99 protein-coding genes (1 of these 99 cut by a window edge) are annotated in these 115,343 nt (G+C 54.3%); 47 read left to right on the top strand and 52 right to left on the bottom strand.

What is annotated here, in order from left to right:
* The first annotated feature begins 368 nt into the window (after positions 1-368).
* Entirely contained in the window at positions 369-1,694 is a 1,326-nt protein-coding gene (locus ACP7EW_RS14320; protein WP_426217811.1) for an MFS transporter, read from the top strand.
* Between the two features lie 54 nt (positions 1,695-1,748).
* The gene (locus ACP7EW_RS14315) at positions 1,749-2,522 is read left to right on the top strand and encodes a class II aldolase/adducin family protein (RefSeq protein ID WP_426217809.1); all 774 of its coding nucleotides are present in this window, start codon (positions 1,749-1,751) and stop codon (positions 2,520-2,522) included.
* Here the strand turns inward: ACP7EW_RS14315 and ACP7EW_RS14310 are convergent.
* Positions 2,468-3,448: a LysR substrate-binding domain-containing protein gene (locus tag ACP7EW_RS14310; protein ID WP_426217807.1), complete on the bottom strand. Its 981-nt coding sequence runs from the start codon at positions 3,446-3,448 to the stop codon at positions 2,468-2,470. The two genes, ACP7EW_RS14315 and ACP7EW_RS14310, sit on opposite strands and share 55 nt — an antisense overlap.
* A gap of 121 nt (positions 3,449-3,569) precedes the next feature.
* Here ACP7EW_RS14310 and ACP7EW_RS14305 point away from each other — a divergent pair, with 121 nt between their 5' ends.
* A complete protein-coding gene (locus tag ACP7EW_RS14305; RefSeq protein ID WP_426217805.1) occupies positions 3,570-4,751 on the top strand; it encodes a M20 aminoacylase family protein in 1,182 nt (393 codons plus the stop codon).
* A gap of 229 nt (positions 4,752-4,980) precedes the next feature.
* Here ACP7EW_RS14305 and ACP7EW_RS14300 read toward each other — a convergent pair whose 3' ends face one another.
* The 4 genes from ACP7EW_RS14300 to ACP7EW_RS14285 all read right to left on the bottom strand — a co-directional run bounded on the left by ACP7EW_RS14300 (position 4,981) and on the right by ACP7EW_RS14285 (position 10,221).
* Complete coding sequence (locus tag ACP7EW_RS14300; RefSeq protein ID WP_426217803.1) at positions 4,981-5,706, bottom strand: aldolase; 726 nt, start codon at positions 5,704-5,706, stop codon at positions 4,981-4,983.
* Between the two features lie 227 nt (positions 5,707-5,933).
* Entirely contained in the window at positions 5,934-7,568 is a 1,635-nt protein-coding gene (locus ACP7EW_RS14295) for an APC family permease (protein ID WP_426217801.1), read from the bottom strand.
* A gap of 78 nt (positions 7,569-7,646) precedes the next feature.
* Positions 7,647-8,879 carry a diaminopropionate ammonia-lyase gene (locus tag ACP7EW_RS14290; RefSeq protein ID WP_426217799.1) on the bottom strand — a complete coding sequence of 411 codons (1,233 nt, stop codon included), beginning with the start codon at positions 8,877-8,879 and terminating at the stop codon, positions 7,647-7,649.
* Positions 8,880-8,955: 76 nt separating this feature from the next.
* Entirely contained in the window at positions 8,956-10,221 is a 1,266-nt protein-coding gene (locus ACP7EW_RS14285; protein ID WP_426217797.1) for a Zn-dependent hydrolase, read from the bottom strand.
* A 745-nt stretch (positions 10,222-10,966) separates the two neighbouring features.
* Here ACP7EW_RS14285 and ACP7EW_RS14280 point away from each other — a divergent pair.
* Positions 10,967-11,452 carry an Lrp/AsnC family transcriptional regulator gene (locus ACP7EW_RS14280; protein ID WP_426217795.1) on the top strand — a complete coding sequence of 162 codons (486 nt, stop codon included), beginning with the start codon at positions 10,967-10,969 and terminating at the stop codon, positions 11,450-11,452.
* Positions 11,453-11,526: 74 nt separating this feature from the next.
* On the opposite strand, the gene ACP7EW_RS14275 is transcribed toward ACP7EW_RS14280, so the two are convergent.
* The 5 genes from ACP7EW_RS14275 to ACP7EW_RS14255 form a co-directional block, all read right to left on the bottom strand.
* Positions 11,527-12,279 (bottom strand): amino acid ABC transporter ATP-binding protein, encoded by a 753-nt coding sequence (locus tag ACP7EW_RS14275; RefSeq protein ID WP_426218073.1) that lies wholly within the window; start codon positions 12,277-12,279, stop codon positions 11,527-11,529.
* Between the two features lie 110 nt (positions 12,280-12,389).
* Positions 12,390-13,721: an aminotransferase class I/II-fold pyridoxal phosphate-dependent enzyme gene (locus tag ACP7EW_RS14270; protein ID WP_426217793.1), complete on the bottom strand. Its 1,332-nt coding sequence runs from the start codon at positions 13,719-13,721 to the stop codon at positions 12,390-12,392.
* 33 nt (positions 13,722-13,754) lie between these two features.
* Complete coding sequence (locus ACP7EW_RS14265) at positions 13,755-14,858, bottom strand: amino acid ABC transporter permease (protein WP_426217791.1); 1,104 nt, start codon at positions 14,856-14,858, stop codon at positions 13,755-13,757.
* Positions 14,855-16,024, bottom strand: coding sequence for an amino acid ABC transporter permease (locus ACP7EW_RS14260; protein WP_426217789.1), 1,170 nt, complete (start codon positions 16,022-16,024; stop codon positions 14,855-14,857). Before ACP7EW_RS14260 ends, ACP7EW_RS14265 begins: the two co-directional genes overlap by 4 nt.
* Before the next feature lie 14 nt (positions 16,025-16,038).
* The gene (locus ACP7EW_RS14255; protein WP_426217787.1) at positions 16,039-17,064 is read right to left on the bottom strand and encodes an amino acid ABC transporter substrate-binding protein; all 1,026 of its coding nucleotides are present in this window, start codon (positions 17,062-17,064) and stop codon (positions 16,039-16,041) included.
* 589 nt (positions 17,065-17,653) lie between these two features.
* Between ACP7EW_RS14255 and ACP7EW_RS14250 the strand changes: the two genes are divergently transcribed.
* The 3 genes from ACP7EW_RS14250 to ACP7EW_RS14240 all read left to right on the top strand — a co-directional run bounded on the left by ACP7EW_RS14250 (position 17,654) and on the right by ACP7EW_RS14240 (position 20,081).
* Positions 17,654-18,121, top strand: coding sequence for an Lrp/AsnC family transcriptional regulator (locus ACP7EW_RS14250; RefSeq protein ID WP_426217785.1), 468 nt, complete (start codon positions 17,654-17,656; stop codon positions 18,119-18,121).
* A 507-nt stretch (positions 18,122-18,628) separates the two neighbouring features.
* Complete coding sequence (locus tag ACP7EW_RS14245; protein ID WP_426217783.1) at positions 18,629-19,138, top strand: sigma-70 family RNA polymerase sigma factor; 510 nt, start codon at positions 18,629-18,631, stop codon at positions 19,136-19,138.
* Positions 19,139-19,145: 7 nt separating this feature from the next.
* Positions 19,146-20,081 carry a DUF4880 domain-containing protein gene (locus ACP7EW_RS14240; RefSeq protein WP_426217781.1) on the top strand — a complete coding sequence of 312 codons (936 nt, stop codon included), beginning with the start codon at positions 19,146-19,148 and terminating at the stop codon, positions 20,079-20,081.
* Positions 20,082-20,118: 37 nt separating this feature from the next.
* On the opposite strand, the gene trxA is transcribed toward ACP7EW_RS14240, so the two are convergent.
* Together trxA and ACP7EW_RS14230 are read right to left on the bottom strand one after the other, a co-directional pair.
* Entirely contained in the window at positions 20,119-21,405 is a 1,287-nt protein-coding gene (gene trxA, locus ACP7EW_RS14235; protein ID WP_426217779.1) for a thioredoxin, read from the bottom strand.
* Positions 21,406-21,484: 79 nt separating this feature from the next.
* Positions 21,485-23,884 (bottom strand): TonB-dependent siderophore receptor, encoded by a 2,400-nt coding sequence (locus ACP7EW_RS14230; protein WP_426217777.1) that lies wholly within the window; start codon positions 23,882-23,884, stop codon positions 21,485-21,487.
* Between the two features lie 188 nt (positions 23,885-24,072).
* Between ACP7EW_RS14230 and ACP7EW_RS14225 the strand changes: the two genes are divergently transcribed.
* Both ACP7EW_RS14225 and ACP7EW_RS14220 read left to right on the top strand, forming a co-directional pair.
* The gene (locus ACP7EW_RS14225) at positions 24,073-25,788 is read left to right on the top strand and encodes an ABC transporter ATP-binding protein/permease (protein ID WP_426217775.1); all 1,716 of its coding nucleotides are present in this window, start codon (positions 24,073-24,075) and stop codon (positions 25,786-25,788) included.
* A gap of 13 nt (positions 25,789-25,801) precedes the next feature.
* The gene (locus ACP7EW_RS14220; RefSeq protein ID WP_426217773.1) at positions 25,802-27,778 is read left to right on the top strand and encodes a S9 family peptidase; all 1,977 of its coding nucleotides are present in this window, start codon (positions 25,802-25,804) and stop codon (positions 27,776-27,778) included.
* Positions 27,779-28,445: 667 nt separating this feature from the next.
* On the opposite strand, the gene ACP7EW_RS14215 is transcribed toward ACP7EW_RS14220, so the two are convergent.
* Positions 28,446-29,018, bottom strand: coding sequence for a TetR/AcrR family transcriptional regulator (locus ACP7EW_RS14215; RefSeq protein WP_426217771.1), 573 nt, complete (start codon positions 29,016-29,018; stop codon positions 28,446-28,448).
* A 334-nt stretch (positions 29,019-29,352) separates the two neighbouring features.
* Here ACP7EW_RS14215 and ACP7EW_RS14210 point away from each other — a divergent pair, with 334 nt between their 5' ends.
* From ACP7EW_RS14210 to ACP7EW_RS14190, 5 genes are all read left to right on the top strand, one after another.
* Complete coding sequence (locus tag ACP7EW_RS14210; protein WP_426217769.1) at positions 29,353-30,447, top strand: alkene reductase; 1,095 nt, start codon at positions 29,353-29,355, stop codon at positions 30,445-30,447.
* Between the two features lie 74 nt (positions 30,448-30,521).
* Entirely contained in the window at positions 30,522-31,310 is a 789-nt protein-coding gene (locus tag ACP7EW_RS14205; RefSeq protein WP_426217767.1) for an SDR family NAD(P)-dependent oxidoreductase, read from the top strand.
* A 94-nt stretch (positions 31,311-31,404) separates the two neighbouring features.
* The gene (locus ACP7EW_RS14200; RefSeq protein ID WP_426217765.1) at positions 31,405-32,286 is read left to right on the top strand and encodes an alpha/beta fold hydrolase; all 882 of its coding nucleotides are present in this window, start codon (positions 31,405-31,407) and stop codon (positions 32,284-32,286) included.
* A gap of 88 nt (positions 32,287-32,374) precedes the next feature.
* The gene (locus ACP7EW_RS14195) at positions 32,375-33,373 is read left to right on the top strand and encodes an NADP-dependent oxidoreductase (protein WP_426217763.1); all 999 of its coding nucleotides are present in this window, start codon (positions 32,375-32,377) and stop codon (positions 33,371-33,373) included.
* Between the two features lie 58 nt (positions 33,374-33,431).
* Positions 33,432-33,656: a hypothetical protein gene (locus tag ACP7EW_RS14190; protein WP_426217761.1), complete on the top strand. Its 225-nt coding sequence runs from the start codon at positions 33,432-33,434 to the stop codon at positions 33,654-33,656.
* A gap of 52 nt (positions 33,657-33,708) precedes the next feature.
* Here the strand turns inward: ACP7EW_RS14190 and ACP7EW_RS14185 are convergent, their stop codons facing one another.
* On the bottom strand, positions 33,709-34,446 hold the full coding sequence (locus ACP7EW_RS14185) for a GntR family transcriptional regulator (protein WP_426217759.1): 738 nt from the start codon (positions 34,444-34,446) through the stop codon (positions 33,709-33,711).
* Between the two features lie 117 nt (positions 34,447-34,563).
* On the opposite strand from ACP7EW_RS14185, the gene ACP7EW_RS14180 reads away from it, so the two are divergent.
* Positions 34,564-35,919 (top strand): class-II fumarase/aspartase family protein, encoded by a 1,356-nt coding sequence (locus ACP7EW_RS14180; protein ID WP_426217757.1) that lies wholly within the window; start codon positions 34,564-34,566, stop codon positions 35,917-35,919.
* A gap of 15 nt (positions 35,920-35,934) precedes the next feature.
* On the opposite strand, the gene ACP7EW_RS14175 is transcribed toward ACP7EW_RS14180, so the two are convergent.
* A complete protein-coding gene (locus tag ACP7EW_RS14175; RefSeq protein WP_426218071.1) occupies positions 35,935-35,991 on the bottom strand; it encodes a lipoprotein in 57 nt (18 codons plus the stop codon).
* On the opposite strand from ACP7EW_RS14175, the gene ACP7EW_RS14170 reads away from it, so the two are divergent.
* A complete protein-coding gene (locus ACP7EW_RS14170) occupies positions 35,990-37,291 on the top strand; it encodes a cation:dicarboxylate symporter family transporter (RefSeq protein ID WP_426217755.1) in 1,302 nt (433 codons plus the stop codon). The two genes, ACP7EW_RS14175 and ACP7EW_RS14170, sit on opposite strands and share 2 nt — an antisense overlap.
* Before the next feature lie 799 nt (positions 37,292-38,090).
* Here ACP7EW_RS14170 and ACP7EW_RS14165 read toward each other — a convergent pair.
* Both ACP7EW_RS14165 and eutH read right to left on the bottom strand, forming a co-directional pair.
* Positions 38,091-38,447, bottom strand: coding sequence for a DUF1937 family protein (locus ACP7EW_RS14165; protein ID WP_426217753.1), 357 nt, complete (start codon positions 38,445-38,447; stop codon positions 38,091-38,093).
* Between the two features lie 58 nt (positions 38,448-38,505).
* Complete coding sequence (gene eutH, locus ACP7EW_RS14160) at positions 38,506-39,753, bottom strand: ethanolamine utilization protein EutH (protein ID WP_426217751.1); 1,248 nt, start codon at positions 39,751-39,753, stop codon at positions 38,506-38,508.
* Between the two features lie 444 nt (positions 39,754-40,197).
* Here eutH and ACP7EW_RS14155 point away from each other — a divergent pair, with 444 nt between their 5' ends.
* A complete protein-coding gene (locus ACP7EW_RS14155) occupies positions 40,198-40,980 on the top strand; it encodes a DeoR/GlpR family DNA-binding transcription regulator (RefSeq protein ID WP_426217750.1) in 783 nt (260 codons plus the stop codon).
* Positions 40,981-41,019: 39 nt separating this feature from the next.
* Here the strand turns inward: ACP7EW_RS14155 and ACP7EW_RS14150 are convergent, their stop codons facing one another.
* The 5 genes from ACP7EW_RS14150 to ACP7EW_RS14130 form a co-directional block, all read right to left on the bottom strand.
* Positions 41,020-43,059 (bottom strand): methyl-accepting chemotaxis protein, encoded by a 2,040-nt coding sequence (locus ACP7EW_RS14150; protein WP_426217749.1) that lies wholly within the window; start codon positions 43,057-43,059, stop codon positions 41,020-41,022.
* A gap of 29 nt (positions 43,060-43,088) precedes the next feature.
* Positions 43,089-44,561 (bottom strand): amino acid permease, encoded by a 1,473-nt coding sequence (locus ACP7EW_RS14145; RefSeq protein WP_426217748.1) that lies wholly within the window; start codon positions 44,559-44,561, stop codon positions 43,089-43,091.
* A gap of 244 nt (positions 44,562-44,805) precedes the next feature.
* Positions 44,806-46,221 carry an FGGY-family carbohydrate kinase gene (locus tag ACP7EW_RS14140; protein ID WP_426217746.1) on the bottom strand — a complete coding sequence of 472 codons (1,416 nt, stop codon included), beginning with the start codon at positions 46,219-46,221 and terminating at the stop codon, positions 44,806-44,808.
* A 27-nt stretch (positions 46,222-46,248) separates the two neighbouring features.
* Complete coding sequence (locus ACP7EW_RS14135; protein WP_426217744.1) at positions 46,249-47,487, bottom strand: NAD(P)/FAD-dependent oxidoreductase; 1,239 nt, start codon at positions 47,485-47,487, stop codon at positions 46,249-46,251.
* Positions 47,474-48,883, bottom strand: coding sequence for an NAD(P)/FAD-dependent oxidoreductase (locus ACP7EW_RS14130; protein ID WP_426217742.1), 1,410 nt, complete (start codon positions 48,881-48,883; stop codon positions 47,474-47,476). Before ACP7EW_RS14130 ends, ACP7EW_RS14135 begins: the two co-directional genes overlap by 14 nt.
* Before the next feature lie 607 nt (positions 48,884-49,490).
* Here ACP7EW_RS14130 and pyk (ACP7EW_RS14125) point away from each other — a divergent pair.
* From pyk (ACP7EW_RS14125) to ACP7EW_RS14060, 14 genes are all read left to right on the top strand, one after another.
* Entirely contained in the window at positions 49,491-50,939 is a 1,449-nt protein-coding gene (gene pyk, locus ACP7EW_RS14125; RefSeq protein ID WP_426218069.1) for a pyruvate kinase, read from the top strand.
* A 173-nt stretch (positions 50,940-51,112) separates the two neighbouring features.
* Positions 51,113-52,432 carry a phosphopyruvate hydratase gene (gene eno / locus ACP7EW_RS14120; RefSeq protein ID WP_426217739.1) on the top strand — a complete coding sequence of 440 codons (1,320 nt, stop codon included), beginning with the start codon at positions 51,113-51,115 and terminating at the stop codon, positions 52,430-52,432.
* Positions 52,429-53,190 carry a triose-phosphate isomerase gene (gene tpiA, locus ACP7EW_RS14115; protein WP_426217736.1) on the top strand — a complete coding sequence of 254 codons (762 nt, stop codon included), beginning with the start codon at positions 52,429-52,431 and terminating at the stop codon, positions 53,188-53,190. Before eno ends, tpiA begins: the two co-directional genes overlap by 4 nt.
* Positions 53,191-53,255: 65 nt before the next feature.
* Positions 53,256-54,878 carry an NADP-dependent glyceraldehyde-3-phosphate dehydrogenase gene (locus ACP7EW_RS14110; protein WP_426217734.1) on the top strand — a complete coding sequence of 541 codons (1,623 nt, stop codon included), beginning with the start codon at positions 53,256-53,258 and terminating at the stop codon, positions 54,876-54,878.
* 9 nt (positions 54,879-54,887) lie between these two features.
* A complete protein-coding gene (gene gpmI, locus ACP7EW_RS14105) occupies positions 54,888-56,417 on the top strand; it encodes a 2,3-bisphosphoglycerate-independent phosphoglycerate mutase (RefSeq protein ID WP_426217732.1) in 1,530 nt (509 codons plus the stop codon).
* Positions 56,418-57,367: 950 nt separating this feature from the next.
* Complete coding sequence (locus ACP7EW_RS14100) at positions 57,368-58,603, top strand: M20 family metallo-hydrolase (protein ID WP_426217730.1); 1,236 nt, start codon at positions 57,368-57,370, stop codon at positions 58,601-58,603.
* A gap of 65 nt (positions 58,604-58,668) precedes the next feature.
* Positions 58,669-59,247, top strand: a complete 579-nt coding sequence (locus ACP7EW_RS14095) for a helix-turn-helix domain-containing protein (protein ID WP_426217728.1) — start codon at positions 58,669-58,671, stop codon at positions 59,245-59,247.
* A gap of 809 nt (positions 59,248-60,056) precedes the next feature.
* Positions 60,057-61,112: an AraC family transcriptional regulator gene (locus ACP7EW_RS14090; protein WP_426217726.1), complete on the top strand. Its 1,056-nt coding sequence runs from the start codon at positions 60,057-60,059 to the stop codon at positions 61,110-61,112.
* A 371-nt stretch (positions 61,113-61,483) separates the two neighbouring features.
* Positions 61,484-62,878 carry an APC family permease gene (locus ACP7EW_RS14085; protein ID WP_426217723.1) on the top strand — a complete coding sequence of 465 codons (1,395 nt, stop codon included), beginning with the start codon at positions 61,484-61,486 and terminating at the stop codon, positions 62,876-62,878.
* Positions 62,879-62,962: 84 nt separating this feature from the next.
* Positions 62,963-64,387 carry an aspartate aminotransferase family protein gene (locus ACP7EW_RS14080; protein WP_426217721.1) on the top strand — a complete coding sequence of 475 codons (1,425 nt, stop codon included), beginning with the start codon at positions 62,963-62,965 and terminating at the stop codon, positions 64,385-64,387.
* Positions 64,388-64,450: 63 nt separating this feature from the next.
* Positions 64,451-65,944: an aldehyde dehydrogenase gene (locus tag ACP7EW_RS14075; protein ID WP_426217719.1), complete on the top strand. Its 1,494-nt coding sequence runs from the start codon at positions 64,451-64,453 to the stop codon at positions 65,942-65,944.
* 121 nt (positions 65,945-66,065) lie between these two features.
* Entirely contained in the window at positions 66,066-67,241 is a 1,176-nt protein-coding gene (locus ACP7EW_RS14070) for a M20 aminoacylase family protein (RefSeq protein ID WP_426217717.1), read from the top strand.
* 169 nt (positions 67,242-67,410) lie between these two features.
* Complete coding sequence (locus tag ACP7EW_RS14065) at positions 67,411-68,574, top strand: type III PLP-dependent enzyme (protein ID WP_426217715.1); 1,164 nt, start codon at positions 67,411-67,413, stop codon at positions 68,572-68,574.
* Positions 68,575-68,795: 221 nt separating this feature from the next.
* The gene (locus ACP7EW_RS14060) at positions 68,796-70,319 is read left to right on the top strand and encodes a sigma 54-interacting transcriptional regulator (protein ID WP_426217713.1); all 1,524 of its coding nucleotides are present in this window, start codon (positions 68,796-68,798) and stop codon (positions 70,317-70,319) included.
* Between the two features lie 1,305 nt (positions 70,320-71,624).
* Here the strand turns inward: ACP7EW_RS14060 and ACP7EW_RS14055 are convergent.
* The 7 genes from ACP7EW_RS14055 to ACP7EW_RS14025 form a co-directional block, all read right to left on the bottom strand.
* Positions 71,625-73,337, bottom strand: coding sequence for a dipeptide ABC transporter ATP-binding protein (locus tag ACP7EW_RS14055; RefSeq protein ID WP_426217711.1), 1,713 nt, complete (start codon positions 73,335-73,337; stop codon positions 71,625-71,627).
* Positions 73,334-74,197: an ABC transporter permease gene (locus ACP7EW_RS14050; protein ID WP_426217709.1), complete on the bottom strand. Its 864-nt coding sequence runs from the start codon at positions 74,195-74,197 to the stop codon at positions 73,334-73,336. Before ACP7EW_RS14050 ends, ACP7EW_RS14055 begins: the two co-directional genes overlap by 4 nt.
* Complete coding sequence (locus ACP7EW_RS14045) at positions 74,194-75,186, bottom strand: ABC transporter permease (RefSeq protein WP_426217707.1); 993 nt, start codon at positions 75,184-75,186, stop codon at positions 74,194-74,196. The genes ACP7EW_RS14050 and ACP7EW_RS14045 overlap by 4 nt, the downstream gene beginning before the upstream one ends.
* Positions 75,183-76,868, bottom strand: coding sequence for an ABC transporter substrate-binding protein (locus ACP7EW_RS14040; protein ID WP_426217705.1), 1,686 nt, complete (start codon positions 76,866-76,868; stop codon positions 75,183-75,185). The genes ACP7EW_RS14045 and ACP7EW_RS14040 overlap by 4 nt, the downstream gene beginning before the upstream one ends.
* Positions 76,869-77,369: 501 nt before the next feature.
* Positions 77,370-77,753: a hypothetical protein gene (locus tag ACP7EW_RS14035; protein ID WP_426217704.1), complete on the bottom strand. Its 384-nt coding sequence runs from the start codon at positions 77,751-77,753 to the stop codon at positions 77,370-77,372.
* A 90-nt stretch (positions 77,754-77,843) separates the two neighbouring features.
* On the bottom strand, positions 77,844-78,290 hold the full coding sequence (locus ACP7EW_RS14030) for a hypothetical protein (protein WP_426217702.1): 447 nt from the start codon (positions 78,288-78,290) through the stop codon (positions 77,844-77,846).
* A gap of 42 nt (positions 78,291-78,332) precedes the next feature.
* A complete protein-coding gene (locus tag ACP7EW_RS14025; protein ID WP_426217700.1) occupies positions 78,333-78,728 on the bottom strand; it encodes a DUF6957 family protein in 396 nt (131 codons plus the stop codon).
* Between the two features lie 163 nt (positions 78,729-78,891).
* On the opposite strand from ACP7EW_RS14025, the gene ACP7EW_RS14020 reads away from it, so the two are divergent.
* Positions 78,892-79,362 carry a helix-turn-helix domain-containing protein gene (locus ACP7EW_RS14020; protein WP_426217698.1) on the top strand — a complete coding sequence of 157 codons (471 nt, stop codon included), beginning with the start codon at positions 78,892-78,894 and terminating at the stop codon, positions 79,360-79,362.
* 487 nt (positions 79,363-79,849) lie between these two features.
* Here ACP7EW_RS14020 and ACP7EW_RS14015 read toward each other — a convergent pair whose 3' ends face one another.
* The 5 genes from ACP7EW_RS14015 to ACP7EW_RS13995 are packed head-to-tail and all read right to left on the bottom strand — an operon-like array spanning position 79,850 to position 86,441.
* The gene (locus tag ACP7EW_RS14015; RefSeq protein WP_426217696.1) at positions 79,850-80,254 is read right to left on the bottom strand and encodes a hypothetical protein; all 405 of its coding nucleotides are present in this window, start codon (positions 80,252-80,254) and stop codon (positions 79,850-79,852) included.
* 11 nt (positions 80,255-80,265) lie between these two features.
* Positions 80,266-82,242, bottom strand: coding sequence for a hypothetical protein (locus tag ACP7EW_RS14010; protein WP_426217694.1), 1,977 nt, complete (start codon positions 82,240-82,242; stop codon positions 80,266-80,268).
* Entirely contained in the window at positions 82,239-84,179 is a 1,941-nt protein-coding gene (locus ACP7EW_RS14005) for a hypothetical protein (RefSeq protein WP_426217692.1), read from the bottom strand. Before ACP7EW_RS14005 ends, ACP7EW_RS14010 begins: the two co-directional genes overlap by 4 nt.
* Positions 84,169-85,635, bottom strand: a complete 1,467-nt coding sequence (locus tag ACP7EW_RS14000; RefSeq protein ID WP_426217690.1) for a tyrosine-type recombinase/integrase — start codon at positions 85,633-85,635, stop codon at positions 84,169-84,171. The genes ACP7EW_RS14005 and ACP7EW_RS14000 overlap by 11 nt, the downstream gene beginning before the upstream one ends.
* Positions 85,584-86,441: a DUF808 domain-containing protein gene (locus ACP7EW_RS13995; protein ID WP_426217687.1), complete on the bottom strand. Its 858-nt coding sequence runs from the start codon at positions 86,439-86,441 to the stop codon at positions 85,584-85,586. Before ACP7EW_RS13995 ends, ACP7EW_RS14000 begins: the two co-directional genes overlap by 52 nt.
* 134 nt (positions 86,442-86,575) lie before the next feature.
* Between ACP7EW_RS13995 and ACP7EW_RS13990 the strand changes: the two genes are divergently transcribed.
* Both ACP7EW_RS13990 and ACP7EW_RS13985 read left to right on the top strand, forming a co-directional pair.
* Positions 86,576-87,181 (top strand): TetR/AcrR family transcriptional regulator, encoded by a 606-nt coding sequence (locus ACP7EW_RS13990; RefSeq protein ID WP_426217685.1) that lies wholly within the window; start codon positions 86,576-86,578, stop codon positions 87,179-87,181.
* A gap of 181 nt (positions 87,182-87,362) precedes the next feature.
* Positions 87,363-87,821 (top strand): REP-associated tyrosine transposase, encoded by a 459-nt coding sequence (locus ACP7EW_RS13985; protein WP_426217683.1) that lies wholly within the window; start codon positions 87,363-87,365, stop codon positions 87,819-87,821.
* Positions 87,822-87,963: 142 nt separating this feature from the next.
* On the opposite strand, the gene ACP7EW_RS13980 is transcribed toward ACP7EW_RS13985, so the two are convergent.
* Complete coding sequence (locus ACP7EW_RS13980; protein ID WP_044286883.1) at positions 87,964-88,404, bottom strand: GlcG/HbpS family heme-binding protein; 441 nt, start codon at positions 88,402-88,404, stop codon at positions 87,964-87,966.
* A 256-nt stretch (positions 88,405-88,660) separates the two neighbouring features.
* Between ACP7EW_RS13980 and gcl the strand changes: the two genes are divergently transcribed.
* The 8 genes from gcl to ACP7EW_RS13940 all read left to right on the top strand — a co-directional run bounded on the left by gcl (position 88,661) and on the right by ACP7EW_RS13940 (position 97,984).
* Positions 88,661-90,436, top strand: a complete 1,776-nt coding sequence (gene gcl, locus ACP7EW_RS13975; protein WP_028615702.1) for a glyoxylate carboligase — start codon at positions 88,661-88,663, stop codon at positions 90,434-90,436.
* A 10-nt stretch (positions 90,437-90,446) separates the two neighbouring features.
* Complete coding sequence (gene hyi / locus ACP7EW_RS13970) at positions 90,447-91,229, top strand: hydroxypyruvate isomerase (protein WP_038841595.1); 783 nt, start codon at positions 90,447-90,449, stop codon at positions 91,227-91,229.
* A gap of 15 nt (positions 91,230-91,244) precedes the next feature.
* Positions 91,245-92,135 (top strand): 2-hydroxy-3-oxopropionate reductase, encoded by an 891-nt coding sequence (locus ACP7EW_RS13965; protein ID WP_033897622.1) that lies wholly within the window; start codon positions 91,245-91,247, stop codon positions 92,133-92,135.
* A gap of 191 nt (positions 92,136-92,326) precedes the next feature.
* A complete protein-coding gene (locus tag ACP7EW_RS13960) occupies positions 92,327-93,607 on the top strand; it encodes a glycerate kinase type-2 family protein (RefSeq protein ID WP_426217680.1) in 1,281 nt (426 codons plus the stop codon).
* Positions 93,597-95,012 (top strand): pyruvate kinase, encoded by a 1,416-nt coding sequence (gene pyk / locus ACP7EW_RS13955; protein ID WP_426217678.1) that lies wholly within the window; start codon positions 93,597-93,599, stop codon positions 95,010-95,012. The genes ACP7EW_RS13960 and pyk (ACP7EW_RS13955) overlap by 11 nt, the downstream gene beginning before the upstream one ends.
* Positions 95,013-95,142: 130 nt before the next feature.
* Entirely contained in the window at positions 95,143-96,018 is an 876-nt protein-coding gene (locus ACP7EW_RS13950) for an urea transporter (protein WP_426217676.1), read from the top strand.
* Positions 96,019-96,049: 31 nt separating this feature from the next.
* The gene (locus ACP7EW_RS13945) at positions 96,050-96,874 is read left to right on the top strand and encodes an ion transporter (protein WP_061435897.1); all 825 of its coding nucleotides are present in this window, start codon (positions 96,050-96,052) and stop codon (positions 96,872-96,874) included.
* 105 nt (positions 96,875-96,979) lie between these two features.
* Entirely contained in the window at positions 96,980-97,984 is a 1,005-nt protein-coding gene (locus ACP7EW_RS13940; RefSeq protein WP_033897617.1) for a sulfate ABC transporter substrate-binding protein, read from the top strand.
* Between the two features lie 129 nt (positions 97,985-98,113).
* On the opposite strand, the gene ACP7EW_RS13935 is transcribed toward ACP7EW_RS13940, so the two are convergent.
* Entirely contained in the window at positions 98,114-98,728 is a 615-nt protein-coding gene (locus ACP7EW_RS13935) for a DUF5666 domain-containing protein (protein WP_426217673.1), read from the bottom strand.
* A 171-nt stretch (positions 98,729-98,899) separates the two neighbouring features.
* On the opposite strand from ACP7EW_RS13935, the gene ACP7EW_RS13930 reads away from it, so the two are divergent.
* A complete protein-coding gene (locus ACP7EW_RS13930; protein WP_095015309.1) occupies positions 98,900-100,096 on the top strand; it encodes an MFS transporter in 1,197 nt (398 codons plus the stop codon).
* A gap of 8 nt (positions 100,097-100,104) precedes the next feature.
* Here the strand turns inward: ACP7EW_RS13930 and ACP7EW_RS13925 are convergent, their stop codons facing one another.
* From ACP7EW_RS13925 to ACP7EW_RS13915, 3 genes are all read right to left on the bottom strand, one after another.
* Positions 100,105-101,637, bottom strand: coding sequence for a M10 family metallopeptidase C-terminal domain-containing protein (locus ACP7EW_RS13925; protein WP_426217671.1), 1,533 nt, complete (start codon positions 101,635-101,637; stop codon positions 100,105-100,107).
* A gap of 305 nt (positions 101,638-101,942) precedes the next feature.
* Positions 101,943-102,347 (bottom strand): type II toxin-antitoxin system HicB family antitoxin, encoded by a 405-nt coding sequence (locus ACP7EW_RS13920; protein WP_426217669.1) that lies wholly within the window; start codon positions 102,345-102,347, stop codon positions 101,943-101,945.
* Positions 102,348-102,358: 11 nt separating this feature from the next.
* A complete protein-coding gene (locus ACP7EW_RS13915) occupies positions 102,359-102,547 on the bottom strand; it encodes a type II toxin-antitoxin system HicA family toxin (RefSeq protein ID WP_016978508.1) in 189 nt (62 codons plus the stop codon).
* Positions 102,548-102,738: 191 nt separating this feature from the next.
* Between ACP7EW_RS13915 and ACP7EW_RS13910 the strand changes: the two genes are divergently transcribed.
* Complete coding sequence (locus tag ACP7EW_RS13910; protein ID WP_177113160.1) at positions 102,739-103,620, top strand: LysR family transcriptional regulator; 882 nt, start codon at positions 102,739-102,741, stop codon at positions 103,618-103,620.
* A gap of 22 nt (positions 103,621-103,642) precedes the next feature.
* Here the strand turns inward: ACP7EW_RS13910 and phnP are convergent, their stop codons facing one another.
* The 13 genes from phnP to phnC form a co-directional block, all read right to left on the bottom strand.
* A complete protein-coding gene (gene phnP, locus ACP7EW_RS13905) occupies positions 103,643-104,392 on the bottom strand; it encodes a phosphonate metabolism protein PhnP (protein ID WP_426217666.1) in 750 nt (249 codons plus the stop codon).
* On the bottom strand, positions 104,383-104,955 hold the full coding sequence (gene phnN / locus ACP7EW_RS13900; protein ID WP_033897610.1) for a phosphonate metabolism protein/1,5-bisphosphokinase (PRPP-forming) PhnN: 573 nt from the start codon (positions 104,953-104,955) through the stop codon (positions 104,383-104,385). Before phnN ends, phnP begins: the two co-directional genes overlap by 10 nt.
* Positions 104,955-106,100 (bottom strand): alpha-D-ribose 1-methylphosphonate 5-triphosphate diphosphatase, encoded by a 1,146-nt coding sequence (locus ACP7EW_RS13895; protein ID WP_426217663.1) that lies wholly within the window; start codon positions 106,098-106,100, stop codon positions 104,955-104,957. The genes phnN and ACP7EW_RS13895 overlap by 1 nt, the downstream gene beginning before the upstream one ends.
* Complete coding sequence (gene phnL / locus ACP7EW_RS13890; protein ID WP_426217661.1) at positions 106,090-106,812, bottom strand: phosphonate C-P lyase system protein PhnL; 723 nt, start codon at positions 106,810-106,812, stop codon at positions 106,090-106,092. The genes ACP7EW_RS13895 and phnL overlap by 11 nt, the downstream gene beginning before the upstream one ends.
* On the bottom strand, positions 106,809-107,618 hold the full coding sequence (gene phnK, locus ACP7EW_RS13885; RefSeq protein WP_177060121.1) for a phosphonate C-P lyase system protein PhnK: 810 nt from the start codon (positions 107,616-107,618) through the stop codon (positions 106,809-106,811). The genes phnL and phnK overlap by 4 nt, the downstream gene beginning before the upstream one ends.
* Positions 107,579-108,421: an alpha-D-ribose 1-methylphosphonate 5-phosphate C-P-lyase PhnJ gene (locus tag ACP7EW_RS13880; protein WP_426217659.1), complete on the bottom strand. Its 843-nt coding sequence runs from the start codon at positions 108,419-108,421 to the stop codon at positions 107,579-107,581. The genes phnK and ACP7EW_RS13880 overlap by 40 nt, the downstream gene beginning before the upstream one ends.
* A complete protein-coding gene (locus tag ACP7EW_RS13875) occupies positions 108,414-109,490 on the bottom strand; it encodes a carbon-phosphorus lyase complex subunit PhnI (RefSeq protein WP_426217657.1) in 1,077 nt (358 codons plus the stop codon). Before ACP7EW_RS13875 ends, ACP7EW_RS13880 begins: the two co-directional genes overlap by 8 nt.
* Positions 109,490-110,080: a phosphonate C-P lyase system protein PhnH gene (phnH, locus tag ACP7EW_RS13870; protein ID WP_426217655.1), complete on the bottom strand. Its 591-nt coding sequence runs from the start codon at positions 110,078-110,080 to the stop codon at positions 109,490-109,492. The genes ACP7EW_RS13875 and phnH overlap by 1 nt, the downstream gene beginning before the upstream one ends.
* On the bottom strand, positions 110,080-110,517 hold the full coding sequence (phnG, locus tag ACP7EW_RS13865) for a phosphonate C-P lyase system protein PhnG (RefSeq protein WP_426217653.1): 438 nt from the start codon (positions 110,515-110,517) through the stop codon (positions 110,080-110,082). Before phnG ends, phnH begins: the two co-directional genes overlap by 1 nt.
* Before the next feature lie 11 nt (positions 110,518-110,528).
* Complete coding sequence (phnF, locus tag ACP7EW_RS13860; RefSeq protein ID WP_426217651.1) at positions 110,529-111,233, bottom strand: phosphonate metabolism transcriptional regulator PhnF; 705 nt, start codon at positions 111,231-111,233, stop codon at positions 110,529-110,531.
* A 36-nt stretch (positions 111,234-111,269) separates the two neighbouring features.
* Entirely contained in the window at positions 111,270-112,052 is a 783-nt protein-coding gene (gene phnE / locus ACP7EW_RS13855; protein WP_016978496.1) for a phosphonate ABC transporter, permease protein PhnE, read from the bottom strand.
* Positions 112,053-112,165: 113 nt separating this feature from the next.
* Positions 112,166-113,167 (bottom strand): phosphonate ABC transporter substrate-binding protein, encoded by a 1,002-nt coding sequence (gene phnD, locus ACP7EW_RS13850; RefSeq protein ID WP_426217648.1) that lies wholly within the window; start codon positions 113,165-113,167, stop codon positions 112,166-112,168.
* Positions 113,168-113,199: 32 nt separating this feature from the next.
* On the bottom strand, positions 113,200-114,033 hold the full coding sequence (gene phnC / locus ACP7EW_RS13845; protein ID WP_426217646.1) for a phosphonate ABC transporter ATP-binding protein: 834 nt from the start codon (positions 114,031-114,033) through the stop codon (positions 113,200-113,202).
* A gap of 164 nt (positions 114,034-114,197) precedes the next feature.
* Between phnC and ACP7EW_RS13840 the strand changes: the two genes are divergently transcribed.
* From ACP7EW_RS13840 to ACP7EW_RS13830, 3 genes are all read left to right on the top strand, one after another.
* On the top strand, positions 114,198-114,443 hold the full coding sequence (locus tag ACP7EW_RS13840; RefSeq protein WP_426218066.1) for a DUF6124 family protein: 246 nt from the start codon (positions 114,198-114,200) through the stop codon (positions 114,441-114,443).
* 240 nt (positions 114,444-114,683) lie between these two features.
* Positions 114,684-115,064, top strand: a complete 381-nt coding sequence (locus ACP7EW_RS13835; RefSeq protein WP_426217644.1) for an ATP-binding protein — start codon at positions 114,684-114,686, stop codon at positions 115,062-115,064.
* A gap of 12 nt (positions 115,065-115,076) precedes the next feature.
* On the top strand, positions 115,077-115,343 hold the start of the coding sequence (locus tag ACP7EW_RS13830) for an ATP-binding protein (RefSeq protein WP_426217642.1). Its footprint extends 537 nt past the window's final position; 267 of the gene's 804 nt are visible here — the first part of the coding sequence; the start codon lies at positions 115,077-115,079; its stop codon lies beyond the right edge, outside the window.

Raw genomic sequence — 115,343 nt, 5'->3', positions numbered from 1 at the left:
CCTGAATAACGATCAAATTGAATTGGCCATGTCTGAAATAGCCAAGCCTGCATCCGGATGATGCGTTCCACTCCCGCCTCCCCCTTCAGACCTCCCTCCTTCTGCTTGATGAAAAACACGTGCACAAGCGAGCTCTGCTCGACTCATTTGGCTCTCATTCCATCCCCAAAAACCTCCGTTGCGTGGTCGAAGAATGTGCAAAAAATCGTTTCCTTGCACCAAGAGCGGGAAGATTGAGCATTTATTGATAAAAACTAAACAAGTGCTGAAAAAGTATGGTTTGCCGTAGCAAAAACTCAGTGCTGAAATAGATTTCGATTCGAATCTGCGCCTCTAGCTACCTATTTTAACTACAAGAAGAGCCTGATATGAACGCACCTATCGCAGCACCAGGATTAAATCCAAAGCTTGCAAAAAAAATATGTTGGCGATTGGCCCCCTTGCTGATGTTGATGTATATCTTCAATCAGTTAGACAGGGCAAATGTGGGATACGCATCTCTCACAATGAATCAAGAAATTGGGATCTCCATGGCCCAATATGGTATTGGCACCAGCCTATTTTTTCTAGGCTATATACTGTTCGAAGTCCCAAGCAATCTTTGTTTACATCGCTTTGGCGCTCGCCTGTGGATGACGCGAATCATGATTACTTGGGGATTAATTAGCGCAGCAACGTGTTTGATTCAAGACGTCACTTGGCTATATATCGTTCGCTTTGCCTTAGGTGTAGCTGAAGCTGGATTCTTTCCTGGTGTCGTTTACTTTTTAACTTTATGGCTTCCGACACGAGATCGTGTCTGGCTCATGTCACTTTTCGTAATGGCAATCCCAATCACCGGTATGCTGGGAGCACCAATCTCAACCTTGATTATGCAAGAGGTATCACTTTTCGGGATGAGCGGTTGGAGGAGCATGCTTCTTATCGAAGCTATACCAGCAATCATCATGGGAGCTGTGGTTTTTTTCCTCCTCCCGGACAGCCCAGAGAAAAGCACGTGGCTAACCCGCGTCGAGAAAGATGAAGTCAGGGAGGCCATCGAACTGGAGCGGAAAGCCAACTCCACAATGGATAATGCCTCTGTGGGACAGGTTTTGCGCACCCCAAAAATATGGGCATTGGGTTTTGTCTACTTTGGGATCAACGCTACAATCATAAGCCTCCTCTATTTTTTGCCACAAGTAGTCAAAAATTTCGAAGCAAAGTTCAACGTCAAATACAGCCTCTTCGAAGTTGGCCAAATCACAGCAATACCCTTCACCGTTTCAATCACAGCGATGGCACTCTATGGAATGTACATACGCAAGCGTCCGTTTAATGTTGCGTTCGTGTCCGCCCCGATGTTGATCAGCGCACTCGCATTGGCAAGCGCCCTATACATGAGTTCGCCTGTTCAAACCATGATCGCCCTCTCCATTGGCGCTACAGGTTGCTTTTGCAGCATAAGCACTTTCTGGCAATTACCTTCCCGCTTGCTGTCGAATCGCAGTGCTGCTGTAGGTATTGCACTGATAACTAGCATCGGTGTCGCGTCTGGCCTGTTTGTGGGCTGGTTCATCGGTGCAGTGAAGGAGTCTACAGGCTTCTATAACGCCGCAATGCTAGTCATTGCTGGATTCATGACCCTAAGCGCGATTCTGGTACTGCGCCTGGAGGCACAGCGCAAAATCCACTTGAGCCCCGCACAAAGCTGAAGCTCCGCTTGTGCCACGCAATCCCAAACACCAAGACTTACTTAAGAGATAGATATGACCAGTCAAACAGACATGTACATTCCAAAACCCTTGGGAGGTGCGCTACCTCTACCTGAATCTTTCCGAAGCAAGGAGGAGGAACGCAATCACAGGAAGCAAACTCTAACTGCCGCTTTCAGGGTTTTCGGAAAATTAGGGCTCGCTGAAGGTATCGCCGGCCACATCACTGTTCGCGACCCAGAATTTCACGACCGGCTCTGGGTGAACCCATACGCCGTTCACTTTTCAAAGATTCGTCCCGAACAATTAATTTGCATTTCAGAAGCTGGTGAAATTATTGAAGGAGATGGCCCAGTGAATGCAGCAGCGGTAGCTATCCACTGCGGTATTCATCGAACGAACCCTTCGGTTACTGCTGCGGTACATACTCATTCAGTTTATGGTCGCGCATTCTCAGCTCTGAATGAACCACTGCTTCCGCTGAATCAAGAGGCGTGCGTTTACTTTGAAAACCAGGTGCTCTTTCAAGGCGACGTGGTGGTGCTTTCAGACAACGAAGGTATCCGAATAGGAAACGCACTGGGCACTAATAAAAGTCTGATTATGTTGAACCACGGCCTCCTCACAGTGGGGAGTTCCGTGGAGGCCGCCGCATATCGCTTCATTGCTTTGGAGAGATGCTGCCAAATCCAACTTCTGGCTCAGGCAGCGGGAAAAGTTCATGTGCTGCCTGACGAAGAAGCCCGTCAAGTCAAATCTCAAATTGGCTCTGATTACGTAGCTTGGCTCGGGTTCAGAGGCTTGATGGACTCTATGCTAGGCGACTGAAACCGTTGCCGATTCTCAACCGCGTGCTCTTGGTAAACATCAACCGCGTCTAGCAACCAAGCCTCAAAGACCTGAAAGGCTTTGTTGAGTGCGGTGTGATCAGGATAAGCGCAATAGATAAAGTCCGGACTGTGAAGCGTGGTGGGATGTGCTTGAACCAATCGCCCCTGCTGCAGCTCTCTCCATATGAGAGAGCGCGGCAACAGTGCTATTCCAATGGACTCCAAGGCCGCATTAATCGCCATAACGTACATCTCAAACCGATGATCGGGAACAGGGTTTTCACCGGAACCGGTCAACCCAACAGTTAACCCCCAATCCCGCCATGCGTTAGGAATATCACGAAGACTGATGCGATCCAGCTGACCAATTTCCTGAAGCGTCAAGCACTGCTTTCCGTTCATAAAACTTGGCGCACACACCAGCAGCAGGTCGTCATCATCAATCAAGCAACGGCCCTGCATTCCCATCCAAAGGGATCGGCCAAAGTAGATCGCAGCATCGAAGTTCGAATCATTGAAAAAGTTCGGCTGATCTCTACCCATCAGGTGCAATCGGATATGAGGATACTGACGGTAGAAGCCGCTGAGTTTAGGTATCAGCCATTGGGCGCTAAAGCTCACGCCAATGGCGATATCCAGGCTGGAATCATTGCTATGTCGCAGCAGCTCAACGGTGTCGCGTCGCAGATGTTCCAGATGAATACGAACCCTAGCAGCGTACCGCGTACCTGGATCGGTCAAAATGACTCGCTGTCGCTCTCTCCGAAACAGAGTTACGCCGACCAACAATTCAAGCTCATTGATGCTTCGGCTAATCGCTCCACTGCTCAACGACAACTCATCTGCCGCCTTTGCGAAGCTCTGATGCCTGGCTGCGGCCTCAAACGCCTGAAGAACGCCAAGGCTAGGAATTCCGTTACGCACGCATTACCTCCATCGATTGCCTGTACCCATAACGTGTTTGTCCTAGCTGACTACGCGCGCATCGACACACTCTACTCAGCAGGCAACTCACAATCTCGAGCGAAAAGAAGAGGATCCAGAAATGCCTTCCTACCGTGACTTGCCATCATCCGCCTTGATACAGGAAGCTTCAAATTGGAGACGTGATTTTCATGCGCATCCTGAACTTGGTTACTCAGAGCACCGTACCAGTGAAAAAGTAGCCCAGCTACTTGAAAGCTTCGGTTTGAAGGTCACACGAGGAATCGGGGGAACAGGGGTTGTTGCCACATTGCAAAATGGGGTAGGCCCAAGCATCGGACTCAGAGCCGATATGGATGCGCTGCCAATGCAGGAAAATAGCTGTGCGCCTCACGCATCCTGTCTTCCAGGGTGTATGCACGCCTGCGGCCATGATGGCCACACCTCGATTCTCCTGGCAACGGCGAGACATTTGAGCGAATCAAATGATTTCAATGGATGCGTTTATTTCATTTTCCAGCCAGCTGAAGAAACGGGCGCCGGCGCACGAGCCATGATTACAGATGGTCTATTCGAGCGCTTCCCGATGGAAGCCATATATGGCCTCCACAATTGGCCCGGCCTCCCGGTTGATACCGTCGGAGTAAACCACGGTGCAATGATGGCATCTCAAGATACGTTCGAAATCCACATCCTGGGGTCGGGAGCTCACGCAGCGATGCCGGAGCGTGGCAATGACCCAATAATTGTAGCAACGCAGCTTGTCTCAGCTCTTCAAAGCATCGTCTCCAGAAGAGTGTCTCCTCTAAATCCTGCTGTCCTAAGCGTCACTGTTATAGAAGCTGGAAGCGCCTACAACATCATCCCGCAGATAGCGACTATCAAGGGTACCGTTCGTTGCCTTGATCAAGACGTGCGCAACCAGGTTCAAGAAATGATTACCACGATGGTTTCTAACCTGCCTCCAGCATTTGGAGCTGAAGGCACAGTGAAATACATGGAAGGCTATCCGGTCACAAAAAACAATCCTACCTGCGCCGAACGCGTTCGAGGGGTCGCGACTGAGTTACTGGGAGACAATCACGTAGTGTGGAATGAGAAGGCGTCAATGGCCTCAGAGGATTTTGCTTTCATGCTTGAAGCATGTCCTGGAGCTTATTTTTGGCTTGGTGCTGACGGTGCATCAGCATCAAAACCGCTTCATCATCCATCCTACGACTTCAACGATGACCTTCTACCTACAGGGGTTCGACTATTCAGCGCGTTGTTGCACTCCCACCAGACAAATCCTCTACTCAAATAGAGATATGTTTTCGAGATGATATGGCGCCCATGTTGTTGATATGCAATGAATCTCAACATCAGGGAATTACACCCCCGGTGAGATTGAATAGTCATTAGACGGGAGAACACTGTCCGTTTCGAATTTGAGTCGAGCCGACAAGCAAGTTTCGAAAGATGCAACGGTGAACCATGTCGGAAATCGAAACGGGCAACTCACCGGCGAACATCTCATATCTCCAACCGAGCGCTTACATTGTTCGACGTAATGCGGCGAAAAAAAGCTCTGATTGAAGACGCTCGCTTTGCACCTGCAGCGCTACGCGAGATGCCAATTCAGCATCTACTCTGCGTAACCTCTGTCCAGTGGATTCAGCAAGGACTTGAGCGTTGCATGCCCTCTCCAGATAGTAGAGATCGTCATAGGCATAATCGATCCGCTCACCACATACGACCACACCGTGATTGCCTAGAAAGCCTATATCTGCGCGGCCCATGGCGTTAGCGATACGAATACCTTCCGATGTATCCAAAGCCAGGCCGTTGTATTCGTGGTCGACTGCGATTCGACCGTGAAATCGCATCGCATTTTGCGATAGCGTGGTGTCCAGAGCCCCACCCTCAGTTAGGGTCAAAGCAGTTGCAAATGGCATATGCGTGTGAAGAACACATACCTTACGCGTAATTTGGTGGATTGCAGCGTGAATGAACATTGCCGTTGGTTCGACCTCATGCTGCCCTGCGACTTTGTCTCCCAAGGAGTTAATCATCACGATGTCATCTGCCTGAATCTCACCCCACATGAGTCCTCGCGGGTTGAGAAGGAAAAGATCATCACTACCTGGAATTGCTACGCTGAAATGGTTGCATATGCCTTCACCTAACCCGTGGGACGCGGCTGCTCTCAACGCTAGGGCAAGATCCTCTCGCAAGCTAACAACCAACGGAGAGTCAAAATCGAAAGAAAAATAACTCATCGCAAATATCCTAAAATTAGCGCCTTAGAAAAGACATTGATCACGCTGCGAACAATTGAAACGCTAGAAGAAACTGAAAATGGTGCTCACCCCTGGAGATGACCACCATTGTCCTGACTTTCAAGTTTGGCACCTGAAGCTGACTAGCAACTGCCCTGTACCGAGGTTTTCAATGCCGCTAATGCAACAGCCCGGTTAGAGATCACCAGGCCCCCCCAGAGGAGTATCTAACGGGCAATTGCGTCGGCAATTTTTAAGTCATCACCACGACTCTGCTCATAAGTGACTGCAGTTGACGTGCTTTCGCTTTCGGCGAGATACGGGGTTCGGTAGCCGCTGCGAACACCCCACGCGTAAAACCCTAAACCTGCGGCGGCGACCACCGCGACATCCCAACCTTGCGTGAGCATATTGATCCCGCCAAAATCTTCACTACCGAGATATGAAATCAGAGCAATCGCAGGGAGGTATGTTACAAGCCAGAGAGACGCCTTCAGATCCTTACTAAACCCTTTCCATCCCAATCTGAGTTGGTAATAAAAATAGACCGGTAAGGCGCCAATCACCAACAAAATCACGTGACCGGTTAGTGGCCAGCGTGCCCAGTAAAGAACCAAGGAGGCGCTAACAAATGCGAAAGGCGCAATCCATGCCATTCCTTTGATCCGAACAGGCCGAGCGATTTCAGGTGCAGTTTTACGCAACGCCATGGTACTGATCGGCCCTGTCAGGAATGAAATCAGCACTGCAACCGAGATGACAGCTGCCAACGCCCCCCAGCCTCTGAAGAAAAACAGGAATAGAAAGGACACCGCTAAGTTGAACCACATAGCCTGACGAGGTACTCCATAAATCGGATGGAGTCGCCCGAAAATCTTCGGCATTGTGTTATTACGCTCCATCGCATGAATCATTCGAGCAGTCGTCGCTGTATAGATCGAGCCAGTACCGGAAGGACTGACAAAAGCATCCAAATAGAGCAGCATCGCCAACCAGTTCAAGTTCACAGCAAGCGCCAACTGAGCGAACGGAGATGTGAAGTCAATCCCGTGCCATCCATTGACGATGGACTCTGGTGTGACGGCTCCAATAAAGGCCACCTGTAGCAACAGGTAAATCACCAAAGCAATCAGAATCGACCCTACCAGCGCAATCGGAATACTTCTTGTGGGATTACGCGCCTCCCCTGCCAAACTTACTGGACTTTGAAAACCATTGAAGCTAAAAACAATTCCGCTTGTAGCAACAGCAGTGAAAACGGCTGACCAACCATAGGGTGCAAATCCATGGTCGACACTGCCTCCAAAGTTCTCCGGGTGGAAGCCACTCCAGAGCAAACACACGCCCGTCAATGCTGGTACGACAAGCTTGAAAACAGTGATGGCGCTATTCGTCTTGACGAAAAGTTTTACGCCCCAGAAGTTCAAGTAAAAGTACACGATCACGAGCAGTGCGCTCGTGGCAAGCCCTGAAGTCGTTAGCTCACCTTTTTCCAGCAATCCTTGTGTCCAATCATAGGGCCAAGAAGCCATATACTGGACAGACGCAATCGCCTCGATAGGAATGACTGAGACGATTGAGATCCAATTTGCCCATGCAGCAACAAACCCAGTCAGGGATCCGTGTGAGTATCGAGCATAACGAACCATTCCACCGGACTCAGGAAACATCGTGCCCATTTCTACGTAGGTCAAAGCGATTGCTAGGATGACAACAGCACCAATCAACCAAGCAAATATTGCCGCTGGGCCTGCAATTTTTGAAGCATGCCAGGCGCCGAATAACCAGCCCGATCCAATGATCGACCCCAGTCCCGTCATCATCAGAGCCAGCGTGCCGATCTCGCGCTTCGTATTACGCATTTGTAATCTCCATTATTTTTTTTGTACGGAGCAATGCAGCCTTGGTTATCAAGGCCGCACCTGATGGAGTGGAGACTGTTAATGCTTGTGAATACTCAACCAGGATTGCTGGCGCTTTTGCACCGACTCACCTGACTCGCCCACTAACTCTTCATAGACCGATGGTGCCGTGGCGCCCTCAGTGTTAATGATGAGCACACGTGAGCCTTTGTTGAGACCTACTCTTGCTGCATCAGCGGGAGCACCTGCAAGATTGATTAAGCCCGCAAGTCCAGCTACTCCGGACTCGCCTCCGACTACAGGAACATCATTACCGGAACCTGCTGCGAGGACTCGCATCGCGGCTACCGCATCATCGTCACTGATAAGCATGAAATGGTCGACGCTTTCACCTAAAAATTTCCAGGCCAAAGGAGACGTTTCACCGCACGCCAATCCCGCCATCACGGAGTCAACGGAGCCCGTTGCATTGGACGCCTGGCCGTTCAAAGCGCTTTGATAAAGGCAATCGGCTTGAGATGGTTCGACTACCACCAAGGTCGGACGATCAACCCCATAAAGCTCCCAGAAATAACTGGCCAAACCAGCAGCCATGCCACCCACACCACCTTGCAAAAAGATGTGCGTAAATGGGCGACCCTCGCGCTGCGACGCCTCTGAAACTTCGATAATTTCTGCAGCGATCGTGCCGTAACCCTGCATGACATCGCGGGGGATAATTTCGTAACCTTCGTAGGAGGTATCAGAGACAACGTACCACTGATTTTCTCTGGCCAGAGTCGCAGCACGCTCCACGGATTCGTCGTAGTTTCCAGCAATGCGGACAATCTCCGCACCGTACGCCGCAATCGCCTCCTCACGCTCAACACTTACATTGGCATGCAGCACAATCACGCAACGACAACCTACACTTTGTGCTGCTGCTGCAAGTGCGCGTCCATGGTTACCGTCAGTTGCACTGATCGCCGTAAATGAGCCAAGTTGTCCCTGGTAATCACCAGCAAGCAACGCTTGGGCATTGAAATTTTTCTCAGGGAAAAGTTGCAGGATCAAACGAACCAGCGCGATCGGTGCCCCCAACGCTTTGAAACTGCCTAGCGGTGAACGATAAGATTCATCCTTTACGCAAATTTTCTCTACGTTGAGCTGCTTCGCCAAGTCACGAAGATCCCAAAGTGGAGTAGCTGTAGCACTCAGCTGATTCCACTTTGAAAGCCAATTACGGCTCTCATTTGCCTGTTTGATACTCATAATTTTTTGAAGCGACTGCGGATACGCTTCGCGCTTTGCGTTAGGGTTAGAAAAAAGCATAAAAAGCTCCAATATCAGGCAAAGAGATCCCGCCGCCTGGTTCTAAAACCAGGCGTGGCTTGTTTTATTGAAAGAGTTATTGAATCTTAGAAAGTCGCAGTGCTACCACGTCCAGCAGGACTTGAGCCCCTTTAACCAGCTGATCAGCATCCGTGTGCTCCCGAGGGTTGTGGCTTATACCGCCCTTGCTCGGCACAAAGATCATGGCAGATGGAGCAACGCGCGCGATCATCTGCGCATCATGTCCCGCCCCAGAAGTCATACGCTTATGCGTAAAGCCAAAACGCTTGGCACTGTCTTCAATTACTTGTGCCAACTCAGAGTTGAATACGACGGGCTGAAATCTCACAAGCTGTTCCGACGAAATACGTACACCTTCCCTCTCCGCGATGCTGGACAGAAACTCCGATAGACGCTTTTCAGCCGCTTGCAGACGAGACTCGTCAGGATCGCGTAGGTCGACCGTAAACGTAGCTCTCCGAGGAATGACGTTAATGACATTGGGCTCAAATTGCATGCAGCCCACAGTGGCCAGCGTCGTGCCATTTGAATCTTCTGCGATTTCGCGCAAGTGATTCACGACCGCACTTGCACAATAGCCAGCATCATGACGTAAACGGGTAGGCGTTGTGCCAGCGTGGTTTGCGTTGCCCTGAATCGTGACCTGCTGCCACGAAATACCTTGTAGGTTTTCCACCACACCGATCAACGTTGACTCAGCCTCCAGGATCGGCCCTTGCTCGATGTGAAGCTCAACATATTCATGCGGAATCAAAACCCCTGGTTCAAGATCACCGGCATAGCCAATACGGATGAGTTCATCACCAAGACGAGTTCCATCGGTTCCTATCGTGTTCAGTGCTTCGTCGATACTCATGCCCCCGGCAAATACCAGCGAGCCCATCATGTCAGGCTGATAGCGCACACCCTCCTCATTAGTGAAGGCGCCTACAGTAATCGAGCGACTGGGAGTTAGGCCGGCTTCACGGAAAGCGCGGATAACTGCAAGGCCCGCGAGCACTCCATAACATCCGTCTAAAGCACCGGCGTTTGTGACGGTGTCAATGTGCGACCCCATCATGAAAGGTGCTTGCGTACCATCATCAGTGCTTGAGCGGAGTGTCCCGAAGACATTCCCTATGCGGTCAACCTTGACATCCAAATCAAGCTCATTCATCCACGAGACGAGCTGATCCCGCCCTTCCATCTCGGCGTCAGTCAGTGCGATTCGGGTTCGCCCACCATCCTTATGGTCGACACCGATATGCCCTAAGGTAGAGAGTTGTTCAAGGAGTTTATCCCCGTCCAGGTTTAATCCGACATTGGCGCTTGCAACACTCATCAAATTTCTCCGTGACGCTAAGTACCCGAATGGGCTTCAGTAAATTTTAATTCAATCATCGACTCGCGTGATTGATATTTGCTCCACCATAAGAAATTTCATTACGAATTCACTAAAAAAACTTAATTTAATTTCTTTTGACCAAGATTATGACTTTTCGAGTCAGCTGTCAGATTTCTGACGGAAATTCGGCAAGATGTATTTCTTAACTCAAATCAAGTGCGCAACCTGGTTTCGCCGTTTTCTCCATGCCGAAATGAATGCTAGGAGTGTGGTTGATCAATATCCGAAACAGAGCGGTATGATCGGAAGCGGCAGAACACGAAATTGATTCCAGACAACATGAAATCGACAACACATTCCCAGCTTGTCCTCCACATGCCAGTCCCTTTCGGGAGAAATACGAACGGGTTCTGCCATAGATTTGTCGCAGCTGCCGCTCAATTGAACGATTTCAGCGCAGGCGGGAACCATGGTGGCGATGCGTTGATTACTGACGCGGGTACGAACGAAGACCACGTACCTAGCCGCTACAAGTTGCGCCCCTACCTTACGATTGCCTAAGTATTCATCCGTTGCACGTTGAGCCTTCACGCCCACGGAAGGCATACACATTATGGATGAACATCGGGGAGTTCTCTTCTGGTTGGCCTCATGCTAGCGATGAACTATAGTTCAGAGACAATCATACATATGCCTATTTTTGGCCATCTAGTGCAATTTTGTTTCGAATTCAGGAGCAGCAATGAACAAAAGTTCAGCGCCGGAAGTTGTCACGCTTGACAAGATAGACAAGGCCATTCTAGAAATCGTGCAACGTGATAATAAAACGCCGCAGCGCAAGATCGCTGAGCTCGTTAACCTATCCGCGCCAGCGGTGCAGCGTCGCATTAAGCGCTTGGAAGAGACCGGAGTTATTGAGGCCAACGTTGCCGTTCTTGACCCTAAAAAGATCGGCCAATCCATCACACTGTTCGTTGAAGTAGAGATGGAAAGCGAGCGAACAGATCTATATGAGAGTGCGAAACGGACTTTCGCTAGCGCGCCTGAAGTTCAACAATGCTATTACGTCACGGGAGAGGCGGACTTTATTCTCATCGTGACCGTCAAAACAATGAGCGAATACGAAGCGCTAACGCGCAGGCTTTTTTTTGAAAACAACAACGTAAAACATTTCAACACATTCGTTGCGATGGATCGCATCAAAAGCGGGCTGTCTATCTCGGTCTGAAATCTCAGTCCTCGCTCCTTACAATATGAGGCAGACCTCACGGCCTGCCTTTCCTCCCCTAGCGCGAATCCTACCTAGTGCAGGATCTGGCTGAGGAAGAGCTTAGTGCGCTCGTGCTGTGGATTGTCGAAGAAGTTGATGGGATCGTTCTGCTCGACGATCTGACCTTGATCCATGAAAATAACGCGATTCGCCACCTGGCGGGCGAAGCCCATTTCGTGAGTTACGCAAAGCATAGTCATGCCATCCTCAGCAAGAGTGACCATAGTATCGAGCACTTCCTTCACCATTTCTGGATCGAGGGCCGAGGTCGGTTCGTCGAAGAGCATGATTTTCGGTTTCATGCACAGCGCGCGAGCGATCGCCACACGCTGCTGCTGGCCACCGGACAGCTGGCCGGGATACTTATGGGCCTGCTCGGGAATCTTGACACGCTTGAGGTAGTGCATCGCCATTTCCTCTGCCTCCTTCTTTTGCATTTTTCGCCCCCAAATTGGAGCTAGTGTGCAGTTCTCAAGGATCGTCAAGTGCGGAAATAGGTTAAAGCTCTGGAACACCATGCCTACTTCGCGTCTCACTTCGTCGATATTTTTAAGGTCGTTGGTTAGCTTGATCCCGTCGACAATAATCTGTCCCTTCTGATGCTCCTCCAGGCGGTTAATGCAGCGGATCATCGTCGACTTTCCAGAACCCGACGGGCCGGCGATAACGATGCGTTCGCCTTTCATCACTTTCAGGTTTATGTCACGCAATACATGGAAGTCGTTACCGTACCACTTATTCATATTGACGATTTCAACAGCGACTTCGCTCGCGGAAACTGTCATTTGCTGCGGGGTGGTAATAGCCATTTGAAACTACTCCTCAGATCTATCTGGAAAACTCTTCCAAGCCGGTGACTTCATGACCGGAGAGCCCATCCGATTTCCGATCGCACTCAATAGGCGCGTATGGATGACTTCCCTTTCGCCAGATCGAGTCGCGGGGTACGCAAGAATTCACCTAATTCACCGGCAACGGTGACCGGGTTCTCCTCACCTCCACCTGCACGGACGATGAAGCGCGCGATGTCCTTCATATCACTCTCTCGCAGCCCGAACCGTGTGAGTTCATGAGTCGCGAGACGCAGCCCCGTACGTTTACCCTGAGGACGATCACCATAGAGCGCGACATCTGTCAGTAGGATATTTGCCCTCTGGCAACCAAGTTCGAATTCGCGAGCCCGCTGCCCTATCCGTACGAAGATCTGATGGTTTTTCGTATAGCCTCGCTCTGCGGCGAGGACATCAAGCCCCTCCTCGGCGAGATACCCAGCAAGTGCCTGAGCGTTACGTACCATCTGTTCAGCAAGGAAAGCACCGTGCTTTTCAAGCTCGAGCAATGAACAGGCCAGCGCCGCGAATTTGTTTTGGTCGCGTGTCTGCATAAAGCCTGGGAATGTACGAGTAAGAATTTTTTCCGCGATCTCATCATCGTTACTAACTGCAAAGCCACCCACAGGGCCAAACATGACCTTGTGTGTACTGGCGGTGAGAACATGCGCTCCTTCCTCCAGTGGCCGCTGGAACACGCCGTTTGAAACGAGAAGACCGAGATGCGCTGCGTCGTAGAGAACCAAGGCGCCGACGCGATCGGCGATCGCCCGGATCTCCTTGACCGGATAAGGGAACAGGACATTGCTTCCGCCGATGGCGATAAGTTTCGGCTTCAGCCGATCTACCTCTGTCGCAAGCCGATCTACATCGATCTCGAAATAATCCGTTGAGGACGGGATATCGTAGATCTGCAAGTCGCGCAACCCGGCTGGCCCGGAATTGTGATAGCTAAAGTTACCTCCGCCGTCCTCACTTTGAGAGAGGATGACGTCACCGCCCTTGAGCAAAGAGAAGAATACAGCCGCATTGGCCATGGAGGTGCTGGTGGGACGCCATTCGACGTGCTTCGCATTGAACTGGCGGCGCAAAAGCGCAATCACGATACCTTCAATTTCATCAATGTAGCGATTCTGGAATTCGTGGGGATAGATTTTACTTCCTGGGAGCCCCTCGCTGAGCCGTGTGGCCATGTCGGACGCCAGGATCGCCTGGCAGCGACGCGATAGAACACTTTCCGCCGGATTCAGATTCAAAGACCGGCGTCGCCAGTCGTCATGCTCCTCGACAACACGCTCGACGTGATTGAGCATCTCGTCGGGGCTGAACTTATCCAACGCACTTTGGATATCGCCTACGAAAGCGTTGAATTCGTTATTCTTCTTTTCTTCCAACATATATTTGACCCCATCTACGCACCAGCGGTGCTTTTAGTGTTTGTGGCCACGATTGAAGGCCTTTTCGAGATAGCCGCTGTACTTAGACATGAAGTAGCAGAAGCCGAAATAGATAGCTGAAGTGAAGACATAGCCCTCAAGATAGAAACCTCGCCATTCAGGGTCGCCGAGGGCTGTCGTGGTGGTGAGCAAGAGGTCATACATTCCAATGACGAGCACTAGCGTGGTGTCTTTGAAGGCGCTAATGAAGATATTGGTCATGGCAGGAATTACGAGCGTGAGCGCCTGTGGCAGGATGATCAGCCGCATGGCGATTGATCGCCGTACACCGAGTGCTTCCGCAGCCTCGTATTGCCCATTCGGGATTGCCTGTAGACCACCGCGAATCGCCTCCGCGAGATAGGCGGCATAAAAAAGGGCGAACGCCACTTCAGCCCGAACTAGCTTGTCCACTAAATTTCCGCCTGGAAGAATCGCCGGAAGCATCACTGAGGCAAGGAAAAGTACAGTAACAAGCGGCACCCCTCGAATGAGCTCGATATACATGGTGCAGGGAATCCGCACCCAAGCTCGCCGCGAGCGGCGCCCTAAAGCGAGGACAAGAGCAAACGGAAACGCCGCGACGAGACCGAACACGGAGAGAATCAGAGTGAGCGGTAGACCGTTCCAGAATGACGTGTCGATATGAGCAAGCCCGAGCACGCCTCCGGACATCAGCACGAAGATGGAAATCGCGCCGACCGCTAGCACTGAGATCAACGGTTTGCCACGTAGCGAGGGAACGCACAGCGCGCCGAAGCAGACAATAAAAATGATGATTACCAGTAAGGGCCTCCATTGCTGCTCGAACGGAAAGCGCCCGAACAGAATGAATCGATACCACTCTCCAATAAACGCCCAACAAGCCCCGGCGGCAGCCTCACAGGCATTTGCATTTCCAGCGCTCCAGATACTGTCGATGAAAGCCCATCTGAAAGCGGGCACAGCAAACCAGACAAGAGACGCAAATACGAGTACGGTCAGAAGTGTGTTCAACCAGGTGGAGAACAGATTCTTACGCACCCATTCGAAGCTGCTGCCTAACGTTTTCGCACTCTTTTCACGCGAGAGCGTCGCAGTACTGCGTGAGATCGTCATCGGCTCACCACTTGTACGGAACGGTTCAGGAGATTCATCACCCCGGAGGTGATAAGGCTGAGGAGCAGATAGGTAACCATCATGATCAGGATGCAACTCAGGGCCTGGCCGGTTTGATTGAGGGTAGTGTTACCAATCGAGGTTAACTCGGGATAACCCACCACCACAGCGAGCGAGCTGGTCTTAATCAGATCGATATACTGATTGGTCGTTGGGGGAATCATGACCCGGAGTGCCTGTGGCATGATGACGAAACGCATGGTAAGGCCCGGTCGCAACCCAAGGACGGCTGCCGCCTCCCTCTGCCCCTTTTCGACTGAAAGGATGCCAGCGCGCACGATCTCAGCCATGAAAGCCGCTCCATACGCAGCTAGTCCGAAAGTGAGCGCCGCAAATTCCGGCGAAATTTCCGCTCCACCGCGAAAGTTGAGACCTCGTAAGGCCGGAACATCCAGCACAAGCGGCGTGCCGGACAATACGAAGATTACGGCGGGCAGTCCGATTAGCATTCCCAGATTGATTAGCAAGGCCGGACTGTCCTGCCCTGTCTTCATCTTGCGACGAATTGCCAACTTAGACACAACGACAGATGCAATTACCGCAGCAAAGAAAACCCCAATCATCCATGCATAGGCAGGATCATAAACAGGAAAAGGAAATGTCAGGCCTCGATTACTGACGAAGAAGCCTGGGCCGAACTCCCACGCTTGTGCTGGACGTGGCGCGCTAATTCGAAACAGATTCCACCAGATAATCAATTGCACGAGGAATGGAATGCTTCGGATCAGGTCGATATAACCTCGCACGATCTTGGCTAGCAACCAGTTTCGGGAAAGCTGAGCAACCCCCAAAATGACGCCGAGAACAGTGGCAATGACGATGCTGATTACCGACACCTTCACTGTGTTCAAGATACCGACCATCAGGGCCGTTCCATAGCTGTCCATCGGAGAGTAATTGATTACGGACTCTCCAATCCCAAAGCCTGCTTCTTTACCAAGGAAGCTAAAGTCCAGGCTGATCCCCACACGATGTAGATAGGTCTGAATTGTACCGGCACCGAATACGAGCCCGATTGCTATCACAAGTACGACGAGGAAACCAAAAACGAAGCCCGATCGCCTGTACCAGGTAGAGGGGCGAGGAAAACTGCTTTCCAAATTCATGAGCGTCGCCTCCTTCAGCGGATCGGCATGGCGTACATCATCCCGCCCCTGCTCCACAGGTCGTTGACCCCGCGCCGCATCTTGAATGCCGAGTCTTGCCCGAGGTTCCGCTCGAAGATTTCGCCGTAGTTACCTACCGATTTGACGGCATTGAATGCCCACTGGTCTGACAGCCCGAGCGAGGTACCGATGCCGGGCTTAACACCAAGGAATTGCTGGATATCAGGGTCTTTGCTTTCAAGCTTTTCCTTTACATTGACGCTACTGATGCCGCGCTCTTCAGCATCTACTAAAGCGAATACCGTCCACTTCACAATGTTGTACCACTGGTCATCACCCTGGCGGACTGCCGGAGCAAGTGGTTCCTTGGAGATAAGTTCGGGAAGAATGATGTGGTCGTCGGGATTTTTCGCTTTAGCAACCATCGAAGCTGCAAGAGAGGAAGTGTCACCCGTGTAGACATCACAACGGCCCGAGAAGTAGGCGTTTTCGATCTCGTCCATCTTCTCAATGACTAAAGGCTTGAAGGTGATGTTGTGGGTGCGGAAATAGTTTGCAACGTTCACTTCGCTGGTCGAGCCCGGCTGGACGCAAATCGTGGCACCATCGAGATTCTTGGCGCTGGTTACACCAAGGGACTTCGGAACCATGAAGCCCTGACCGTCGTAATATGTCGCCGGCGCGAACAGAAAGCCAAGCTCTGATTCACGCGTCAATGTCCAGGTTGCCGTCTGGATGAGTACGTCGACTTCACCAGACTGGAGCGCAGGGAATCGCTGTTGCGAAGACAATGGCACCCATTTGACTTTTTCTGCATCACCGAGCACAGCCGCTGCGATCGCCCTGCAGGTGTCAGCATCAATACCTGTCCATTTGCCGGTCTTATCTGGAAACGAGAAGCCACTTACACCAGTCGAGACACCACAGCGTACCTCCCCGTTTTTCTTGACGCTGTCAAGGGTCGGGCCGGCGTGAGCCGCACCCGCATAAAAACCTGCGCACAACATGGCGACACTCATCGCTCTTACAAGATTCTTCATGCTTATTCCTCTTTTGATGATTTTTTTGTAGCGAGGCAGAGGTACAAACTATCTAAACCGGGGCGATGTTTGATCTCTAAAAACGCTACGGATCTGCAACTCCCGCTCGTTTTTATCGACCTAAATAAGCGAAAAACTCAAGGCGACAAAGATGGTGCACATAACTGCGCCAACGCACCGTTTCAGCGCGAGATATGGCCATGCCTATCGTGTGACATATAAAGAGCAATGCTATTACCAACCTTCACGGCCCAGCATGGAATGAATGCTCATCCATGAGAGGATTCCCCTCCCTGCATTCCATCTCGGTACCATTAGCTGCGATCCTAGTTCGCCCACCAAGCAAATTGTCGACACCGACCGAGCCTAAGGCTGGGAGTTGTTCAAGTGACTTCCAGCGCCCAGATTTATTCAGACTCTCACGCTTGCAACACCCATCAACTTTCTACGTGACACTGGAGTATCGATCCGATCTTCCATAAATATTAATTCAATGAGATGATGTTTCAGCTGGTTACTTTCGTCATTAAATGATTTTTTATTGCAAGAACAGGGTAAAAATAGAAACAAAAATCTCTTAAGGGCATATATGACACTTGACGAATTCGATATCAAACTCCTTGCTGAAATTCAGCAAGACGCAACGCTTTCTCAAATTGAATTGGGTAAGCGAGTTTCACTGTCTTCAGCAGCAGTAAATCGCCGCTTGAAGCGTATGAATGACGAGGGAATTATCAAGAAGATTGTGGCCGTGATCGAGCCGGCGGCGATGGGACATCCACTCACCATAATTGCAGAGGTTGAAGTCGAGAGTGAGCGGATCGATCTGCTCGACGCGATGAAGCAAAGCTTCGACGAGTGCCCGTACGTTCAGCAGTGCTACTACGTTGCAGGTGAGTGGGATTTTGTGCTCATACTTGCGGTGAAAAGCATGCAGCAATATACAGCGCTGACGCGTGAGCTATTTTTTGAAAACAACAACGTCAAACGATTCAAAAGCCTAGTTTCGATGAGCACCGTGAAGGTGGGTCTTAACATCCCGGTAGGCTCAGAATAGCTTTGACCTTCGACGCTTACTGAGAGCTTTAGCCTCGCCAGACCACGGTGCGGGTCAGTAAGCTGAGCGTGCGCCCTTTAGTTATTGTTAAACCTGACACACCACCTGCCCAACACATTTACTATTTCTACCGCCAGCGAATCACTGCGGCTCGTACACTTTCCATGTTTCGCCAACGGTTCTGGGCGAAACAGTATTTTAGGCTGAGAAGGAGTCTCGAGCTCGGCCCTTGTAGCCTAAAGGAACAAGAACAAAGGGTGCCTGGAGGACTGTCATGAGTTTGACAGTAAAAAGCAGACAGACTGTTGAAAACTCGTATATTCTATTCTGATATAAAAGAATAACTTAATATTTCTTTTATGATGGCAATCAAGCGGTATACTGCGTTGCGGCTGCTATACATCCTTCCGAACTCGCTTCGCACTCTTTGCCTTTTCAAAGAGTTTTGTGCAACTGCGATCGGACATTCATAGCGATATTCTCATTGGCCTTCAGCGTTAGATACTCATGACCAACACCATCAGTAATCCAAACCTGCTTGGAAAAATATTTTCCAGCGATTATCGCTGGCTGGTTACCCGTCTACGGCATAACTTGAGCCATGGCCACCATGCCGAAGATATCGCGTCGGAGTCGTTTCTCAAGCTTGCTACTTCCCAACAACTAGACGGCTTACGTGAACCTAGGGCTGTACTGACAACCATCTCAAACCGCATTCTATTTGAAGTATCGCGTCGTCGCGCGCTAGAGAAGGCCTATCTGCTAGCTTTGGCCTCCGAGCCAGAACACGTCCATCCTTCGCCGGAAGAAAAACATTTGCTTATGGAGCAGTTGCTTGCCCTAGACCAGGTGATGGAAAATCTGCCGGACAAAGCTCGACGAGCCTTCTTCCACAGTCAATTGGATGGTATGACCTACGCGCAGATAGCCGCCGAGTTAGGCGTTTCCGCTAGCATGGTGCGGCAATATATGACCAAGGCCTTGACACAGTGCTATCTGGTCGCCTGCAAACCCTGAGCTCATAATGAACAAACCGGATCCTATTGCTCAAAAAGCCATTGAATGGTTGGTTTTGCTGCACTCCGGGGATATGACCCCATCTCAGCATGACGAATTTCTGCAATGGCGCGCCCAAGACCAAGTTAACGATGAGGCCTGCAGGTCTATCGAGCATCTGTTGGAGCGCATGCCACAACTGGCGGCCTCTCCAGCGTTGCGTCAGAACATACAGAATCGCAGTAACCGCAGGCAATTCTTACGTAACACGTTGGCCCTTTCTGCACTAGCCACACTGACCGGCACGCTTTATAACCAATACACGCCTTTAAGTGGCGTTTTCGCAGATTTGACCACTAGAACCGGCGAGCGTACCAGTCAGCGCCTTACTGATGGAACTACTCTGACTCTCAATGCACGCAGCGCAGTAGATGTGAAGGTTGGACAGGAAAAGCGCGCAATAGAACTACTACAGGGCTTAATACACATCGTGGTACTTGCCGGACAGTCTCCCATGGTTATCAGCACGCGCGATGGCCAGATTAGCCTAGAGCAGGGAACTCTGACGATTGGCCTGCAATCTGAAAAAACTTCCGTGGCGGTGCTGGATCGACAGGTCAATCTGATAAGTAAGAATGGGCAACTGCAGCGCCTCGTGGCCGGCCAGGGTATCCTGATGGGCGACTCGATCCTGAAGACGCACAAGATAGATATCGAGGGTGAGCGCGCTTGGCTGAATGGTTTTGTGCAACTCAACGATCAACCCTTGGCATTGCTCATCGACAGGCTGCGTGACTACCGCTCCGGGGTTCTAAGGCTCGACCCCGATATTGCCAACATCCGCGTGAGTGGTATCTTCCCGCTCGACGATACCGATGTCGCGCTGGAAACTCTGGAACAAACCCTGCCGGTCAGAGTGAATCGCCGGACAAATTACTGGGTAAGCATCAGCCGCCAAGCCTGAAAGCCTGGCGACCCATTGACAGGTAGCCAGTCGCCTCTCAGGTAAGTGCCAATAAACCATTGTGAAGTTCGAGAATGAAGCTGAAAAAGCGCTGGTTTACTTCACGCCGCACTGCCTCTTGCTTCTCTAGCGGTACCGCTGTGTACCAAGCGAGAAACTCAGGCAGGGCCTCGATACCTGACTTGCTGATATTGGGGTCAGCATTCTTGGCAGCCTTACCCGCACGCATGGCTCGAGTTTGCAAGTCCTGCTCATCCTCAGAGTAGGCGTCCATTGTAAGTGCATTGCGATAGCCAATTAACAAAGTCAACAATGAACTCGCCACAATATTGGAGGCTTCGCTGCGTTCCTGCCCAAGGATTTCGGCAAAGAAGGCCAATGCCTGCCCCCAAGTATCCGTGTACTTTCGGGCAATACCGGCAATAGCCTTTTTCAGGTGTTTCCACTCTTCAGAGTTAGGAGAGTCACCCTTGGCAAGCCGTGAATAATAGCTGTTCAGTAACGCCACTACAGCGGCTTGGTCGGCCGGCAGGGTGACATAGGGGGTGAACGCTCCCTGCTGCAATTGCTCTGTTAGGTGAGCGGCAAACTTGTATGGAAGCGCCCGCAGATCCTTACCTACCTCTATAGCCGTAAGCCATTGTTCGATTAACGGAAGCGCGGGTGGTTGAGGTCGATCATCCAACTTTTCATCATTGCCCTCAAAATGCATGAAGTTAAAATAGAGATAATCATAAAGCGCAGCGACATTTTCCGGGATACCTAGGTGGGCCTCAGCTAGAGCCAGTTCTCCAGACTCAAGTATCCAACCGAAAGGGCTGCCTGTTTTAGTCTCGTTGTCGAAACGACCAGTGCGGCAGCAAATATGCCCTCCCGAAACACCCAAACGCACCCGCTCAAGCACCTTCGCTTTGAGCTGCGAATCGCCGTTGAACGCCAAGTAAGGCTCGGCTTTTGATTGTTTTTCCAACGGTACGTCTTCAGTATGGGGACGTATAGTGGTGTCGAAATGCCCATTAATGAAGTTGAACAGGTGCGAGCGGCTACCACTGCGCAGCCGTTCGACTTCCTCACCGTTTTCGATCAGCAGCAGCGTCGGGATAGAGCGCACACCGTACTTACTGGAGATATCTGGGTTTTCATCAACGTTAACTTTTACGACCTTAAGAGTATCGGCATATTTCACTGCAGCCTCGTCTAGGGCGGGAGCAAGGGCCTTGCACGGGCCGCACCAAGGCGCCCACAGGTCAACCAGTACGGTCTTTTTAGAATCCAGCACTTCGGCAGTGTAGGTTTCAGCTGTTACATCTATGACAACGCTCATGGCTACTTGTTTCTCCGTTAGTCTTGTATATGTCGGAATCCCGCCAAGGAGGCTTGGGTACCGATATCGAGTTAGTTGCCTAAAATTTCATACTGGTGCTGAGGGTGAAGGTGCGCTCTGGCTCAACGAACGTCGACTCGTAGCTGATGTAATCATCGTAAAGACGGCGGTTTGCGATGTTCTGTACGCCGAGAACCGCCGACCAGCTATCAGCCTTGTAACTCAGCATCGCATCCAGTCGAGCTTGGCCTGGCGCCCGTAGCCCACGCCCCTGGATACCGGAGGACTGAATGTGGCTCCTGGAATCGATGCCACCACCCAAAGTCCAGCGGTCGGCGATCTGGTAGCTGCCCCATAGATTGATGCGCTGACGTGGTCGGCCATTACTGGTTTCCCCGGTTTCCATCTCTTTCAATTTGATGTCGCTATACGCAAGGCTGACATTGAGTTTGGGCGTGACGCGACCTCGAGCCTCGATTTCGTAGCCGGTAGATTCCAACCCCTCCTCGGTGTAGTAAAACCCTGGGTCACTCGGGTCTGCACTTGGCACATTCGTCTCCTGGATACGGAACACCGCAGTAGTAACGATCAAACGCTCGTCGTACAGCGAGAATTTGGCTCCCACTTCGTACTGTTCAGCCTCTACAGGTGGCAACGGCGCGCCATTGCGCGTTGGATAGCCGAAGCTGTTACTGATACCTTGCGAGTAACTTGCATAAGTTGAGACACCAGGCACCCATTCATAGGTAACGCCCAAGCCGTATAACCATTTATCCAGCGGCTCCGCGTTACCATCCCCTGTCGTGCGATAGGACACCCGGCGAGCAGAGGCCAGTACGTCCCAGCTGTCACCGATGGATATCTGGTCTTGAATGAAGTAGCCCGTTTCTTCACTTTTATAGAAAGCGTCGATCAGTTGTGTATCGTATTCGTAACGATCTGCTGAGGGGACGATGGCTGTTGCGCCTGCCGGTACGATAACTACAGCGGAGGGGTCGCTCGGTACAAAAATTTCATGAGTGTTCTGTCCACTGAAGTAGTCATACCCCACCAGTACGTCATGCACGGTCGAACCAAGTGTGAACGCCTTGGATAGGGTGCCTTGCAAGGTTGTGGATCTATAATTCATCCTTTGCTTCCAGGGAGAGGCTCCCATGGCGTCGCCGGCGGGGACTCCTGCTGCTGGGAAGCCAGGAACGCCAGGGGGTATGCCAGGGAAGCCCACCAAGGGAGTTGGCGACCAGTTGGATACACTGCCATCTTGCTCGTTGTATTGGCCGCGCAAATTCAACTGCCAGTCGCCGCCGAGGTAACGTTCAATGTCCAGGTAATAGCGACGGTTCTTATATTCGGCATGGTCATCACGGGCATGCGGGACGGTGGCGGCATCGTGACCCAAGCGGTTGGAAAAGGTATATACAGAGTTGGCGAAAGGGCGTGTCTTGTTCTGCAGCTCTGCACCCAATGTAACCTTGTTGTCGTCGTCGACCCAGGCCAACTGTGGTGATAGGTAATTGTTTTCGCCACCGTCCCAACCAAGGTCTGTATCCCCGCCGTTTTCCCTCATACCAATCAGACGGCCACGCAGACGTTTGTCGTCAGTAATTGGCCCAGTAATATCCAGACCGATCTGAGTAGTGCCATTGGAATCGATCATGGTTTGCAGCTCACGCTGCTGATATGCCTCAGGACGCTTACTGACCATATTAACGATGCCGCCGAACTTCGCAGCGCGGCCGCCGACGATGCTTTCCGGCCCCTTCACCACCTCGATGCGATCCAGAGCGATGGTCGGTGTTCCGAAGCCATAGCGTCCGGAAGACATCATGCCATCGTTCATCGCGTTATCGACTTGGAAGCCACGGATCTGAATACGGGCTGGGCTAGTTCCACTGGTCGCCTCACTCGCTGTGATACCGCTAACATTGCGCAACGCATCGAGCACGGAGCGACTCTGCTGGTCACTCATCAACTCTCGCGATACCGTACTGACCGACCTTGGTAGTTCAAGCACCGAGGTATCGGTGCGTGTCGCCGCTGTAGCACTATCGGCGGCATAACCTTTCTTGTTTCGCTCAGCCCAAACCTCCAGAGGGGAAAGCAGTTTCTCTGAAGGGGTAGTCGTGGAATCCCCCTGACTGCGAACGATCGTATAGGTGCCGTTTTGAGTTCGCTGGTAGGTCAGGCCAGTGCCACTGAGAACTTGCTGCAGTGCTTGTTCGATTTGAAGATCTCCCTGAACAGGTTTGGCCCGAAAGGAGTCAACCAGATTCGGGTCGAAGGAGATCCGTTCGCCGCTCTGGCGGGCGATAGCCAGTAGCGCGTCTCCGAGCGGTGCGGACTCTATAGAAATTGAATAATGCCTTTCTGCGGCCAAGACCGCCCCCGGCCAAGAAGCGAGGGCCGTAGCACCGGTGATGATTAGACCTAACAGCGTCGGCGTTGGCCTGTATCTCGGCCTTTCTTTTGAATCAGTCATGTCGTCGTCCTGGCAGATGTTGTCTTTAGGCCACTCACCCGGCCTGCATCTGTCTGAGCAACAAGTCAAAAAAAGTGACAGCGTGGACTGTCACTTTTTTCGACTTATTGCTCATTGGTTTAGAACGACAAACCTTTACCCCCTTGTTTAGTCGTCATTAGTTACCACAACCTATAGACGAAGGTTTCATGATCAAGTCTCATCCCGTCGTACGCCTACTTAGCATCTACTGGAAATCCGCCGATAAGTGGCGTGGAGCTTTTCTGGTCGCGGGCATATTAGGCTTTGGCTTCTCCAACACATCCCTGCAAGTTTTCTACAACGGCTGGTATGCGGATTTCTTCAACGCGCTGCAGCAGGGAAATGCCCCGGCGTTCTGGGCCGCCATTCCGATGCTGGTACTTTTATTGGCCGCGCCGATGTTCAGCCAAGTCGTTCAGGAATACCTCGATTCTTGGTTACAACTACGGTGGCGGCAGAGAACCACCGATCATATGATCGGACGATGGCTGTCACGTAAGGCCTACTACAGAATCGAACGGGACGACGTCGGTGATAACCCCGACCAGCGCATTAGCGAGGACGTCTCGACGCTGATCGACCTAACCATGTCCCTGACACTTCGCTTCGTGTTAACGATGGTTTCGCTGGCGTCGTTCGGTTACCTGACCTGGACAAAAGGGGGCGATCTGGATACCGAACTCCTAGGTCTCTCGATTTCCATTCCCGGCTACATGTTCTGGGTGGCAGTCGCCTATTCCATATTCGACACGGTCATTACCCATCTCGCAGGCAAAAGCTTACTCAACCTCAATGTTCGCCGCGAAGCGACGGAAGCGGAGCTGCGCTACTCACTGATGCAGGTGCGCGAGCACTCCGAACAAATCGCGATGTACCATGGTGAGGCGGTCGAGCGATCTCGTCTGGTTGAACGCTTTGCTGCTATCTGGCAGGTGTGCAAGCGGCAGTTCATCGTCAATGCCCAGGTCAATTTCACTTCGGGACTCAACGGCCGGCTAGTAAGCATACTGCCACTACTGCTGATGGCACCGAATCTGTTCGCCGGCCGCATTGACCTTGGCAATATGATGGCCACCAACGTCGCGTGGATATCCACCTCGGTGGGGCTATCTTGGTTTGCCCGTAACTATACTGTCATTGCGCAGTGGCGCGCTGCGGCACTGCGCCTGCGCTCACTTGACGAGGCCATTGACAATGAACCGGTCGAAGGCGTCAGAGTGGTGGAGTATGAGGGCATGCAGATGCGCGCCGAGGCAGTTACCCTGACCCTTCCAAATGGCGACCCGCTCACCGATGTTGGCTCTTTCACTATCGCGCCAGCGCACCGACTGATCATTAGCGGTCGCTCCGGCGTAGGGAAAAGCACCCTACTACGTACCATCGCCGGTTTGTGGCCACATGGCGAAGGCAGGATTTTGCTGCCCATTAATGCCAAGCGTTTATTCCTGCCGCAGCGCAGCTACATTCCGGCCGGTTCATTGAAGGCAGCCCTTTGCTACCCCTCCCCTGTCGAAACATTCAATGACGAAGAATGCAGACAGGCACTTGAAGAATGCCGCCTACCCGGCCTGAAAGCTCGTCTGCATGAAAGCGCGCGCTGGGCTAACCGACTATCCGTAGGCGAGCAACAGCGTCTTGGATTCGCTCGAGCGCTATTGCAAAAGCCGGATTTGCTGTTTGTTGATGAAGCCACCAGCGCCCTAGATGCCTCGACGGAAAAACAGCTCTATGCAGGGCTGCTCCGGCACCTGCCTGAGTGCACCCTAGTGAGCGTTGCTCACCACTCCTCGCTGCAGACCTTCCACACACATGCCTTGGTATTAGACGGTTCAGATGGAGCCAGCGGCAAGATCATGCCGTTGCCCGTGGCTGCGCCGGTCTGACTCCAAACCCCACATGACCTTGAAATCAGAGCAACTAAACCCGATGACAATAAACCGCTCCGAACTGCCCCTGCTGCCGCGCACTGTCTTGTTCGGCAATCCACAGAAATCAAATGCTAGCATCAGCCCGAATGGTCAGTATTTGGGTTGGATTGCGCCCGTGGACGGCGTGATGAACCTTTGGGTTGCCCCCCGTGAATACCCCGAAGAAGCCCGCCCTATTACCCGTGACTGCTTTCGAGGCATCCACTCCTATACATGGGCACAGGATGGAGTGCACCTGCTCTATCAGCAAGACGATCGAGGCGATGAGAATCATCATTTGTACGCCATTACGGTGGACGGCGGCGAACCTCGAGACCTCACTCCGTTTCCCGGCTCACGCGGTCTGCTCGCTGCCACTAGCAAGCGCGAGGCACTCCGTGACACGGTGATGATATCGCTCAACACGCGCGACCCCCGCCATGCCGATCTGTATCTACTAAACCTAGTAAGTGGCGCCTTGAATGAGGTGCTGCAGAACCCAGGTTTTGCCAGTTTCGTAGTCGACCAAGATCTCCAAGTTCGCTTGGCCGTGCAGCCTCAGCAGGATGGGGGCATGCGTTATCTGAAATTGATCGAGGGACAATGGCAGTTGTGGCTGAGTGTCTCGGCGGAAGATGGAAGAACCACTCAGGTCAGCCATCTAGATACCGCTGGCGAGACGCTCTACCTTATCGACAGTCGTGGACGTGACAAGGCTGCCTTGGTCGCCCTGCCCTTTAACGTGGACAACGCCGATACCATCACCCCAACGTTGATCGCAGAACACCCACGGGCCGACATCATGGGCGCCTTGACCGACAGTGAAAGCCAGCATCCACTGTTTTGCAGTGCTACTCATGAGCGAACCGACTATCTGATCGTGAATGACTCGATTCGCCCTACGGTAGAGTTTCTCAATGGCAACTTCCCAAGCGCGTGGGGCGTACGTAGCCGCAGCCGGGACGACCGCTACTGGATCGTGGGAGTATCAGATGATCTAACACCCGGTATTGCTTATTTGTATGATCGCCATGAACAGCTGCTAGAACAGCTCTACCTGACCCGACCCGAACTGGCCAACGCGCAACTTGCGCGGATGCAACCCACAATCATCACCTCCCGTGATGGTCTGGAGATGGTCAGCTACCTGACACTGCCTGCCGATGTAGACGACCAAGAAACACCCTTACACAGCCTGCACCCGTTGCCGCTCGTACTATTGGTTCATGGCGGCCCATGGGCGCGAGACTCCTACGGATTTAATCCGCATCATCAATGGTTGGCCAACCGTGGCTACGCGGTGCTGTCTGTCAACTTCCGAAGCTCCATCGGCTTCGGCAAAGCCTTCGTCAACGCAGGTAACTGTGAATGGGGAGGGAAAATGGATGACGACCTGACCGACGCCGTTGATTGGGCTATCGCCAGAGGTATTGCCGAACCGGGGCGCATTGCTATCATGGGCGGAAGTTATGGCGGCTATGCGGCACTATGGGCATTAACTCAACACCCAAAGCGCTATGCTTGCGCGGTCGATATCGTAGGCCCTTCCAGCCTACAGACTTTGTTGGAGTCCATTCCCGATTACTGGGAATCTGTCCGTGCCCGTCTCTATCGTTCAGTCGGGAACCCCGAAACAGAGAAAGGTCTTGCAGCATTACTCAAACGTTCGCCGCTACAACATGCCCACCGCATTGAGAAACCCTTGCTGATCGGTCAGGGCGCGCAAGATCCACGCGTGACGCAGGCAGAGTCAGATCAAATGGTAGCAGCCCTGGACGAGCGCGGCATTCCGGTGACCTACGTACTGTTCCCCGATGAAGGCCACGGCTTCAACCGGCCAGCCAACAGTATAGCTTTCAACGTGATCACCGAGCGTTTTCTCGCCCGCCATCTGGGCGGACGCTTCCAGGAAGAGGAGGCCGGCGAGACAAAGGGCAACAGCGCGATCATCAAGGCCCTCCATTGATCAATCCATGGGCAAAAGCTTGAACAGGACGAACTCCTGAACGCTCAGCTCACATAGGGCAGGCATACGTTTGCCGGCCCTTTTCAACTGGTCTAAGACTCAAGAATAGCCATGCTCCCTGCGTTGCGAGAGAGCGATGTTCCAAAGCTTCGAGACTCAGAGCCTTAACCTTGCATGCCTTGACGCCAGAAAGTCTTCTGAAGCGGGCGAGCTATAGCTCATGCGGTTCGATTTCCCGCTTATACATGGTATTTCCACCAGAATGGCGCCCACCTTAATCGCACGTAGCTATCGCTCTCCCATAAGGATAGTCCTATGGCTTAGCCACCCAAATCTCATTCGATCGGCTCTTTGCTCCTAGACAACACTCAAACTTTTTAGCGGCAGTTGAGCTCTTAAAAAACTCATGACACCGGCCTGAGGCACTTCTCAGCCATGTGTTTCTCGAAAAGTCTCACCTCACTAAAAAAGCCGCCGATTGAGGGTAGGTAAAAACTACATGGCGACCATGCGTTGTGAAGCAAGAGAACGGGGCAACAAGACTAGCGTCCAACATGAAAAAAACTTTCTGACCAATGGGGTGTGGAGTGAATCACGTCAACAGATTATAGGCGCAGCCCGGCCACGAGACATAGACCGCGACCTCAACACAGCTCCCTATTTACCCTTAGATGTACGCCAGGGATGCCAGCATCTCAGTGCGGCATGCCACCAGAATATCATCTGCTAACGAGGAGTCGTCTGGGCATGCTCGGGACAGCATAATTGCACCTATCGCGCTGCTCATCAGGCAAATTGCCCTGGCTCGTTTTTCACTCCGACCTTCTTCGCTCAAACCTTTATCATCAACCAAAAGTGCGCCCAGCATGCTCTCAATTCCACCAGCAAAGGTTGCTTTTATACTCTCAGACTGACGGGCTGCGTCCCCGCAAAGTGCCGCAATTGTACACCCGTCCCCAAGGTGATCACGATGCTCGCGGGATACATAGAGCTTGATGAAATCCTTGTGTTCGAGCCCCTTACTTTTCGCCATTGTCTGTGAAAGTCCGCAAGCTGCCGCCTCATCAATCAAATGCGCTTTTGAACTGAAATGCTTGTAAAACCCACCATGGGTGAAGCCCGCAGCAGCCATCAAGTCAACAACCCCCACGCCGTCATAGCCCCGCTCCCGGAAAAGAGTGGAGGCCGTTTTGACTATGTGCGCTCGGTTCATTTCCGCCTGCACCTTAGTGACCCTCATACCCAATGCCTCTATGTTCATTCCAAAGGTGACTCGCTCAATATACTTGGATGTCGATCATCATCAAAGCTGTTGACTAATAAGATTATGATCATCATCATAATAATTCGATCAACTCAACCACAAGGAGCGACGTCATGAGCGAGACCCATCTGACCATCCAGACGCCCTTCACAACCGTTGATGCTGTCCCTCTCGATAACCGCCGACGAGTGAACCTAGCATCCTTTGTCACCAGAGAAAGGCACAAAATTAACTCTTCAAAACGTGCCCTCCTGACTTAGTGCTGGACGCTTTTATCAACGATCAAACATCGAAGCGAGTGAAACAAATCATGACTGACAAGACCTTGTTCGAGCCATACAACCTTGGCGCCTTGAAGCTCTCTAACCGAATTGTGCTTGCTCCGCTCACGCGTAATCGAGCAGGCCCGGGCTTTGTCCCTAGCGAATTCGCAGCCACTTATTACAGCCAGCGAGCATCAGCCGGACTTTTGATTTCAGAAGCGACACAGATATCGCAGCAAGGCCAAGGCTACCAAGATACGCCCGGTATCTACACTCAGGCGCAGATCGATCGTTGGCGCGAGGTTACCGACGCGGTACATGCCAAGGGAGGCCAAATTTTCCTGCAGCTCTGGCATGTAGGCCGGGTTTCACACGCCGACCTTCAGGAGGACAACGCATCGCCTGTCGCCCCTTCGGCGCTCAGAGCGGCCACCAAAACCTTCGTCAACAATAGCTTCGTGGATGTTTCAGAACCTCGAGCTCTCGAAATTGAAGAACTTCCAGGAATTGTGAATGACTTCCGCCAAGGCGCAGCCAACGCGATTGCGGCAGGATTTGATGGCGTCGAAATCCATGGAGCAAACGGTTACTTGCTGGATCAGTTCATAAAGGACAGCGCCAACCTTAGGGCTGATGCTTATGGAGGATCCAAAGAGAACCGTGCACGATTGCTGCTGGAAGTAGCAGCCGCAGTGACCGACGAGATCGGCGCAGACCGTACCGGTGTCCGACTCTCTCCAGTGTCCCCTGCAAATGGTGTTTCAACCCAACACCCGCAGTCTGATTTCGAGTACATCGTCGAGCAACTCAATACGTTGAATCTCGTCTACCTCCATGTCGTAGAGGGTGCCACCGGCGGGCCACGCGATATCGTACCCTTCGATTTTGGCGCCTTGCGTCAGCGGTTCAAAAACACCTACATCGCGAATAACGGCTACGACCTTGAGCTGGCGACGTCGCGAGTAGACGAAGACAAAGCAGATTTGATTGCCTTCGGACGACCGTTCGTTAGCAATCCTGATTTAGTGGAACGATTTAAGACACGCGCCCCATTGTCGCCGCTCAACCCCGTAACGCTTTACGGCGGTGGCGCGGAGGGCTACATCGACTATCCCTCGTTCGCAGACTCCAAATCCGAGTGACCGCTAAGAGGCCGAATAAACGGCGACCTGAGCCTGACGCACCTTTTCTCCCTACTGCTTAAGAGGATGTATCAATGACTATTCGTTCGACTGTACTCATCACTGGGGCCTCCTCGGGCATCGGCGCTACCTACGCTGATCGCTTCGCCAAACGTGGGCACGACCTTGTGCTGGTAGCTCGCGACAAGGTGCGCCTGGAGACGCTGGCGCATCAGCTTCGTAAAGAATACGCGGTCAACATTGATGTTCTTCAAGCAGATTTGACCAAGGTCAGCGACCTGGAGACGGTCGAAGCACGGCTTCGTAACGACGAGAAGATTGGCGTTCTTATCAATAATGCTGGAGCTGCGCAGTCGGGCGGTTTTATTGAGCAGACCGGTGAGAACATCTCTCACCTCGTTTCACTGAACATCACTTCTCTGACGCGACTCGCCAGTGCCGCTGCACACCGATTCTCACAAGCAGGCGATGGCACAATCGTCAACATCGGGTCAGTGGTGGGCTTGGCTCCTGAATTCGGCATGTCCGTCTACGGCGCGACAAAGGCTTTCGTTCTGTTCCTATCCCAGGGGCTGAACCTGGAGCTCTCATCCAAGGGCGTGTTTGTACAAGCTGTCCTACCTGCTGCGACGCGCACCGAAATTTGGGAGCGCGCCGGCATCGACATCAATACACTCGCTGAAGTCATGGAAGTAGGTGAATTAGTCGATGCAGCATTGGTTGGTTTCGACCGACGTGAACTCGTGACTATTCCCCCGTTGTTCGATGAGTCTCGCTGGGAAGCACTACAAACAGCGCGGCAAGCGTTGCTTGGAGAGATTCGCCAGACCCACGCGGCAGAGCGGTATCAACCCGCCTCTTAATCCCCCTTGGGTTGTGGCTCACGCCTGAAGACGGACACCGGTTGACCTGTCGGTGCATTTTCACTTTTCATGACTCTCAATTCGGATCTGACTAATGAAGCCAGTCACAGTTAATTCCGACCATTGCCAAAAGCCTGAATTGGCTACTCGGTATGCAAACGCTGCGAATCAATCGATCAATGTCGGCGGAACCGTTTTTGCCTATCGAGACGTAGGCCCTCGCGTCGGCGTTCCGCTGATCCTCCTGAATCACTGGGGGGCGGTTTTGGATAATTTCGATCCACAGATCATCGATGGCCTTGCTCGCACGCGCCGCATCATCGCAATTAACTACAGGGGGATTGGTGGGTCGGGAGGTTCTGCGCCCGTGACGGTTGCTGAAATGGCAGATGATGCCGTCAAGATGATCCATACAATGAGCTTTGAAAAAGTCGACTTGCTCGGTTTTTCGCTTGGTGGATTCGTGGCCCAGGAAATTGCCCTGAGAACATCAGGTCTCGTACGCAGGTTGATCCTGACAGGCACTGGGCCCGCTGGGGGTAAAGGTATCGACAGGGTTGGTGCTGTGTCATGGCCCCTTATCATCAAGGGATTATTCACATTGCTTGATCCCAAGACCTATCTTTTCTTCACCGGCACAGGGGATGGTCGGCAGGCGGCAAACGCTTTCCTGCACCGCCTCAAAGAGCGCAAGAAAGATCGAGATAAGGCCGCGACACCCATTGCGTTTTTACGACAACTGAAAGCGATTAATGAATGGGGCCGACAGGCACCTCACAATTTGGATGAACTAAAGATCCCAGTTCTCATCGTGAATGGCGATGCCGACATCATGGTGCCAACAGTGAACTCAATCGAGTTGGCTCGTCGCATCGTCAATTCTCAATTGATCATTTATCCAGATGCCGGGCATGGCGGAATTTTTCAACATCACGCCGATTTCGTTTCGAAGGCTTTGACGTTTCTGGACGCCTAACGTTGTTGCCAATACTTGAAGGGAAACAGAGCGCTGCCCATTCGCGCCGTATCTCTATCATCCCCGCATAAGCAAGAGCCAAACCATCATGAAAGCATTTTTTATCGACCGCTACGGCAAAAATACCGGACGTCTTGGCGATCTGCCTGATCCAGAAGTCGGAGCAAAAGATGTCTTGGTGGCAGTGCATGCCACAAGTATTAACTTGCTGGATTCAAAGATCAGAACAGGTGAGTTCAAGCTAATCCTTCCCTACACATTCCCGCTGATACTGGGGAATGATTTGGCGGGAGTGGTTGTTCGCGTAGGAACCGGCGTACGGCACTTCAAGCCAGGCGATGAGGTTTATGCCCGCCCACCACAGGATCAAATCGGCTCATTCGCTGAGCTCATCTGCGTGAGCGAAGACGCTCTCGCATTGAAACCGAAAAACCTAACTATGGAGCAGGCTGCATCCATTCCACTGGTCGCCCTGACGGCCTGGCAGGTGCTCGTTGAGACCGCAAACCTGAAAGAAGGCCAGAAAGTGCTGATCCACGCCGGGTCGGGAGGAGTCGGGACTATTGCTATCCAACTGGCTAAACATCTCGGAGCATTCGTTGCAACGACCACCAGCACAGGCAACGTCCAATGGGTGAAAGCGCTCGGAGCTGATGTGGTAATCGACTACAAAACCCACAGCTTTGAAAACGAGCTTAAAGACTTTGACGTCGTATTGAGCAGTCTGGGCGCAGATGACCTTGAGAAATCGATTAAGGTTTTAAAACCAGGCGGACAACTGATCTCGATCTCCGGGCCACCAACGCCGCAGTTTGCTGAAGAGCAGCGGCTGTCGTGGCCACTTAAGCAAGTCATGCGTTTCCTGAGCAGCGGAATTCGCAGAAAGGCTCGCAAGGCAGATATTAGCTATGCCTTCATTTTCATGCGCGCTAGCGGGGCTCACTTGCGGGAGATCACAGCCCTCATTGAGGCCGGCGTTATCCAACCAGTCATTGATAAATCCTTTGCATTTGAGTCGATTCCAGAAGCACTAACGTACGTCGAGAAGGGTAGATCGAAGGGAAAAGTTGTGGTTGCAATCAAGTAGATACGTGCACCACGGGAACAGACCGCCCAGTATCTGTTTTCTTGGAGTTTGCGACGCAATGAGTCCCTTTATCGGTTCTAGAATTGACGACGAGCAGTACATGGAACGGTTAAATCGTAAGGCTGATGAAAGCGACTGCGAAAGCGCTACAGAACCTCAACCGAATAACGGAGGCCAGGTAGATATTGAGCGCCTCGATGACCATGTGGAGAGCCTGGATAACATCGCCACCGACCAGACGCCACTTCGCGTATTTTGGAACGGCTTGATGCTGGAGCAATAGCAAAACCTGCTTTCGGCGCCTATCCATAAAAGACTCAGATCGGACGGCGCGCTCAACCAGTGGGTGTTCTTTCTCTTTTCATCTGGGTGATCAAGGTAAAGCGATCATCCGGGTGCGTAGTTTCAGAAACAACCATCAGCGCTCCTTCGTCGTCACGGTACTGACGAATGATATTCAAGCCTGGAGATCCAACCTCAGCGTTAAGACTCTTAGCAATCTCCGGACTCAGCAGTACCGCTCGCACTTGCTGGTCGACCACACCGATGTGCCGGCCAAAGTGACGCTCGATCAATGCGGCAATCAACTCGTCCGGATGCTGCTCGGCCAGCTCGATGACTGCTGCGTAGCCTTCCTGTGCGTAAACGTCAGTCCAGCACAGTGGCGCACGCAGGTTCTGCTCATCAACACGGATACTCGACACACAAAAATAATGCTCTCCCGGCTCCATCCCCAGACGCCTAGCCTGCGCAATGTCGGCCACAAAGTGAGTGACATGCTGGATGCAGCGCATTTGGGTTTCCGCCAGATGTACCAGGTCAGAGACCGAAGCCAGCGACTGCGAATAGCCGCCTTTAGGCGAAATCGACTCGACCCGCGTACCCACCCTCTTACGCCGAGAGACTAGGCCCTGGTTCTGCAACTGGGTAATCGCCGCACGCACCGTGTGGCGGCTGACGTCGTACAGCTCACACAACTCAAACTCGGTCGGTAAAAGCGATCCGAGCGGATAGCGACCGCTGGAGATCCCCTCCATCAAGTCTTTTGCAACGACCGCATAGCGCGTGCTCATACCTTTCATCAGTCCCCAACGTTTAGCGAGTTGACAGTGTATCAGTGAGAGCGCAAGAATTATGTACGGACATTATAAATATGTCCGATCAATAAAAAACATATTCAGGAATCCCTCATGTCCAGCACTGTCTTCGACTCAGCCCTGTTCCGCGACATGTTCGGCACCGCCGAGATGCGCAGCGTGTTTTCCGACCAAGCCCTGATCGAACGCTACATTGAAGTGGAAGTGGCCCTGGCCCGGGCCGAAGCGCGCTGCGGCGTAATTCCGGCGGCTGCCGCCGAACAGATTGCCGAGCTGGCAACTTATGCTTCGCTCGATCTGGCATTAATGCAGCACGAGACCGAAATCGTTGGCTACCCAATTCTGCCGCTGGTGGAACAGCTGTCGAAAACCTGCGGTGAAGCTGGCCGCTATGTGCACTGGGGCGCGACCACCCAGGACATCATGGACACCGCCGTTGTCCTGCAAGTACGCGCCGCACTGGCCATCGTCGAACGTGACATTCAAGCAGTACGCGGTTTGCTTGCCGAGCTCGCCCGACGCTATCGCGACACGCCAATGGCCGGCCGCACGCATTTGCAGCACGCATTGCCGATCACCTTCGGCTACAAGTGCGTGGTGTGGCTGAGCATGTTCGACCGCCATGCCGAACGTCTGGTGGAGCTGCGTCCACGCGTGGAAATCGGCCAGTTCGCTGGCGCGGCGGGCACCCTCGCGTCCCTCGGTGATAAAGGCATGGAGGTTCAGGAAGCGCTGATGGCCGAACTCGGCCTCGGCGTGCCGCAAGCCACTTGGCATGTCGCGCGTGACGGTCTGGCGGAAACACTTAACTTCCTCGGCCTGGTCACCGGCTCGCTGGGCAAGGTTGCGCTCGACGTAATGATGATGATGACCAGCGAGCTGGGCGAAGTGTACGAGCCGTTCGTCAAGGGTCGTGGCGCCAGCAGCACCATGCCACAAAAACGTAATCCGATTTCCTGCGAGCTGATGTACGCCGCCGCCAAAGGCGTGCGTCAACATGCCGGACTGATGCTCGACGCAATGATTCAGGACTTCGAACGTTCCACCGGCCCATGGCAAGCCGAATGGATTGCGATCCCGGAAGCCTTCGCCCTCAGCGCTGCCTCGCTGGGTCAGGCTAAATTCATGCTCGCTGGCCTTGAAGTGCGCACGGAGCGCATGCGCAAGAACCTCGACATGACCCAAGGCCTGATCGTTGCCGAAGCGGTGATGATGGGGCTGGCGCCGGCGCTCGGGCGTCAAGTCGCCCACGATGTGGTGTACGCCGCCTGCCGTTTGGCCAACGACCAAGGCACCAGCCTGCTCGAGGCACTGCTCGCTCAGGGGGAAGCCACCGCACAACTGGATATCGAGGAGCTCAAGCGCTTGACCGACCCGGCCAACTACCTGGGCCTCGCCCCGCAGATGGTCGACATCGCCCTAGCTCGAGAGGGCTCCGTTAAACGCTGATACTCATGGGGCTCGCTACATCGAGCCCTTCTGCCCGCAACTCGCTAATAACAACAACGAGACCGCAGACATGACAACCATCAACAATAAACCATTCTACAAAGACTTGACCTTTCAGGTGATCGCCGCAATGGTGCTGGGTATTGCCTTCGGCTTCCTGGCGCCTGAGCTCGCTGCCAAGTTCAAGATCCTCGGCGACATTTTTCTAAAACTGATCAAAACTGCAGTCGCACCGCTGGTGTTCTTTACCGTGGTGCACGGGATCGCGTCCGCGGGGGATATCAAGCGTGTAGGCAAGGTCGGCCTGCGCGCATTGATCTACTTCGAGGTGGTGTCGACCATTGCCCTGGCCCTCGGCCTTCTGTGGGGCAACCTGCTTAACATCGGCTCCGGCATGCACGACGCTCATCCAAGCAGTGCCACCGCCGCTGCCGCCAGTGCTGCCGTCGCCAAGGGACATGCTCCGGCGTCAACCATGGACTTCATCTACGGGATTTTTCCGGACAACTTCGTCGGTGCCTTCGCCGGCGGCCAATTGCTGCAAGTGCTGGTGATTTCGGTGCTGTTCGGCTTCTTCTTGCTAGCACTGAAACCGGAACGCCGAAGCGTGATCGAAGACGGCCTGAGCCGCGTATCGGAGTGCTTCTTCGAGTTCATCAACCTGATCATGAAGTTCGCACCGCTCGGAGCCTTTGGTTCAGTGGCGTACGCGGTCGGCAGTAACGGTTCGGCGGTGCTGATATCGCTGGCTAACCTGGTGCTGATGTTCTATGTCTGCGTAGCATTCTTCATTTTTGTGGTGCTGGGCATCGTTTGCCGTATTTCTGGATTCAGCCTGTGGCGGTTCCTCAAATATATCAAGGATGAGGTGTTCATCGTACTCGGCACCGCGTCATCGGAAAGCGCCCTGCCGCGCCTGCTGCAGAAACTCGAGAAGTTCGGCTGCTCGAAACAGAGCGTCGGCCTAGTGTTGCCCACCGGTTACGCGTTCAACCTCGATGGCACCTCGATATACATGTCGCTGTGCGTGCTGTTTATCGCCAACGCCTATGGCGTGCCAATGACCTGGGAGCAACAGTTGGGCACTATTGCAATCATGCTGGTCACCTCTAAGGGTGCAGCGGCGGTATCTGGCGGCAGCTTCGTAGTATTTGCCGCGACGGTGACGGCAATCGGCGTGCTGCCGGTGGAAGGCTTGGCGTTATTGTTCGGTGTATACCGCTTTATGTCCATGGCCATTGCCACCTGCAATACCATCGGCAACAGCGTTGCTACCGTGGTGGTGTCGAAGTGGTCTGGCGAATTCACCGAGCAAAGCGCGAAGGCTGAATACAATCGAGTGTTTGGACGCAGTGCCGGGGCAGCGCTCTGAAAAAGACTAGCCATACGCGGATCATACCTATCCATAGTTATATGGTGCAGTTTTTTGAAAACACCTAACAGGTAAGAGCCTTTGAAGGGAAATGCCAGTCAGCTAAGCTGACTGGCATTTTTATTCTGGTCGAGTAATTCGTAGAGCTGCAGAATATGCCAGCATACAGTCGATGAGGAAAATACCTGTTCAACTCCATTTGGCAGACCGTACACGCATTAGAACCTTGTTAGCCATACTGGGTTCTGGCGAAGTTTTAACACGCACGGAGTTAAGGCTGGCCGGGCATTCATCTGGCAGCACCGCCTTCGCAAATAAAGTGCAAACTGACCTACGTCGGGTCACCAACTGCCTAATGCCATTTCTTTAAGTGAAATCGAAGAGCTGTCGTACAATTTCATAGCTCAATATCTAACGGGTTCGGTGACTGCATTAAGATGACACCTGCAGGCGCTGGCCTAGCAGTATAATTGTCATGCGATAGCCCCCCGGCCAAAGATGTCGAAAGGATGCTTAAAACTCACGACAGGGGTAAATTTCAGCGGAAAACGTCTTTCTCGAACGTTAACAATGTCTGACGGCTCAATTTAGCTTGCTCGACCATAGAAGAGCCAAACCGAGCGTTCAAACCTCATACTGCGCTGAGAATAAAGGCAAAATTATGGATTAATTCCAGTACCTAGGTGAGGCGCATAAAAAATCCGATGCTAATACAAACATCGGATTTTGATTTTTGCTGCCAAAGATCAAGCGCCAGGAGTTAACTGATCGACATGAGGTAAAAGAACCCAGTTTAGTCTCAGTTAAACTCGGACTCTACCTCAGACCACAGGCTCACCCTGCGGCCGCGACTCTTGAAGAACTCAATCTCTCGTTTGATACCAGAGCTCAAATCCCAACCAGGAAGGTCAAGGATAACCAACTCCTCCAATGTCTCCATGAAGAACGCATCGACCGGCGCCCAGAGCTTGCCGATAGCCACGCTATCTTTGCCTTCGAAGGCTAGGTTGATCGGATGAGACATTGAGACCTGGCTGAACACGGCGTTGCCAGACTCAACTATCGCTGCAGCTACGTTGTTGCACGTAATGAATCGATCATGTGTTACCGAAGCATCGGCGTGGCTATACGGGCAGGCTAGAAAAATTTTTCGCATTTTGACCTCGTTAGAACGGAAGGACTCTCTGCCCTTCCTGGTTATGGAAAACTTGACTTCAAGCAGGCTGGGCTACCGCGATACCACTCTCGGCTGCTGCTTCCTCACGCTCTTTTTCCGCAGCTTCATAACGCTGGGCGGCAGGTACCGATATCTTGATAGCGATTGCGACAGCGAGCAGGCCGCCGAAAAGCTTGGCCAACAAAATTGGCATGATCAGCGTCGGCTGGAAGTTAGCGGTGAAGGCTAAATGATCCCCGATGGTTGCCTGTGCACAGACACCTAGGGCGACACACAGGACTTTGTCCCTGGCATTCATTTTCTTGAACAAGTGATATACGGCGATGATGTTCGCAAATACCATTACGAACGCTGCGGCGCCATCTGGTGAAAGTCCGAGGTGCTTACCCATGACTTCCATCGGCTTTTTGCAGTAGCGGTTGAACAGGTAGCAGATAGGGAAAGTGCCAGCGAGCATGATGCCGATGTAACCGGCAATTTCGATGGCCCGGAACAATTCTTTCTGGTCTGCAAACATCGGATCAAAGCCCCAGACACCGAAGTTCTTCATGAAGAAACCGGTGAAGTGCTCGACGATTGCCAGAGCCAATATGATCTTGATAAAGGCATCCATCACCTTACCGAATACCAAGAAGCCGCCAACCATGATGGTCGCCTTGTAGCGTAGCCCAGTAGCCAACAAGAAGCAGAAAACAAACAATGGAGCGAGTAACTTCACACAACCGGCAAAGTCGAGCGTGAGGTAATGAAGCGCAGGTGATGTTGTCGATACAATTTCACGAACCGGGATATTGAAAGCGGTGATCATCGTCAGCGATGCAAGCACAGCAAATGGAATGCTGATCAGACCCGCCATAGCTCCCAAAGCCAAATATTTGTGATCCTTGCGATCCAGCATCATGAGACCGACGGGAATCAGGTAAACGATGGTAGCGCCGGATGTGTACCCGACAATCATCGCAGTGATCCACATGTCTCGGTTTGCTGCCAATGCATCAGCGAGCTGATATCCGCCCATGTCCACCGCGATAATCGAAAGTGCCGCGATGGATACATCGGAGCCCATGGCTCCGAAGTATGGCCCAAGCGCCACCTCAATGAATTTGGACAGGTAAGGAATCGCAACCATGATTCCTGCCTGGGCCAAGAACACGGGCCCGATGGAATGAATGCCATTAACGAATTCCTTGCCCAAGCCGCTTTCCGGTTTGATCACGGAAGCGAATGCCCCAACAACAGCACCGATCATGATTAGGTAAATAACGTAGTTTCCAAATTCCGCCATTGCGCCCACCTGCATGTGTTTTGAGTCGACTACTTTTCAGGGCAGAAGCTCTAAAGTTCTTATCTGATATGTCCTGAGCACCTCGCGGTGGGTCAGACATCATGTCTAATGACTGTTTCTAACAAATCCACGGTTGGATGGTTTTGAATCGTGCCCACCCATCCCTTCCTCGCCGTATTACTAAACACTTCACATGCCATTCGTTGTTTTTATGTGGTTTTGAGTATTAAACCCACTAGAAACGGTCAACTCCTCGGCGTATTCTGGTTTGCAGCCTTGCGGCGTAACGGACACCAGTCGAGGTCGGTTTTTCTGAATGCCAAATTCAGTAGCCCACGGCTTCGCATAGGCGGGATCAGCAACGTTACCCCCGCCTCTTTTGTGTGCCCAGGTAACAGAGATGCGCCCCAACAGAGCACTTCGCGTAGCACTAGAGGAAGACACATGCGCCCTACAGAACGACGTCAACATATCCTTGAGCTTTTGCGACAGCGCGAACGAATTTCAGTGGATGAGTTGGCTCGCACGCTCAGCACGTCCCAGGAAACGATCCGCAGGGATCTGACTGTCTTGTCCGAAGATGGTCAGGTCACCAAGTTTCATGGCGGCGCATCTCTTCCACCGAGTGGGGAGCATGAAAATGCATTCCAGACTCGGATGAATGAGTATTCACCGGAAAAGCGAGCGGTTGCCCGATATGCCGCCGGACTCTATGCGCCGGGCGACAGCGTTCTGATCGACACCGGAACTACGACGCTATTTTTTGCTCGGGAATTAGCAAAGCTCAGCCGTATCACCGTGATAACCAACTCCCTGCTAATCGCAGGAAGCATTGGTGCGAGTGGCAACAGGGTTTTCATGATCGGCGGGGAATACCGGCCGGAGTCAGAACAAAACATCGGCGCATTGGCCATGGAGCAAATATCCAGGTTCAATGCCGAACATGCCGTCGTTACAATCGGGGCCTTGAGTTCAGATGGCGCCTTTGACTTTTCAATTGAAGAAGCTGAAATCACACGAGCAATGATTGCGCGCACGCGTTATCTCACAGTGATTGCAGACTCATCGAAAATGGGCAAACGCGCTTTGTTCCAGGTATTTCCACTGGAGCGAATAGATCGACTGATCATCGATCGCTTGCCTATGGGTGAGCTTGCCAAAGCGTTGGCGGATGCTCACGTTGAGGTTCATGAGGCTCCACCAATCAGCAGGTCAGAATGGCAGTGAACCGTTTGGGTGGGCTTTGATAGCCCACCGTTGATAGCCTCAGCCGGCCCGCTTACTCAGAGAGCCGAGCCGACGAGACAGATCCTGCATGCCTTGGCTAAGAGAGCTTAGTGCTGCCGCATCTTTTGCCGCCTCCTCGCTAGCAGCATGAATGCGTACCGCTAGCTCATTGATCTCCTGGGTAACGTGACTCTGCTCCTGAGCAGAGACTGCAATCTGACGTGCACGCTGGACGATGTCATCGAACCCGGCAACCGTACCTTCCAGCGATTGTTTGAGTGTGCCTGCCTGCTCGGAAACAACGCGCGTACGAGCTTCACCGGCAACCATCGTGTTTACGGCTGTCACTGACGCTAAACGAAGATCGCTGATCATCAGCTGAATTTGATCGGCGGAGGCCTGGGTTCTACCCGCCAGTGTTCTCACTTCATCCGCAACCACAGCGAACCCTCTTCCCTGCTCCCCTGCACGTGCGGCCTCAATAGCTGCATTGAGCGCCAGCAAGTTTGTTTGCGCGGAAATAGACTTGATCACGTCTAACACATTACTGACGCTCTCGATGTCTGTACCGAGTTTAGTAATAGCCCCAGCTGCTCCAGAGATATCCCCCGTGAGTGAGGCAATTGTCTCGCCATTCTCCTCGACCTGACCTTGGCTTAATCGCGCGTTGGTGAGCGAAACTTCCGCAGTAGTGGAGCAATCGCCAGTATTTCTTGCGACCTCCTGAGCGCTGGAAGCCATTTCAGTAACCGCTGTAGCAAGTAGGGTATTTTCCTGACGCTGCTGATCAGCGCGTTCTGCCATAACAACTGAAAGCTCCGCGACTGCATCCGCCTGCGTTTGCAGAGTTGAAGAATCTGCCGCAATGCTATCCAGCATGCCCTGCAACTTCCCGGCATAACCGTTCACCGCAATTCTAAGCAGCCCTATCTCGTCGTGCCGAACGATAGTCAACTTTGCCTCTGCTGAGACATCGGAGCTTCCGAGATTGCTAATTTGCCAGGTGGTTTCCTCGACCAATTTCATCAAGGACTTTCCGGCGAGCCACGCCATGAAGAACAGGATCATCAGGACAGGGATTAGAATGATGAGAATATCCTGAGTGAGCTGACCAGCGAGTGCAGTCATAGTCTTTTCGGGACTTACAAGACCGATGACCCATCCGGTGTCAGGAATGCCTATCAAGCTGACATAGGCTCCTGACCCAAAGGTCTTTTCGTTCGTAACACGGATCGTACCGATCTTTGCGCCAGGTTGCGCACGCCATCTCGAGACTTGATCGAACCAAGGGTATTGATTATTCGCTTGGGTATTTTCTGCCACCCTGCCACCCGGCTGCACTCCAGGTAAAAACAGAACATTCCCGGATCTATCTACAGCGAATGCGTAGCCTCCCGTTACACCACCGTTGGCTTTAAGAAAATCCGCCAAGCCCGTCAGCGCAACATCTATCGTCGCCACACCTGCAAATTTACCAACGCGGTTGTAGCCAACAGCACAAGTAGTCATCAGCACTTTACTGACTGGGTCGACGTAGGCGTCAGACCATCCACACTTACCTGCTGGCGCTTGGGCACCCTGCTTGTACCAGTCGGAGGCTTGGTATGGCGCGATGCTTGGATCGTTATTTTCTGCCGAGAACGCGAGTACACCCTGGGATGATCTCGCCCAGTAAAAACTGTAGAGGCTTATGCCTGGCTTGATAACATTTGGCTCCGGCCAAAGCCCACCTCCTGCGATATCTGCGTCGCCTCCGGAGTTGATAATGGGCTGCACGTTCGCTTTGATCTGATCATCACTGACCGGTAAAGACTCGCCCAAGCTGGCGATAGACGCAGTACGCCCTTCGATGTCGGCAAGCTTAATTTGTAATTGCCGAGATATGGCAAGTGCTGACTGCTCTGCTCCCTCGGTCTGAGCTTCTATTAATTTGGGCTCCCCTCGCAGAACAATTACGCCGTAAATAAACGAGGCGATCACCAGCAAGAGAAATACCAGTGCCACGGTAAACCGGGCGACTATTGTCTTCAGCACAAGAATGCTCCACACGATGCTAGACACAGGAAAACTGCGGCCCATCGGGCCGCAGTCTCGGTGTGCCGTATTTTTTAGAGATAGGTGCCGAGAGCCGGCATCCGCTCCAGTTGCTTGCGGCGGTTAATCCAGACCGACAAGAAAACCAAAACGCCTACACCCATGGATGCCAGTACATACATTTGTGCAACGCGGAAGTCAGACGGGATGATAAACACGCACATTTCTACGAACAGCCAGATACATGCACCGGCGACAACTGGCCACTCCCATTTGCCCAGTGTGAAATCATCAGGGTGATGAACGTGTTTGTGACGGGTGAAGATGTAGAGCAGAACCGTTCCGCTATAAAGCAGGGCAGGAAACAGCGTCGCCGCTCCCAGCAGCTGAGTTAACGCATCAGGGCTTGTGTAGAAGCTCAAAACGATAGCAATCGAGACAACGCCGGCCAGCACGGTGGCCCATAGTGGGCCGCCTGTAGGACGAGGCACCACACTCAGCTTTTCAGAGAATGGCAGACGCCCATCGCGAGCCATAGCATGAATCAGACGGCTATTACTGGTCATGATCACAAGACCGCAGGCGAAAATCGCGATGCACACCACCACCAGCACGATTTTACTAAATACCTCCCCTAACGTCATACGGATCACATCAGCTACCGGGGCAGAACTTTTCGTCAGTTCCTCAATATGATCACCAAGTCCGAGGCTGACGACTATCAGAAAAAGCGTCCCCAGTACGCCACTCACCAGAATCGCGTTGACCATTGCTCGGGGAACGACTTGCTTCGGGTTATGAGTTTCTTCGGCCAGATTAGCGGCAGACTCCCAACCAACCAGTGTGAACGCGCCGAGCAACCCGGACAACATGAACGGCCCAAGCCAACCATAGTAATTGTCGGTGTGAATGATGCCTGTCGAGACAAGATTTGACGCATTACCTTTACCGAAAAAAGCCACCGCCACGCCAATAGCCACGATCAAGCCAAACACCGCCAATACCTCTGCTCCAACAGCCATGTTGTTAATTTTCGTCAGGATAGGGGTAGACCAGATGATCAGTAACATCTGTACCACCAGCAGCGCGACTGTCGTGGATGCCCCAGCAGCTGCCGTGTACTCCCAACCTAGAAGCGGAAATAACGCCACCTGGGCGAGACTGTAATCTACCGCCACTGCAACAATGGCCAGAAAGGCAAAGCTTGCCCAGCCAAACCACCACCCCAGCACGGGATTGACCAAACGACTCGCCCACTGATAGCTGAAACCTGACAATGGAATTTTGCTGGCTAGCAGGCCGAACACCAATGCAACCAGAAGTGTTCCAAGTGTCACTATTGGCCAAGTCCAAATACCCACAGGGCCACTCGAAGCCAACATACTTCCGTAAGTTGCAAACAACCCGGTTGTAATTGATATGAATGAAAAAGCTACAGCAAAAGACTCAAATTTCCCTAACGTTCTTTCGAATTGAGCCTGATAACCTTCTTCGCCCACTGTCGTACTTGAGCAGTGCGCCTGAGCGCTTGCTTTATAATCAGACATTTAATGTCTCCTGGTGTGTGCACCGCGAACAGACTTCCCCTAATTCGCTCTTGATGGGCGAGTAGTTGGAGTCCTTTATATTCAACGCACTTCACATGCCAGACTGTTTTTCCGCTGTGGAATTGCGTTTTCTTCAAAGCTCAAACGGTCAAACGATCAAATAAGCAGGCAGCTAACAAGACTGAACTGAGCAAAAGAGGTGTCTCATCTTTTGCACGACTTTCAGCGGCCGAATGGAGATTTCCTAACGCCAGTCTCTGCAGCGCTTAACCGCATCAGAGAAGGTACTGCGCCACTGAAGCGCTTGTTCTGCGCTCACTTTCGGCCTGAACTTGGTACTGGTGTTACGTGGTGGCTTTAAATCGACACCAATACCTTTAGCAGCCAAAGCCGCGCACCCAAAAGAGGTCAGCTCATCAAAACGCTGGGTAACAATGCACCGCTGAAGCGCATCAGCCAGAAACTGGGCGAAGTAAGGGCTGCGCGCTAATCCACCATCAATAGACAAGCGATCGGTAACCTTGAGAAACCCGTCCATCGCGGTGATGACTTCAACACTCCTTAAAGCGACACCTTCAAGTAGGGCCTGACACATATCCTGGCGCGTTGTACCTCCATTCATACCTACCCAGAGTGCGGCGGCGCTTCGATCCCAGTGCGGACACCCCAGGCCCGAAAGAGCAGGCACAAACGCTAATTGACGAGAGATAGCGGGCGGTTCATCGAAAGCTGCCAACTCCGAGAAGTCAGAAAATAGACCCAGCCGCCCCGCCCATTCAACGGCAGCACTTGCGTCATACACACCACCATCCATCGCGTAAGTTGGCTTACCATCTATTTGCCAGGCGATCGTGGCCAAAAGACCTTTATCGGGGGCGCGAATGATCTGGTCACCTGTCAACGTCAGCGCAAAAGCTCCGGTACCGAAAGTAATCTTCGCGTCACCTTCGCTTCGACATCCATGCCCATAGAGAGATGCCTGCTGATCGACGATGGAAGCAGTGACAGGGGTGATTCCGATTTCGCCAAAAGTACCAACTGTGTCTCGAATTTCCGGCAACGACTCAATGGGCACGCCGAAGAGCTCACAGAGTTCAGCGTCCCATTGCCCAGTAGACAAATTCATGAGCGACGTTCGCGAAGCCGTGGTTACATCTGTGGCAAAGACACCAGTGAGCCGATCCAGAAAGTAGGCATCGGTCGTACCAAGACGAAGCCGTCCAGCGCTGAGCGCGGTTTTCGCTGCGGGAAGATTTTTCACTATCCAGGCAAGCTTGCTCGCAGAAAAATACGGGTCAAGTGGCAACCCTGCCCGCTCAAGTGTTACAGCTTCGCGGCCCTCACTGCGCAGCTTGGTAATCTCAGCTGCAGTGCGATTGTCCTGCCACACAATAACCGGAGAAAGTGGCTCTCCAGTTTTCGCATCCCAAGCCAGGCAGCTTTCACCTTGGTTCGCGATACCGATTGCATCCACTCGGCCAGTGGATTCCAGACAGCGCTGGATATTGTTGAGGAGCTCCAATGGGTCGTGTTCAACCCAACCTGGATGAGGGTGATGCTGTTGATGGCGCAGCGAGAGCTGGATATCAGCTGATCCATTCTGGTCGACTACCAATACACGGGTACTGGTAGTGCCTTGATCGATAGCGGCAATACGCATACTTCAGGTCTCCTCGGCTGTTCTTTCTTATTCGGCGACAAAGTCGACTTCAAGTTGCTGTACGCCCTGGGGCACGTTCAAGCTAGAAATGGGTATCAGGATCCTTCGCTCTGGAAGTGAAGAAGCGGAGCGCGACCACAAGTCCTTCCCGTCGGCCCTCACGACCAAGCGCCCACGAGCGGCCTTGCTCACTCGCATCTGGAGATGTTTCATTCCTTGGACAGGGGAAAGACTCAATCGCTGAGGAACACACAGCTTCAGTTCGCCTTTGCAAAGGATCTCAACCGTCTGTTCAACTGGGGGGAGTTGCCGATTCAAGTCGCGAGCGATAAAGCTGGCGATCTTGCGCCCCTCCCGAAATGACCAACCGGCTGTCTCAACGGGACGCAACAGATTTCCGGCGGCAAAATAAGCGGGGTCAGAACAACGCCCATACTGGTCAATTACAGGCCCGCCACTTTTAGGATCAAGCTTCAATTCACTCAGTCGTACCAGGCTGGACTCGGGAATAAACCGTCCAGTTAGGAGTACGCCGTCGCAGTCAAACTCTTTCAGGCTGCCATCAGCCAATCGCACGCTCGCGCCTTCGACGCGACCCGTGCCATGAATTTCAACGAGCTGTGCGCCGTAATGCATCGGCACACCGCACAGGCGTGGAAAAAGAGACAGCGGCCAGCGCGCGGTGGCCCGATTATTAGCCTCGATCATCGCCACTGGCTTAATGCCCACACGCCTGCAGCTCATGATTGAAGACAAGCTGACCAGCTCAGTGCCGATTATTAGCGGGCGGTCAAACGGCTTAAGGTGTTCCAAGTAAAGATACGACTGGAACGCGCCAGTATTGATAACCCCCAAAGGACGATCCCCACCCACCAACCGTGCCGAGCGCGGCGTCTCCCTTGCCCCGGTTGCAATCAAGACTCTCTGAGCCTGGAGGGTGACGGCACCTTCAGGACTGACAATTTCCAACCGACCGTTTGCACCCAGCTTGGTCACCGAATGCCTCAAACGTATGTCCACCCCGACTTTCAGAGCTTCACTAACGTTCCGACGGGCATAGTCCGGCCCTGTGTAGATCCTGCCGTATTCCCAGAATCCAAATGGTGGGTGGCCGCAGTGACGAGGAATGCCACCCGCTTCAGGTTCTCGCTCGATAACGACAACCTTATTGACGCCCAATTTACGAAGCTCCACCGCTGCGGAGAGACCGGATGGCCCTCCACCAATAATGGCTACGTCAACGTTTTCAATTTCAATGGGATTCATGACAAGCACCTGTAGCGAGCGGAATAGCCAAACGACTGGCACTTAGTTCAGCCACCCGCGCTCCGCAATAGAAACCCTGGCAACGCCCCATGCAGGCGCGCGTGCGTCGCTTCAGGCCCCCGAGATCTCCTGGAGGAAGATCACTGGCCAACGCGGCGTTGATTTCCCTGAGCGTGACCATTTCGCAGTGACAAATGATCTCTCCGTAACCAGGTTTCTGGTAATCACGCACTAGATGTTCTGCGAGATTTGGCAGCGTCGGCCACTGGAGTCTTTCAACTGCAAGTGGTGAGTGACGCCCTTCGTAGAGAGAGAAGGCATGCTTGGCGATGCCCAGTGCCGCTGTCAGCCCAGTTGACCGGATACCGCCCACAGTGATCCAGTTTTTACCGTCGACTTTGTGTACCCGATATTCCTTCTTCTCGCTGGCAGGTCGTAATGCGGCATACGTGGCGGTCACTGGCATGCCCTCCAGGGCGGGGATCCGCTCAACTGCAGCGTCGATCAACTGCTGCAGAACTTTACTATCGAGCCCAGCATGAATTCGATCGTCCTGCTCTTCAGCGGTCGGGCCCACCAGCAAATTGCCGTAAACCGTTTTCGTTAACACGATGCCTTTCGTGCGCTCGTTCGGCACCGGCAAAATGATGTTGGTCAAATAGCGTGAAGCAGCCTTATCGAAGACTACGAATTGGCCTTTGCGCGGATGAATGGAGAAGGTGGACTCACCCAGCAGATTCTGCTCAAGGTGGTCACCGAACAGCCCTGCGCAATTGATGACCGTCCGAGCCTTGCAGACACCGGCATTAGTGTTGAGCGACCATGTCTGACCATCAAACTGACCATCGGTCACCTGCGCATTAAAACGGACTTGAGCTCCATGCAGCATCGCTTGCAGCAGATAACCCAATGGGGCAGACCACGGGTCGATCAGGAACTCGCCTGGCACTTGCGCAGCACCGAGTGCATTCGGCGCGAGACTAGGCTCCAACGCCCTGACACGAGCGCGATCGATGAACTGCACATCCGCGACGCCATTGTCATGAGCTTGCTGAATGATCCCTTCCAACTTACTGAGGTCATCCTCGTTCCACGCCACGACCATCGCCCCAGTCTCGAGCAGCGGCAACGACATTTTTTGGTAAATGTCCAGATACTCCTGGTACCCAGCCTTCATGCACTGAAGCTCCAAACTTCCACGTGGCGCATCAAAGCCGGTGTGCAGAATCGCGCTGTTGCCTTTACTTGCCCCGGACAAGATGTCAGGACTTTTTTCAAGCAGAAGGACGCGCGCTCCTTCGAGCGTGAAGCGTCTTACCATTGCGCATCCCACAACGCCGCCGCCGATGACGACGACGTCGTAGGCGTCAGTGTGGTTGGGGAATGATTTCGTCATGAGCTCGCCTATCTTGGTGAAGACTTGATGACTGAAGATGTGTGCACCGCATATGCCACTGACCGATTTGTCGTTTAAATGACCGATTTACTTGGCTAATACGGTCAATTAGTCGCGAATAACTCTGTGGCTACAAACGAAAATGGTTCGTAAACCCTCTACACACCCCCCATTTAAAAGGCGTGCGAGGCATTTTTGTGTTGCCAAAAAGGCATTTTTAAAGTGACTAAAAAAAAATTTCTCGAATAGTTCAGTCATTTACCTGGATCGTGTGTTTTTTGTGGACTCAGTCATCTAACGTGGAAAGTGCTACTACGCTACACAATGGCGCACACCAGAGTTACCAATGCACACTTATGCTGCCGATAATCATCCATGCTGGGCAGCATAGGGATTGTGTCTTGCTTAAGCCTTGGCTGATTTGAATTTGAAAACCACAAGCTTTAAGCCGTCTAGGGCAACAATATGGTCAAAATAAACAACATTTTATGACCGAACAAATAACATTCCACTCACAAAACAACAATCAAAATTGACTTCGGCATAGATGCTGCGCCTTAAAAGGATTGTCGCCCGCCAGGGTTTTTCCTCTAGAGATGTCATTGCCATGCAACGAAGAACAAAAATCGTCGCCACTCTCGGCCCTGCAACGAGCACGCCGCAAGCCATCGAAGGTCTGATCGAAGCTGGCGTGGATGTGGTTCGCCTCAACTTCTCACATGGATCGGCACAGGATCACCTTGCTCGCGCCGAACTTGTTCGCTCGCTCGCAGCTAAACATGGAAGATTCGTTGCAGTTCTGGCCGACCTTCAAGGCCCCAAAATCCGCATTGCACGATTTGTGCAAGAGAAAGTGATCCTTACTAAAGGGCACTCATTCATTCTGGATGCAAACCTGGAACGCGACGCCGGTGACGTGACGCGGGTGGGCGTCGACTACAAGGCCCTGATCACCGACAGCCGCCCTGAAGACATCCTTCTATTGGATGACGGCCGTATCGAGCTTCGTGTGACGAAGGTCAACCCTACGTCCCTTTTCTGTGAAGTGATCGTTGGCGGGCCTCTGTCCAATAACAAAGGCATCAATCGCAAAGGCGGCGGTCTGTCCGCTTCTGCCTTGACAGAAAAAGACCGTGAAGACATCAAGACCGCCGCACTGATGCGCGCAGATTACTTGGCTGTTTCTTTTCCCCGAGACGCATCTGATATCAACCTTGCTCGAGAACTGCTTCGCGAAGCAGGTGGTGAGGCAGGGCTGATTGCCAAAATCGAACGCGCGGAAACTGTTCAAGACACTCGGATCCTGGACGCAATCATTGAGGCGTCCGAGGGCGTCATGGTGGCTCGGGGTGACCTCGGAGTCGAGATTGGAGATGCAGAACTCGTTGCAGTCCAAAAGCTCATTATTGACCGCGCCAGGACACTCAACCGGGTTGTGATCACAGCTACTCAAATGATGGAAACGATGATCACCCAGTCAATGCCGACACGTGCGGAGGTGTTCGACGTTGCTAACGCAGTATTGGATGGCACTGATGCGGTCATGCTTTCAGCAGAAACTGCTGCCGGCGCCTATCCCATCGAAACGGTGAAAGCGATGAATCGCGTCATTCTCGGCGCTGAAAAACACCCCCTTGCACATCGTTCTAAACATCGAGTCGATGAGATTTTTCACAAAATCGACGAATCCATCGCAATGTCCGCCATGTACGCGGCCAATCACCTGTATGGGGTCAAAGCGATCATTTGCATGACCGAAAGCGGTGATACCCCCCGGTTAATGTCACGTATCCGATCTCACCTGCCTATTTTTGCGTTCTCTCGCAACACCCGAACTCAGAACCGCGTTTCACTCTTCCGAGGAGTGAACACCATTCCATTCGACAGCGATTCATTCCCTCACGAAGAAGTAAACCGCCGTGCCGTCCAGGAGCTTTTGGATCGAGGCATTGTTGCAGAAGGAGATCATGTCCTGATCACCAAAGGTGACTACTCCAGCGCCCAGGGTGGGACGAATTCACTTCGCGTTGTACGCGTCGGCGATGCAATTCATTGAGGATGACCTGACTATGAAACAGCATTCCACCGACCCACTCGACTCATGGGAAACAACTCGACATCTCTGGCCACGCGACTTCGACATTCGCATCGAAAACGCCGAACAGCGAGAACTTCTGACTGCCGACAGCTCGCAAGACGCTTCAATTTTTCAAACAGGTGATGACGTCCGTGACCAACACTAACAGCACTATCAGATCAATCTCCGCCCGCGAAATCCTCGACTCTCGCGGTAATCCCACTGTTGAGGCAGTGGTAACACTTAACAATGGTGTAAGCGCAGTTGCCAGTGTTCCATCGGGGGCTTCGACAGGCAGTCGCGAAGCCTTGGAGCTACGTGACGGTGGCACACGGTATGGCGGCAAGGGTGTGGCGACAGCCGTATGGAACGTTAATAACCCGATTCAGAAATGCCTATTGGGTATGGATGTGCTGGATCAAACACGAATCGACCGCACGATGATTCTTCTCGATGGAACCGACAGTAAATCAGGCATGGGGGCCAATGCCATTCTTGCAGTATCGCTGGCGACTGCTCGGGCGGGTGCGGCATATCTCAACGTGCCGCTCTATCAATATCTAGCCAGCCTATATGGCCAGCCAGAGCAGTACACGATGCCAGTGCCAATGATGAATATCATCAACGGTGGAGAACACGCCGACAACAATATCGATATTCAGGAGTTCATGATCCAACCGGTAAGCGCCGGTAACTTCAAGGAGGCCCTGCGCATCGGTGCAGAAATTTTCCACGCGCTCAAACAAGTGCTGAACAGTAGAGGGCTCAGCACAGCTGTAGGTGACGAAGGTGGTTTTGCCCCTTCTCTCGCATCGAATGAAGAAGCTTTGATAGTGATCAAGGAGGCCGTCGAAAAGGCAGGTTATGTCTTGGGCAAGGACGTCACCCTGGCATTGGATTGTGCTGCATCCGAGTTCTACAGGGACGGTCGGTACGTACTCGCTGGCGAGGGCAAATCGTACAGCCCTGCTGAGTTCGCTGATTACTTGGCAGCACTTTGCGACAAGTATCCGATTGTCTCTATTGAGGACGGGATGGATGAGAGCGACTGGGCCGGTTGGGCTATCTTGACTGACAAGATCGGTGGGCGCGTTCAGTTGGTTGGTGATGACCTGTTCGTCACCAATACTAAAATTCTCGCAGAAGGTATCGAGAAAGGGATAGCGAACTCGATTCTGATCAAGTTCAACCAGATCGGAACGCTGACGGAAACATTTGAAGCCATCCGCATGGCGCAAGATGCAGGCTACACCGCCGTAATCTCCCACCGTTCAGGGGAAACCGAAGACACCACGATCGCGGATCTGGCTGTTGCCACGTCTGCTGGCCAAATCAAAACAGGATCTCTCTGCCGATCTGACCGTGTGGGCAAGTACAACCAGCTTTTGCGGATTGAGGAGGCGGAACAAAGCAATGCTCCTTACTCAGCAGATGCCCTTATCGCTCGACTGGAAACTGGAGGTCAGTGGTGAGAAAAAAACTTGTTATTGGCAATTGGAAAATGAATGGCGGTCGAGCGACAAATGCTCGGCTGTTAGCTGATGTCGTTTCGAGGGTCAGCGGTGCAGATGGTATTGATATCGCAGTCTGCGTGCCCTTCCCTTACCTCGGCAACACAAGCCAACACCTATTCGGCTGCAGAGTGGGTCTTGGCGCCCAAGATATCAATGAGCATGAAAGTGGTGCCTTCACGGGTGAGGTGAGCGGCTCAATGCTTATCGACTTTGACTGTCACTTTGTTCTGGTTGGACATTCCGAGCGTCGGGATTTGTTTGGCGAGACTAATGAACGCGTCGCTGCAAAGTTCGAGGCCGCTCTTAAATCCGGCCTTGAGCCCGTGCTGTGTGTGGGCGAGACCCTTGCTCAGAGAAACGCAGGACAAACCAACGAAGTGGTTTTTGAGCAGCTTCAGGCGGTCGTAGATAGGGTTGGTGTTTCGAGATTGCAAGATGGCGTAATTGCCTACGAACCAGTTTGGGCAATCGGCACCGGCGAAACGGCGTCGCCAGCGCAAGCCCAAGCGGTGCATCTGGCCCTACGCGACTACATTCGAGCATTGGATTCACAAACCGCAAATGACGTTCAGATTCTCTACGGTGGGAGTGTTAAAGCAGACAACGCGCTCAGCTTATTCAGCGAACCAGACATCGACGGCGGGTTGATAGGAGGTGCATCACTGGATGCCGACTCCTTCTCTGCCGTATGCCTTTCCGCCAAAGCCGCGTCCTGAGAAATTCCGATCATCGAGTTGCTCTACGACAGCCCCTAGGGCAACTACCCACATAGAGATTTGAAATGACTAACCAAACACTGACCAGCATATTTCCAGACGCAAAAAACATCCCTGAGCAGTTCAATGCTCCAGAGCCAATCCAACAGCGTGAATACCTAGTGAATGGTGCTTTGCAAGTATGGGGAGGCCCTCTAGCTCAAGTTCATAGTCCTATTTTTTTGACTGAGGGCGAAACCCGTCAACAAGTCATTCTTGGAAGTACCCCACTGCTCGATGCTGATACCGCCTTGGTCGCTTTGGATGCAGCTGTGCAGGCTTATGATAATGGGCAAGGTGCGTGGCCTCGCATGCGTGTAGCTGAACGTATCAGACACGTCGAATCATTCCTGGCCCGGATGCGCGAAAAACGTAGCGCGGTCGTGAATCTGCTGATGTGGGAAATCGGAAAGAACCTCAAAGACTCCGAGAAGGAGTTTGACCGCACCTGCGATTACATCGTCGACACCATCAACGCGCTCAAAAACCTAGATCGGCGCTCCAGTCGTTTTGAACTTGAACAGGACACCTTGGGCCACATCCGACGGGTACCTATTGGCGTGACCCTATGCATGGGGCCTTATAACTACCCACTCAACGAGACATTCACGACCCTCATTCCCGCATTAATCATGGGCAACACCGTTGTGTTCAAGCCTGCGAAGTTCGGCGTATTGCTCATCCGTCCTCTGCTTCAAGCATTCCGCGATAGCTTCCCCGCAGGCGTCATCAACGTGATCTACGGAAGTGGACGTGAAACCGTCGGCGCACTGATGGCTTCCGGCAAAGTAGATATTTTCGCATTCATCGGCACCAATAAAGGGGCCAGTGACCTAAAGAAACTGCATCCCCGTCCACACCGCCTACGAGCCGTACTGGGTCTTGACGCCAAAAACCCGGGAATCGTTTTGCCTCAGGTCGATATCGATAATGCTGTCAATGAAGCAGTCGCCGGCGCCTTGTCATTCAATGGCCAACGCTGCACCGCTTTGAAAATTCTGTTCGTCCACGAAGACATTGCCAATGAGTTCGTGGCGAAATTCAACAGCAAGGTCACTGTCTTGAAGTCTGGAATGCCATGGGAAGCAGGCGTCTCACTCACACCGCTGCCAGAGCCTGGCAAGACCCAATATCTCAGTAGCTTGGTCGAAGATGCGGTCGCAAAAGGTGCGAACGTCGTTAACGAAAACGGTGGGCAGTCGTGCGAAACATTCTTTTACCCAGCTGTTTTGTACCCGGTTTCGTCGAAAATGCGTGTCTATCAGGAAGAGCAGTTCGGGCCGGTAGTACCGATCGTGCCTTTCCGGGATATCAACACCGTGGTTGATTACGTGGTGCAATCGGACTTCGGCCAGCAGCTGAGTATCTTTGGCAACAACTCCAAAGAAGTGGCAAAGCTGATTGATATTTTTGCGAATCAGGTAGGGCGGATCAACATCAATGCCCAATGCCAACGAGGCCCCGATGCATTCCCGTTCAATGGCCGCAAAAACTCAGCAGAGGGTACACTTTCGGTTCACGACGCACTTCGTGTCTTTTCCATTCGTACTTTAGTGGCTGCAAAGTTCCAAGACAGCAACAAGAACTTGATCAGCGACATTCTGCGCAATCGTGAGTCGAGCTTCCTGACCACCGATTACATCTTTTAAGGTGGGATCATGACTACTCGCACACTGATTATTTTGGATGGCGTTGGCATAAGGAATGAGCTGGAGTCGAACGCGTTCGCCGCAGCAGAAACTCCGACTCTGGACGCGTTACTGAAGATGTACCCTAACAGCCAAATCGAAACATCGGGGTTAGCTGTAGGCCTGCCGTCAGGGCAGATGGGTAACTCTGAGGTTGGCCACATGAACCTGGGTGCCGGCAGGATCGTTTACCAAAGTCTCACACGCATCAATAAAGCCATTGAAGATGAGACACTGGCCGCAAATGAGCGCCTGAAGACCCTTATGAGTTCCACCGTTGGTCACAGAGGCGCGATCCATATCATGGGCTTGCTATCAGATGGAGGTGTCCACAGTCACATCGATCAAATAGCCGCCATGGCTAGAATTGTGGCCAAACACGGAATTGAACAATTCTACATTCATGCCTTTCTCGATGGGCGCGACACCCCTCCCAAGAGTGCAGCACACTTCATTGAGCAGATGGAGTCGGTTCTGCGCGATTGTGGCAAAGGGAGGATCGCCACAGTCATGGGTCGCTACTACGCGCTGGATAGGGACAACCGCTGGAGTCGTGTTGAGCTGGCTCACCAACTGGTTCTGGACGGTCAAGGAGAGTACCAGGCTAATACCGCCGCAGACGCTCTTATCGCCGCGTATGAACGAGGAGAGACAGACGAATTTGTGAAGCCCACAATCGTTGGCGAGTTAGCACCAATCCTGCCGGAAGACGCGGTAATTTTTATGAATTTCCGACCTGATCGCGCACGGGAGTTGACCCAGTCACTGATAAGCAAAGAGTTTGAACCGTTCGAACGTGCGCGTGTTCTTGCCGCTGAGTCGGTGCTTACGCTGACGCGCTACTCCGATGACATTTCATGCCCTTGCATTTTTGAAACTGAGCCTCTGCGCAACAGCCTGGGTGAATACTTGGCAGATCAAGGCAAACGTCAGCTGAGAATTGCAGAAACAGAAAAATACGCGCATGTGACCTTCTTCTTCAATGGTGGTCGTGAAGAGCCATTCAGCGGTGAAGATCGCATTCTCGTTCCTTCGCCAAATGTTGCATCCTACGACTTGCAGCCAGAGATGAGCGCGGTTGAACTTACAGTGAAACTGGTGGAGGCAATCAAAAGCAAAAAATTTGATCTGGTGGTATGCAACTACGCCAACGGGGATATGGTTGGTCACACTGGAAACTTCGATGCAGCAGTCCGCGCTGTCGAGGCGCTGGACACTTGCCTAGCTCACGTGACGCAGGCGACATTGGAGATCGATGGAGAGTGCCTGATCACAGCAGACCATGGGAACGTCGAGCAAATGCTCGACCCTGAATCTGGTCAAGCACATACCGCCCACACTCAAAATCCAGTGCCCCTGATTTTAGTCGGAAGAAACGCAGGGAAATTTGGACTTGAGAATGGGTCTCTGTGCGACATCGCTCCGACTCTGCTGGATATGATGGGTATACAGCAACCTATGGAAATGGAAGGATCGAGCCTTTTACGAAAGCATTCTTGAGGAGAGCTTTTGCTGGTAAAGAGGGCGATTTCCAGCAAAGCCGACGGCTTGGTCAAACCGTCGATTTTGCTCTTACAGCTGCCGTATTGAGGTGAACAGCTTCAGCCCCATATGTGAAGTTGCTCTGTGGTTTGGTCACCCGAATCTCATGCCATCAGCTATTTGCTCCTGGGCCATGCTCAGGAGCTTTTTTGGCGACCGTTACGCTTAGTAAAAAATTCCATGGCACTAGCTCGAAGCATCTCCTCATCCGAGTGTCCTTGAGTGCTGATAGCAAAGCCGGACAATAGCTTCCCGTTTGCCCCTCAGCTCCCACCACTCAGTGGACTGCTCACCCCTGTTTTTATAAGCACTCATTTCTCCAGTTGACCGATGAGCCAAGAGCGGCTTCTGTTTCTAATCTCGTCCCCAATTTCTCGAAGGGGCGGTTCTGCCCCCCCCCCCGAATCGGCGAATCATCAAGCCCCGTAAACGCCTCTCGTTCGAGCGAAGCATGGTCATTTTTCTATAGCCCCCTCTGACCATGCTCCTCTCCCGACTCCTCGACAAAGGGCACCCGGCAGGGTTGACGACCGAAGGAAACAAGATTAACTTTTGGGAAAGCAACTTTCCTACAGGGAATCTATATTTCCTATAATGGAATAGCTAAGCATCAACGACGACTCCGCATCATTTATTGCGGCTGGCTACCCCCCTGATCTGCGTAACAACCAAAAAACGGTAATGCTTCTCTGGATGGGCCCAAAAATGAAAAAGCGAAAATGTGCTTCAATCGATGCGGTTTCTTCCTCAACTGCTTCGATAACCAGCATCCGAACAAACGGTCTCAATATTGCTGTTACCGGGACAAAAATCCCCTTCGAATACTCAGATGGACAGACTTTCGTCACACCGACGATTTGCGATCAATCTCACCTAAAGACTACCCCCGCGCAGGATGAGGTAGCCTTATGACCCGCCTGTCAATCAATGGGGATCGCCTACAGCAGTCGCTTGAGGAGATTAATCAGATTGGTGCCACACCAGGTGGAGGGTGCTGCCGGCTGGCTCTCAGCGATGAGGATAAGCATGCCAGAGATCTTTTCGTCCAATGGTGCAAGGCCGCTGGTGCAGAGGTGAAAGTCGACTGCTTCGGCAACATCTTTGCAATTCGGCCAGGTCTGGGACCTAACAGGAAAGTCATCTTGACTGGCAGTCACCTAGACACCCAGCCACATGGCGGAAGGCTCGATGGTATCTATGGCGTACTTGCAGGTCTGGAAGTCCTCAGAACACTCCAGGAGAGCAACACCCAGACGGACTTCGACGTGGCTGTGGTGAACTGGACAAATGAAGAGGGGGTTCGCTTTCAGCCAGGCCTTACAGGCTCAAGTGGATTTACAGGCCAGCTGTCTCATGACGCTATCTGGGATTTGTCGAGCACGGAAGGCTCCACGTTCAAGTTCGACTTAATGCGTATTGGCTACTTCGGCGTCCCCATGAATGACCTGACGATAGGCGCGTACATTGAGACTCACATCGAGCAAGGGCCAATCCTTGAGGAGAAAGCTGTGTCGATTGGTGTAGTACAAGGGATTCAGGAAGTACGCTGGTTTGAGGTGACAGTCGAAGGAAGCGACCGTCATGCTGGCACCACTCCCATGCACTTACGCCAAGACTCTTTTGCGGCGGTCGCTGAGATGGTATCGACTCTGCGAACTATAGCCCTTTCGATGAATAAGGAACTTAGGTTCACGGTTGGACGGGTTCATGTCAGCCCTGGCTCACCTAATACGGTGCCTGGGCTGAGCTCCTTCACCATCGATCTGCGCCATCCAGAAAGCGATGTACTGGATACGTTCGTCAGCGAAATCGAAAGGGTCTTCGAAGAGGTCGATGCTCGACACGGCGTGCACTCGCAAATCAAGCAAACGATGCATGTCCCTGCCGTGCACTTCGATCAACACTGCGTTGAGGTCGTAAAGTCGTCGGCTATCAAGGCCGGCTTCTCATCCATACCTATCGTGAGTGGCGCGATGCATGACGCAAGCCGCGTTTCAGCAATCGCACCGACCGCAATGATTTTTGTGCCGTCGAGAGATGGCATTAGCCATCATGAGTCGGAGTGGACAGACCCTCAGCACCTTACCGCTGGAGGCCAGGTGCTCCTCGAGAGCATTCTGGCTCTAGCAGGTGAAAGACGTTAGCATCCCCGTAGAATTACTTAAAAAGAAAGCCGCCCAATGAGGGGATGCTGATGAGGCGGGACGGGATGAGCGATAAAGAAGCCACCTTCAAAGTTGGCGCCAAAATCAAACACACTCGGCAGCTCCAAGCGCGAAGCTTGAAAGAGGTTGCGTTGAAGGCTGAGGTGACAGAAGGCTACCTCTCGAAGATTGAAAATGGTATTGCGAGCCCGTCTCTTCCCATTTTACATCGCGTAGTTGCCGCACTTGGAATAAACATGGGGGATCTTTTCGCTAACCCAGATTTTCAGGGAAAGGTTCACGTTATACGAGCCGGCGAGCGCCCAATTTTAAAAACCGGACACAGGCGCTCAAGCAATAATGTTGAGCTAGAAAATCTTGTGCCATCAGGCCCAGGATATTTACTGCAGGTCAACATTCACGTCGTCCCTGCAAAGGGAGGAAGTAATGAGTCCATCTCTCACCTTGGACAGGAATTCGGACTCTTACTAGAAGGCGAACTAGAGCTCTTGGTTGAAGACGAGGTTCACTCTTTGGCGACTGGTGATTCCTTCTTCTTTAACTCAGCGCAAGGTCACCGATATCGAAACGTCTCTGACAAAACCTCAAGAATTTTGTGGGTCAACACGCCCGCGACGTTCTGATCGCCAGATTGCAAAGCTACAGTACCTACGCGCGACTCGTTTTTTGCTTTCATCCGCAACGGCTTTCGCCTTGCTCGGTGCCGATGACTTGGGACTGGGATCAATTTGCTTCACCCGTCAAACCGAACTCGAATCAAGCAGGAGAGCAAGCTGCCAGAGGGGCATCTCACGCTATCCAACGCACTAGAAAAGATTGCCTCCTGCAGGCTTCAGCCCATCGCATCTCTTAGGCGAGTCAACGCGCATGATGCCGGTGCCGACAGCGCCAGATGCTTGAAATCCACGTGATGGCTTCAACGCTTTAGTCATCTTGCGCAATGATCGTCACTCGCGCGGTTTACCGATCAAAAATATTCAAAACGCATTCATTCGGCAGTCGCCACAACCTGCTCAGGAAGAGTGCACGATCCATTTTTTTGGTACGGGCGCACCTTTTGATGACACTGGCAACCGACGTTCGCTACGAGGCTCCATCTCAGCCCTGTTATAATTTAGAGGTGCTCAGAACCAGAGCTGAAGGTTATCCCTAACGCAGCAGCGTCACATTGGTGGTTTCGAGCATCGCTCTGAAATGGGCACGTCTTTTGCTTTTGAATATGGAAATGGTTGGATGGGTAGGTTCAACACTACCACTCAAGAACGCCCACATCGCTCCTTCCGCGAAGAGCGCAGTCTTCGAGCCTCCAAATCTCTAGCCCTCAGGTGAGGTATTGATAATGCAGGGTCGGCTCGAACCCCCCGGGAGTAGGTCAAAGCTACTCACTAGCACTTCTACGGTGGGTAAATCTGGCGAAAATGCAAGCATGTCGATGAGCGAACGACTGCTCATGCTGCATACCTCCCCGACAAAGATTCCCGCTACTACACATGTGATTGTTTTAGCGGTGGAAGAGGCTCGAAAGCGAGGAATAGATCCTGCAGCGATCCTAGAAGGTGCACGCTTGCGCCTGGACGAACTGGATCTACCATCGACATTCATCACCCGAGAACAGGAGCTCAAGGTTTTCAGCAACCTCCAGCGACTCAGTGGAGACAAATCAGTCGGGTTAGAGATTGGTCAACGAGTTCATGTCTCGAGTTTCGGCATGCCTGGCTATACGATGCTCGTCAGTCAAAACCTTCGAGTAGCCTTAGCCTGTATGGAGGAGTTCCCCTTGGCTATGGGGCTTTATCATACTGTGCGAGTCAGAGAAGGTGAGACTCAGACGGCCGTTGTAATTAACAATTATGGCTACTCCTCCGACTTGGAGGTCATGACCACCGATATGTGTCTAGCTGCAGTGAAAACTGTAGTTGAAGACTTGATGGGATTTAGTACGCCTCCGTCCAGGGTAGCTGTACGTTACCCAGCGCCATCAACCGACCACACTCTGAAGAACAAAGCCTTTTACGGCTGCGAAGTGGAATATGGCGCATCTGAAAATGGAGTCTTCTTTCCTGCAAAAGTGTTCGAGAACAAGGCGCCGCTCGCGAATATGGTCAGTTTTCACGCGTTGTATGCTCAGTGCCAAGACTTAGAGCGTCAATGGGCAACAAAAGCGTCAGACGATTGCATTCTTCACGTCAAGCAGCTATTGCAAAGCGACCTTGTAACCTTCAGCTCCCTTTCTCGCGTATGCGAGAAGCTCTGCTTGACGGAACGAACGTTGCGTCGACGACTGGATCACCAGGGTAGCTCCTTCCAACATCTACTTGATCAGGTGAGGCATGATCGTGCATGCCTTCTGTTTGCAATTGAATCCAAAAGCATTTCAAGTATTGCTCAGGAGCTTGGCTACAGTGACACGGTGAGCTTTCGTCACGCTTTCCGACGCTGGACTGGGAAATCACCACGTGAGTACCGCAAAGGGCTGATTGATCGCTAAGTCGGCCATTTTCTCCGGTTGCGTCAATAACCGTATCCGTATTAGCTATAGCATGCTGAGGTAATCTCGAAATTATCCATGTGCCCGCCCCACCATTTCACTTGACCTGATGCGTGATCGCCGCTGCCGCAATCAGGCTACCTCCGCGCCCATCCCTCACACTCCACGGTCATTCGGGCGCCTGTTCAGGTGGTACATCGCTCGAACATCCAATGTCCGAAATTATCTCCTGTGATGTCCTGAATACCTCTCACGGGAAAGTCGCAACGTGCTCAGAATTGAGCTGAGCAAAGATTTTAGCTACGCATAAAATCAACTGGCGTCTTAGACCCAGACGCCGTCTCCAAACAAAAAAAGTAGGAGTCACTACTGTGAGAGAAGCAGCAGCTATCGATACAAAGCCCGGCATAATTCCCTATCCGGAGACCACGCCCACATCTCAATCAAGCGACAAACTCAAACGCGTTCTAGGTCTTCCATCCCTAGTGCTTTTCGGTTTGGCCTACATGATTCCCCTGACGGTATTCACCACTTACGGCCTGGTGACTACAGGCACCTCTGGACATTTGCCGTTAGCTTATATTGTTACGCTCATAGTTATGCTATTTACAGCTTACAGCTATGGCCGAATGGCAAGTAAGCATCCAATCGCTGGATCCGCATACTCATACGCCCGTATCGCCTTCGGAGGGAATGCAGGTTTTCTTGTCGGTTGGGCGCTGATGCTAGACTATCTGTTTATGCCGATGATTTGCTATTTAGTCATCAGTATCTACATGACGCCTTATTTCCCCGAAATACCATCAGCAGCATGGATAATTGGGTGCTTATTAACAGTTCTAGTTCTCAATATTCTTGGGATCAAGCTAGTAGCCAAGGTTAACTTGATACTGGTGGTAGCACAGATCGTATTTGTAGCAGTTTTTATTGCAATATCTTTGAAGACTGTATCTCAAAACCCACCTCCCTCTTTCACTTACCCCTTCTTCGACTCTGGCATTAACATTTCCGCCCTTCTCAGCGGCGCTGCAATTCTGTGCTTTTCGTTTCTGGGATTCGATGCGGTTTCGACCCTCTCAGAAGAGACAGTCAACCCAAAGCACAATATGCCAAAGGCAATTATGCTCTGCACCTTCGTCAGCGGATTACTGTATATAGCTATTTCTTACGTAGGTCATATTGTCTACCCCGATTGGCAGTCCCTCACAAACCCTGACTCGGCCAGCCTAGATGTCATGCAGCGCGCTGGCGGCCATTTTCTTTCCGCCTTCTTCACAGCGGTTTATGTAGCTGCATGCTTCGCATCCGCTATGGCTGCACAAGCTAGTGTGACACGCGTGCTTTATGCGATGGGGAGAGATGATGTTCTTCCGAAGCGCATATTCGGCTCGACTTGGAAGCGCTTCGGTACGCCGGCAATGGCGACCATAGTAGTTAGCTTGATATCGCTGACAGCTTTGGAGATCAGTCTGGAGCTGGCTACCACCATGATCAGTTTTGGCGCACTTGTTGGGTTCTCATTTGTAAACTTGTCGGTATGCAAGGTATTCCTTAGCGAACAGGAGAATCGTACTGCAATCGGTTATTTCCGATACGGTGTTCTTCCTGCTATCGGCCTGATTCTAACGCTATGGCTATGGACTAGCTTAACCCGCCAGTCATTTGAGGTAGGCCTGATCTGGCTAGGCATTGGCATAGTCTATTTACTATGGATAACCAAAGGCTTCACTAAAAAACTACCAAAGAGCCATTCCGAAAATATCTAACAGTTAGAAACCCCCGCTTACTCCTTGGCTCGCTCTGTCATAACGAGCGCTTAGGATAGCCTTGTCAAAAAAAGGTACTCTGCCATGAACGATATGAATATTGTTACTCCTCGCGAATCAAAAAGCTCTGCAGACACTGAACTTCAGACGTTAGCGAGAAAGCATCTATTGATGCACTTCACTCATAAAAGCGCCTATGAAGACGCGCCCCTGGCAGTCATTAGCCGTGGTGAAGGCGCTTGGCTCTGGGACGAGAAAGGCAACAAGTACATGGACGCGTTGGCGGGTCTTTTCTGTGTACAGATTGGCTACAGCCATGGCGAGGAAATCGGTGAAGCCGTGAAACGCCAAATGTGCGACCTACCTTATTACACCAACTGGGGATATGCCCATGAGCCGGCCATCCGGTTGGCCGCAAAAGTTGCCGAACTTGCACCTGAAGGTATGGATCGCGTTTTCTTCACTTCTAGCGGTTCCGAATCGAATGAGTCAGCAATCAAGCTAGTCCGTCAGTACCATCAGGCAAAGGGCGAACCAACTCGTACCAAGTTCATCGGTCGGCGAAGCGCTTACCATGGCGTGAGCTACGGCGCTCTGTCAGTGAACGGTATGACTAACTTCCGTAAAATCTTCGAACCGCTCGTCCCCGGCGCACGTCATGTATCAAACACCAAGCGTTATCGCCGTCCAGAGAACGAAACCGAACAACAGTTCACCCGTTTCCTGCTGGAAGAGCTCGACTCTTTGATTATCCAAGAAGGGCCAGATACCGTTGCCGGTGTATTCATGGAACCGATGCAAAGTGCTGGGGGTAGCCTCACTCCGCCTGCTGGTTACTTTGAAGGCGTACGCGAAATCTGTGATCGCCACGGCGTACTGCTGGTCGCGGATGAAGTGATCTGTGCTTTTGGTCGCCTGGGAGAATGGTTTGCCTCTACTCGATTCAACTTCAAACCCGATGTAATTACCTTTGCCAAGGGTATTGCATCTGGCCACGTACCGTTGGGCGGCATGATCACCTCTGACAAGGTTTTCAATACCGTCCTTAGCGGCCCACAGCAAATGTATTTGCACGGCCTTACTTACGGTGGCCACCCTGCTGCTTGTGCTGCAGCTTTGGCCAACTTGGAGATTATGGAGCGTCTGCAAGTCAACGAAAATGTCAGGAGTAATGAGGCATATTTCAAGGCTCGCTTATCCGAACTGCTTGACCATCCGTATGTCGGAGATCTGCGTGGTGCTGGCTACCATTACTCCCTGGAAATGGTATCCAGCAAAGAGAAGCGCTCTTGGACAGGCCCGACGAAAGCGATCGACTTCGTTCAGAAAAAACTCGCTCCGGCACTCGTCGCTGCTGGTGTCCTCTGCCGTAGTGCTGTTGACCATGAAGGCACTCCTCTAATTCAGATCTCTCCGCCTCTGATCCTGGATCGCAAAGAGATTGATTGGCTCGTTGATCAGTTGAAGGTCGTTCTGAACGAACAACTACGCTCTGACCTTTTCTCCTGACCGAACTCTCAATCACCAACGCCAGCCATATGGCTGGCGTTTCAGATACCACAAGGAGGCATCATGAGTATCAGCAGCCGCGCAGAGTGGGAAAAGCTCCTAAATACACTGCAGATTGAGGGCCGTGCCTTTATCGATGGGGAATATCTTGACGCTAAATTTGGCGAGACATTTGAGTGCTTGAGTCCTGTCGACGGCCGTTTCCTGGTCAACGTTGCCTGCACAGGTAGCGAAGACGCTGATATCGCGGTACGGGCCGCGCGCCGAGCATTCGAGTCCGGGATCTGGTGCGATATGTCACCATCTGAGCGTAAGCAAGTATTAATTCGTTTCGCCAATCTCATCGACGCCAATCTTGAAGAGCTTGCGCTACTCGAAAGCATGGACATGGGTAAACCCATCACCGATTCGATGACCTTGGATATCCCTGGGGCAGCTGAGGCTATTCGATGGAGCGCTGAGGCCATCGACAAGGTTTACGATGAAGTAGCTCCAACATCGAAAAACCAACTGTGTCTCGTGACACGCGAGCCTGCGGGTGTCGTAGCTGCCATAGTTCCATGGAACTTCCCACTGAAGATGGCTAGCTGGAAGCTTGGCCCAGCCTTGGCTGCTGGTAATTCAGTGATACTGAAACCATCGGAAAAATCCCCACTCACTGCTATTCGAATTGGACAACTAGCAAACGAAGCAGGGATACCTGCTGGAGTTTTCAACGTCTTACCCGGCTACGGTCACACAGTCGGCAAAGCATTGGGACTTCATTCGGACGTTGACGTCATCGCTTTCACCGGGTCAACGAAAGTTGCCAAGCAACTTCTGGGATACTCCGGCGCGTCCAACATGAAGCGTGTTTGGTTGGAGGCCGGGGGTAAAAGTCCGAACATCATTTTCGCCGATGCGCCCGATCTCGAAAAGGCAGCAAAGGCTGCGGCTCTTGGAATCGCCTTTAACCAAGGAGAGGTGTGCAATGCTGCCTCGCGACTGCTGGTGGAGGCGTCTATCAAGGACAAGTTCATGCCCCTGCTAATTGACGCACTGAAGGCTTGGAATCCAGGCCATGCACTTGAGCCTGACACGAAAGTAGGCGCAATGGTCGATTCACACCAATTAGAGGCTGTTTTGGGCTATATCGAGACAGGTCGGTCGGAAGGAGCAAAATTGATCATTGGCGGGAAACGCACACTTAACGAAACAGGTGGGAACTATCTAGAACCGACCATCTTCGACGACGTTTCGAACAGTATGCGAATTGCACAAGAGGAGATTTTCGGGCCCGTCCTGTCGGTCTTAACTTTTGAAGGGACTGAGGAAGCGATACGCATCGCAAACGACTCACCTTATGGGCTTGCGGCTGCGGTTTGGACAAGGGACATATCCAAAGCTCACAAAGCGGCAAGAGCTTTGCGTGCGGGAACCGTTGAAATCAATCAGTATTTTGGTGGCGATATGTCTACCCCTTTTGGCGGCTTCAAACAGTCTGGGAATGGTCGTGATAAGTCGCTGCATGCCTTTGACAAATACACCGAAGTAAAAGCGACCCTTATCGGGCTTTAGCGGTTCTGCGTGCACCATGGACATCGGGGAACATGGTGCCCTCCATAAAAAAGATCTTCAAAGCCTTATGCCGCTGGGCATGTCTGTACCAGCGTACAGCGACTTTCGTTAGGAACAAAAAATGAATAGCCCAAACGCTCTGCCATCTCTCTCCTTAATTACCGACGCGATCGCTTGGCGCAGAGAGTTTCATGCATTTCCCGAACTCGGCTATCGAGAGGAACGTACTGCTCAACGAGTCGCTGAACTGCTGAAATCGTTCGGCATGGACGTGTTCACTGGCATCGGCGGGACTGGCGTTGTTGCAACGCTAGAAAAGGGGCCGGGGCCTTCGATCGGTTTGCGGGCAGATATGGATGCGCTGCCGATGCAGGAGAAGGGAGAGATTGCACATCGGTCTAGCAATGTCGGATGCATGCATGCCTGTGGCCACGATGGTCATACCAGTATCCTACTAGCTACAGCTCGCCATCTGAGTGAAACACGCGGATTTGTAGGTAAAGTCCACTTCATTTTCCAGCCTGCTGAAGAGACAGGTGCCGGCGCTCGAAAAATGATCGAAGATGGACTCTTCGAGCGCTTTCCAATGGACTGCGTGTACGGATTGCACAATTGGCCTGGCATTCCCCAAGGCCAACTGCAAGTCAATCCGGGCGCCATGATGGCGTCACAAGACATGTTCGATATCACGCTGCATGGTAAGGGATGCCACGCGGCTATGCCTGATCGAGGGATAGATCCGGTTGTGGTTGCGAGCCAACTCGTGACCGCCCTGCAAAGCCTGATTTCTCGTCGCTTATCTCCACTGGATCCAGCAGTGATCAGCGTGACAGCAGTGGAAGCTGGGTCTGCCTACAATGTCATCCCTGACGTGGCCGTCCTTAAGGGAACTGTCCGCTGCTTACAGCCACGCGTTAGGGAGCATGTTCGTCAACTTATGGAAGAAATGGTAGATCACCTCCCACAAGCATTTGGCGTTACTGGCACCATGGACTATCGCCCTGGTTATCCCGTAACACAGAACAACCTAGAAGCTGCTACGAGAGTAGCCCTCGTTGCTAGGCAAATGCTGGGGCAAGACAGTGTCCGTTGGAATGCTCCCCCTTCGATGGCGACCGAAGACTTTTCTTTCATGCTGGAGGCTTGCCCCGGAGCTTACTTTTGGCTGGGTTCTGATTGTGAACAGCATTCAACCCCTCTTCATAATCCCTATTATGATTTCAATGATGGCCTCATTGCATTAGGGGTACGAATTTTCTCCGGCCTCGTTCACTCCCATTCTGAAGGCTATCAATAACCAACCAAGTTCCTGTACCTGCAGATATTTAAGCAAAATCCTCCGCCACTTGTACTTGCGCACCCATCAAAAACATGGTGACTTTCACAGCAATTTGAGCTTCTTGCTTACAACTGCAAACTGCACTTAGCCCTTAACTTCTATTACCCTTATCCAATGGAGCCCCTACGTGAAAATCAACGTCGAAGACTATTTTTTACCGCATACATTTGAACGCCTGAAAGAATTCGCAGACCAACATGAAACTCCATTTTTGATGATCGACAAACAAACAATAGGGAACGCCTATGACCAGTTAACAGCTTGCTTCCCTTTCGCAAAAATCCATTATGCGGTAAAGGCGAATCCAGCTACTGAAGTTATAGAACTGCTTCGCGATAAGGGTTCAAATTTTGATATCGCCTCCATCTATGAATTAGACAAGGTGATCAACGTCGGCGTAGATCCAGAGCGAATCAGTTACGGAAACACAATCAAGAAGGCACGTGACGTGAGGTACTTTTATGAAAAAGGAGTACGCTTATACGCCACAGATTCCGAAGCCGATCTACGTAACATCGCCAAGGCTGCACCAGGCTCAAAGATCTATGTACGCATACTTACCGAAGGCTCAACCTCAGCTGACTGGCCGCTGTCGCGTAAATTTGGCTGCAATCCAGATATGGCGCTGGATCTTTTTATACTCGCCAAGCAACTCGGCTTAGTACCCTACGGCGTATCGTTCCATGTAGGCAGCCAGCAACGTGACATCGACGTTTGGGACGCCGCTATATCTAAAGTCAAAGTAATTTTTGAGCGCTTAAAAGAAGAGGACGGAATTACCCTCAGAATGATCAATATGGGCGGTGGATTCCCGGCAAACTACCTCCAACGCACCAACAGCCTGGAGACTTACGCAGAAGAAATAATTCGTTTTTTGAAAGATGACTTCGGTGATGAATTGCCAGAAATTATTTTAGAGCCTGGTCGCTCGCTTGTTGCCAACGCCGGCATTTTGGTAAGTGAAGTGGTGCTGGTCGCACGCAAATCGCGCACATCTGTAGAGCGCTGGGTTTACACTGATGTTGGAAAATTTTCCGGACTAATTGAAACTACCGATGAATCAATAAAATTTCCTATCTGGGTAGAAAGCCAAGGGGAAGTCGAAGAGGTGGTAATAGCCGGCCCGACGTGTGATAGCGCCGATATAATGTACGAGCACTATAAGTATGGTCTTCCGTTGAATTTGGCCATCGAAGATAGGCTCTACTGGTTATCCACTGGAGCCTACACGACCAGTTACAGTTCGGTCGAGTTCAACGGATTCCCTTCACTCAAAACCTACTTCCTTTGAACTCAAACTCTGGCAAAGCCAATAAATTAATAGGCTAATTTAAATACTCTTTACGCGAGCGATTTACTCATCAGTCTACTGCCCTGCGCGCACCGGAGAAACCGAGGACGTGAATCCTGATATTTGGCTTCAGCTGAAGAGAAGCGATGGCAGCCCAACCCGTTAACCTTGATGCTTCTAAACAATATCTCACTTTTTAAAGGCCATGGGCAGGTGGATTTATGCGTATCCACGTTTCGTTTACTGATCGAGTAGGAATTACCAAGGAAGTGCTTGCGATCCTCGGAGCTAGAAACTTGAATCTAAAGGCGGTTGAAATGTCGCCGCCGAACGTCTATATCGATGCCCCTGCGTTGGATATTCCAGTTCTAGAAGAGCTCAGATCGACCTTATTGGCTGTGCCAGGTGTTTGCAGCGTGGAGTGGGTCGATATCCTGCCAGGAGACCGTCGGCGCCTTCAACTAGACTCCTTGTTGGCAACAGTAGAAGATCCTACAATCGCAATTGATCTTCAGGGCAAGTTACTACTAGCCAACAGCGCATTTTGCCAGCTAATTGGAAATGAAAATCCGACTGGCCCATTAGCAGACATATTGGGTGATTCGCAGGTATTGAAAGCGTTACTTCAGAAAGACTGTGAGCTCGTTATGTCTAACGTCATGATCAAGGGTACTGATTATTTAATGGAGTCAACCCCTGTGGGCAACGATGGCGACGGAGACAGAGTCGCGGGAACCCTAATATCCTTTTATCCACCTAGGCGGGTGGGTGAGCGTCTAGCGGCAATGCATGAGGAACAAGGTGTTGACGAACTCATTGGAATGTCTTCATCCCTTGAATCGCTGAAGTGTCGAATTAAGAAATTGGCGGTTTTTGACGTTCCTATTCTTATTCAAGGAGAAACGGGTACCGGCAAAGAGCTTGTTGCTCGGGCATGCCACCTAATAAGCAATCGTAGAAACCGCACATTTTTAGCTCTTAACTGCGCTGCGTTGCCTGAGAGCCTTGCGGAAAGCGAGTTGTTTGGATACAGCGCAGGCGCTTTCACGGGTGCGCAACGCGGTGGAAAACCAGGATTGCTCGAACTTGCGGATGGTGGAACGATATTTTTGGATGAAATCGGTGAAATGTCTCTATACCTTCAAGCCAAAATTTTAAGGTTTCTGAATGACGGTACATTTCGGCGTGTCGGTGGCGACCGGGAAATAGAAGTCAACGTTAAGGTGCTCGCTGCAACTCACCGCAACCTTGAAACTCTCGTGGGGCAAGGAGCATTTAGGGAAGACCTGTATTATCGACTCAACGTCTTAAATATAAATGTCCCTGCCTTAAGAGATCGAGGGCAAGACATTTTGTTATTAGCGTCTTTTTTTCTTCGACTAGCGTGCACACAGATTGGAACGAATGCTCTAAGACTTTCAACAGATGCTCAAAAAGCTTTGTTGGCAAATTCTTGGCCTGGCAACGTACGCCAGTTAAAAAATATTATATTCAGAGCTGCTGCAACGACGGAGGGGTCTTTAATAAACGCGGCAGATCTTGAACTCGATGTTTCCACTTCTAAATCTGCCAGACTATCGTTGTCATCCGAATTTCATAGCCTCGGAGAAGCGGTGCAGATGTTTGAGCGTGAGTTACTGACACAGCTTCTCCCAAAATACCCGACGACTCGCCTGCTAGCTGCCCGCCTAAAAACTTCACATACAGCGATTGGTCAACGATTGCGAAAGTATGGTATTTGTTAGATTTAATTTAATCATCTTGTTGAACCCCCACAAGTCAATATGGCTGCATAGCTTAATCCGACGCCCCCCAAAAACGTACCACTTCCCAGCTCCTTCGATGGTATATTTAATACAAAACACAGATCCCCCCTCAATCATTTTGAGCTGAAAGCACAGGAATTGTATTCGGTGTTGAACAAAGTAATTAAGGTCACCGTATTCTCGATAGTAGTAAGTGTCCGGTCAAGTCGCGCCAATACAACAGAAGAGCCGGTGAAGCATTTTGTACTAGCAAGAAACGAGTACGAATATCAATCCCTGTCGCATTCAGAATATATATTTTATGAGGTACTGCGCGGCAGCAGCAATCCTGATAGTGAAAAATCCGCAGTCTAACCGAATTTAAAGACTCGGCTGCGCAACACCACCGCCTGCAGAGTGAATGGACAAGCAGAAACTTGATAACGTTTAGCTGCATGAACACATTATCGACCTAGCGCGTGGCTATACTTCAATTGATCGGACACTCATGACTGCTAAGGCGTCGCATACAATCCCGACCTGCGCCGCGGCGAGTAAAGCTGTAAGAATTTAAAACAGTGCGGTTGCCCGTCCTCCACGATCGCAGTCTGAATTAGAATTGCCTTGACTACTACATTTTACTGGTAAGTCATTCCACGTGCCGTCAGCCTTTGCCCGATGGCGTCGAAATTATTCCATAGCTGAAGCCCATTGCGATCCGGGAAAGGTGAAGAAAGTCCGGCAGTCCCTTAACGTCCGACATGAACGCAATGCCCCATCGGTCTATAAAGATCCGGCGCCGTAGTGCTTCCTTATCCTATACTGGCACGCGAGTTTGCGCATTAGCTTAAAATTCGAGCGGAGATCAAAAAAAACCTACAGACCTCACAACTAGCGCGGCCCAACACTGCTGCTTCAGATAGCGATCTAACCAGCATTAGCGCATGAGCTCGCCCTCCCTCTACCGCCATAATCCTAAAGCCCTTCGATATACTCGAAAATGAGTGCAGTGCCTGGTCGCGTGGGTGTCCACCGATTCAATACAGATGCTCAAGGCAATCACTTCTCTGATAGAGCTACCATAGCCGCTGTATCGAATGGAAATCCGACATGTAAAAATGCCTACTTTAGCCATCCATACTTCTTCGTCGATATGTAGTGGCCGATCAAGTTCAAGCGGCGCAAGCCCGGTGGAGATACTCGGTAAGAACTTAGCTGCGCCGCGTTGAGTTCTTCGGCCGTGAAAAAGGCGCATTCAGATCTCGGACAATTGACGGGTGGCCGTTTTTTACTAGAAGTTCAAACTTATATGGCGATTTTCCACAGTCGAGTTTCGTTAAACAGCAATACTGCGCTTTCCGGCTCAATCGGTGGTACCACAAGCGCGGAACCTGCACCAGGCAGGCGTGGCACTGCCCCCAACAGACGACGGGTGTACTCATGTTGCGGGTTTTGGAACAGCGTTTCAACCGCTGCGCTCTCCACTACCTTGCCGCGCCGCATTACCAAAACGTCGTCGCTGACATGGCGGATGACCCCAAGGTCGTGGGAAATAAACAAATATGCCAAGCCCAACTCAACCTGCAGGTCTGCTAGGAGATCGAGAACCTGCGCCTGCACCGAGACATCCAAGGCCGATACGGGTTCATCGCAGATGATGACTTTTGGGTTGCTGGCGATCGCACGGGCGATGGCCACGCGTTGACGTTGTCCACCCGACAGCTGCAACGGTCTGCGTGTCGCAAGGTCTGCAGGAAGTCGAACTTGGTGCAGCAGTTGAGCGATGCGCGCCGGTTGTCCATCAGCAACGATTCCGGCGACATCGAGTGCGTCGGCCAGAATCTGTCCGACGCTCCAGCGCGGGTCGAAGGAGCTCAACGGATCTTGGTAAATGACACTGACATCGCGCCGATACGCGCGGCGCCCCTTCTCTTCAACCCGGTTGTCGCCAGCACCTGCCCAAGGAATACCGAGGAATGTCACTGCACCGGCATCGGGCTCCAGCAAGCCAAGAACGATCCGCGCAACGGTGGTCTTGCCCGAACCGGACTCGCCAACGATGCCCAGTGTACGCCCGGTCCGAAGTTCGAAGCTGACATCGTCGACAACTTGACGTGATTTATGATCCGGCCCGACATAACTTTTGCCCAACCGTGACGCCGTTAACAACACTGGTGAGTCTACGCCAGGACGAGGCTTCACCGTGCCCATATTGAGCCCGGGTGACAGACGCGTGCCACGAGCATGCTCGGCAGGAACCGCATCGAGCAGCGCGCGGGTGTATGCATGACGCGGGGCGCGCAAGACTTGCTCCATCGACCCTTGCTCCACCACCTCGCCATGACGCAGTACTAATAACTCATCCGCGAGCTGGGCAACCACCGCTAAGTCGTGGCTAATGATTAGCAACGAATCGCCACGTGCTTTGATAGCTTGCAGCACGTCGATAATCTGCGCCTGCACCGTGGCATCCAGCGCGGTGGTGGGTTCATCAGCAATGACTAGACCGGGGGTTAGTGCTAGCGCACTGGCGATCAACGCACGCTGGCGAAGCCCACCCGAGAGCTGATCGGGGCGTTGCCGGGCCCGCAGCCGCGGATCAGGTACGCCAACACTTTCAAGCAGATGGATAACTCGTTCAGCTCGACTGCGGCGATCACCCCAACGATGTGTCTCGAGGACTTCGAGTATTTCCTTGCCTACTGGGCGCAACGGGTCAAGCGACACCAGCGCATCCTGCAGCACAAAACCGATACCTCTGCCTCGCAAATCACGCCAGCCACGCTCTGACAAACGCAGTAAATCCTGGCCGTCATAGCTCAGGGTGCGAGCTGTCACCCGCGCACCGGCACCCGCCAGTCCGATCAAAGTGCGTGCGGTGACACTTTTACCCGAGCCAGACTCACCGACTAGCGCCAGCGTTTTCCCCGGTTCGAGGGTGAACGACACATTGCGGACCACAGACTGTCCAGCGAACTCGATAGACAAGCCCTCGACGATCAAACGTTTATCGCTCATTTTAGTCGGCCCTCTAGGCGTTGTTGCAGATAACGGCCAGCGACCGTGGTTGAAAGCGTAGTCAGCACGATGAACAGTCCCGGGAAGAACGTCATCCACCAGGCGTTGGCGATGAAGTCTCGGCCCATCGACAGCATTGTCCCCCACTCTGGCGCTGGCGGACGTGCGCCAAGTCCCAAAAAACTTAGGGCCGAAGCCCATACGATTGCCTGCCCCACCCCCATCGTCAGTGTCACGATAAGCGGGCGCATAGCGTTGGGTAGAAGCTGCCGGGCAATGATTCGAAACGGGGGGTGCCCCAGTGCCTTCGCGGCTTCTATATAACCTGCATTGCGCACTGCCAGTACTTGGCCGCGGATCATGCGTGCATACCCCGGCGCGCCGCCCAGACCGGTGGCGATGATCAGCGGGCCAATACCGCTACCGAAGATCGCCACGAACAATAGCGCCAGAATCAGGCTGGGGAACGCAAATAGCACTTCTATCAACCAGCCGACACCACGGTCGACTCGAGCACCTCCCAACCCTCCTAACAAGCCCAGGATAATCGCGATGCCCATGGAGAGTGCAGTCGCAGCAATACCGATGAACAACGACTGACGAGCCCCGAAAATCACCCGGGAGAAGATGTCCCGTCCTGACTGATCGGTGCCGAACCAATGCGCCCAGCTAGGCGCTTGAAATGCATCGCGCGGAACGATCGCCAGTGGATCACTGTGGCCAAACAGCTGCGGCACCAGTGCCGCGACGATCAGAAAAAGCAGAAACGAGACTGACAGCAGTGGGCCCAGCCGTACTATACGCGCTGCGCGTTGAACCCGGAGCCCGGGCCCCGCGGCCTCTAAAATGAGTTCGCTCATACCGAATTCCTCTGTTGGCGAGGATCGATCCACAGGTACAGCAGATCCACAAGAATGTTCGCGAACACGTAGCCGGCGGCGACCACCAAACTTATACCGATGGTCAACGGCAAATCTTGGGTCTGAACAGCTTGGAATAGCTGACGGCCCAAGCCCTTACGGGAAAAAATCACTTCAATCACCACAGCACCACTGATCAACGCCCCGATCGCCCAGCCTGACAGCGAAATACCAGGCAGAATCGCATGGCGCAACGCATGCTTGAAACGCACAGAAAAATCGCTGAGCCCCCGGGTTCTGGCGGTAAGAACGAAAGGTTGATCGAGGGTCAATTCGAGTGATTCTCGAGTTACCTGAGCGATAAAACCTGCCAGCGGAATGGCCAATGCCACCGAAGGCAACACCAATGTTTGCCAGCCGTCACTGCCCGCTGGTGGAAATAGCCGCAAACCAAAAGCAAAGATCGCCAATAGCAGTATTCCGAGCCAGAAGTGTGGTAACGCCGCGGCCAAGGTTTCCATTAGCGAAGCCAGTCTACACAACAATCGCTGTCGGCCTGCCGTCAATACCGTCAACGTCAATACCAACACCCATGCAAGTATCAACGACGTGAACGTCAGTTGGAGCGTCGGCCAGGACTGCTCGGCGAGAACTTTGGTCACAGGCAAATGTTGGGAATAGGAAATGCCCAGATCCCCCTGAATCAGCCGCCCCAAATACAAGACGTACTGCACGGGCAGCGGTTTGTCGAGTCCAAATTCACGGGTTGCTTCCGCGATGGTTTCCGCAGTCGGGTTACCGCTCGGACCGCCGAGGATCGCCAATACGGGATCGCCAGGCATCAAGCGCAAGGCAAAAAACGTCAGAGTGGCGACCGCCCAAAGCACCATAATGCCACCGGCAAGACGCCAAAGCGCCCGTCGCCCCAATCGTATAAATCGTTCGCGTTGTAGACTGAGAAGTTCACTGGAAAGTGTCGAGCTGCTCATTTACTCACCCACGCGTCATAGAGGTAAGTAACGGCCAACGAAGGGTCCAAGCGGACACCGTGGGCTGTTTTGTAAATTCCCAACCGCGTACTCTGAGCGTATGTGGTCAGTTGCAGGTATTGACTTGAAGCCACTTGCTGAGCCTTGTAGTAAAGGACTCTGCGCTGCTCTGTATCCTGAGTCGTCAGTGCTTTTTGGATAATCTCGTCGAACGCCTGATCGCTAAACCCAGCAGTGTTCTGGTGATACCCACCCACCCCTGCCGGGCGAATGAATTCAGAACTGAAGATGATCCGCAGTACGTCCGCTGTGTTAGTGTTCCAGTAGCCTTGGCGGACGTCGTAGTCCCAATCCGCCTCACGTTTGGCCGCCTGTACATCGCTCATCTGTTCGACGATCAACTCGAAACCAACCTGGCGGGTCGTAGCCTGGACCTGTTCCCACAACATGTATTCCGACGGTGGCGTGCTATTTTCCATGACTACGTGGACCTGCAGTCGTTTACCGTCCTTGGTCCGATATCCTTCATTGTCGAATTGCACCCAGCCCGCAGCGTCAAGTAGTCGCGCTGCTTTGGCTGGGTCGTAATCCTGTGCTCTCTCGAAATCTGAATTGTAAAAACGCGTCGTTGAACTCAGCGGCCCACCGGCGCGGGGAAACTCGTTGAAGTAAACGCTTTTCAGCGCACCTTCGATGTCAGCACTGCGTACAAAGGCTTCACGCACATTCAAGTCATTGAACGGCGCACGAGTGATGTTCAGCGTGCCATTTGTGGGGTTGCCGGGGCGCTGGGCAATGATCAACGTCAAGTCCGGATTACGCCGGGCAGCTTCATGGGATTCCGGTGGCAATCCCTCAATCACATCCACTTCACCAGTCTGCAAAGAAGCAAACCTCACCGTAGGCTCCTCAATGAATCGCCAGACGATCCGCTCGAGCCAAGCCGGCCCCTGATGTTTGGCCGTGGGTGGCGCAGAGTTGTAATCAGGGTTGCGCACAAGTTCAACATGACTCTGGCGATCCCAGCGTACGACCTTGAAAGGACCAGTCCCGACAGGGCTTTCGCAGTTTACATCGCGTGGCCGAAGCAGCGCGGTGGGTGACTCGATACCGAGAAAACCCTGCGCCAGGACTTCCAGAAACGCAGCATATGGCGTGGACAGGTGAACAACTGCCGTGAACTCATCGAGTACCTCCGTACTGCGGTACTGGCGGATGTAACCACCCGCCGTACCGGACTGGGTCGTCGGATTGGCCATATGATCAAGGTTGACTTTCACAGCTGCTGCATTAAATGGTGTTCCATCGGTAAATCGGACGTCACTACGCAAATGGAATGTGTAATTCAGCCCGTCGGAGGAAACTTCCCAGCGTTTGGCCAGCCACGGGCCTATCTGACCTTCTGCATCCATCGATACCAGCGAATCAAGATACTGTTGCGCGAGAAACACTTGAGGCATATCCCCGGCAACGTGAGGGTCAAGACAGGTCGGTTCGCGGTCAGTGGCGTAGACCAGCGTACCGCCGCTTACCGGTTGATCACTGCTCGCAACGGCCGAGGCGTTTTGACCGCAGCCAATCAACAAACCGCAGATCGAGATAACTCCAATTATCGAATTATTTTTGAGCCGCGACTTGGATCGCGTGCTCTGAGTGGGTAAATTCTGTGGGCTTTTTCGCATGGGTCTTGATACACCTTAAGTCCGGGGACAAGGTCATTGCACAAGACATGCCGAGTTGTTCAGCCAATAAAACTTAGGATTCCGCGTTTCCAGCAAGTCGATAGAGAAGCAATTTGCCCATAACGTGTTGGTGGAGCAACAGTGAGGGTCACTGTAGATTGGTGTGTCATGGATTGAAGGCTTCTCTCAATCATGGTGGGTTAGGCAAGAGGGTTGGGACGGTTGCGATGTCGAAGTAGTTGGGTGGGTTCACCGAATAAACAACTTAGGCTGTATACAACCAGAGTTTGAACATAGTCTCGAGGCGGCTTTAGAGTCTCGATCAAAGCAACGAGGTCAAACTCTCGACTGGCCACAAATGGGCCCGCTCTGCTGTAGCCTTCGAATATCCCGGAGGCTATGCGGATAACTTTACCTTGTTTGATCTTCATAGTGTTTCTGCCTCCATCCTGAAACATACGCTATGGCTAAGGCGACATTCTAGGCATCGGGTTTTGACCATTACTGAAGATTGCGGGGAGATACGTGATGCTGTCCCTTGGACAGTCGCAAGAAATCTCGGAGGCTCGAACGTCCATTACCGCGCTGAAATGTGGCTAATACGTAGCGAGAGTTCATAGTTGTCATCACCCAAAACTTTCCCTCGCGCTCGACTTTCAACACGTCAGAAGTCCGAATCAAATGACCATTCTCGAACCGGCCGTACTGATCTTTACGCGCATGACCGAAAACCACACCGATACCAGCGTGCGATCTGATGAAAACCCCGCAGAGGTAAGCCGTAACCGGTTCGTCAAACCCTTGCTCTTGGGCTCTCATGATGCGCACAAGATCAAAATCTGTGTGGCGTTTCCCGTGAAAATTCACATCAACTGTGTTCAGCATCACCACGCTCCGCTGGCAGCCCATCTGGCGTTATCAGGAATTGCGCACGAAACCAGATGCTCTGATACCGTGCAAGAATCTTGGTAAATTTCATGCTGATCGAATCATGCTTTCGAGAAAAACTGGTCGACGGTTTTTTAGTGACTTAATTTGAAAACCTGGGCGATGTGAGCTGTGGTACACAGAGCCACCGTCTACTTCTATCAGGCACACATCACAGTCATGCTCATCATTGCCAACAGTGACTTTGACCACGCGATCCATACCCCATCCATCACAATGGTTCATCCATGGCGGCGTCACTACCTGGACATCGGTGACTCTGATTTCCTCATTCTGAGCGATCAGAATCTGTTGCAGTTGATGCTCGTTATCGATCATGAAGGCGGCTTCAGATTTCCGACCCTCTTGCCCGGCTTGAACAGTCAGGTGGTACCAGTGTTTACGGAGCACTCTGGATACCTGACGCCATTGGTACTGCCCCTCCCCGAACATCCCCGGTATGCCTATCATGTCGGTGTCGTTTGTTCTGAACATCGTGTGTCCTTATGTCTCGCGGAGCTCTTACAGGAGTGGAGATTAGAAGAAGGAGAAGATGGTCTTGAGGCTGGCAGCTTGCTGATGCCCCGCCCCCATCAGGACGTAAACCGTATGCTTGGTTTCGAACATAAAGCCGTCATCGAATGTGACGCACATGCTGGAACGTACCCAGTCGCCAGGTTGAAAGCGGCCTCGGCTGTCCGCGATCACCCTCTGAGCAAACACGAAAAGCGGAAGGTGGTTGGCAGCGTGAACCTTTGCGAACTCTTCAGGAGTTAGGTCGGCGCGAAAAATCGTCCACTCCTCAACCAGACAATAGGCTTTGAGTCGCGTACGCAGAGCAAGTGTTGCAATGATCTCCTCTACCGAGGAGGAGGAGCCCTGCAATGGGTCACTGATCCCGAGGAGAAGGTCACTCTGGGCTGGGCCGATCAAGGCTCACGCTCCTTCAAGGTTATGCATAAATTGACAACTGCTAGGCTGCCTACGTAGCGGAGACAGCCCGTCAAACCGACAAGATCACCACGCGAATCACTATATATATTTGTATGTTGATTGGCAAACGCGGCATACCGTCTCTTTTTGAAGAGACGCCAAGATGTCACTGCGCCGCCCTTACGCAGCCGTGCTTCAGCTGCTACGTAGATCCAAAGGGTTGCATCAGCACGCGATCGCCGGCGAGGTTGCTCAGTCGTTCATCAGCAAGCTTGAGGCCTCGAAAACCACAGCTACTGTGGAATCTACGAAAGCCTTGGCTGACGCCCTACACGTGAATGCTGCAACCTTCTTCGGTTTGGTCATCGCAGCCAGTCAACATCAGACTCCTCGCGAGGTGATGCTCTCAGCCATTGCTGAAATGGAGGCACTGGGGTTGGCGGATATCGTTCTTCCTGCAGAACCTCAGAAGCTCGAAGCGCCATCGGTGGCTGAAGCCCGGGACAGGAAGGATAAGGTTCAGCGATTGAAAGCACAGGGCTATAGTCGCGCTGAAGCTGCGCGCGAGCTCGGATACGCCTGGACGACTATCAATAGGCTTTGGTCAACGGATCGGAAATCAGAAGATTCATAATGGAATAGTTTGAACAGCCTCATTTTTGACAATACGGAGCATTGCTCTAATTTAGGACTACGCACTCGAATGAGTTTTCGGAAGCTGGCTGACTGAGGAGTTCTCTCACTAACTGGTCAGCGTTTATATGGAGCCGGGCAACTAAACAACCATGCGCGAGCGCCAGAACACATACCACACCAAAATAATGATCGAGGGTAGCAACCAGATGAGCATCGCCTATCTGCTCGCTGGAGCATTCGATCATATTGGCTTGGCTAGGCAGCCACGGCATCAAAGCTACCGCCTGGACGCCCGTTGGGCATGGGCACTGACGCAAAGATAAGCGCTGCCAAAAGGCTTCGGGCAAAGGGTATACCCGTAATGAAAACGGCGAGAGATATAGGACTATCAGAGGCAAAAATGCATAGGTATCTCAATAAAATTATTTAGATTAAAATACAATCTATTCGATCCGACACTACTCCTACACGCTATTAATATTGCCTCACCGAAGCTTAGGAAAATTTAACACATTGGTTTTCTTCTCCAACTCATCAACTTTCTTCTTCAGTGTAAACACCTCGTACACAAGGGAAATATTCTTCTGGAGTGCAACATGATAATCTTTCTCCAGCGCTTTGTACTGCTTCTGGAGGCCCTTGCCTGTCGAACTAACATGCTCTAGAGTAGTCGAACTTAGGGAATCAGCAACCTTCAGCTGCTGCCTTTCAGCGGCTTCGTCAATCGCTCTGCAGAGGTCTGGATAGCGCTTCTTCTTTATAGATCCTCGCTTTCGGCCAGCCTCAAGTGCAACCGCATCGTTATTAATTGCACATCCAACAGGAACAATTTGGGGGCACCCATTTATCATCCGATCTAAAGCAGCGAGATAATCGTTAACTGCACTCATAGTATCCTCTCTTAAACCCCATCAACTTTGGTTAAGCGTTGCGTGATCGCATTAACCTCATTAGAAAGCTGTTTATAAAACGGACTTTCCGGCGCAAACATAGACATACTTCGCTCAAGATTACGAAGTCCATGCTTAATTTTTACAACACTGGCGCCATCAAGGATTGAGTATTTACAGTCAGTACACACTAATACATTCATAAAACCAATCTTCTCACATGGTTCAGGATTCACGCACCCACCCAAAGGCCCCTCTTTATAAACCATATCTCCACTTTTAAACTTTTGAAGAGTCACTTCTCTGTCAGTCGCAATGATCAATGGGCGACCCCGATCGCGTGAAACCTGTATTCTATTCCCCTCCCCACCCCATAGACGTCCAGAAGAGTTTATGACGTTTTGGTTGTACTTAACGTAGCCAAACATTCGTTGCTCTGCCGCAATTTCACTTACAAAATGCTTCTGATCATCAGAAACTATAAAGTTTTGCGCAAAAGCGCTATCAGCACGATAGTACGACGTCATAACCTCCGTAAGGTGTTTATACTGAATTGATAAGACGCCCAGAGAGACCAAGCCAGAACGAGCGGAATAAACAGCAAGTGATCTACGGCATTGGTGTGTACATAGGGGCCACTGCGCACCGACCTTCAGATTAGATTTACCTCTCCAATCTCGAAATCCGTCGAACTCATCAAGCTCAGCTAAATCCTCCTCAACTATATTAAGTCCATCAATACGTTTCAGCGCCCTGTAGGTAAAGCGAACTAATGGAGTCGCCATGATAGGAGCAGTCGCATAATGCACGCACTGAGTGTTTTCCTTACGCTGGGAGATAACGGGAAATAACGGAAAAGCTGACGGTTCTGAATCATCCCACCCGTTCCTTATCACAGCAATCTTCGCAAGCGACTGCGCAGCCGTAACTCCTTTCTCGACAATTGGAGCACTGACCCAAAACGTGGGAGTCTGATTTTGACCTTCAATTTTTGAGGTATACCCTCGGAGCACTATAAATTCCTCACCATTGACCTCAATCTTCTGAAGCGTATTGAATGGCAAGCATCGAGCCTCATTGCACCGCATACCGCTAAATAAATGAATCCATGTCTTAGAATAATAACGAATAAAATTCAAATGAGAATAAAGATCTACCATATTCACAATAGAATATTTTGAAAAGTAGTCATGTAAACCGACTGCTTCCAACGCTGCACTCCATACAACCGCCCTGCCATTATTCCGATACTTGGAGACCTGGCAGCCAAACATAGGATTATGTTTTCTCGCTTCAAAGAATTTACATAGAGAGCCAGATACTCCATTAAACTCATCGAGCGCGTAATCAAGACCAGCTATCAAGGATGCGTAGCGTCTTGTAGGAATCAGCATTGTCTGCTCCACCTCCAGACCATACTGATACCCTAAAACTTGCCTGAGTTCCCGAATACAATCCTGGGGGGAGTAAGGAAAACGCGCGTCAGGGTGCATTAAACTTAAATCGTATAGCTCGCTAAGAAGCTCGATCACTGCCATAACAGAACTTTTACTCTTCGCCGACAACGCGTCGCCAAGTAGTTTTACATTATCTAATGAGCCTAGAAGCTGTCGGAGCGTGAGATTATTATCCATCGCCAAGTTAGCCAGCAACCTCAGCGGGGTCAGGATAATAGAGCCTACCTTACGCGGCTTTGAGTACAAATTCATCCTAGCAATTTGCACCTGCTTCATCTCACCTACAACTATACCAAATAACTCACTACCTTGATCAGAGCGCCAATTGACAAAATTGTAAATCGTTTTACCTGCCGCACAATATACCTTCACATCCCAAACTTTATCACCATATCTTGAGACAACAGCCCCGCCGAGGCTCCGAGATACAACAAACTCATCACCTACAATGGAGTGCCTAATTTCGTGGTACACATCGGGCAAAGAGATAGCTTTCACCCCCGCCAACTGGAGTCCTTCTATAATGCTCATGACACCACGCCTATTGATACCAAGGTATCAAAATGAACCCCCCAAAAACTATCAAGATCTCCATGATCAATTCCCTTGGAGACATTTTCAATCAGCTCTACCATAGTAGGATTTTTACTCACGATTGCCTCAAGGACTTCTTCGACCCGATGTAACATTGGAACAAAACGATTATTAAAACTTTCTGAGGATCGTCGGGCTTTGGTTTCGTTGATAATAAACTTCAAGGACAACAACCTACGAATATCATGCTCATCAGCATGCACTCCATAATGAGCGCAAAACAGGCACGTTTCAGGGTCTTTGCAAGATGGCAATGGGGCGAGCGGAGTAAAACCTTCAGCCAAGTCAGGCGCGTTGTCATCACTATTTACGCATTGGCCCGCCGGTACCGAATGTGAAGAAACCGTGTCATCGATTAACTGTACTGGAATGGTCGCTTGACTACGGGTTCGTATAAGCGCGGACTGATGTAGAGCATTAAAGAAAGAGTTAAGCTGGTCTGCAGAATCTTCGAAGCTAGACCGGCCGTAATGCGCTCGGACTACCCCCTCGGTGTTTCCAAGCTTTTCTGCTACAAGGTGGGTGTCTCCTCCGCTCAACTTCAAATATTCGGAGCTAACGTTCTGACGCCATTCTTTGGGAGTTACCCAGCTCAAATTTGGAAGCGAATTCGAAAAGAACCTTTTCAAACCGTTGATATTGATATTTTGAATATTTACCAATTCAGCTTTCTTGCTGAACACCGGAAACACCAAATCCGTTTCTTGTTGCTGAACCATGAACTGACGAATAGATAAGATTTTTTTATAAAGCGGAGCAAACTCAACCCCAAACTCCGGATATACTTCCTTACCGTCAGCTCGGCCTTTCGTACCAGAAAAACGTCGTCCTTGCGTCGAGGGTACTACCTGCTCAGTCGTAAGTTTTAAGTCTCGACAGACACTCAAATTCTGACCCGAAGCCGATACGAAACATATTAATGCTGCAACCATTGCTTTGTTGGCCAGAGCCCTTGCTGCTGGGCATTCAATGTCAGACCTAAAGTTTTTAAAGGACGCCCTCGCATTCCAATAGGCGTTGCGCTCACGCACTGACTCATCAACTGTCTTCAAACGTAGGAGAACTGATCGGCGCGAGGGAAATTCTGAAAGCTCATTCAAAATATCATAAATAGTCCCAGACACTTCTGATGACAACCCGGCTTGACTCGAGGAGTAATAGTAATAATCTTTGTCCTTTTCTGAAACTAGCTTTACCGGCAGCGCGCCATCTAAAACAATGACACGATGAACTTCATCAATAAAATTAACAAGTGCAGCAAACATAACCGCTTTGTCATCAGACGAAGTACCGATGACAAAATCGCCCCTACTTAGTTTACGGCGACCGATAAAGGCTGCTAATCGCCTCAACTGAACATCATCTAAATCAAATGCAACACTGAGGGTTAGCCGAGCCCCACGCTGATAACTCCTTGCGGTTTCCTGACTGAGAGGTGCTCCGGCAATGCCGCTTACGTGCATTTCTCGCAACAGATCGGACGTGTAGTTTTGATAAGCTGCTTTGAGCAATGTACAATCGTGAATCTGACTAACATCATATTTAGAATCCATCCAATTCATAAAGCGCCGAACATCACGGAAGTTCCCTTCTACAGTATTGGGATTACCTTCTCGAAAGCGCTCTATCAGTTTCCTTACAAAATCACGACGCCGCACATCGAAAGATGCCGGATCAACTTTAACTCCGCCGCATCTCTGCGATCTTGAATCTCGCGACGTGTAACAAAAAGCGCCGACATCCCAGCGATATGTGTGCGCGCTGTATAATCCAACCTTGGACGTCAACACAACAGATTCCGGCTGCAAGGCTTCCGCATTGTAATCGCCAACGTCCAATTGCGTGATCGCACGGGCTTGAAACTCAGAGATCACTAGGAACCTCCGCAACCACTGATACTGCTGAAGTATTCACATATTTAAAAAGCCGAGACTCATACTTTCCTTGCACTGAGGCGCGCCACTTAAGTCGCGATTTATAATTCAAATACTGCAATGTCGTCTTTTTATCACTATGGCCAAGGCGCTGCTGCACATACTCTAGGACTTCAGTAGTGCGCCCCTCCCCCCCAGTATCCAACTCTGACTCAAGCAAGTTTATACCAAAAGATGCTCGCAAATCATGAAATGTAAATTTTTGAAAATCGGCATGCTCAAGATATATTTTTGGAAGCAGAATTTCAGTTATGAACTGCCGTATGGCTGCACCATCTTGAAGGGGGGCGAGATCTGCATTATGCCCACCCCCACCTGAGCCGTATCGCTGTGTTTCCTGGCGATCGAGAAGTTCTGTCTTGCTAGTATAGTACGGGTTGCCGTTCTTAGTGAGGAACAGATAATTATCACCTGCATCCCTGTAAAATGAACGGGACTGCCTTTTTAGGGAGTCTTCGCATTTGCTATATATTTTTAAATCACTCACTAGCCATCCAGGCACGAGCAATACCATTCTTTTACCGCTTTTAGTATCGACTCCGGTGCCCATACCGATTTTCAAACGCAGCATCCCATCTTTATCCAGCGGCCTACTCAAGCTACTAATCCGCAATGTGCAAACGGTTTGAATTCGCGCGCCTGTAAAAAGTGCCAAGTAAAACATCAACTGATATTCACGCGACGAGCTAAGCAAAAACTTTAGAACAATTTCCTGATCTTCTACATCTAGAGGACGAAGTTTACCTCCATCAGAAATACGATCCGGCTCAGACGACACCCGACTTTTTATTGCGAGGTTATGTGACTGCACCTTTACTGCGGACGCGATCCCATAGTTATTCAGTGTCGATATATACTTGAAGACATCTTTAAAAGGTTCAACACCTAAAAAGCTTTCATCAACCAATCTACAGCGCATGATTTCACGGTAAAACTTTACTACAGCGTTTATTCTTGCCGTACCTGTTCCTAAACCAATTTGCCCCAAGACGGCTTGATCTATTAGGCGCTGCCGATAGCGATATGTAATTTTTAGCCGGTCATTAACTGGAAAATAAAAAACATCTAAGCCTTCACTTTCGGAAAACCTTAGATAATCGAGGAGATGGTCTGCAATCCCTCTATAGGTGCGGGACTCGTAGTTAATCTCAGTTTGTAGTTTATGAACTAGATATAGATTACCTATATCCCAAGGCTCGCCGTTCCCCTGGATGATCACTGGGAATTTTCGATAAGAAAGGGGATCTGCAACGAACTCTTGTAAAGGAGGAGCCAGGTGTGTGTTGACGTGACCTGTAAAGTGGACTCGCTGGAAACGGAACTCGGGTAACAAGATCCGCCGAGCTAAAGAATCATACCTCGCACACGGTTGTTTTTTTGAGATTTTATCCGCCACCAAAGCCATCCTTTATGTCCACATGTCCATAGACTATTACATTTGGACTCCAGAGTCCATATGCGTACATGTAGATTGCCCACCAGGAACATCGCCGCCGTACCGATCACCGACAGGCTCTTCATCATGTACGGCGCCGCACGCAGAATGGCACCACCGATGCTGCGTGCCGCCTGGCCAGGCTTCTGAGTGAGCCACAGACCCAGGTCATCCAGCTTGACGATACCAGCCACCAAGCCATACACGCCCACGGTCATGACAATCGCAATGCCGGACAGCACGATCACCTGCTGCATCAAGGGTGCATCGGCCACGGTGCCGAGGGTGATGGCGATGATTTCGGCGGAGAGAATGAAGTCGGTACGGATGGCGCCTTTGATCTTGTTCTTTTCGAAGGCTACCAAGTCGGTTGCCGGGTCCGAGACGGCTTCGACCAACTGCACATGTTGCGCATGGTCTTCGTCTTTGCTGTGCAGGAACTTGTGCGCCAGCTTCTCGAACCCCTCGAAACACAGGTAGGCACCGCCGAGCATCAACAACGGCGTCACCGCCCAGGGCGCAAACGCACTGATCAACAAGGCGGCCGGCACCAGGATCAACTTGTTGACGAACGACCCCTTGGCCACCGCCCACACCACGGGAATTTCCCGCTCCGCACGCACGCCGGAGACCTGTTGGGCATTGAGCGCCAGGTCATCACCCAGCACACCGGCGGTCTTCTTTGCCGCCATTTTGGTCATCAGGGCAACGTCATCGAGTACCGCGGCGATATCGTCGATCAACACCAACAAGCTGCTTCCTGCCATGAATCGGGCTTCCGTAAGAGTGGGATGACGCGAGCATAGCGCGGCGCAAGGCCCTGCGGGCAGATTGTTGAGGCTCGCGGATGGCCGGTGCTACCATGCGCAACCGCCAGTCTTGGCAAGGAAACTCCAGGTTTATGAGCACCATTCGCGAGCGCAACAAAGAAAAGATCCTGCGGGCGGCGAGCGAGGAGTTTGCCGACAAGGGCTTCGCCGCGACCAAAACCAGCGACATCGCCGCCAAGGCCGGGCTGCCCAAGCCCAACGTCTATTACTACTTCAAGTCCAAGGACAACCTCTACCGCGAGGTGCTCGAAAGCATTATCGAGCCGATCCTGGCGGCTTCCACGCCGTTCAATCCGGATGGCGAACCCTCGGTGGTACTGAGCCACTACATTCGCTCGAAAATCCGCATCTCCCGCGACCTGCCGTTTGCGTCCAAAGTCTTCGCCAGCGAAATCATGCACGGCGCCCCGCACCTCAGCGCGGACCAGGTCGAACAGCTCAACGCCCAGGCCAAGCACAACATCGCCTGTATCCAGGACTGGGTAGATCGCGGCCTGATCGCGCCGATTGACCCCAATCACTTGATGTTCAGCATCTGGGCGGCGACGCAGACCTATGCGGATTTTGACTGGCAGATTTCAGCGGTGACCGGAAAAGCCAAGTTGGACGAGGCGGATTATGAAGCAGCGGCGCAGACCATTATTCGGTTGGTGCTCAAGGGCTGCGAGCCGGACTGAGGAAATGTGGTGCCTGTGGAGTTTGCGCCAGACATAAATTATCAAACACTGAAGATCCCCCCGTGGGAGCGGGCTTGCTCGCGAAAGCGCCCTCCCAGACACATCCTGCCAAAAGCTTGTAGATCAGCATCAGCCACCGAGATCTAGCCTCTCAGGACACCGTTTAAAGAGAGGCCAAGGAATGCCTGATCTAGCTAACTCACACCGCCTGCGTATCGGGCGGTTCAGCGAACCCAATCGCATCTATCTGATCACCACCAATACTTACGAACGTGCGCCGATATTCAGTGACTTTTACCTGGGTCGGCTGGTGGTTTGGCAATTCAGACTCGCTCACTACCACGGACTAGCAAACTCGCTGGCCTGGGTGGTAATGCCAGATCACTTTCACTGGTTGGTCGAGTTACAAAAAGGATCACTGGGCGACTTGATGTGCCAAGTAAAATCCAAAAGCACCCGAAGCGTAAACGGTGCTTCTGGTCGCAAAGGCAGGCTATGGCAAACCAGCTTTCACGACCGCGCGCTGCGCAAGGAAGATGACTTGGTGAAGATGGCCCGGTATGTGGTGGCCAATCCTCTGCGGGCGGGGCTGGTGAAGCAGATTGGCGACTATCCGCTGTGGGATGCAGTTTGGTTGTAGGGGCAAGACCGAGTTGCCCCCTTCGCGAGCAAGCCCGCTCCCACATTGAACCGCATTCTCATGCTGGAACTCGATCAAGTGTGGGAGCGGCGGTTCGACGCTTCGACTTGCTCGCGAAGGGGCCAGAAAAATCAGCAAAAAACTAGGCCGACACCCCCGCATCCGCCATCAACCCCACCCCCTCAATCGCCGTAATCGCACACTGCTCATCAATGTCCGACGTATCTCCGCTGATGCCGATCGCCCCCAGCACCACGCCTTCCTGACTCCGAATCAATACCCCACCCGGCGCAGGCACCACGCTGCCCTGCCCCAGGCTGTTCAACGCCGCGATAAACGCCGGTCGCTGCTGCGCGTCCAGCGCCAGCAGGCGTGAACCCTTGCCCAGGGCTATCGCGCCCCAAGCCTTGCCGATGGCGATTTGCGGGCGCAGCAGGCTGGCACCGTCTTCCCGTTGCAGGGTGACCAAGTGACCGCCGCTGTCGAGCACGGCGATGGTCAGCGGTGCAGCAGAAATGGTGCGCCCTGCACTGAGGGCCTGGCTGGCCAGTTGGGTGGCGAGTTTCAAGGTTAAAGCGCTCATGGTGCCGTCCTTCTTTTGTTATTGGGAAAGCGGTGGAGGTCTGAATGATCAGATGCTCGATCAAACAAATAGAACACAATGAATTTTAATTTTGTATACAATATTTTCGCACAAAGGCTCCATACGTCGAAAAAAGCGGTTCCGACGAACGCAAAGGCCAGTTTATAAAATGCATTGACCTACGCCGCTCGCCATGAATACACTTTGACCACACACCACTTGTATACAATTACAAAACGCAAGAGGCACCAATATCATGAGCAAAATGAGAGCAATCGAAGCCGCTGTTCTGGTGATGCGTCGCGAAGGTGTGGACACCGCCTTCGGTATCCCAGGCGCCGCGATCAACCCGCTGTATTCGGCCTTGCAGAAAGTGGGTGGCATCGATCACGTCCTTGCTCGCCACGTTGAAGGCGCCTCCCACATGGCCGAGGGCTACACCCGCACCAAGGCCGGCAATATCGGCGTGTGCATCGGCACCTCGGGCCCGGCGGGCACTGACATGGTCACCGGCCTGTACAGCGCCTCGGCCGACTCGATCCCGATCCTGTGCATCACCGGTCAAGCGCCCCGCGCCCGGATGCACAAGGAAGACTTCCAGGCCGTGGACATCACCAGCATCGTCAAGCCGGTGACCAAGTGGGCAACCACCGTCCTGGAACCGGGCCAAGTGCCGTACGCCTTCCAGAAAGCCTTTTACGAAATGCGCTCCGGCCGCCCAGGCCCGGTGCTGATTGACCTGCCGTTCGACGTGCAGATGGCCGAGATCGAATTCGACATCGACGCCTACCAGCCGCTGCCCCTGGCCAAGCCCCTGGCCACCCGCGTGCAGGTGGAAAAAGCCCTGGCGCTGCTGGACCAGGCCGAACGCCCACTGTTGGTGAGCGGCGGCGGCGTGATCAATGCCGACGCCAGCGAGTTGCTGGTGGAATTTGCTGAACTGACTGGCATCCCGGTGATCCCGACCCTGATGGGCTGGGGCACCATTGCGGACGATCACCCACAGATGGTCGGCATGGTCGGTCTGCAGACGTCCCACCGTTATGGCAACGCGACGATGCTCAAGTCGGACGTGGTGCTGGGCATCGGTAACCGTTGGGCCAACCGTCATACCGGTTCGGTCGAGGTGTACACCGAGGGCCGCAAGTTCATTCACGTCGACATCGAGCCGACCCAGATTGGTCGCGTCTTCACGCCGGACCTGGGTATCGTGTCCGACGCCGGTTCCGCCCTGACGATGTTCATTGAAGTGGCCCGCGAGTGGAAAGCCGCCGGCAAACTCAAGGACCGCAGCGCCTGGCTCAATGACTGCCAGCAACGCAAAGCCACCCTGCACCGCAAGACTCACTTCGACAACGTGCCGGTCAAGCCACAGCGCGTGTATGAAGAAATGAACCAGGTGTTCGGCAAAGACACCTGCTACGTCAGCACCATCGGCCTGTCGCAGATTGCCGGCGCGCAGTTCCTGCACGTGTACAAGCCACGCCACTGGATCAACTGCGGCCAGGCCGGTCCGTTGGGTTGGACCATCCCCGCCGCGCTCGGCGTGGTCAAGGCCGACCCGAGCCGCAAAGTGGTGGCGCTGTCCGGTGACTACGACTTCCAGTTCATGATCGAAGAACTGGCGGTGGGCGCACAGTTCAAGCTGCCGTACATCCACGTGGTGGTGAACAACTCCTACCTCGGCCTGATCCGCCAGGCTCAGCGCGGGTTTGAAATGGACTACTGCGTGCAGCTGTCCTTCGACAACCTCAATGCGCCGGAACTCAACGGCTATGGCGTGGACCACGTGGCCGTCGCCGAAGGCCTGGGTTGCAAGGCCCTGCGCGTGTTCGAGCCAAGCCAGATCGCGCCGGCCCTGCGCCGCGCCGAGGAAATGATCGAAGAATTCAAGGTGCCGGTGATCGTTGAGATTATTCTGGAGCGCGTGACCAATATTTCCATGGGCACCGAGATCAACGCCGTCAACGAATTCGAAGATCTGGCACTGGTCGGCAACGATGCGCCGACTGCCATTTCCCTACTCGATTAAGGAGAACCTTATGCCGCGTTTCGCCGCCAACCTGTCCATGCTGTTTACCGAACAGGACTTTCTTGCCCGTTTCAAAGCGGCCGCCGACGCCGGCTTCCAAGGCGTCGAGTACCTGTTCCCCTATGAATTCAGCTCTGCCGAAATCAAGGCGCAACTCGACGCCCACGGTTTGACCCAGGTGCTGTTCAACCTGCCGGCCGGTGACTGGGCCAAGGGCGAACGCGGCCTGGCCTGCCACCCGGACCGGGTCGAGGAATTCCGCGCCGGGGTCAAGCTGGCCATCGCCTACGCCCAGGTGCTGGGCAACACCCAGATCAACTGCCTGGCGGGCATCCGGCCACAAGGCGTTGACGACGAAACCCTGGAAAAAACCTTCGTCGCCAACCTCAAGTACGCCGCTGAAAAACTGCAAGCCGTGGGCATCAAGCTGGTGATGGAAGCGATCAACACCCGCGACATCCCAGGCTTCTACCTGAACAACACGGCGCAGGCCCTGTCGATTCGCGAACAGGTGGGCAGCGACAACCTGTTCCTGCAATACGACATCTATCACATGCAAATCATGGAAGGCGACCTGGCCCGCACCATGGCCGCGCACCTGGGTGAGATCAACCACATCCAATTGGCGGACAACCCTGGGCGCAACGAGCCGGGCACCGGTGAGATCAACTACCGCTTCCTGTTCGAACATTTGGACCGCATCGGCTACACGGGTTGGGTCGGCTGTGAGTACAAGCCGTTGACCACCACCGAAGCGGGTTTGGGTTGGTTGAAGACCCACAACGCCATCTAAATAGAGGATTTCTTCATGGCTAAAATCGGATTTATCGGCACCGGCATCATGGGTCAACCCATGGCCGCCAACCTGCAGAAAGCAGGTCACCAACTGTTCCTCTCCGAACACCACGGCAAGGCGCCGCAAGCGCTGATCGACGCTGGCGCAGTGGCCCTGGCCAACCCGCAGCAGGTTGCGCAGGAAGCCGAGTTCATCATTGTGATGGTGCCGGACACCCCGCAGGTCGACGACGTATTGTTCCGCAAAGACGGCGTCGCCGCCGGCCTGTCGCCGAACAAGGTGGTGATCGACATGAGTTCGATCTCCCCCACCGCCACCAAGGCGTTCGCCGCCAAGATCAACGAGACCGGCGCGCAGTACCTGGACGCCCCGGTGTCCGGTGGTGAAGTCGGCGCCAAGGCCGGCACCCTGAGCATCATGATCGGTGGCGAGCCGCAGACCTTCGAACGCGCGCTGCCGTTGTTCCAGGCCATGGGCAAGAACATCACATTGGTGGGCGGCAATGGCGATGGCCAGACCGCCAAGGTGGCCAACCAGATCATCGTCGCGCTGAACATCCAAGCGGTCGCGGAAGCGCTGCTGTTCGCCTCCAAGAACGGCGCCGACCCGGCCAAGGTGCGGGAAGCGCTGATGGGCGGATTTGCTTCGTCGAAGATCCTCGAAGTGCATGGCGAGCGCATGATCAAGGGCACTTTTGACCCGGGCTTCCGCATCAACCTGCACCAGAAGGACCTCAACCTGGCGTTGGCCGGCGCCAAGGAACTGGGGATCAACCTGCCGAACACCGCCGGTACGCAGCAGGTATTCAGTACGTGCACCGCGATTGGCGGCGGCAACTGGGACCACTCGGCGCTGATCAAAGGCCTGGAACATATGGCGAATTTCTCGATTCGCGAGAAGTAATACACGCCGCTCCTACCTTTGAAATGCGGTCGAATGTGGGAGCGGGCTTGCTCGCGAAAGCGGTGTATCCGTCAACATGGATGTTGGATGTCAGTCCGCATTCGCGAGCAAGCCCGCTCCCACATTTGATCGCATTCCAGTTCCTGAAATTGAAGCACCTCTAATAACAAAAAATCCCCGGGAGCCCGCTTATGTCGGTCGATCCGCAACATCTGCTTCGCGAGCTGTTTGCCACAGCCATCGACGCTGCCCACCCCCGGCAAGTCCTTGAACCCTACCTGCCCGCCGACCGCAGCGGCCGTGTGATCGTGATCGGTGCCGGCAAGGCCGCCGCCGCCATGGCGCTGGTCGTGGAAAACGTCTGGCAGGGCGAAGTCACCGGTCTGGTTGTCACCCGTTACGGCCACGGCGCGCCCTGCAAGAAAATCGAAGTGGTCGAGGCCGCGCACCCGGTGCCCGACGCTGCTGGCCTGGCCGTGGCCCAGCGCGTATTGGCACTGATCAGCAACCTGACGGAAGACGACCGCGTGATCTTCCTGCTGTCCGGCGGTGGCTCTGCGCTGCTGGCGTTGCCCGCAGAAGGCATCACCCTGGCCGATAAACAGGCCATCAACAAAGCCCTGCTCAAGTCCGGCGCGACCATTGGCGAGATGAATTGCGTGCGCAAGCACCTCTCGGCCATCAAGGGCGGCCGACTGGCGAAAGCCGCATGGCCAGCCACGGTCTACACCTACGCGATTTCCGATGTGCCCGGCGACCAGGCCACAGTGATTGCCTCCGGCCCCACGGTCGGTGACCCGAGCACGTCGCAACAGGCGCTGGCGATCCTGAAGCGTTACAACATCGACGCCCCCGCCTCGGTGCGCAGTTGGTTACAGAACCCGGCCTCGGAAACCGTCAAGCCCGGTGACCCGGTGCTCGCCCGCAGCCACTTCCAATTGATCGCCCGCCCCCAGCAATCCCTGGAAGCGGTGGCGGTAAAAGTCCGCCAGGCCGGTTTCAGCCCGTTGATCCTCGGCGACCTCGAAGGCGAAGCACGGGACGTGGCCAAGGTACACGCCGGTATCGCCCGGCAGATCGTGCAGCACGGCCAACCGCTGGCGGCGCCGTGCGTGATCCTCTCCGGCGGCGAAACCACCGTGACCGTGCGCGGCAATGGCCGTGGCGGGCGCAATGCGGAATTCCTGTTGAGTCTCACCGACAGCCTCAAGGGCCTGCCCGGCGTGTACGCCCTGGCCGGTGACACCGACGGCATCGACGGCTCGGAAGACAACGCCGGCGCGATCATGACGCCGTGCAGTTATTCGCGCGCCGAAGCCCTCGGGCTGTCGGCCAGCGATGAGCTGGATAACAACAACGGCTACGGCTATTTCGCCGCCGTCGACGGTTTGATCATCACTGAGCCCACGCGCACCAACGTCAACGACTTCCGCGCCATCCTGATCCTTGAGACTGCCAAACATGACGCCTGACAAGAAGGTCAAAATCCTCGCCACCCTGGGCCCGGCCACCGACGGTATCGACGACATCCGTGAACTGGTAGAAGCCGGTGTGAACATCTTCCGGCTCAATTTCAGCCACGGCGACCACGCCGACCATGCCCAACGCTACCAATGGATTCGCCAGGTCGAGCGCCAGTTGAACTACCCACTGGGCATCCTCATGGACCTGCAAGGGCCAAAGCTGCGGGTCGGGCGTTTTGCCGAGGGCAAGGTGCAACTGGTACGCGGCCAGGCATTGCGCCTGGACCTGGACGAAACACCGGGCGACCAGCGCCGGGTCAACCTGCCCCACCCGGAAATCATCGCAGCGCTGGAACCCGGCATGGATCTGCTGCTGGACGATGGCAAGCTGCGCCTGCGGGTGATCACCAAACATGCCGACGCCATCGACACCACTGTGCTCAATGGCGGTGAATTGTCTGATCGCAAAGGCGTGAACGTCCCACAAGCGCTGTTGGAACTCAGCCCATTGACCGCCAAGGATCGGCGCGATTTGAGCTTTGGCCTGGAGCTGGGCGTGGATTGGGTGGCACTGTCGTTCGTGCAGCGCCCGGAAGACATTCGCGAAGCCCGCGAGCTGATCGGCGACAGGGCCTTCCTGATGGCCAAGATCGAGAAACCCTCGGCCGTGCAGCGCCTGCGGGAAATCGCCGAACTGAGCGACGCGATCATGGTGGCCAGAGGCGACCTGGGCGTGGAAGTACCGGCCGAGAGCGTGCCGCAGATCCAGAAGGACATCATCAGCACCTGCCGCCAACTGGGTAAACCGGTGGTGGTGGCGACGCAGATGCTGGAGTCGATGCGCTTCTCACCGGCGCCGACCCGCGCCGAAGTCACCGATGTCGCCAATGCCGTGGCCGAAGGCGCGGACGCGGTGATGCTGTCGGCGGAAACCGCGTCCGGCGAATACCCGCTGGAAGCCGTGCAGATGATGAGCAAGATCATCCGCCAGGTGGAAAACGGCCCGGATTACCAGGCGCAACTGGATGTCAGCCGACCGAAGGCGGATGCCACGGTGTCGGACGCCATCAGCTGCGCGATCCGCCGTATCAGCAGCATCCTGCCGGTGGCGGTGCTGGTGAACTACAGCGAGTCGGGCAGCTCCAGCCTGCGCGCGGCGCGGGAACGGCCGGTGGCGCCGATCCTCAACCTCACGCCGAACCTGTCCACGGCACGGCGATTGAGCGTGGCGTGGGGCGTGCATTCGGTGGTCAATGATCGGCTGCGCCAGGTGGATGAGGTCTGTTCCACGGCGCTGGAGATTGCCCAGGCACAGGGCATGGCGGAGCGTGGGGATACGTTGGTGATTACGGCGGGGGTGCCGTTCGGGCAGCCGGGGTCGACCAACTCTTTGCGTATAGAGACGTTGATCTAGCGCCTGTAAGGGCCTCTTCGCGAGCAAGCCCGCTCCCACATTTCGATCACGGTTCGACATGACGACTCGGTCAAATGTGGGAGCGGGCTTGCTTGCGAAGGGGACAACTCGGTCTCACTGACTAACCACCATGCACAACCACACCTGCCCCGACTGGGCTGAAGCCCTGCTCAACGGCTTTAGCCAGATCTTCCTGCAACGCCAACCGCTGTGCGGCCTGCTGTGCCTGCTGGCGATCCTGATCGGCGCGCCGACCTTGCTCGGCGGCGCGCTGTTGGGCGGCGTGGCGGGATTGCTCACGGCCCAGCGTCGCGGTTATCCCAAGACCGAGCGCCAGGCCGGGCTGTATAGCTATAACGGTGTGTTGTTGGGTTTGTTGATCAGCCAGCACTTCGCCTGGTCGGCCTTGCTGCCGCCGCTGATCCTGGCGTGCGGCGGCTTGAGTGCAATCCTGACGCGGCAATGGTTGAAACGCGCCAGTCAGCCCAACGACTTGCCCGCCTACACCGCGCCTTTTGTCGGCCTGGGTTGGTTGCTGCTGGGCACGGTGCCAGAGAGTACCTTTGCCCTGAGCGAACCCGACACGTTGGCTATCCTCGCCGCGCCATTTACCGGACTCGCGCAAATCATGTTGTTGGACCAGCCCGTATCAGGCGCGCTGATTGCGCTGGGCCTGTGGCTGGCCAACCGCCGCGCCGCTACCTGGGCCTTGATCGGCGCCAGTGTCGGCGTGCTGATCGCGCTCTGGCTGGACGAACCCGCCAGCGCCCTCCTCGGCCTGCACAGCTACAACCCGGCGCTGGCTGCCTTAGCGTTGAGCCAGGTACGTCGCCAGCCCTGGCTGCCGCTGCTGGGCATCCTGCTGGCGATCACGCTCACGCCCGGCTTTGCCGCCCTGCACCTGCCTGCGCTGACCGCGCCGTTCATCCTCGCCTGTTGGCTGGTGCATGCGGGTGTTCGAGTGCTGCGCAAACCCTGCATGGACAGCCCCTTCGAATCCCCCTAGGCTTGCTCGATATCAGTTTCAGGCGGGATTTATGGACAGCAACAACGACTGGCGCCAGCGGCTCTACGTCATGATTTTCCAGAGTGACACCACCGCAGGACGGCGCTTTGACGGCATCCTGCTGCTGATCATCCTGGCCAGCCTGGTGATCGTGATGCTCGACAGCATCGACCAGATTCACCAGAACTATGCCGATGTGCTCGCCTATATCGAGTGGGGCTTCACCCTCGTCTTCCTGATCGAGTACGGGTTGCGGCTGTATTGCTCGCCCAAGCCGTTGCGCTACGCCTTCAGTTTTTATGGGTTGGTGGACTTGCTGGCCATCGTGCCCGGCATCCTCGCGTTGTATTACAGCGACGCGCAGTACCTGTTGATCATCCGCATCATTCGGATGTTGCGGATCTTCCGCGTGCTCAAGCTCAGCCCGTACCTCAAGCAGGCCAACTACCTGATGGCGGCGCTGCGGGGCAGCAAGCAGAAGATCGTGGTGTTCCTGGTCAGCGTGTGCACGCTGGTCACGGTGTTCGGCACCTTGATGTACGTGATCGAAGGCCCGGAGCACGGCTTTACCAGCATTCCGAAAGGCATCTACTGGGCCATCGTGACCCTGACCACCGTGGGCTTTGGCGACATTGTGCCGAAGACGCCACTGGGCCAGGTGATTTCGTCACTGGTGATGATCACCGGTTACTCGATCATCGCCGTGCCCACCGGGATTTTCACCGCTGAACTGGCGAGTGCCATGCGCGGTGAACAACTGCAAACCGACTGCCCGGTGTGCAAGAAGAATAGCCATGAACCGAATGCCGCCTTCTGCTCGCGGTGCGGGAGTAACCTTTTCCGTAAAGTGGAATAAGCAAAGTACGTTTTAATCTTTAAACGTCTATGCGCCGGCAGCTATAGTCGCTGGCATATTGCCCCTACTCAATCGACTACCTTCTCGAACAACAAGGAATGAGCAGTGAAAAAACTCGTTAGCGCCTCTCTCCTGGCCGCCGGCCTTGCCCTGGCGGGCGCCGTCCAGGCTGCCCCCGTCACACTGCTCAACGTCTCCTACGACGTGATGCGCGATTTCTACAAGGACTACAACGCCGCCTTCCAGAAACACTGGGAAGCCGAGCACCCGAACGACAAGCTGACCCTGCAGATGTCCTTCGGCGGTTCCAGCAAACAAGCGCGCTCGGTGATCGACGGCCTGCCGGCTGACGTGATCACCATGAACATGGCCACTGACATCAACGCCTTGGTCGACAACGGCAAACTGGTGCCGGACAACTGGGTCACCCGCCTGCCGAACAACAGCGCGCCGTTCACCTCCGCCACCGTATTCATCGTGCGCAAAGGCAACCCGAAAGCCCTGAAGGACTGGCCGGACCTGTTGAAAGACGGCGTGCAAGTGATCGTGCCCAACCCGAAAACCTCGGGTAACGGCCGCTACACCTACCTGTCGGCCTGGGGTTATGTGCTGAAGAACGGCGGCGACGAAAACAAGGCCAAGGCCTTTGTCGGAAAACTGTTCAAGCAGGCTCCGGTGCTGGATACCGGCGGCCGTGCGGCGACCACCACCTTCATGACCAACCAGATCGGCGACGTGCTGGTGACCTTCGAGAACGAAGCGGAAATGATCGCCCGTGAATTCGGCCGTGATCAGTTCGAAGTGATCTACCCAAGCGTTTCCGCCGAAGCCGAGCCGCCGGTGTCGGTGGTCGACAAGGTGGTCGAGAAGAAAGGCACCCGTGTAGCGGCCGAAGACTACCTGAAGTACCTGTGGTCGCCAGAAGGCCAGGAAATTGCGGCCAACAACTACCTGCGTCCACGAGACCCGAAAGTGCTGGCCAAGTACACCGACCGCTTCCCTAAAGTCGACTTCCTGTCGGTAGAGAAGACCTTTGGTGACTGGCGCACCGTGCAGAAGACTCACTTCAATGATGGTGGGGTGTTTGATCAGATCTACTCCGGTCAATAACCGGCGAAACGCAGTAACAATTGTGTGAGCGGGCTGGTTGCAGTGAGTGGGGCTGCTTCGCAGCCCAGCGCGGGGCAAGCCCGCTCACCACAACAAGCCTGCTCCCACATTGGGCTTTGTGTCTGGCAGTTACATCGGCGGTGTCACGCCATCTTTGCCGGCTGAGATGGCCTGGGCCGTAATTGTTCCATCCGCCCCCTGCGCTGCAAACAACACCACCTTCACCCCCGCCTTGAGCAAACTGCGATCCCCCGGCTCCAGGTTGACGATCGGCACATCGTCCGGCACCACGATCTTCTGCTCGCCACCTTTGTACTTCACGGTCAAGGTGCGCCCGTTGCTGACGACCAAGTCGCCGACGGTGCCATTGGTCATGCTGCTGCCTTCTTTTAAGTCAAACGCGCGATGCCCGTCGCCCGTGCCGGCCATGGCCGGTGGGAAGACGTGCACTTCCAGTGCGGTCAAGGTGCCATCGGCGTTGGGCATGGCGGCGGAGCCAATGTAGCTGCCTGGCTTGATCTCATCGATCTTGGCCAGGGTGACCGCGCGCACCTGAGTGCTTGGGGTCAGGTGCACGATGACGTCTTCGCCGCTGTTGACCTTGACGTGCATCGCATCGCCTTCCATCGCGGTAATGGCACCGCGCACGCCCACGCGGGGAGCCTCGGCAGACTGGGCCAGGCCTACGGCCATCGCGGCGGCCAGGGTGGAAGCCAGGAGCATCTTGTTCAACGTGATCTTCATGGGATTTCCTGTTTCGGCAGTTGTTTCTGAATGTATCATTACCCTTCGCGCAGAAAGTTAACGATTCACTCATCATTACCGGGCATGAGTGTTATCACTGCCAGCGGCCTACCCGGGCTACGGTGTTGTCTTTAGGCTCGCCCCACTTTCCTTCGCATTTATGAGAACACCATGAACGCTACGTCCCACGCTACAACCACCATGACCCGGAGCATGGTGATGCTGTTTGCGTTTTGCTGCGGCGCCATCGTTGCCAACATCTACTATGCCCAACCGATCATCGAGCTGATCGCGCCGGACATCGGCCTCACGCCCGCCATGGCCAGCCTGATCGTCTCCTTGACGCAGATCGGCTACGCCCTGGGCCTGTTTTTCCTGGTACCACTGGGCGATCTGCTGGAAAACCGCAAGCTGATGATCGCCACCACCGTACTGGCCATCGCCAGTCTGTTGGGTGCGGCGTTTACCGAGCAGCCGAATCTGTTCCTGTTGGTATCGCTGCTGATCGGCTTCAGTTCGGTGTCGGTGCAGATCCTGATCCCATTGGCCGCACACCTGGCGCCCGCCGAGTCCCGTGGCCGCGTGGTCGGCAGCATCATGGGCGGCCTGTTGCTCGGTATCCTGTTGGCACGGCCCGTGTCGAGCGTGGTGGCGGACCACTTCGGCTGGCGCGCGATGTTCATGGCCGCAGCGGCGTTGATGGCGTTTATCAGCGTTGTGTTGCTGATCACCATCCCCAAGCGCCAGCCCGACCACAGTGCCACCTATGGCCAGTTGCTGCGTTCCCTCGGCACCTTGTTGCGTGAGCAGCCGGTGCTGCGCCAGCGGGCGTTTTATCAGGGTTGTATGTTCGCTACCTTCAGCTTGTTCTGGACCGCCGCACCACTGGAGCTGGCGCGTAACCACGGCTTGAGCCAAAGCGAGATCGCGCTGTTTGCCCTGGTCGGTGCGCTGGGCGCCATTGCCGCGCCCATCGCCGGTCGCCTGGCCGATGCCGGTCACACTCACCGCGCGTCGTTACTGGCCATGCTGTTTGCCGCGTTGAGCTTCCTGCCAGCCTTCGTGCACCCGTTGTACAGCGTGATCGGCCTGGCGGTGACCGGCGTGGTCCTGGACTTCTGCGTGCAGATGAACATGGTGCTGGGCCAACGCGCCATCTACGCCCTCGACGCCAACAGCCGCAGCCGCCTGAACGCGCTGTATATGACCAGCATCTTCATCGGCGGTGCCTTCGGCTCGGCGATTGCCAGCAGCGTGTATGAACACGGCGGCTGGTTGGGCGTGATGCTGGTGGGCAGCGCGTTCCCCTTGATCGCGCTGCTGCGTTTCCTGAGTGCCTCACGTCAGGCCACGGTCGCCACTGCTTGAGGAGAGGTTCAAGACTGTTTTTTTTCCGCGGATGCTTGGCCGGCAGGCGATGTCAGCAGGCTCAGCAACTGCGAGAAAAAGGCCAGCAGGGTGAATGCGAACATCTGAATCAAGCCGGCAGCTTGCTCCTGCGTCTTATCCGTCACAGGAGGGGGAGCGGGTGTCGGGACCGGAGGAGGCGGCGCCGGAGTGGGAGCAGGTGCAGGCTGCACCTCCGGTGCTTGTCCCTCCCACAGCACATCCGTTGGCTTGATTTCGCCCTTGCTCTTGAGCAACAGGTCCGGCTTACCCGTACCCTTCAGGTCAATCGCCAGGCTTGAGAGACCCGTACTCGGATCATGCTTGATCACCGCCTCCCCGGCGCGACCACTGAACCGATCAGTGAAAACCAGCGCACGCACACCCGCCTCCTTCAAGGCACCCGATACGTCGATCTTATCGGTGCCGGTGGTGAAATCCTCGATCATGTCCGGGTCGGTCGGCGTGGAATCGCTGGCCTTGTCGTAGACAAAGGTGTCGGCGCCGCCACCGCCTCTCAAGGAGTCGCCCTTCCCGCCGCCCTTGATCCGGTTCGCCGCCTCATTTCCCGAGATGTTGTCTCGCCCTGCGCCGCCAATCGCGTTTTCAATCGTGCAGCCCTTGGCGATGGACACATTGCCCTTCAACCCGCCCACATCAGAAAAAGACTCGGCGTTCAGGTTGATGTTCTGGTCCTGGGAAAACCCGGAGAAATCCATCGTGTCGACACCACCACCGTCCCACACACAGAAGACAGGTTTGTCCGCAGCGCTTTTGAGGCTCATCGCCTCGCGCTCGGTATTGGAGTTGAAGCCATAGGTGGTATCGGTTTTGCGGGTCTCATGATTGGCACCGTAGAGGCGTTGGGCTGCAGCGATATCGTCCATCATCGGCGCAGACGGATTCTGCCCCTTGAAATCGTGCCCCTTCTGGTTTTTCTCCGACCAATAACTCATCACCGTACGCGCTTTGGTGTCTTCGGCGTAGACCGCGCCGTTCTGGTAATCGAAACCGCCCCCGTTATAGTTCCCCGGATGATGCAGGCCGATGGCGTGGCCGACCTCATGGATAGCCGTCACCGAAAAGTGACTGCCCAGACTGCCCAATGCCGGTGCCCCACTTTCTCCCCGTGTGCCAATCGTGGCCGTTGTCTGGGTAGTGAAACGGCCAGGGAAGGTGGCCACCCCACGGTCACTGCCTGGGTTGTTGCGAATGTTGAGTGTGCCGTCCGCCCCGCCCGCCTGCTCGCGAAAGTTGATATTGGCCACATCCTGCCAGGACTGCACGGCCTGGCGAACACGTCGTTGCTGCTGCTGGGTGAAACTGCCATCCACCGTGTAATTCACATCGACTTTCGAATCGCCGTTGCGGTCATGAAAGCGCAGGTTTTCTCGCGTGAGTTGGCTGGCTGCCTGGTCCGTTGTGTATGAGGGCTTGTTGCCAGCCCCCACGCCAAATGGGCCGGGGTCCGATACCGGCAGGTTATTCAGAGGACTCCTACTGCGCAGGTCATAAGTATTCATTGTGCGACGCCTTTGGTTTCAATAAAGAGAGTCGGCCAACTGATTGTTAGCCAACGGGTCCAGAGGGAAAGTCGCACGCTGAAAAATCCGACACCACCGTAAAGTTAATACCAACCACAACACCCGAATGCCCAGAAACACGAGGCGATACCACCAGGAATGCCTTTGCAATTTAAACAATCGACAACATAAAGACCCGGACGGCATCGCGTTGTTTTGGCAAGAAAAAAACAAAATCTAAAACAACACTGTTCGCTCAACTACACGGTTATCCCAACGGTCAGGACATATCCCTTAACCCTTCCTCAGGACCGCACCAGCTTCTCCAGCGCAGCGTCCGCCAGAAAGGAAGAGCGGCTCTTGACCTTGTGTTCACGCACATACCGGTCGATGCGCTGGATGACGTAACCAGGCAACGTCACGTTGACCTTTTCGGTCTTGCCCAGGTAGGGCGAGATGTCCAGCTCCAACATCCCCCAACCCATGCCGGCGTAGTCTTCGTGCGCGTGATGGTTGGCTACCGACGTCGGCATCGGAATCGGGCCGCCTTCTGCGGCAATCTCTTGCAGCATGATGTGCGCGATTTCCACCGCAGCGTTATAGGCCTCTTCGAAACTGTCCCCGGCGGTGACCGCACCTGGGATATCGGGGATCTGAATACCGGTGGCGGTGAAGTCATCGCCCCATTCGATACAGATTGGGTATTGCATGAACGTTCTCCTTAAAACTGAAACAAGCCGGCGCGTTTCCTGATGCTTCTGACGGTGCCCAGCGGCAAATCCTTCTTGGGATGCGGCACAGGGATGGTGTAGGGGCTATAGCGGTGGGTAAAAATATGATGACTGCCCGTGACCCGATCCAGCACCCAACCTGCCTCTTGCAGTTCCTTGATCAATAACCTGCTTTGCACCCGAGCCTCCTTGGCTTGGCCTGAATAAAAATAACCCTAGAGTTACCTTTACTCAAGCACAAAATACGCAGGTCTGACTGACGGCTGTTTTACTGGATATTGAAAACCCACCCGTTCGACATTGGAAACGCATGACACATCCGGGTCATCGCCTTAGGCTTGAACGCCGCCAAGCCCGACAGGAGCCACCGATGGACCGCCTCACCGCCATGGAAACCTTCGTCCACGTCGTCGAAACCGGCTCGTTCTCCGCAGCCGCCAAACGCCTGGGCATCGGCCAGCCCGCCGTGTCCAAGAGCATTGCGCAACTGGAGGCGCGCCTTGCCGTGCGGCTGGTGATGCGCTCCACACGGGGCCTGACCCCCACCGAGGCGGGCCTGGTGTACTTCGAACGGGCCAAGCGGGCTATCGATGAAGCCAACGCAGCCGACGAGGCCGCCCGTGGCGCCAGCGCCGGATTGACGGGCAACCTGCGGGTCAGCGCCGGCGTGACGTTCTCCCGCATGCGGATCATTCCTAACCTGGGCCCCTTCCTGGACCAACATCCAGGCCTGAACATCGACGTTTTGCTCGACGACCGACTCCTGAACCTGGTTGAAGACGGCATCGACGTCGCCCTGCGTATCGGCAACCTGAGTGATTCGGGCCTCACTGCTCGCCGGCTTGGCCAAAGTCCGTGCAGGGTATTCGGTACGCCGGCCTACTTCGAACGTTTCGGCGAGCCACAGAGCCCGGCGGATATCCTCAACCACCAGGCCGTGATCTACAGCCTCGGGGAAAGCCCGCTCTGGCCCTTCAAACAAGGCCTTCACGAACACACCATCGCCGCTCAAGGACGCTTGCGCGTCACCTCTTCCGAAGGTTTGCGCGCAGGTGTGCTCGCCCACCACGGCCTGGCGATGACGTCCGAATGGATGTTCTCGCCGGAATTGGCCAGGGGTGAGGTGAAGCCCGTATTGACCGATTGGGAACTCCCGCCAAAGGACCTGTGGGCGGTATTGCCGACGGGGCGAATGCCGAGTGCCAAGGCCAAGGCATTTATCGAATACGTTGAAGGGTTATTGAGGAAGTAGCGTTCTGTGCAACCGTAGGCGTTCAGATAATCCGGCCATCCCAGCCGACCGTGACATGCCGTGGCAACTCACGCCGATGCTCCAGCAACCACGCATCCAACGTATGCCCCACATGGGTCAACACCCCCTGTTGCGCGCCAGTTTCCTCAATGCTCTGCAACGCCAGCGTCAGGTCATTGTGATTGCGCGGCGCTTGCGGCTGCGGCGGCATGGAGCAATCCAGTACCAGCACGTCCAGGGGTTCGCGTTGCAGCCAGGCTAATGTTGCCGGCGGGAGGCCGACCGTGTCGGTGAGGTAGGCGATGCGCCGCCCCTCGCCTTCCAGCAGGTAACCCAGGGTCAGTTTGGAATGCTGCAACGGCAACGCCGTGACGCTCAACTCGCCAAATTGGCGTGTTTCAAACTCGGCAAAAGGCTGGCTGAAATCGAGAATGCCCGGATGCTTGTACAGATCGGACAAGCCCTCCGGATCCGCCGGGCCGTGCACCGGAATCACCAGCCCCTGCCCCCAGCGCAGGTGCAGCAAACCCTGGGCATGATCAGCGTGATAGTGGGTCTGGAAAATCCCGTTGAAGCTGCGCGGCGGGAAGCGCTCGGTGAGGTCGGGCAAACCGCTGTCGATCAGCCAGCGTTGGTCGCCGCATTCGATCAGCGCGCTGCACGGGCGGCGGCGCAGGCTTGCGTCGCTGCGCGCCAGACCGCACGCGGGGCATTCGCAGCCGTACACCGGGACTTGCCGCGCGTCACCGGTGCCGAGCAGCGTCAGGCGCATGCCGAGTGCCCGTGGTCGAGGCAGCACAGCAGGCGCTCGACCGTATGTTCCAGCGGCCCGGAGTTGTCCAGCACGAACAACCCCGCCCCATGCCCCGCGATCAACTCAGCGGTGAACCGCGTATTGCGTGCCAGGCGCTCCTCGATATCCGCCAAGGCCTCACGCCCGCGTGCGATCAAACGCTGGCGCAACACCGCCTGGTCCACCGTCAACAGCAACACCAGCGACGTCGGATAACGCGCGCGGGTCTGTGCCAAGTGCGCGCGGGAGCCGTTGACCAGCACGTCGTCACCCGCCGCCAGCCACGCGTCGATCTCCTTGGGAATGCCATAGGACAAACCGTTCGCCTGCCAGCTGAGGGCAAAGGCGCCCTCGGCCTGCAGCGCGGCGAACTGCTCCGGGCTGACCCCTTGCGCGGCCTCGCCCACCGCTTCCGCCGAGCGGGTGATAACACGGCGCACGATGCGGCAACCGCGCTCGGCCAGGCGTGGCCGTGCAGCATCCAGCAGGCTGTCCTTGCCCGAGCCGGACGGCCCGATGAGATAGATCAACCTGCCTGCCATCAAAACACCCTCTTCGCTTGTCGCCATACTTGTTGCACCACCGGCAGCCCTTCGCGGCTGCGGGCCTGGACCAGGTCCGCGCGCAGGCCAATGGCGATTTCGCCGCGATCGCTCAGGCCCGCGGCTTTTGCCGGCGCCAGGCTGATCATCTTGACCGTTCGCGACAGGTCGCCGCCGTCCTGCTGGTCGGCCAGCACAAAGGCCGCCTGCAACAGGCTGGCCGGGTAATAGTCGCTGGAAAGTATATCCAGCAATCCCTCGGCCGCCAGGCCGGCGGCGGCCACATTACCCGAGTGCGACCCACCGCGCACCACGTTCGGAGCGCCCATCAATACTTTCATGTCCAGCGCGTGGCAGCCCTTCGCCGCTTCCAGTGTGGTGGGAAATTCCGCGATGGTCATGCCGTAGCGCGCCGACTCTTGCACGTGGGCCAATGTCGCATCGTCGTGGCTGGCGACGGACAGGCCGCGCGCCAGGCAATGCTCGACGATGGCGGCGCGATAACGGTCGCTGTACGCCAGGGAATTGGCCTTTTGCAGCACGATGAACGCGTCCATGGTTTCGTCGTTCAGGTGGTACTTGCCCATGTAGTACTCACGGTACTTGGATTCGAGCACGAACTGGCGCTGGCCCGGCGAATGGTCCATCACCGACACCAGTTGCACCAACGGGTTTTCCACCAGGTCGCGGAACACGCTGAGGGTGTCCGGGTGGCACAGCTCGCAGCGCAGGTGCAGGTGGTGCTCGGCGCGCGTCAGGCCGGCACCTTCCGCCTGGGCGATGGCGTCGAGCATCGCCGGCAGCTTTTTCATGCGGTTGCCCTTGGGGTTCACGTCGCCGATAGACACCGCGTCGAACACCGTGGTGATGCCCGCCGCGATGATCTGCGCATCGTGGCTGAGCACGGCGGAGGTCGACGGCCAGTCCACGCCGGGGCGCGGGGTCATGTGTTTTTCCAGGTTGTCGGTGTGCAGCTCCACCAGACCAGGCAAGAGGAAATCGCCGCCCAGGTCCTGGGCCTGGGGCAACTGGCTGCGCCCTTCAGCGAGGTCGACGATCTTGCCGTCGCGCAGCACCACCGAGCCCAGGAACATGCGATCAGCCGTGACAATCTTGGCATTACTGAGGATCTGTTCAGCGGGCATGGGCGTATTCCTCTTGGGCAACAGGCGTGGGGGTCATGTCGAAATGGCGGTCGGCAACCGCTTCACGGGCGGCGCGGTCATGGAAGATGCCGATCAGCGCTGCGCCGGCGGCCTTGGCTTCGTTCATCAGCTCCAGCACCACCTGGCGGTTGTTGTCGTCCAGGGACGCGGTGGGCTCATCCAGCAGCATCACCGGCCAGTCCACCATGAAGCCGCGGGCGATGTTGACGCGCTGTTGCTCGCCCCCGGAGAAGGTGCCGGGCGCCAGCTGCCACAGGCGTTGCGGGATATTCAGGCGGGTCAGCAGGTGTTCGGCACGCGACTGCGCATTGGCCTTGGACCAGCCACGGGCCAACGCCGGCTCCATCACCACGTCCAGGCACGCCACGCGGGGGATGACCCGCAGGAATTGGCTGACGTAGCCGAGGGTTTGCTGACGCACCTGCAAGATGTCACGTGGCTCGGCGCCGACCAGCTCCAGCCACGCGCCCCCATGCTGCACACGAATACTGCCGCCCGCCGGCAGATAGTTGCCGTAGAGGGTACGCAACAAGGTGCTTTTACCGGCGCCGGACTGGCCGTGCAGCACCAGGCATTCACCGCCCTGCACACTGAACTCGACGCCGCGCAGCACGTTGAGCACCACGCCATGTTGCTGATGCAAAGTGAAGGTTTTCGAGAGGTCACGGACCTCGATCAAGGCATTTGTCATGGCTGCAATACCGAAGACACCAGCAGTTGAGAGTAAGGGTGCTGTGGATCGTCGAGGATCTGGTCGGTGAGCCCGGTTTCCACCACACGGGAGCGACGCATCACCATCAGGCGGTCGGCCAACAGGCGCGCGACAGCCAGGTCGTGGGTGACGATCACCACCGCCAGATCCAGCTCACGCACCAAGCCGCGCAGCAGGTCGAGCAGGCGCGCTTGCACCGACACATCGAGACCGCCGGTGGGTTCGTCCATGAATACAAGCCGTGGGCTGGAGACGAGATTGCGGGCGATTTGCAGGCGCTGCTGCATGCCGCCGGAGAAGGTGCGCGGCAGGTCATCGATGCGTTGCGGGTCGATTTCCACCTGGCTCAACCAATCGAGACCGGCACCGCGCAGTTGCGCGTAATTGCGCACGCCCTGGGCCATCAGGCGTTCGCCGATGTTGGCGCCGGCTGACACCCCCATGCGCAAACCGTCGCGGGGGTTCTGTTCGACAAAGCCCCACTCGGTACGCAGCAAGGTGCGGCGCTCGGCTTCGCTGGCGCTGTACAAATCCAGCCATTCGCCGTCCTTGCTGCGATACCCGATGCTGCCCGCTTGCGGCGGCAGGCGCCCGCTCAACAGCGAGAGCAAGGTGGATTTACCCGAGCCGGACTCGCCAACGATGCCCAACACTTCACCGGGGTAAAGATCGAAACTCACGCCTTGGCAGCCCTTCTCCGGGCCGTACAAAAGGGACAGGTCACGCACTTGCAATAACGGCTGGCTCACTGGTTGTTCTCCTTGACGCGTTGCGCGCAATACCAGGTGTCGGAACAGACAAAACTCTGGGTGCCCGCATCGTCCAGAATCAGCTCATCGAGAAACGATTCATGGCTGCCGCAGATGGCGCAGTTGTGTTCCCACTTCTGCACGTCGAAGGGGTGGTCTTCAAAGTCGAGGCTGGTGACCTGGGTGTAGGGCGGCACCGCGTACAGGCGCTTCTCGCGACCGGCACCGAACAGCATCAGCGCCGGGCTCATGTCGAGTTTCGGGTTGTCGAATTTGGGGATCGGCGACGGGTCCATCACGTAGCGCTCGTCGACCATCACCGGGTAGGCGTAGCTGGTGGCGATATGGCCGAAGGTGGCGATGTCTTCGTAGAGCTTCACGTGCATCACCCCGTAATCATTCAGGGCGTGCATGGTGCGGGTCTCGGTTTCCGACGGTTCGATAAAGCGCAGCGGCTCGGGAATCGGCACCTGGTAGACCATGATCTGATCGGCCTGCAGCGGAGTTTCCGGGATGCGGTGGCGGGTCTGGATCACCGTCGCATCCGGCGTGGCTTCGGTGGTGGCAACGCCTGCGGTGCGCGCAAAAAAGCGCCGGATCGACACGGCGTTGGTGGTGTCGTCGGCGCCCTGGTCGATGACTTTGAGCACGTCCTCCGCGCCGAGGATCGCAGCGGTCAATTGCATGCCGCCGGTGCCCCAGCCGTAAGGCAACGGCATTTCGCGGCCACCGAACGGCACTTGATAACCGGGGATCGCCACGGCCTTGAGCAAGGCGCGGCGAATCATGCGTTTGGTCTGTTCGTCGAGGTAGGCGAAGTTGTAGGCGGCGTCATTCATGGCTCGGGCCCTCGGCCGGTTGGCGCAGTTTGCGGATCAGCTCCAGTTCGGACTGGAAGTCCACGTAGTGCGGTAATTTGAGGTGCGAGACAAAACCGGCCGCCTCGACGTTGTCGCAGTGGGCCAGTACGAATTCTTCACGCTGGGCCGGCGAGACGATCTCTTCGTTGTATTCCCCCGCGCGCAGCGAACGGTCCACCAGCGCCATGCCCATGGCCTTGCGCTCGGCATGCCCGAACGCCAACCCGTAGCCGCGAGTGAACTGCGCCAGTTCAGTGGCCGAGCCGACGAACTGGTTGACCATCTCGCACTCGGTGACTTCGATGCTGCCCAGGCAGATGGGAAAGCCCAGCTCTGGCGGGTCGATCCACACCTCGACGTCGCCGATGCGAATCTCGCCGGCAAAGGGGTGGTTGCGGCCGTAGCCACGCTGGGTCGAGTAGCCCAGCGCCAACAGGAAACCTTCATCGCCACGGGCCAGCGCTTGCAGGCGCTCGGCACGGCTGGCCGGGTATTCCAGTGGGTCGCGGGTGATGTCGGCGACGCTGGCGTTGTCGTCGGTTTCAGTCTTGATCAGGCCTTCTTTGGCGAGCAGGCCGAGCACCCGTGGGCAGGCCTCGATGCGCGCATCCGGCGTGGTCTGCGGGCCGGGGTATTCACCTTCGGCCAGCAGCGAGAAATCCAGCAGGCGGTGGGTGTAATCGAACGTCGGGCCGAGGAACTGGCCGCCGGGCACATCCTTGAATGTGGCCGACAGGCGTCGGCTCAACGACATCTGCGCAGTGTCGATCGGCAAGCTCGGGCTGAAGCGCGGCAACGTGGTGCGGTAGGCGCGCAACAGGAAGATCGCTTCCACCAGGTCCCCCGCCGCTTGCTTGATCGCCAGCGCGGCGAGTTCTTCGTCGAACAGCGAACCTTCGGTCATCACCCGCGCCACGGCCAGGGGCAGTTGCTCGCGGATTTGCCTCACGCTCAGTTCAGGAATCGCGGTATCGCCCCGGCGTTTTTTCGCCAGCAGGCGGTGGGCATTGTCGATGGCCTGTTCGCCACCCTTGACGGCTACGTACATCAGGCACGCTCCTCTGCGACACGGCTGCTGCGCGGCAGGCCGATCAGGTGATGGCCGGCGGCAAACAACACGTCCAGGCCACGGGGGAAGGCTTCGCGACGCTGGCGCTCCAGCCAGAAGGTTTGCGGCACGGGCACCTGCACCTGGCGCTGGGCCTTGATGCCCGGACCGCGCCAGAGCAGGCCGCGACCGGATTCCAGGTCGGTGAGCTGCACAAGCAGGGTGCAGGATTGGTCGGGATAACGGTCATTGCCGTGGTTGAAACCACTGAGGTCGAGCAGGTCTTGCTCACCGAGCAAGGCGAACACCGCGTCTTCACGGTTCGCCGTCAACGGGCAACCACAGTGGAACGCCAGGTTGGCGCGGATCAGCGGCGTGTCGAAGCTCGGCGCCAGCCACAGCGGCGTGTCCCCATCCAGCATCGCCAGGCACAGGGCATAGGTGGCGGGCGCCAGGCCATCGAGGCGCGGCGCGCAGGGCAGGTGCTGGATCAAACCGGGCTCGGCCAAGGCTTTGAGGGCGGCACGAAAACCGCGCTGGGCGTCCAGGACCGGGTCGACAAACGCCGGTTGCAACAGTTGCGCATTCATCAGTTTTCTCCTCGAACCAACGTGAAGAACTCGACCTTGGTCGCGGCGGTGTCGGCTTCTTTTTGCGCGCGTCGAGCGGTCTGTGTATTGGCCAGCGCGGTGATCAAATCGCTGAGCCAAAGACTTGGCTGCGTGCCTTGCAAGTGGGCATCGGCCAGGGCCGCCAACTCGGCATGGGCCTTGTCGCGCCCGGCCAGGTAGCTGTAGCCGGTGCGACCATCGGCCAGGCGCACCACGCAGCGGGTCACGCTCATTTCGCCGACGTTGAAGGGCGCGCCATTGCCGCCCATGCGGCCGCGCACCAGGGTCATGCCGATTTCCGGGGCGCGGATCAGTTGGTATTCCGCGTCTTTCAACGCGGCTTCGTGAGGTTGCAGTTCACTGAGTTGGGCGCGGGCGAGCACACCAATCCAATGCTGACGCGGGGACAGATTCATCAGGGTCTCCATCAGGTCACCACTTGGTACTGGAAGCGATCCGAACGGCTGGTGGACTGCGCCAGCTCCACCGGGCGGCCGTCGCGATCGCGGGAAAGGGTGAATACGGTGAGGGCCGGCAAGTGCCGAGGCATCATCAGCAGCGCGGCTTCATCACGGTTGGGCAAACGCGCACCGATCAGGCTTTGGGTGCGCGTCAGCGGCAGGTCGCGTTCGCGCAGGTACTGACGCAGCGAACCGCCGGTGTAGTCGGCCAGCAGCAGCGCTCGGCTGGCGCAATAGCGATGGCGAATCAGGCTGACGGGCTGGTGGTCGAGCTTGCGCAGGGTCTGCAGCTCGATCATCGGCGCCATTTCGGCAATGCCCAGGTGCTGCGCCTCATCGCGGCTGGCGTAGCAGTAACGGCGCTTGAGCAGCACCGCTTCCACGCCCACGCCTTGGGCCGACAGCGACTGGCTGTAGGAGGTCTCGGCGCCCATCGGGTAGATCAACGGGCGATCAAGTACCTGGGTGCCCTTGCCCTGGCGGCGCAACAGGCTGCCTTCGAATACCAGCTCGTCGATGGCGCGGCGCAGCGTGTGGCGGTTGACGCCAAAACGCTCGGCCATGTGCACCTCGCCGGGCAGGAAGTCGCCGGCGCTGTAGCTGCTCAATTCACGGCGCAGGATATCCGCGAGTTCGCGGTACACCGGCTCATCTTGTCTAGACAACTGCATGCTTAAAAAAAGCGCCGCGCGGGCACCCCTCCGACGTCAGATGAACTGCTTGCGCAGGCGTTGGGACAACACGTCGATCAAACTCACCACCACGATGATCACCAGCAGCACCGCGCAGGTTTGTACAAACTGAAAGGCGCGGATGTTTTCCCAGAGGATCACGCCGATCCCGCCCGCGCCGACCATGCCGACCACCGTGGCCGAGCGCACATTGGCTTCGAAGCGGTACAGCGCGTAGCTCACCCACAGCGGCATCACCTGGGGGATCACGCCGTAGATCACTTCCTGCAAGGCACTCGCGCCAGTCGCACGCACGCCTTCCACCGGGCCTGGGTCGATGGCTTCGACGGCTTCGGCAAACAGCTTGGCGAGGACGCCGGTGGTGCTGATCCACAGGGCCAAAACGCCAGCAAAAGGACCGAGGCCGACGGCGACCACGAACAGCATGGCGAACACCATTTCATTGATGGAACGGAAGGCGTCCATCACCCGGCGCAGCGGTTGGTGGATCCACCAAGGGGTGATGTTGTCGGCGCAGAGAATGCCCAGCGGCACCGAGCAGACGATGGCCAACACCGTGCCCCAGAGGGCGATTTGCACGGTGACGATCATCTCCTTGAGGTAGGAGCGCCACTCGTGGAAGTCCGGCGGGAAGAAGTCGGCCGCGAAGGTCGCCATGTTTCCGGAGTCACGGTACAGCGCCAGCGGGTTCATCTCGGCGCCGTGCCAGGCCCAGGCCAGCAGGACCAGGAACAGGCCCCAGCCGAGGTATTGCGGCCAGGTGCGTTTACCGACGGCTTCAGCGTGCAAGGTTGTCATGGTTGTCCTCGATCTAAATGTGGGAGCTGGCTTGCCTGCGATGGCGGTCTGTCAGTCACAAATGTGCTAGCTGATACACCGCTATCGCAGGCAAGCCAGCTCCCACAGGGGAGTTAGCCGTTGGCTGCGGTTTTTTTGTCGAGCTCGGAGATGCGCTGCTGCAATTTCGCCAAGTCAGCATCGATATCGGCGAGTTTCTTGGCCTTGTCGGCGGCCTCAAGCTTGTCGTCCGCACTGATCGTGGTGCGCTGCTTGAACAGCTCCAGCTGACGGATCGGCAACAGTTGGTCGTCGCTGGAGGCGAGGAACTTGCCCAGTTGCATGTTCTTCAGCACGGCCTTCTCCTCATCGGTGTCACCGTAGTGGGCGAAGAAGTCGCGGATCTTGGTTTTCTCGCTGTCGCTCAGGGCCTTGCTCCACACCATCGGGTCGGCCGGGATCAGCGGCGATTTCCAGATCACCTTGAGCATGGCGGCCTTGTCCGGCTGGGTGACTTCCAGGCGCTCCCAGCTTTCGGTGTTGAAGGTGGCGACGTCCAACTGCCCTTTGGCAACGCTCAGCGCGTTGACTTCATGGCTGGAGTTCAACGTGCGCTTGAACGCGGTGGCGGCGTCCACATGGTTCTTGGCAAATACGTAGTAACCCGGCACCAGGTAGCCCGAGGTGGAGTTCGGGTCACCGTTGCCAAAGGTCAGGTTCTTGGCGTTCTTGAGCATGTCTTCAACGTTGTTGATCGGGCTGTCCTTGCGCACGATCAGCACGCTCCAGTAACCCGCGGCACCGTTGGCGGCGGCGGTCTGGGCGAAGATCTCGCCGTTGGAGCGGTCCACCGCTTCCATCGCGGCCTTGTTGCCGAGCCAGGCCACGTCGACCTTGTTGAAGCGCATGCCCTGGATCAGGCCGGCGTAGTCGGAGGCGAAGGTGGCGTTGATGGTCAGGCCGGTCTTCTTGTGCATGTCATCCAGGAACGGCTGCCAGATGCTCTTGAGGTTCTGCGAGGATTCGGTGGACATGATGCCGAAGTTGATCGCCTTGTCGGCGGCATGGGCATTGCCCAACGCCACACTGGCCAGCAACACCGCGGACAGAAAAACGTGACCGATACGGTTCAACATGGAAAGGATTCCTGTGGCTCGTGAGTAGGGTTTCAAGCGCGCGCCAGGGCCAGCCGAGGGGTGATGGAGGTTTGGCGGGACTGGTCGGAAAACATCAGGCTGGTGTCGACGTCGGCACCGTACAAATCATTGAGGAAGTGGCTGCTCATCTCGCTGCCCTGGCCGTCGAAATAAATACGGCCACCTTTGAGGGCCACGGCACGCGGGCAATAACGCATGGCGTAATCGACTTGATGCAGGGTCACCACCACGGTCTTGCCGTCGCGGCGGTTGATGTCGGCGAGGATCTCCATGACCTTGCGTGCCGACTCCGGGTCCAGCGAAGCGATAGGCTCATCGGCCAGGATCACCTCGGCGCGCTGGGTCAATGCACGGGCAATCGCCACGCGCTGCTGCTGGCCCCCGGACAAGGTCGAAGCCCGTTGCGCGGCCAAATCGGCCAGGCCAACGCGCGCCAGGGACTCCAGGGCAAACGCCTTCTCTTCAGCATTGAACAAGCCGAGGTTGCCGCGCCAGCGCGGCATGCGGCCCAGGCAACCGAGCAGCACGTTGTCGAGCACGCTCAGGCGGTTGACCAGGTTGAACTGCTGGAAGATGTAGCCGATGTCTGCGCGCAGCCGCCGCACCTTGCCATTCAAGCGCCCACTGGCCTGCACTTCCCGGCCCAGCACCTTGACGCTGCCGCCGTTGCTCTTGTCGCAACAGGCCAGCCCCGCCAAGTGGCGCAACAAGGTGGACTTGCCAGAACCGGAAGCGCCAATCAGCGCGACCATCTCACCTGGGGCAATGGTGAGTTCGAGGTCGACCAACGCGGATTTCTTCGCAAAGGTCTTGTTCAAGTGATCGACATGGATAGCGTGATTCATGGGCTTCTCTGTCTTGTTTGAACAGCCAGGGGATGGCTGCGATTGAGTTCAAACGACAGTAGGCGCGGGAGGTGTCAGTGCTATTACTTGCACATGACTGGAGGGGGTCGGTTGGATGAAGGTTTTGTGAAAGGTTGGACTTGGCTGAAACTCGGATCAACCCTGTGGCGAGCAGGCTTGCCACAACATATGCGATTTTTCCTACCTTCCCTTTCGGTTGCGGTTGCTATAACGCACCGTTAGCGTCTCGCAATCGCTGCTCGCTGGAATCGGCAACTGTAAGTGCGTACGACTGTGCCGAACACTTGGATGGCTCGGGCCGCAAGCAGGTGTTGGCGGTGGTGCAGATGATTGAGATTGCTCAGTTGTGGGTGAATACGGCGCTGGAGCGGGAGTGCCCCGTGAACTGATGCATTTCGTTGACCGCTCCCACTTAGAGCCTGGGCGCGATCAGCATGGCCGGCGCATTCTGGACAGAAAAATGTTTGGTTAAGGTTTGATGCAAGGTTTTGATGGCAGTGGAGACAGCCTCTGCTTCAATCTGTTTGAAGCGCTCAATATCTATGCGCGACGTAGGCTAAAGCTTAAGATATGTAGGGAGTTTAGCTAGTTTATGAAAATCGCATAACATTGATAACTTCGGTATATCCATGAACCCTATTACGAATCCCTACTCCCCCGGAGCAGGCACACCACCGCCCGAGCTTGCAGGAAGAGGTGAGCTACGAGAGCGTGTGCGGATAGGTATAGCCCGCTTGCGAACAGGTCGTCCGGCAAAAAGCGTGTTGATGGTCGGACCCCGAGGGGTTGGAAAAACCGTATTACTGGATCAGATGCGTCTGGATGCAGAAGGTGAAGGTGTACATACCATACGTATTGAAGCCCCGGAGAATCGATCCCTTCCGGCTTTACTCGCCCCGCAGTTGCGTTTGGCCCTTCTCCGACTGAGCCGCCTGGACGCGGCAAAGGATCTGGCCCGCCGTGGCTTGCGCGCGCTGGCAGGCTTTGCCGGCTCACTGAAAGTTATCTAGGCCGATATTGAGGTGGGACTGGATCTCGAACCTGAGGCGGGTCTAGCGGATAACGGCGATCTGGAGGCTGATCTTTCCGCACTGCTTGAGCAAGCAGGCCTGGCAGCCAAGTCAGTTGGCTCCGCACTGGTGATTTTTATCGACGAAATGCAATACGTCGAAGAGTCGCAATTCTCTGCACTCATCTCTGCTTTGCACCGCTGCGCCCAGTCACGCCTGCCTGTCACCGTAGTGGGAGCGGGTCTTCCTCAGCTGCGAGGTCGAGCGGGCAACGCAAAA

Source organism: Pseudomonas sp. DWRC2-2 (assembly GCF_049897885.1).
Taxonomy (GTDB): Bacteria; Pseudomonadota; Gammaproteobacteria; order Pseudomonadales; family Pseudomonadaceae; genus Aquipseudomonas; species Aquipseudomonas azotoformans_A.
The sequence above is the reverse complement of the archived record's forward strand: the minus strand, read 5'-3'. Positions and strand labels throughout refer to the sequence as shown.

What these genes read in the sequence shown, in the direction of transcription:
- ACP7EW_RS14300 (WP_426217803.1), bottom strand. Translation starts at nt 5,706, where the DNA reads ATGAGTTATTTTTCTTTCGATTTTGACTCTCCGTTGGTTGTTAGCTTG.
- ACP7EW_RS14210 (WP_426217769.1), top strand. Translation starts at nt 29,353, where the DNA reads ATGACTGACAAGACCTTGTTCGAGCCATACAACCTTGGCGCCTTGAAG.
- ACP7EW_RS14050 (WP_426217709.1), bottom strand. Translation starts at nt 74,197, where the DNA reads ATGAGCGAACTCATTTTAGAGGCCGCGGGGCCCGGGCTCCGGGTTCAA.
- gcl (WP_028615702.1), top strand. Translation starts at nt 88,661, where the DNA reads ATGAGCAAAATGAGAGCAATCGAAGCCGCTGTTCTGGTGATGCGTCGC.
- ACP7EW_RS14165 (WP_426217753.1), bottom strand. Translation starts at nt 38,447, where the DNA reads ATGCGAAAAATTTTTCTAGCCTGCCCGTATAGCCACGCCGATGCTTCG.
- ACP7EW_RS13965 (WP_033897622.1), top strand. Translation starts at nt 91,245, where the DNA reads ATGGCTAAAATCGGATTTATCGGCACCGGCATCATGGGTCAACCCATG.
- ACP7EW_RS14060 (WP_426217713.1), top strand. Translation starts at nt 68,796, where the DNA reads ATGCGTATCCACGTTTCGTTTACTGATCGAGTAGGAATTACCAAGGAA.
- ACP7EW_RS13990 (WP_426217685.1), top strand. Translation starts at nt 86,576, where the DNA reads ATGAGCACCATTCGCGAGCGCAACAAAGAAAAGATCCTGCGGGCGGCG.
- ACP7EW_RS14265 (WP_426217791.1), bottom strand. Translation starts at nt 14,858, where the DNA reads ATGACGATCTCACGCAGTACTGCGACGCTCTCGCGTGAAAAGAGTGCG.
- ACP7EW_RS14040 (WP_426217705.1), bottom strand. Translation starts at nt 76,868, where the DNA reads ATGCGAAAAAGCCCACAGAATTTACCCACTCAGAGCACGCGATCCAAG.
- phnE (WP_016978496.1), bottom strand. Translation starts at nt 112,052, where the DNA reads ATGACAACCTTGCACGCTGAAGCCGTCGGTAAACGCACCTGGCCGCAA.
- pyk (WP_426217678.1), top strand. Translation starts at nt 93,597, where the DNA reads ATGACGCCTGACAAGAAGGTCAAAATCCTCGCCACCCTGGGCCCGGCC.
- ACP7EW_RS13995 (WP_426217687.1), bottom strand. Translation starts at nt 86,441, where the DNA reads ATGGCAGGAAGCAGCTTGTTGGTGTTGATCGACGATATCGCCGCGGTA.
- ACP7EW_RS13960 (WP_426217680.1), top strand. Translation starts at nt 92,327, where the DNA reads ATGTCGGTCGATCCGCAACATCTGCTTCGCGAGCTGTTTGCCACAGCC.
- ACP7EW_RS14255 (WP_426217787.1), bottom strand. Translation starts at nt 17,064, where the DNA reads ATGAAGAATCTTGTAAGAGCGATGAGTGTCGCCATGTTGTGCGCAGGT.
- eutH (WP_426217751.1), bottom strand. Translation starts at nt 39,753, where the DNA reads ATGGCGGAATTTGGAAACTACGTTATTTACCTAATCATGATCGGTGCT.
- ACP7EW_RS14270 (WP_426217793.1), bottom strand. Translation starts at nt 13,721, where the DNA reads ATGTTGGAAGAAAAGAAGAATAACGAATTCAACGCTTTCGTAGGCGAT.
- phnL (WP_426217661.1), bottom strand. Translation starts at nt 106,812, where the DNA reads ATGACAAATGCCTTGATCGAGGTCCGTGACCTCTCGAAAACCTTCACT.
- ACP7EW_RS14140 (WP_426217746.1), bottom strand. Translation starts at nt 46,221, where the DNA reads ATGCGTATTGCCGCTATCGATCAAGGCACTACCAGTACCCGTGTATTG.
- ACP7EW_RS14100 (WP_426217730.1), top strand. Translation starts at nt 57,368, where the DNA reads ATGACCCGCCTGTCAATCAATGGGGATCGCCTACAGCAGTCGCTTGAG.
- ACP7EW_RS14260 (WP_426217789.1), bottom strand. Translation starts at nt 16,024, where the DNA reads ATGAATTTGGAAAGCAGTTTTCCTCGCCCCTCTACCTGGTACAGGCGA.
- ACP7EW_RS14020 (WP_426217698.1), top strand. Translation starts at nt 78,892, where the DNA reads ATGTCACTGCGCCGCCCTTACGCAGCCGTGCTTCAGCTGCTACGTAGA.
- ACP7EW_RS14230 (WP_426217777.1), bottom strand. Translation starts at nt 23,884, where the DNA reads ATGACTGATTCAAAAGAAAGGCCGAGATACAGGCCAACGCCGACGCTG.
- ACP7EW_RS14285 (WP_426217797.1), bottom strand. Translation starts at nt 10,221, where the DNA reads ATGAGTGTTGCAAGCGCCAATGTCGGATTAAACCTGGACGGGGATAAA.
- ACP7EW_RS14075 (WP_426217719.1), top strand. Translation starts at nt 64,451, where the DNA reads ATGAGTATCAGCAGCCGCGCAGAGTGGGAAAAGCTCCTAAATACACTG.
- ACP7EW_RS14095 (WP_426217728.1), top strand. Translation starts at nt 58,669, where the DNA reads ATGAGCGATAAAGAAGCCACCTTCAAAGTTGGCGCCAAAATCAAACAC.
- ACP7EW_RS14090 (WP_426217726.1), top strand. Translation starts at nt 60,057, where the DNA reads ATGAGCGAACGACTGCTCATGCTGCATACCTCCCCGACAAAGATTCCC.
- ACP7EW_RS14055 (WP_426217711.1), bottom strand. Translation starts at nt 73,337, where the DNA reads ATGAGCGATAAACGTTTGATCGTCGAGGGCTTGTCTATCGAGTTCGCT.
- ACP7EW_RS14035 (WP_426217704.1), bottom strand. Translation starts at nt 77,753, where the DNA reads ATGCTGAACACAGTTGATGTGAATTTTCACGGGAAACGCCACACAGAT.
- ACP7EW_RS14145 (WP_426217748.1), bottom strand. Translation starts at nt 44,561, where the DNA reads ATGTCTGATTATAAAGCAAGCGCTCAGGCGCACTGCTCAAGTACGACA.
- pyk (WP_426218069.1), top strand. Translation starts at nt 49,491, where the DNA reads ATGCAACGAAGAACAAAAATCGTCGCCACTCTCGGCCCTGCAACGAGC.
- ACP7EW_RS14215 (WP_426217771.1), bottom strand. Translation starts at nt 29,018, where the DNA reads ATGAGGGTCACTAAGGTGCAGGCGGAAATGAACCGAGCGCACATAGTC.
- ACP7EW_RS14200 (WP_426217765.1), top strand. Translation starts at nt 31,405, where the DNA reads ATGAAGCCAGTCACAGTTAATTCCGACCATTGCCAAAAGCCTGAATTG.
- hyi (WP_038841595.1), top strand. Translation starts at nt 90,447, where the DNA reads ATGCCGCGTTTCGCCGCCAACCTGTCCATGCTGTTTACCGAACAGGAC.
- ACP7EW_RS13925 (WP_426217671.1), bottom strand. Translation starts at nt 101,637, where the DNA reads ATGAATACTTATGACCTGCGCAGTAGGAGTCCTCTGAATAACCTGCCG.
- ACP7EW_RS14190 (WP_426217761.1), top strand. Translation starts at nt 33,432, where the DNA reads ATGAGTCCCTTTATCGGTTCTAGAATTGACGACGAGCAGTACATGGAA.
- ACP7EW_RS13930 (WP_095015309.1), top strand. Translation starts at nt 98,900, where the DNA reads ATGAACGCTACGTCCCACGCTACAACCACCATGACCCGGAGCATGGTG.
- ACP7EW_RS13895 (WP_426217663.1), bottom strand. Translation starts at nt 106,100, where the DNA reads ATGCCCGCTGAACAGATCCTCAGTAATGCCAAGATTGTCACGGCTGAT.
- ACP7EW_RS13920 (WP_426217669.1), bottom strand. Translation starts at nt 102,347, where the DNA reads ATGCAATACCCAATCTGTATCGAATGGGGCGATGACTTCACCGCCACC.
- ACP7EW_RS13935 (WP_426217673.1), bottom strand. Translation starts at nt 98,728, where the DNA reads ATGAAGATCACGTTGAACAAGATGCTCCTGGCTTCCACCCTGGCCGCC.
- ACP7EW_RS13875 (WP_426217657.1), bottom strand. Translation starts at nt 109,490, where the DNA reads ATGTACGTAGCCGTCAAGGGTGGCGAACAGGCCATCGACAATGCCCAC.
- ACP7EW_RS14170 (WP_426217755.1), top strand. Translation starts at nt 35,990, where the DNA reads ATGACAACCATCAACAATAAACCATTCTACAAAGACTTGACCTTTCAG.
- trxA (WP_426217779.1), bottom strand. Translation starts at nt 21,405, where the DNA reads ATGAGCGTTGTCATAGATGTAACAGCTGAAACCTACACTGCCGAAGTG.
- phnH (WP_426217655.1), bottom strand. Translation starts at nt 110,080, where the DNA reads ATGAATGCGCAACTGTTGCAACCGGCGTTTGTCGACCCGGTCCTGGAC.
- ACP7EW_RS14070 (WP_426217717.1), top strand. Translation starts at nt 66,066, where the DNA reads ATGAATAGCCCAAACGCTCTGCCATCTCTCTCCTTAATTACCGACGCG.
- phnN (WP_033897610.1), bottom strand. Translation starts at nt 104,955, where the DNA reads ATGGCAGGCAGGTTGATCTATCTCATCGGGCCGTCCGGCTCGGGCAAG.
- ACP7EW_RS14205 (WP_426217767.1), top strand. Translation starts at nt 30,522, where the DNA reads ATGACTATTCGTTCGACTGTACTCATCACTGGGGCCTCCTCGGGCATC.
- ACP7EW_RS14010 (WP_426217694.1), bottom strand. Translation starts at nt 82,242, where the DNA reads ATGAGCATTATAGAAGGACTCCAGTTGGCGGGGGTGAAAGCTATCTCT.
- gpmI (WP_426217732.1), top strand. Translation starts at nt 54,888, where the DNA reads ATGACTACTCGCACACTGATTATTTTGGATGGCGTTGGCATAAGGAAT.
- phnG (WP_426217653.1), bottom strand. Translation starts at nt 110,517, where the DNA reads ATGAATCTGTCCCCGCGTCAGCATTGGATTGGTGTGCTCGCCCGCGCC.
- ACP7EW_RS14280 (WP_426217795.1), top strand. Translation starts at nt 10,967, where the DNA reads ATGAACAAAAGTTCAGCGCCGGAAGTTGTCACGCTTGACAAGATAGAC.
- ACP7EW_RS14195 (WP_426217763.1), top strand. Translation starts at nt 32,375, where the DNA reads ATGAAAGCATTTTTTATCGACCGCTACGGCAAAAATACCGGACGTCTT.
- ACP7EW_RS14135 (WP_426217744.1), bottom strand. Translation starts at nt 47,487, where the DNA reads ATGAATCCCATTGAAATTGAAAACGTTGACGTAGCCATTATTGGTGGA.
- ACP7EW_RS14245 (WP_426217783.1), top strand. Translation starts at nt 18,629, where the DNA reads ATGACCAACACCATCAGTAATCCAAACCTGCTTGGAAAAATATTTTCC.
- ACP7EW_RS14045 (WP_426217707.1), bottom strand. Translation starts at nt 75,186, where the DNA reads ATGAGCAGCTCGACACTTTCCAGTGAACTTCTCAGTCTACAACGCGAA.
- ACP7EW_RS14110 (WP_426217734.1), top strand. Translation starts at nt 53,256, where the DNA reads ATGACTAACCAAACACTGACCAGCATATTTCCAGACGCAAAAAACATC.
- ACP7EW_RS14155 (WP_426217750.1), top strand. Translation starts at nt 40,198, where the DNA reads ATGCGCCCTACAGAACGACGTCAACATATCCTTGAGCTTTTGCGACAG.
- ACP7EW_RS14295 (WP_426217801.1), bottom strand. Translation starts at nt 7,568, where the DNA reads ATGCGTAATACGAAGCGCGAGATCGGCACGCTGGCTCTGATGATGACG.
- ACP7EW_RS14315 (WP_426217809.1), top strand. Translation starts at nt 1,749, where the DNA reads ATGACCAGTCAAACAGACATGTACATTCCAAAACCCTTGGGAGGTGCG.
- ACP7EW_RS13910 (WP_177113160.1), top strand. Translation starts at nt 102,739, where the DNA reads ATGGACCGCCTCACCGCCATGGAAACCTTCGTCCACGTCGTCGAAACC.
- ACP7EW_RS13835 (WP_426217644.1), top strand. Translation starts at nt 114,684, where the DNA reads ATGAACCCTATTACGAATCCCTACTCCCCCGGAGCAGGCACACCACCG.
- ACP7EW_RS14015 (WP_426217696.1), bottom strand. Translation starts at nt 80,254, where the DNA reads ATGAGTGCAGTTAACGATTATCTCGCTGCTTTAGATCGGATGATAAAT.
- ACP7EW_RS14130 (WP_426217742.1), bottom strand. Translation starts at nt 48,883, where the DNA reads ATGACGAAATCATTCCCCAACCACACTGACGCCTACGACGTCGTCGTC.
- phnC (WP_426217646.1), bottom strand. Translation starts at nt 114,033, where the DNA reads ATGAATCACGCTATCCATGTCGATCACTTGAACAAGACCTTTGCGAAG.
- ACP7EW_RS13985 (WP_426217683.1), top strand. Translation starts at nt 87,363, where the DNA reads ATGCCTGATCTAGCTAACTCACACCGCCTGCGTATCGGGCGGTTCAGC.
- ACP7EW_RS14185 (WP_426217759.1), bottom strand. Translation starts at nt 34,446, where the DNA reads ATGAGCACGCGCTATGCGGTCGTTGCAAAAGACTTGATGGAGGGGATC.
- ACP7EW_RS14275 (WP_426218073.1), bottom strand. Translation starts at nt 12,279, where the DNA reads ATGACAGTTTCCGCGAGCGAAGTCGCTGTTGAAATCGTCAATATGAAT.
- phnD (WP_426217648.1), bottom strand. Translation starts at nt 113,167, where the DNA reads ATGTTGAACCGTATCGGTCACGTTTTTCTGTCCGCGGTGTTGCTGGCC.
- ACP7EW_RS14080 (WP_426217721.1), top strand. Translation starts at nt 62,963, where the DNA reads ATGAACGATATGAATATTGTTACTCCTCGCGAATCAAAAAGCTCTGCA.
- ACP7EW_RS13880 (WP_426217659.1), bottom strand. Translation starts at nt 108,421, where the DNA reads ATGAATGACGCCGCCTACAACTTCGCCTACCTCGACGAACAGACCAAA.
- ACP7EW_RS13950 (WP_426217676.1), top strand. Translation starts at nt 95,143, where the DNA reads ATGCACAACCACACCTGCCCCGACTGGGCTGAAGCCCTGCTCAACGGC.
- ACP7EW_RS14290 (WP_426217799.1), bottom strand. Translation starts at nt 8,879, where the DNA reads ATGCTTTTTTCTAACCCTAACGCAAAGCGCGAAGCGTATCCGCAGTCG.
- ACP7EW_RS14305 (WP_426217805.1), top strand. Translation starts at nt 3,570, where the DNA reads ATGCCTTCCTACCGTGACTTGCCATCATCCGCCTTGATACAGGAAGCT.
- ACP7EW_RS14250 (WP_426217785.1), top strand. Translation starts at nt 17,654, where the DNA reads ATGACACTTGACGAATTCGATATCAAACTCCTTGCTGAAATTCAGCAA.
- ACP7EW_RS13945 (WP_061435897.1), top strand. Translation starts at nt 96,050, where the DNA reads ATGGACAGCAACAACGACTGGCGCCAGCGGCTCTACGTCATGATTTTC.
- ACP7EW_RS14150 (WP_426217749.1), bottom strand. Translation starts at nt 43,059, where the DNA reads ATGGGCCGCAGTTTTCCTGTGTCTAGCATCGTGTGGAGCATTCTTGTG.
- ACP7EW_RS14180 (WP_426217757.1), top strand. Translation starts at nt 34,564, where the DNA reads ATGTCCAGCACTGTCTTCGACTCAGCCCTGTTCCGCGACATGTTCGGC.
- ACP7EW_RS13980 (WP_044286883.1), bottom strand. Translation starts at nt 88,404, where the DNA reads ATGAGCGCTTTAACCTTGAAACTCGCCACCCAACTGGCCAGCCAGGCC.
- phnF (WP_426217651.1), bottom strand. Translation starts at nt 111,233, where the DNA reads ATGCAGTTGTCTAGACAAGATGAGCCGGTGTACCGCGAACTCGCGGAT.
- ACP7EW_RS14240 (WP_426217781.1), top strand. Translation starts at nt 19,146, where the DNA reads ATGAACAAACCGGATCCTATTGCTCAAAAAGCCATTGAATGGTTGGTT.
- ACP7EW_RS14220 (WP_426217773.1), top strand. Translation starts at nt 25,802, where the DNA reads ATGACCTTGAAATCAGAGCAACTAAACCCGATGACAATAAACCGCTCC.
- phnP (WP_426217666.1), bottom strand. Translation starts at nt 104,392, where the DNA reads ATGCGCCTGACGCTGCTCGGCACCGGTGACGCGCGGCAAGTCCCGGTG.
- ACP7EW_RS14320 (WP_426217811.1), top strand. Translation starts at nt 369, where the DNA reads ATGAACGCACCTATCGCAGCACCAGGATTAAATCCAAAGCTTGCAAAA.
- ACP7EW_RS14030 (WP_426217702.1), bottom strand. Translation starts at nt 78,290, where the DNA reads ATGTTCAGAACAAACGACACCGACATGATAGGCATACCGGGGATGTTC.
- ACP7EW_RS14225 (WP_426217775.1), top strand. Translation starts at nt 24,073, where the DNA reads ATGATCAAGTCTCATCCCGTCGTACGCCTACTTAGCATCTACTGGAAA.